Genomic DNA, 102,804 nt, shown 5'->3' on the forward strand with positions numbered 1-102,804 from the left:
AGGCCGATCGTTACGCCGGGCTGATGGCCCAGGCAGGCGAGGCGCAGGCCCAGCAGTGGCACGGGCGCAGCACGCTGCGCAGCGCCACGGCCGGTCAGTGGCTGACGGTGACCGGGCTGCCCGGTGGCGCACCTGCCGAACTCGTGTTGACCCGGGTGCAGCATGTGGGCATCAACAACCTGCCGGTGGACCTGCGCGAGGCGCTCGCGGCGCTTCAGCCCGTGGATCCCGTGGAGGAAGCCGCAGCCGGGTCCGGGAGCGCCCAGACGCATGGTTACGCCAATACCTTCGACGCCCAGGCACGGGACCTGGCCTGGCGGCCGGTGCTGTTCGACGACAGTGGCGCGCGCCTGAACCCGCGTCCGTTGGCACCGGGGTACCAGACGGCCGTGGTGGTGGCCGCCCCCGGGGTCAGCGCGGACGGCGCGCGCGACGTGCATGCCGACAGCCTCGGGCGGATCCGGGTGCGTTTCCATTTCCAGGGCGCTGCTGGCGCGGCCGGCGCGAGTGCCGACAGCACCTGGCTGCGCGTGGCCCAGCGCTATGCGGGACCGGGCGTTGGCAGCCAGTTCGTGCCGCGCGTGGGGCAGGAGGTCCTGGTGGGCTTCCTGGAGGGCGACATCGATCGCCCGGTGGTGCTGGGCAGCCTTTACAACGGCCAGGGTGAAGCCGGCACCGTGCCGACCCCGGGCGGCCGCAGCGCCGAGGCCGATACCAGCGCGTATGCGCAGGCCGGCGATGCGGTGGCCAGCGCACAGGGCAACCGCAGCGGCGGCCATGCCCCGGCCTGGCACGCCGCCGGTGGCGGCGAGGACGCACATCGGCACGCCGGGGCGATGTGGGGCATGCAGTCACGCGAGTGGGGCGGGCAGGGCTACAGCCGCCTGCTGTTCGACGACAGCGATGCCCAGCTGCGGTTGCAGCTGGCCACCACGCAGGCGTCCAGCGGCCTGAGCCTGGGTCACCTGATCCACCAGGCCGACAATTTCCGCGGCAGCCTGCGCGGCGAAGGATTCGAACTGCGCAGCGATGCCTGGGGCAGCGTGCGTGGCCGCGCCGGGTTGTGGCTCAGTGCGTATGCGGGCACCACCAGCGCCGCGGGCACGGCAGCGGCACCGGTCGCCCTGTTGACCCAGCTGGATACGCTGGGCAGCACGTTCGCGGTGGCGGCCGGCACCCATCAAACGGTGCGCCTGGCCGATAGCGAAGGCGTGGTGCGCCCGGCGCACTCCCGGCTGGTGACCGATGCCGCCCCGCTGCAGGCAATGCTGCGCAGTACGCGCACCGCGGTAACCGGTGGTGCCTATCCCGACGCGCGCGGGGCGGCGCCGGATCGCGATGCCGCGGCTGGCGCAGACAGCGTGCCGCATACCGGCGACCCGTTGCTGGGCATCGCCGCACCAGCGGGTATCGCCCATGTGGCGGGGCAATCACTGCAATGGGCGCAGGGCGAAACGCTCACCCTCGGCAGCGGCCTGGCCAGCGAAACCGTGGTGATGGGCCAGGCACGCTGGCACAGCCGCCAGGCCCTGGGCGTGCTTGCCGCAGCACGCACCGGGCAGGGGGCGGAGGCCACCACGTTGAGCGTGGTCAGTGGCAACGGCACGCTGGAACTGCTGGCGCAGAACGACGAGATCCGGGTGCAGTCGCAGGCGGCGCTGCATGGCGCCAGTGCCCAGGCCGCGTTGGAACTTGGCGCCGGGCGCACCCTCCACGTGGCCACGGCCGGCGGTGCCAGTCTCACCATCGAACAGGGCAACATCACCTTCACCGCGCCGGGCACCATCACCGTGCATGCGGCGCGCAAGTCGTTCCAGCCCGGCGGCAGTGGCAATTACCCGTTGCCGGTGTTCCCGCAGTCGGTGTGCAAGGAATGCCTGCTGTTGGCCGCGCAGCGTGCCGCGCCGTTGACCCCGAAGGGCTGATCCATGCTGCCGACGACCTTCCCGCGCACGCAATGGCCGCCCTTGGCGACGGGGCAGCATCGCTACCTGCTGCTCGACGGCGCCCAGTGCGATGCACCGCAGGCCGTGCTGCAGTTCCTGCCGCATGCGGCGTCGCGGCTGTTCGATGGGTTGTTGGCCGATGGCAGCGCCGACACCTCGGTGTACCTGTGCCGTCTGCCTCCCGAGCTCCCGGCGGAGGCCGTGCTGCTGCGGCTGGACGGGCATGCCAAGGCGCTGGGCGCCGCCACGGTGATCGAATCCGTGTTGACGCAGGACGTGCTGCTGCAACGCCTGTCGCGCCGGCTGGACGCGCGCTATCCCAACGGCAAGGAATTCCTGGCCCGGTTCTACGACGGGCGCGTACTGCCCTGGTGGGTGCAGGCGCTGGACCGCGAACAGCGGGAGGTGTTCCTCGCGGTGGGGGAGCGCTGGCATTACGTGACCCACGATCATCGCTGGGAGACGCTGGCGCTGACCTGTCCACAGATCGACCCGCACCTGCTGCCGTGGACGCTGGAAGCCGAACAGCGCCGCGTGCTGATCGATTCGGCCTACCCCTACACACTGATCGAGCATTACCAGTTGACCGATCCGGAACTGCTCGATCGCCTGCCGTCGGCCAACTGGTACGGGTTCCTGCGCGGCGCCGTGGCGCTGGCCGCCCGGTTCGGCATCGAAGACAGCCGACGGGTGCTGATGGTGTGCACCTGGGCATTGCTGGCTGGCGATGACCTGGCCGACGACCCGGCCTGGCAGAAGCGATTGCAGGACTTCGCCGATGGCCGCCGCACCGCGAAGCAGATCGGCGATGAGGTCTGGCCGATGGAGGAAACCTGGTGATCCCTTTTCGTTCGTACCCCGTTGGCCTGTCTGTCGTGGAGCCTGCATGTTGAGTCTCAAGCCGTTTACCTGGATCGCGCTCGCGGCGCTGGCCATCGTGCTGATCGGCGCGGGCTGCTCGCGTGCGATGGCCAAGAGCAAGCCGAAGTCGCCGTACCTGACGCTGTTCGCGTTCAATTACAGCGACCGCTACCTGTATGACACGCGGGTGGATGGCAAGTGGATGGGCGGAATATCGGCCTATACCAACAGTGGGTCGGTGATGGGACCCCTTGCGCCACGCACCGACAAACCGATCACGCTCAACGTCACCTGGGAGCTGTCCGGCCGTTACGACCTGAAGACCAACACCTACGTGGACGTCGGCCCGCGTGAGCCGAAATCGGCGCCGGTAAAGGTGCGTCAGCCGTACCCGGCCGACCCGCACACGCTGTTGCTGCACTTCTACCAGGACGGGCACGTGGAAGCCGAACTGCTGGAGCGCGGCAAGGATCCCTGGGACCAGCGCCGCGAGAAGATCCCTGAGGGCCATATCGCGAACCAGGGCCTGTAACTACGCGTTGCCCGTTCTCCAAGGAAGCCGTCCGGTGCCCGCACCGGTAGATGAAGGAGTGCACTGCCGATGACCGCAACTGATCCCACTGCCATCCCCGGCCAGGTAGACCTGGAGCCCGGCTCGCCCGAGCCGGTGGCCGACGCCGATCCCACGGCGCGCACCGCGCGGCTGGCCCGGGGCACCCGACCCATGACCGATGCCGAGCGCCAGCAACGGCAGGCCGCACAGAGCTGTACGCTGCCCGAGAAGGAAGAGGCCACCACCGGTTGCAGCCAGTCGCTGCAGGTCACGATCTACTTCGACGGCACCGGCAACAACCGCGATGCGGAGATGGGCAAACCGGACGACCAGCGCGCGCTGTCCAACATCGCCCGCCTGTACAACGCCCGCATCGATGGCCACCGCAACGTGCTGTCCACGTACCTGGCCGGGGTAGGTACCCCGTGCCCGGAGGTGGGCGACAGCGGTGGCATGCTGGGTCTGGCGATCGGCAAGGGCGGGCGCGAGCGCATCGACCATGCGCTGGAGCAGCTGGATACCTTCATCACCCAGCAGGCGGCGCAGATGCGCATCGTGGTGGTGAACGTGTCGGTGTTCGGCTTCTCGCGCGGCGCGGCGCAGGCCCGCGGGTTCATCCGCGACCTGGTGGCGCTGTGCAAGCGCCAGCCCGACGGCACCTGGATGTACAACAAGACCGTGCCGATGCGGATCGGGTTCGCTGGCCTGTACGACACGGTGGTGTCGGTGTGGCCGACCCTGGCGCACGCCGCCGTGAATGCGGGCAACGGCCATAACGGCTGGGGCGAGGGCATGCGCATTCCGCCGATGGTGGTGCAGTCGGTGCACATGACCGCCGCGCACGAGCTGCGCGGTCAGTTCCCGCTGGACTCCACCCGCGACGACGCACGCTATCCCGACAACACCCAAGAGATCTGGTACCCGGGCGTGCACTCCGACGTGGGCGGCGGCTACGATCCGCAGCACCAGGGGCGCCAGAACAGCATCGCGCGGTTCGCGCTGAACGAGATGTACGACATTGCCCTGGCCGGGGGCGTGCTGCTGCACCCGATGACACGGCTGGACCCGTCGGTCCGGGCGGAGTTCGACAAGTCCGATCCCGAGCTGCAGGCGGTGTACAACGCCTACCTGCAGGCGATCCGGGTCAAGCGGGGACGCATGGAAGACGTGCAGGCCGCGCACATGGAGCTGCTGCACCGCTGGTTGAAGGTGCGGGTGGCGCGCGGCGACAAGCTGCCGTCGATGCAGCGCCTGCAGGAGCGCCAGGACGCGCTGGATGCGGAGGTGAAGACCCTGCGCCGGCGCCGCGCGCAGCTGGGCGATCCGTATGCCCGCGATGGCGGCCCCAGCGACATGAGCAGCGAACAGGTGGCCGAATGGAACCGGGTCTCCGATGAATTGAGCGCGCGCAACGATGCGCTGTCGGAGGTCAAGAAGCAGCGTAAGGGCCTGGCCAGCGAGACCGACACGCTGGTCGGGAAGATGGTCGCGCTGCGACGCAAGCGCGAGCGTGGCAAGCGCCTCACCCTGGCCGAGCGCACCATGCTCGATGCCTGGGACAACAAGCAGCTGCTGCCCGAAGCAGTGGAAACCTTCTTCGACGGCTACGGCCACGACTCCATCTCGCACTGGTTCATCGGCAACCTGGCGATGTGGCGGGTGCTGTACTTCGGCGATACCAAGTACAAGCCGGGCGAGGTCGAGGAGGGCGCTGCGGCGCCGCGGGCGGAGACCGAGCCTGCCTAGCCCGACCTCTGTGGGAAAGGCGGCCCAGCGGCACTGTGTCGCCGGGCGGCAAAGGGCGAGCGGGTACACTACGCGCCGAGCCGGCCCGGCGCGGACCGGACGGTAGCCGTAGCCGTAGCCGAGTCCTGCCCGTGATCCACCGATTGTTCCTGCCTTGCGTCCTGCTGCTGTTGGCTGCCTGTGCCAGCGCACCACCCCCGGCCAAGCCGCCGGTCAATCCCGATGCGCTGTGGGGGATCGTGCAGCGCGACTGCCGCCTGCAGGGGTCGCCCCAAGGCAGTTGTGTAGCGGTCAACCCGCAGGCCGGACGCCGCGACGTGGTGCTGAAGGACTCGCACGGCCAGTATCAGTACCTGCTGCTGCCGCTGGACCGGGTGACCGGTATCGAAAGCCCGCTGCTGCTGCGTGCCGATGCGCCCAACTATTTCGCTGCCGCCTGGCAGGAGCGCTGGCGCACCGCGCAGGCGCTGGGCCGCCCGCTGCCCCGGGAGGTCACCAGCCTGGCGCTGAACTCGCCGCACGGGCGCTCGCAGCACCAGTTGCACATCCACGTGGACTGCCTGCGCGCCGATGTCCTGGCGCAGTTGCAGCGCCTGGGGCCGGCCATCGAGGCGCGTTGGCAGCCGCTGCCGGAGCCATTGCGTGGCCACCGCTACCAGGCGCGACGGGTGGCGGGGGACGCGTTGACCGTTGATCCGGTGCGGCTTCTGGCCAGCGAACTGGCCGGCGCTCAGAACCTGGGCCAATGGTCGTTGGTGGTGGCGGGTGCCCACGCCGCCGACGGCAGCCCGGGGTTCCTGCTGCTGGCCACGCAGCTGGATGCAGCACAGGGCAACGATGCCAGCGGCGAGGAACTGCAGGACCACGCGTGCGCGGCCGTGACCGGTGCGCAGGACGCGCTGGACGGGGTGCGCTGAGCCCTGCGCTATCCTGTTCGTTTACGACAGGATCCAGCACATGCCAGGGACGTTGCAGCGCAGACCCCTTCTTGCCGCCGTGGGCGTGCTGCTTGTAAGCATCAGCAGTGCTGCGGTGGCCGCGCCGGTGCACGACCGTGCCGGCAACCGGCTGGAGGCGCTGATCGAGCAGCCCGCCGCACCGGCGGACGCCGGGCAGGCGTCGGCACGCTTCTGCACGGCCGACCGTCAGTGGTGAGTGCGCACCGCCCGCGAAGGCGACGATCAGGCGTCGCAGCTGGAGATCGAGCATCACCTGCCCGGTGCGGCCGAGCCGCATACCTGGTTCATCCCGCTGGATACCGCCGGTGCCGACGCCACCGGCACCGATACGCCATGGCCGTTCATCGTGCGCCTGGCACCCGGCGCCGACGCGGGGCAGAGGCCGACCGACCCGCAGCAGGCGGCCCTGGAAAACGTCCTGGTGGGGGTGCAGCGCAGCGTGACCACGCTGTACTCCGGCGGGGATGCGGGCGCGTCCACCCTGGTGCTGAGCCGTATCCGCCACATGGACGATGGCATCCAGATCGATCCGGACGTGTTGACGCTGCCCGCCGACGGCCACGCCATGATCCGTGCCTGCTTCGGTGAACAGGACACCGCCCGGCGCTCGGGCGCCTGCCATGACCAGTACAGCTTCCGTGGCGTGCTGACCCTGGACCCGGCCGGGCAGGGCATGCCGGTGCTGCGCTACGCCACCACGGCCACCCGTTTCCCGGCGGGGGCGTCGCGGCTGCAGGATTCCCAGGCGCGGGGGCCGCTGCGCCGGCAGGACCTGCGCACCCAGGCCGACCGGACCTGCTCCTACCAGCGGGTGCTGCGTTTCGATGGCGGTCGCTACCAGCCCGATACCCCGCTGCCCGAGTGCGGGGAGTTCACAGAGCTGTAGACGGTGAGCGCCGTGCCTGCGGCCATCCATGCCTTCCGGCACGGCGCAAATCGTCATGGAGCCACGCTATAGTGGCCGATCAATGCGGTGCCCGCTTTCGCGCCCGGGCTGTCTGGCGCGTCGTACCTGACCTATTCCATGACTGCTGAAACCACTACCCCCCCGGCACCGGCCCAGGCGTCCGGCCCGCTGTTCTACCGCCAGCCGCTGCCGCTGCAATCGGACAAGCACGCCAATTGGCGCCTGGTGCAGGGCACCGTGGCCTTTGCGGCCGAAACCAACGCGATTCCGGCCGTGGTGGGCGAGTTCGGCCTGGCCGCACAGCATTTCCCGATCCTGTTCACCGGCAAGGACGCTGCGCCGATCGTGGCCGTGGGCCTGGCCCGCAGCAACCTGTTCATCGACGGCGACAAGTGGGCCGAAGACACCTACGCCCCGGCCTACGTGCGCCGGTATCCGTTCGTGTTCATGCAGGCCGATACCGACGGTGACTACCTGCTGGCCATCGACGCCGACGCCGAGCATGTCAACCAGGGCACCAGTGACGAAGGCGAGCCGCTGTTCGTGGATGGCAAGGCCACCGAACTGGTCGACAACGCCATGCGCTTCTGCGGTGATTTCACCCGCGAGCACGAGGCGACCCGCCAGTTCACCGCAGCGATCCTGGCTCAGGACCTGCTGGTGGAGCGCAGCATCGATGTGACTCTGAACAACGGGGAGCAGATGTCGGTGAACGGGTTCCACGTGGTCGACGTGGAAAAGCTGTCCAAGCTGCCCGATGACATCGTGCTGGCGTGGCACCGCAACGGCTACCTGGCCCTGGTGCACCACCACCTGAGCTCGCTGTCGCGCTTCAATGCGCTGGTCCAACGGCAGAGCCAGCAGGCCGCTGCCAAGGCCTGATCGCCGCAGCCAGGCAATGCACCACGACGGCGACCGCAGGGTCGCCGTTTTTGTTTGGTTCTTCGCCCATCTGCTGGGCAGGCAGAAACGTGCCCTGGTGGTTTTCCGGCGCAGCCGTCGGCGGGTCGGGCGCTGGGCGCCCATGCCCTTTTCGGCGAATGTCCCCCGGCGTCGGCCTGCGGCCGCCACCTCCTCCTTTACTTCGCCTCCAAGGACATGGGCGCCCAGCGCCCGACCCGCCGACGGCGTCAGAAAATTCTGCGTGGTTCTGCCGCGAGCCGAGCCCCGTAGCAGCCGGTAGGCCCGTGGGCAAAGTAAAGGAGGAGGCCGCCACGCGGCCGGGGGACATTTGCGCCACGGGCCTACCGGCTGCTACGGGGCCCTCACGCTCGCGACCGGCCCAATCGGAGACGCCAGCCGATCCAAACGGCGCCTGCACACCCGGCCACACCCGTAGCGTCGTGCTCACTCTGCGACGGCCCTTGCAACAAGACGCTTCCCTCGGATGGGAGAAGCACCTTGTTTTGCCATCTGCCCAGTGCTGCCGTGCCTTAGGCAGAAAATCGATATGCATATCCCGGGCAGTCATTTCCCGGGCAGGGGCGCATTCAGCAAACTGGCGCGCATTCCGGTCCCCCTGTGGCAATGGCTTGCCGCACCGGAACGTTGTCCCTCACCCAGGAACCTGCATGTCTCTGCTTCGTCGTCCGCTGCGCCTGCGGCCTTTGGTCGTGTCCCTGTTGCCCCTGCTTGCCACCAGCCCATTGGCGCATGCCGCCGATGGCCCTGCGCCCACCGAACTGGAGGCGGTGCGCATCACCGGCTCGCGCATTCCCCGCGCCAGCGTGGAAGGTCCCTCACCGGTCACGGTGATCACCCAGCAGCAGATCGAGGCGCAGGGCTACCGCAGCGCCTTTGAAGCGCTCAGTGCGCTGACCGAGAACACCGGCAGCGTGCAGGGCGAAGACTTCGGCAACACCTTCACCCCGGCCGCCAACACCATCAACCTGCGCGGGCTCGGCCCCAACCGCACCCTGGTGCTGGTCAACGGCCGCCGCCAGTCCGACTACCCGCTGGCCTACGAAGGCTCGGTCAACGTGGTGAACCTGGCCAACATCCCCAGCGCGCTGATCGACCGCATCGAGGTGCTCACCGGCGGCGCGTCGGCCGTGTACGGTTCGGACGCCATCGCCGGGGTGGTCAACATCATCCTGAAGAAGTCCTACGAGGGCGTTGGCATCAACGTCAAGGCCGGCACCACCGAGCAGGGGGGCGGCGACAACCAGCGCCTGCAGGTGGTGGGCGGCAGCACCGGTGACCAGTGGGAGGCGATCTTCGGGCTGGAAATCGCCAACCGCAAGGCGATCTACGGCTCGCAGCGCGACTTCATGGATTCGCTCACCGACGACCCGCGCGGGGTCACCCCGCTGGCCACCGGCGTGGCCTACCGGCGCAATGCCAGCACCAACAGCTACATCGATCCCGGTGCCACCGGCTGCGATGCCAGCAGCGGCCTGTACGGCGGCAGCGTGTTCCGTGCGCAGAATCCGCGCCAGGGCTGGTACTGCGGCAGCAATGAAGCGGCGGCCACGTTCTGGACGGTGCAGACCGAGAAGCGCAACATCGACGCGTACAGCGCGCTCACCTGGCACCTCAACGACCGCCAGGAACTATTCGCCGACGTGGCCATCGGCACGGCGCGGATCTACAACAACACCCGCGCGCCCAGCTGGACCTCGTCGCGCAACTACTTCTACAACCAGAACAGCGGGCAGCTCGAGAGCTGGTACCGCCGCTTCGCCCCCGAAGAGATCGGCGGCGTGCAGCGCAATGCCAACCGTTTCCTGGAATCGTCGTGGTCGTTCAACGTGGGTGCGCGCGGCAGCCTGGGCGCCAGCGACTGGGAGTATGAAGCGGCCTACAGCCGCTCGCGTTACGAAAACCGCACGCGTCGACCGGTGCTGCTGGCCGGCATCAACGACTACCTGCTGGGTCCGAAGCTGGGCACGCGCAATGGCGTGGACGTGTATGCGCCCGATCCGGCGCGGCTGTACCAGCCGCTGACCCCGAACGAGTACGACAACCTGTCGGCCACCCAGGAGAGCCGCAACGCGGCCTGGCTGCAGGCGGCCACCTTCAGCGTGAACGGGCAGCTGTTCGACCTGCCGGGCGGGCGTGCGGCGCTGGCCGCCGTGGTCGAAGCAGGCAGCCAGGGCTACCGCAACCGTCCCGATCCGGCCCTCGCTACCGGCGAGTTCTGGAACACCAGTGCCGGCATTCCGTCCGGTGGCGAGCGCGACCGCTACGCCGCCGGTGTCGAGCTGCAGCTGCCCCTGCTGGAGCGCCTGACCGCCACCGTGGCCGGCCGCTACGACCAGTATCGCGCCGCCGGCGACCATATCGGCAAGGCCACCTGGAGCACCGGCCTGGAGTTCCGTCCGTTCGACAGCCTGCTGCTGCGCGCCAGTGCCGCCACCAGCTTCCGCGCGCCGGACATGAACTATGTGTTCGCCAGCGAAACGCGCGGCTACAACCCGGGCATGACCGACTACTGGCGCTGCCGCACCGCCGGCCAGGCCTATGACGACTGCGATTACAGCGGGCTCTCGATCGACTACACCAGCGGTGCCAACCCGCAGCTGCAGCCGGAGACGGCCAAGTCGTACGGGGTGGGCCTGGTGTGGTCGCCGACGGCGAACCTGGATTTCACCGCCGACTACTACGACATCCGCATCGACGATGAAGTAACCAACCTGGATTCGTCGCGGATCCTGCGCGATGAGGCCGATTGCCGCCTGGGCAAGACGGTGGGCGGCGACGCGCGCGACATCAACTCGGCGCAGTGCCAGGACGCGCTGGCGCGGGTGATCCGCAACCCGGCCGACGCGGCGGTGCAGCCCAACCAGGTGACCCGCGTGCTGATCAACCCGATCAACGCAGCGTCAGAATCGGTGCGCGGCATCGACCTGAAGGCCACCGCGCGCTGGGATGCGGGCCGCTACGGCCGGTTCTCCACGCGGCTGGCGTACTCGCTGGTGATCGACCATGAGTACCGCCAGTTCGCCGAGGATGACGTGGTGGACCAGCGCAACTCGCTCGATTCCAACCAGTGGCGCAGCAAGGTCAACGGCAGCGTGACCTGGGCGATCAACGACTGGACCGCCACCTTGTACGGCATGCGCTACGGCTCCCTGCCCAAGACCGATGGCAGCGGTCGCATCGCGCCGTACATCACCTACAACGCCAGCCTGTACCGCACGCTCACCGAGAATGCGAGCGTGGGCCTGATCGTCAACAACCTGCGCGACAGCCGTCCCCCGGCGGACAAGAACGGCGGTGGCTGGCCGTTCTACCCGGTCGGCAACTACGACCCGTACGGGCGCCAGCTGTGGCTGGAGTTCGACTACCGGTTCCTGTAACCGGACCGCGCAAGCAGCGCAGCGGGGCCCGGCATTGCCGGGCCCTTTTTGCATCCGCCGACTCCTGGGCGCAGACGGTCCGACGATGGCGGCGTGCGCCAGCGATGCGGCGTCGCTGGCGTATGCTGAGCCGCTGCCATGGATGCACCGTGGCGTGGACAAGGAGCGTGGTGATGCCTGTTGTGTACCGACCTGCCGTACCGGCCGATGCCGCGGCCTGCATCGACCTGCGCGGACGCACGCGCGAGAACGCGTTTTCCGCCGCGCAGCTGGCCGCGCTTGGCATCACCGTGGAAAGCTGGGCCACGGGCATCGCCCAGGGCGGCTTTCCGGGGCATGTGGCCGAGGCCGACGGCGGCATGGTGGGCTACTGCTTCGGCGACCGCGACAGTGGTGAGATCATCGTGCTGGCGTTGCTGCCGGCATGGGAAGGCAAGGGCATCGGCAAGGCGCTGCTGGCACGCATGGTGGACGACTTCCACGGCTGGGGGTTCGCGCGTCTGTTCCTGGGCTGCGCGGCCGATCCTGACGCGCGCTCGCATGGTTTTTACCGGCACCTGGGGTGGCGGCCAACCGGCGAGATCGACGATCTGGGCGATGAGGTGCTGGAACTGCACCTGCGCGGGTGAGCGCGGCGCTGCATCGGTACGACCGCTTCCCCGCATGCGCGTGTAGGGACACCACGCGTTGGTGATGCCGCGTAACGCGCGTCCCGGTCTGCTCGCGCCGAGCGCGCGACGCTGGCGACCCTTCCGGGAGGTTGCCGATGCGAAACGTCTATTCTCGATCCATGTTGCGCGCCCGCTGGTGGTGGCTGCTTGCCCTGTTGCCGGTGGTCGCGATGGCGGCGCCAGCGCCCCCGCCGCCGCCCGCACCGCAGGTCCAGCAGATCCATAAATGCCGCGTCGACGGTGTGGCGACCTTCCAGCGTCACCCCTGCACCGATGGGCAGGCGGTGCAGGCGTGGGAAGTGGATGTAGTACCGGCCCAGCGCCAGCATGCCGCCAGGATCGAGGCGATCCGGCGGGAACTGCAGGCGCGCAAGCGCGCGCTGGAACTGCAACGCCGGCCCTCCGTCGATCCGCGTCCGCGCCGCGGCAGTCCCTCGCCACGGCGGCGGACACGCGGGTCGCCGGGCGCGGTGATCGCACTTCACCATCAGCCGCGCGCATGCGCCAAGGCGAAGCGCCGGCGCGATGCCGCCTACCAGAAGGCCGGCATGGCGCGCAGTCTGGCGCTCAGCCGGCGCATGGACGATGCAGTGTTCGATGCGTGCCGCTGAGCCGGCCCCGGCGCTTACCGGGTGGGCTGCGCCATCAGGTAGCGGGCCAGTGCATCGAAGGCGGGCAGGGTGGTGGGGTCGTTGGCGCTGTTGCCGGCCACGGGATGCGACCCGAAGCGGGCGATCACCACCTTGGCCGCAGGATCGATGTACAGCGCCTGGCCGTGCACGCCGCGCGCCATGTACGCCCCATGTGCGTTATGGCTCACCCACCACATGCCGCGGTAGCTCCAGCCCGGCAGCAAGGTGTAGCCGGCCTTGGCGAAGGCGCGCGTGTCGCCGCCGGCCCGGATACGCGCGATCGCGGCGGCGGGTATGACCTGCTGGCCGTTGCGGCGCCCGTCCTCCAGCAGCAGCTGGCCAAGCCGGGCCATGTCGCGCAGCCCGGCATTGAAGCCACCACCGGCGAACGCCGTGCCGCTGGAGTCGACGGTGTAGTAGGCATCCTGCTCTGCGCCCAGCCGGGTCCAGATGCGCTCGGACAACAGCGTGGAAACCGACGTTCCGGTGCGCCGCGCGATGATCCAGCCCAGGGTGTCGGTGTTGATCGTCTTGTAGCCGAATGCCTCGCCGTGGCGGCCCTGCTTCTGCACGGTCTGCAGGTAGTCGTAGTAGCTGCGTGGACCGGTGTAGCCCGGGGCCGGGGGCAGCGTGCTGCCGGCCGCCGCGTATTGCCAGACTTCGGCGTTGGGGTCGGCATAGTCCTCGCTGTAGCGCAGGGCCGTGGTCATTTCCAGCACCTGCTTGACCGTGGCATCGCCGAAGGCACTGTGCGCCAGCTCCGGAATGATCGCACCCACGGTCTCGTTTTCATCCAGCACGCCCTCGGCGACCAGCATCTCGCCGAGCAGGCCGGTGATCGATTTGGTGACGGACATCGCGCCGTGCTGGCCGTCGGGCTGCAGGCAGCCGGCGTAGCGCTCGTACACCACCACGCCGTCGTGCAGCACGATGATGCCGTCGGTGTAATTGGCCTGCAGCGATTCGGCCCAGGTCATGCGCGTGCGTGTGTTCAAGGGCGTGAACGGCAGCGCGTCGATGGCCGCATCCAGCCGCTGGGGCAGCGGCACCGCCGCCCCCGGCCCGCGGCTGACGCCTACGGTGGGCATCAACTGGCGGAAGTGGCAGGCGGTCCAGCGCAGCTTGGGGAAGGCGAAATAGTCGCTATCGGTGTAGCGGATGCGCTTGGCTTCCGGCGGCGGGAAGCCCTGCATCCAGCCCAAGGTGCCCGGATCCGACGCCGCGGCGTCCGGCGGTGTCGCGCTGGCCGGGGCGCCGTGGGCGGCAGGCAGCAGCACCAGCGCGCACAGCAGCGTGCATGCTGCTGCCAGCCGCCGCTGCGCGCGCGGGAAGTACACGCGGGTGGAAGTCGCCATGGCCATGTCCTTGTGCGCTACGTCGTTCGTAGAGGCACAGGGTACTGCACCGTGCGCAGACACGGGCCAGGGCGCGGCGGTAGCAACAGGATGGGGGCGGAAAGCCGCGATGATGCTAGCCGCGACGCGGCAGGCTCCCTGCGGGGCAGGGAGCCGCGTGGCTTACGGGTTGCTGGAGTCGCCCGTGGGCGCCGGTGCGACGGCCGGTGCGCTGCTCTCGGGCGTGGGCAACGACAACGCCGGGTTGCCCTGCTGGGCCTGCAGCGCCTGGATGCGCTGGTTCAGCGCGTCCAGTTGGCTGTGGCTGCTGCGCAGGTCGGTGCTGAGCGATACCGCCTGCTGCTTGGCCTGCTGGATCGAACTGCTGACCTGCAGCGACTGCTGGCGTTGCAGTTCGGCTTCCTGCTGCAGGCTGCGCAGGCGCTGTTCGTTGAAGGCCACCAGGTTCTCGGTGTAGCGCTTGCCGGCCTCCAGGCGCGTGGTGTCGATGTACACCTGGGCCAGTTCTTCGGTCTGCTGCACGAAGGTGCGGTACACCTTTTCGGCGTTGTCCACCGAATCGGTCTTGATCACGCGCCAGAAATCCTTGTCATGGAACAAGGCGGCGTAATACTGCAGCGTGGTGGTGTTGAACAGCAGGCTGGCACCGTAGCTGCCGTTGTAGGTGGTGCGCAGTTCGGTCAGCTGTTTGGAATCGACCAGCTGGCGAAGTTCATCCACCGTGTTGCGGACCACCGGGGCGCTGCGCGCCGGCTCGGTGGGCTCGCCCTTGGGCGCGCGCGCGGCCAGTGCCTGCGGCACCAGGCCCAGCGACAGCAGCACCAGGCTGCCCACGAGCAGGCGCTGGCGGGTGGAACCCACGGTTTTTTTCTCTTGCATCATCAGGCCGTCCACGAGTGGCGCATCGGTGAAGTTTCGTCTGTGAAAATCCAGTCCCCGCCGCAGTCTAGCGTGTCCCGCCGCGCGCTGCATCCTGCCCGCGCACGCTGCGGCAGGCCTCAATACACCAGCTGGGCGGGGTTGCACTGCACTGCCTGCAGGTGCACGTCGGTGCGGCCCAGTTCCAGTCCCAGCACCAGCGCCAGGGTCTGGGTCAGCAAGGTGCCCACGCCGTTGAGCAGGGGTTTGAGCAGGCCTTCCAGCACCGGCCGCAACAGCGTGCACAGCAACCCGCTGCAGGCCACGCTGTTGGTGCCCGGGTCGGTGACGCTGCCGCTGCCCTGGTAGTTGTCGAGCATGCCGGCCGGGGCGGTCTGCAGGTACGAGGCCAGGTTGTTTTTCACGCAGCTGTTGTAGGCCAGCAGCGCGCTCACCAGGCCGCTGCAGCGGTTGATCACCAGTCCCCCCAGCAAGGTGCCGAGCAGGCCATCGAGCAGGCCCAGGCCCTGGCCGGTGACCACCGCGCGGTAGCCGTCCCATGCCGGGCCGTCCTTGTAGCAGGTGACCAGGCCGCAGGCATACGGAACGCCCTTGGGCACCTGCCAGTCGCCGAACGCCTCGATGCCCTGCGCCGTGGACCCGTTGCGCAGCAGGGCGATGGTCTTGTCCACGTCATACAGCCCGTTGCCGGGGTTGGCCGCCTTCAGGAAGCGGTCGGCCATCTGGTTGGCGGTGTCGGCGTTCTGCATGCCCTTCGACGCGGGGTTGAGCATGCCGCTGAGCACGCGCAGCAGTTCGCGGACCAGGTCGTTGACCGCGGTGCCGATCTGCGCGCCGTTGATCCAGGTCGACCTGGTTTCGCCCGGTGAAAGCGTCAGCGTTTCATCGTGGGTGAGCGCGTTGAGCTTGATCTGGTCGTTGATCAATGGCGCGCCAAGCAGGGTGAGCAGCTGTTCGTTCTGCAGGCTGGCGTCGCAGACGTTGCGCGTGGAGAACTGCGTGGCGGCGTCCACCTTGCCCACGCACGCGCGCAGCACCGAGGACTCGACGCGGATGGTGGCGGTTGCCGGTTGGGCGGCGCACTGCAGCCCGGTCAGGGTCCCCATGGCATTGGTGACATCGGCATACACCGGCAGGCGCAGGCGGATGCCAAGCGCTGTCAGTACCTTGCCCAGGCCCAGCGACAGGTTGTTGCTGTCGATGTCCACTTTGACCCGCACCTGCGCGTTGTAGGCGCGGGCGCCGGCGCCGCCAATGGCGATGGAGGGGGGCTCGATGACGGCTGTCTGCGCCTGCACCAGGCCGAGGATGCTGAGGTTGTTGACCGCCACGCCACGGCCGCCATTGGCGATGCTGATGCTGGTGGTGATCAGGTCCAGCGCGTTGACCTCGGCCTGCAGCGCCGCCGATGCGGGACCGTCGGGGGCCACGATGCTGCCGAACAGGCCGCTGCCGGCCGCGTTGCTGCCCAGCTGCAGGTTGAGCTGGTTGATATCGAGCTTGGCCGCCAGCGCGTCCTTGAGCGCGCGCAGATCCACATGGGCCACGCCGCTCTGGTTGAGCACGCTGGCGGTGGCATCCAGCAACTGCCCCAGCGATACCTTGTGCGCGGCCAGCAGCGCGTTGAAATCGCCGACGCTGATGTTGGCGTCCACCGGAATGCCCAGCGCCTGGAGCAATCCGCCGGGGGTGATCTTGGCCTGGGCCAGGCCGTCGTAGCCGAGCAGGGTGGTCTGGTCGAGGTCCACCCCGACCAGTTTCAGCACGCCGCCGAGCGGCGTGTTGCCGTTCACCCGCAGCAGCTGCGAGCCCACGCTGAACACCGCCAAGGGCGGTGCGCGCGTGGCCACGGCCTGTGCGCGCACCTGCGGCAACCCGCGGGTCTGGCCGAAGAACGGCAGCACGGGGCGTTCGGCGACGACCTTGACCGCGTTGACGGGCGCCGGGGCGGTGCCAATGAAGTGGTCGGCGCTGGCATGGCCGGGGTTCCACACGCCACAGCTGACCTGCAAGGTGCCGGGGAAGCGATTGGCGGTGAGCGCGTTGCTGCGCGACGCCGCATTGTCGGCACGATTGGCGGTGCACAGGTCCAGGCGTTGTGCGCCGGCCAGGGCGGACAGGTCGGCGATCTTCTGCACGTCGCGCTTGGCCCAGTACAGGTAGCCAATTTCCACCAGGCCGAGCATCGTGACCAGACCCAGCATCACCAGCATCATCGTCACCGACATGCCGCCGCGCTGGCGGCAGGGCGATGGCAGGACAGGGCAGGGCGATCGTGACCGGTTCATGGGATCACTCTCCGTTGCCGTCACCAGTGACTTGCTTGCGGACGCTGGTGTCGAGGAATTCGGGGATCGGGTGGGTGAAGCTTTCCAGGTAGCGCGCATAGCTGAGCGAGGCCTGGTCGCCGAGGATGGGCAGGCGCGGGCCGGCGCTGGCGCCACTGGCCTGCAGCTGCAGCAGGGCGCGGGTGGTGTCGCCGATCTGCGGCCGCGTGGGCAGCGGTTGGGCCAGCGGAGCACCGGCGGGCAACGGCGGCAGTACCTGGAGCGAGGGCGGTGGTGGCGGCGCGGTGGGGCCGGGCAGCGGCGCTGCAGGCGGGGCGGTCGGAGGGGCGTCGCCGAGCATCTGCCCGGTCAGCGGACGCTGCTGGGCCAGTGCCGCGCCGCAGGTGAGCAGGGCCACGCCGAGCAACGCGATGCGCATGGTGCAGGTGAGGGATGTCATGGCGTGCTCTCGTTGGCGTGGTGGGCGGCGCCGAAGCGTTCCAGCATTGACGGGGCCAGGCGCGCATCGGCGCGCGGTGCGCGGGCGCTGCCTGCGCCCGCCGGTGTGTGGTTGGCCGGGGATTCCGCGGCGAGCAGCGCTGCGGGTGGCGTCGGCGTCGGGCGCGCGACAGGGGGCTGCCGCAACTGCTGCGCCAGCCGCTGCACTTCCTGGCGCGCGGTGTCGGGCAACGCGGCACTGCGCATGATCTGCTCGGCCATCGCCGGGTCATTGCGCAGCAGCGCCCAGACCGCCAGGTTGGCATTGGCCTTGACGCTGCCCGGCGCCAGTTCGGCCGCCTTGGCCAAGGGCTCGCGCGCCGGTTCAAGCGCGCCAGCGCGCAGCCGGGCGAACCCGAGGTCACCCAGGTAATCGGTGTTCAGCGGCTGCAACTGCACGGCACGGGCCAGGCTGGCCTCGGCCTGCGTGGCATCGCCGGCGCGTGCGGCGATCAGCCCCAGCCCGTGCCAGGCGGCCGCGCCCTGCGGCCCGTTGGCCAGGCTGGTGTAGAGCGCGCGGGCGGCGTCGGTCTGCTGGGTTTCGCGCAGGCCGTCGGCCTGCAGCAGACGCAGCGCCGGGCTGTCGCCGTAGCGCTGGCGGTAGGCCTCCACGTGTGCCAGCGAGGCGTAGTAGGCGCCTTGGCGCTGCATCTGCCCGATCAGGTCCAGGTACATGCGCTTGTCGTCCTGGGCCGGCGTGTCCAGCGGCGCAAGACTGAGCGGGTCCGGCTTGTAGGCGTTGCGCGCCGACCCGCAGGCGGTGCACACCGCCACAGTGATGAGTAGCACGGCGCAGTGGCGGAACTGGATCGGCATGGTGGTCACCCCAGACGGTTCACGGCATTGGCCAGGGCGATGATCGCCGGGCCCGACAACACCAGCATCAGCGCTGGCAACAGGGTCAGCATCATCACGATGGTCATCTTCACCGAGAGCTTGCCGACCTTCTCCTTGAGCGCGGAACGGCGCTGTTCGCGCAGGCGCACGCTGAACTGGCGCAGCGGTTCCTGCACCGCGCCGCCGTGCTCGTGCACCTGCAGCATCAACTGCACCAGGCTGCGCAGGTCTTCGTCGCCGAAGGATTCAGCCAGGCGGCGCAGCGACTGCTGGCGGCTGCGACCGTGCATGTAGGCGATGTTGGCCTGCTGGATTTCACGCCCCAGCACCGGGATCGCACTGCGAAGCTTATCGCCCAGCGTCTGCAGGCTCTGGTCCATGCTGAAGCCCACGCCCTGCAGCAAGCGCAGCAGGTCGATCAGCAGCGGCAGTTCGGCCGATACCCGGCGGCGCAACCGCGTGGCCCACGCGCGCAGCGCGAACTTCGGCAACAGCACGCCAGCGCCGAGCGCGGCCCCCATCACCACCACCCGGCTCAGTCCGTCGCCGTCGTAGAAGACGGCGGCCAGCAGCAGGCCGGCGAGTGCGATCAGCAGGCGCAGGGCCAGGAACGTGGCGGTGCCCACCCGCGTGTGCCAGCCGGCCTGGTCGAGCAGCAGGCGGTCTTCCGGTGCCAGCAGCGCCGCTTCGATGCGGCCACCGTTGAAGCGCTCGCCCAGCGCGGCCAGCCAGGCCCAGCGGCGGGGTGTGGGCGCCTCCGGCGCTGGCGTGCCCGGCGCGGCCGGCGCGCGCGGCTCACGGCTGCGCAGCGCGCCCTGCAGGGTGGCAGCGGTGCGCTGCTGCTGGCCGCTCAGCCACAGCCCGGCGATGCCCAGCAGGCCCACGCCCAATGCGAGCAGCAGCAAGGCCACGATGAGCAGTGTGCTGGCGCTCATAGCGAGCGCGCCAGGCGGTACAGCAGGAAGCCGCCGATCAGTTCCATCAACAGCGCCGCCCCGAGAATGCGGTGGCCCAGCGGCACCTCCAGTACCGGGGCGAAGAAGTCCGGGCTGGCGATGGCCATCAGCAGCGCCGACAACGGCGGCAGCAGGCCCAGTACCCACGCCGACATGCGTGTCTCGGAGGTGGTGGCCATCAGCTCCTGCCGTGCCTGGTCGACATCGCGCATGAAGTCGCTCATGCGCTGCAGGATCTGGTCCGAGCGCCCGCCGATCCGGATGCTGACCCCCAGCACCACCGCCAGCACGTCCAGCACGTCGAGCCGGTACGGTTGCGCGGCCTGGCTCAGGGCGCGGTCCAGGTCGAGCCCGCTGCGGGTGCCCGACAGCGTGTCATCCAGCAGCCCGCGCAAGGGCATCGGCACCTGCTGGCTGGCGGTCTGGAAGGACATCTGCAGGCTGTTGCCCAGCCCGGTCAGGCGCACCAGGTTGTCCAGGAAGTCGGGAAGCTGGCGCAGCAGGCGGCGCTGCAGGGCGAGAATGCGGCGCGAAATCCACAGCCCCAGCAGCAACGCACACAGCCCCAGGGTGATCGGCCACATCCACGCGGTGCCGATGCGCGCGGCCGCAGCCCAGCCCAGCAGCGTTGCGCCCAGCAGCCACAGGATCGGCAGGCGCCAGCCGGTGCGCAGCGCGGCGCGTTGCAGCAGCGCATCCCACGGCAGGCCACCGGCACGGCGGGTGCCGGTGGGCAGCGCGGCCGGTGCCGCGGGCCGCGCCGGCATGCCGGCCAGCTGCGGCGCGGCGGGGGAGGCGGCCAGACGTTGTTCGGTGTGCTGCAGCGAGGCGCGCAGACGTTCGCGGCGGGCCGCGCCCATCCATAGCTCGATGGCCACGGCCACCAGCACCAGGATCGCACTGCACAGCAGCAGCACCGTGGTCATGCTCAGTAGCCTCCGTCCAATGCCTCGCGCAGCTGCCGCCGGAACGGTTCAAGCTTGTGCGAGTGCGGGTGGAAGCCGAGCCCGATCCAGCGGTCGATCTCCTTGCCGTCGGCATCGATCTGGATTTCGTGGCGGAACATTTCCTGGGTGCTGATCAGGTTGTCGCTGACCCCGGTGATTTCCGTGATGGACACCAGCACGCGGCGGCCACTGCCGAGGCGCGAGATCTGCACGATGAAGTCGATCGCACTGGCGATCTGTCGGCGCAGGCTGTCTTCGCTGCCCTGGAAACCGGCAAAGCCGGCCAGCATCTCGATCCGGTACAGGCAGTCACGCGGCGAGTTGGCATGGATGGTGGCCATCGAGCCGTCGTGGCCGGTGTTCATGGCCTGCAGCATTTCCAGCACCTCGGCACCGCGCACCTCACCCACCACGATGCGGTCCGGGCGCATGCGCAGGCTGTTGCGCACCAGGTCGCGGATGCTCACCGCGCCCTGGCCGTCCGCACCGCCGATGCGGCTTTCCAGGCGCACCACGTGCGGGTGGTTGAGCGAGAGTTCGGCGGTGTCTTCCACGGTGATGACGCGTTCGTCGGCCGGGATATAGCTGGCCAGTGCGTTGAGCAGCGAGGTCTTGCCCGAACTGGTGCCGCCCGATACCAGGATGTTGCAGCGGCCCAGCACCAGGGCATGCAGCAGCGCCTGCATGGGGCGGTCGAAGGTGCCCATGCGCAGCAGTTCATCGGGGGTGAACGGATCCTTGCGGAACTTGCGGATGGACACCATGGGACCATCCACCGCCAGCGGGGAGATGATCGCGTTGAGGCGGCCACCATTGGGCAGGCGCGCATCCACCATCGGGTTGGACTCGTCCAGCCGGCGCCCCAGCGGCGCCAGGATCCGGCGCAGGATGCGCAGCAGGTGGCTGTCATCGCTGAAGCGCTGCGGCGCGCGCAGCAGGCGGCCACCCTGGGACACATGAATGTCCTTGTAGCCGTTGATGAGGATGTCTTCGATGCTGGGATCGTGCAGCAGGTCGTCGAGCGGCCCGAACCCGGTCAGTTCCTTGACCAGTGCTGCGGCCACCACCTCCATCTCCGATTCGTTGACCGGAATGCGCCACTCCTGCACGAAGATGGCGGTCTGGGTGTGCACGTAGCGCGCCACGGTGTCCGGTGCCCAGGCATCGATGTCGATGCGTTCGTCTTCGATGCTGTTGAGCAGGTGCTCATGGGCGGCGACCAGTACCTTCTGGTACTCATCGGACTGGGCAAACGGGGGGATCACGGCATCGGCCAGGGTGCCGGTATCGGCACGGGCATGCGGCGGCGCGAACGGCATCACTTTGTCTTCCATGGGAGACCACTCAGGCGGAGGACGAGTTTTTCCCGCCAGCCGCGCGGCAGCACGCCGGCGAGAGCCGGGTCCAGTCGCGCCAGCAGCGGGGTGAGGGCACGCAGGTACGGGTCGCGCGGGGCATCGTGCAGCAACAGATGGCCGTGGTTGGCACTGGCGCGCAGGCGGTTGCAGTCGGGCAGGGTGGCCAGCAGCGGCAGGCTGAAGCGCTCGGCGATCTGCTGGGGCGCCAGCCCGCCGGCTTCGTCATGGCGGTTGATCACCAACTGCAGGCGACCGTCGCGCACGCCCAGTGCCTCCAGTTGCTTCAACGCCAGGTCCAGCGATACCAGCGTGCCGATGGCCTGGTCGGCCACCAGCCAGATCTCGTCGGCGCTGTTGAGCAGCGAGCGCGGGATCTGCCGCACGGGCGTGCCACCGAGGTCGCACAGCACGCGCTCGAACACGCCGCGCAGGCGCTGCACCAGCACCGCCGGGTCGGCGATCGGGCCGGCCTCGCTGCCAGCCGGCTGGCCGAGTAGCGCCAGGCCGCCAGGGTGGCGGGTCATGGCGGTGCGGGCGAAGGTGGCGTCGATGCGGTTGGCGTTGCGCAGGGCATCGTCGTAATGGAACTGGCTGTCCAGGTTGAGGTACAGCGCGGCGTCGCCAGCCGGCAGACCGAGGTCGAGCAGCAGCAGGCTGTTGTCAGGCGGGGCCGGGTCCGCGTTCGCAGCGGACGGCGTCACCGGGTGGCCCAGCTGCTGGGCGAGCACGCCCACGTGTGCGGCCAGGGTGCTGCTGCCCACCCCGGCGCGGACGCCCAGGACCAGCACCAGGCGCGCCTTGCGGGCCGCCTCGGGTGCCACGCTGCGCATGCCGGAGGGGCTGCTCGCGCGGCGCAGCACGGCGTCGATGTCGGCGGTGGACGCGTCCAGGTCGAGGATGTCGCGGATACCGGCGCGCAGCGCAGCCACCACGCCGTCGAGTTGATCGTTGGCGGTGGAGCCGACCGCCACCAGCGGCAGGTCGGGCAGGGCGCGCTGCAGGTGGCGGGTCAGGTCGCTGGTGGCGCTGGCCTGTTCGTGCCGGAAGTCGAGCAGCACCACGCAGGCGCCGCTGCGACGGTGCGCCTCCAGCGAGGCGATCGACTCGCGGCTGTCCTCCCAGTGCACGCGGGTGCCGGCCGGCAGCTTGGCGCCGAGCACGTCCAGCAGGCTGCGGTCAGGCGCGACCAGGACCAGGCTCACCGGCGGCGCCATCGGGTGCAGCAGCTGGAGGGTGGCGGAAGACATGCGGGCTGGGCTCCTGGCATCGGGTCAGCGCGAGAAGCCGGGCAGCTGGTCCGACGAGGCCGGGCTGAGCAGCCACGCCCCCCAGACCGGCAGGTTGGGCTTGACCTCACGGTCGCCCGGCAGCGGCACCACCGTGTTGCGGGCCAGCGGCTGCACCAGCCGTGGGGTGACGATGATCACCAGTTCCTTTTCCTCGCGCTTGTAGTTCAGGCTCCGGAAGAACGCGCCGATGATCGGCAGGTCGCCCAGCAGGGGAATCTTGTCGACGCTGGAGCTGACCGTGTTGCTGACCAGCCCGCCGATGATGAAGGTTTCGCCATCGCCCAGCTCCACCGTGGTATCGGCGCGACGGGTGGTGATCGAGGGGATCTGCACGCCGTTGTAGGAGATGCCGGCGGCGTAGTTCAGGTCACTGGCTTCGGGGGCCACCTTGAGCGCGATACGGTCGGGGCCCAGCACGGTCGGGGTGACCGTCAGGCCGATACCGAACGGCTTGAAGGTGACGGTGGTGGTGCCCAGGCCCTGCGGTTCCAGGATCGGCAGTTCGCCGCCGGCCAGGAAGCTGGCGCTCTGCCCGGACAGGGCCACCAGGGTGGGCTCGGCCAGCACGCGGGCCATGCCGTTGTTCTGCAGCAGGTCGATGTTGGCGTCCCAGCCGTGGGTGAGCGACTTGAACACCAGGCCGAACGCGGAGGACAACGGATTGGTGATCACCACGTTGTCCGGACCGGTGCCCGGATCGGTGGCCGGCGGTACGCCCGGCAGCGTGCCGCCCGGGCGGGTGATGCCGTAGAAGAAACCGTTGCTGCCGCTGAAATTCTTGTTGGCAAAGCTCATGCCGATCTGGCGCAGCACCGACTTGTTGAACTCCACCACCTTCACGTCCACCTGGACCACGCCACCGCTGGCGATGGTGGACACATCGGCCAGCTGGCCGTCTTTGCCCAGCGCCATGGTCGCCGCCTTGCGGCTCTGCTCATGGTCCAGCAGGCCTGCCGCACTCCCTTGCAGCAGGCCCTGGCCATCCTGCAGCGTGAGCTGCAGGTCCCCCGACGGTGGCAGCGCCCCCTGGATAGCGCTGCGCACTTCGATCTGCATCCGCTGCGGTTCGCTGTGCTGGCGTCGCCACAGCAACAGCGTGGTGGTTCCCGGCGCCTTGCCCACCAGCAGCGCCTGGCGGGGGCCGCGCAGCATCACCACATCGGCGACCCCCGGATCGGCGATGGCAACCCGGTCCAGGTCGGCCGGCAACGTCCACGGGCGCTGTTCGCGCGTCTGCAGCACCACATCGGCATTGGCCATGCCCACCACCGGGCAGATGCCCAGCACCAGCAACAGCAGCAGGCGGGTCGACCAGTGGCGGGGACAGTGCAGGCGGGCAGGGCGTTGGGTCATGGAGGGTCTCGGCATGGCTCAACGCGAGCCGCTGTGGGAGGAAACATCGCCGCGGATGATTTCTACGCCGCGGTCCAGGCGCGGTGCCGGGCGCGGCGCACTGGCGCGTACCGGCGCGGGCGCGCGGGCCGGACTGCGGGTGCTGCGGCCGGCCAGTGCGTCGCTGTCGATGCCGGCGTACGCATCGTTTTCGGGGGACTGCAGCGCCAGCCGCTGTTCCGGACTGAGCTCGCGCCGCGCATCCAGCACGCCACCGGGCTGGGCAAACAGTTCCTGGTCGGGTTGGCCAACATCGGCCGGGTTGCGCAGCGCCAGGAACAGGCGACCCTGTTGCGCGCCCAGCAACAGGCGGTTGGCGTCGGCGACCGGTACCGCCAGCACCGCGCTGCGCACCGGTGCGCTGGTGCTGGTGCTGCTGGAGCTGCTGCTGGTCGATGCGCTGCCCTGGATGTCCTGCGCGCGGGCGTCGGTGCTGGCCTCGCCGGCCGTGTCGGTGGGCGCGGCCTGGCCAGGTGCGCTGTCGGCGGCGCCGTAGCTGAGCACCCGCATGCGTGACAACAACAGGCGTGCCTGCGCCTGGCCGTCGGTATTCATGCCCGGCGGGGCGCGCAGGTTGAGGAAGACGTCGACATAGTCGCCCGGGAGGATCCGGTTGCCTGCCGCCACCAGCTCATCGACCGGTACGGCAAGCGCGCGCTCACCCGGATTGAGCCGCAGTGCGTAGCCGCGCGCCATCAAGGCGCTGTTGAGTGCGGTGCCGGCGGCAATGGGGTGCACGGGCACCGCGCCGGTGGCCTCGGCGATGCTGGCGTAGCCGCCCACCGGTGCCTGTGGTGCATCGCCGATGCGCAGGTCGGCGGCGCTGATCGGCCGGCCGGCCGGCAGGTCGCCCGCAGCCTCCACGACCGGCCAGCGCTGCGGCTGGCCCGCAACCTGTGGCGCACTGACCACGGTGGGTGCGGCACGCCGGCTGACCATGAAGGCCACCACCGCCAGCAGCAGGGCCAGGGCGATCAGTGCCACGGCGGCAATGCGGGTCAGCTTGAGCATGCAACAGCCTCCACGGCGTCGGTACGGCGCATCACGGTGTGCCCAGGTCGAGCTGGGCCACCGCGGTACTGCGGATGGGTTGGGTCATCAGCCAGCCATACACCGTGCCCGTGCCGGGCAGGAACGGCTTGCTGCGGTAGTCGTAACTGACCGATACCTGCATGCACTGCGCGCTGGCCAGGCCCGCGCAGGGCGCAGGTGCACTCACCATGATCGGGGGGGCACCCGCGTTGCTGCAGTTGGCCTGTTGTCCGGCGAAATTCAGCAGCCACTGCATCGAGCGCTGCGCGGCCTGGCAGGCGGCAACACGGCGCTCGGCGGGGCTGGCATAGCGCAGCGAGGCGCGCGCGCCTTCGGCCGACGCCAGCGACAGGGTCTGCTGGGCAGCCATGATCATCACCCCGGTGTAGGTCAACAGCAGCAACGGCACCACGCCGAGGATCAGCATGAAGGCGAATTCGAGGGTTACCACGCCACGTTGCCGTGTGCGCTGGCGATGCCGCCGTGCGTGCGCGGTCATGACGATGCTCCGTAAGTGCCGCAGGCAATGAAGCCGACGGTGGCAAACGCCAGGTACGCGGCATAGGGAATGCCGACGCGGCCCTGGCGTGATGCGTGGATCTGGCGCACGAACGGACGCGCCTGCCACTGTTCCTGTGCACGCGCCTGCAACCACTGCATGCGCAGCGGCAGCGTCGTGCGCAGGCCGGGCGCCAGCAGCACGCAGACCGCGTGCGCGCCGGCCAGCAGGCTGCTCACCACCCAGATCGGCAGCAGCGCCGGCATGCCCAGCAGCAGGCCCAGCACCGCGAAATACTTCACGTCCCCGGCACCCATCCAGCCCAGCGCATAGAACGGCAGCAGGGCCGCCAGCCCCACCACCGCGCCGGCCAGATGCATGCCGGGGAACGGTGCCCCGCGCACCGCCCACATCCACAGCAACCCGCCCAGGGCCGTAACGCCCACGCACAGCAACCAGCGATTGGACACGCGCCGGGCGTACAGATCGCTGATGGCAACCTGTGCACTCAACAACACGGCCAGTACGGGCAGCAGTGACATCCGAGGGCTCCTCCATGGCGCATCGAATACGGGTGCGGGGCACACCGTTGGCGTCGCCGCAGGCGCGGGCCTGCGGTCATCCAGGATCCGGGTGAAGCGACGCTCAGCCGGTGCCGGGCGTGGTCGGGGCGCTGCCGCCGGCGCTGTCGACCAGCGACTTGAGCTTGGCGAACAGCGTGGTGAACATCTCGTTGAGGCCGGTGCGCGCGGCAACCACCAGCACGCCGGCGATCACGGCGGCGAGGATGCCGTACTCGAGCGCGGTGACACCATCTTCTTCAGCAAGAAACGTGCGGATTGAGGCTTTCATGACGGTCTACTCCCTGTTCCGTTCAATCGATTGGACTGCCTGCATGTGGATGGTGCGTTCCGGCTCCGCCGGTTCCATCCCGTAATCTGCGCGGTCCCTGCGCAGGGGGCGGCTGCCGAAGCAGCCGCCGGCCTACCTGGATGTGTCCAGGGCGGCCGGGTTCGGATGGCGGTAAGCAGGCGGCAACGACGCGCGCGGCGTGATCGCCTGCGCATGCGGGGAAGAGAGCAGCCACGTAGCAATGAGCGTCTGCATAGGTATCCCCCTGTCGTACATTCCCGGTTTCCGCCACGGAGCTGCCGGGTGATGCCTGCCGCAATGATCGGCGCCAACAAAGTCCTTCAATACACATAAACGGCAGGCGCCGTTCGAACTTGAGTGCCTGCACTGTTTGCCGGTTATTTGATCCGGCTGTTTGACAACCATTTAATGTTTATAAAGTGAAAGCAGTGTGTTTATAGAGTGAAGCGCAGGTGATGACGGTTTTTTGACGCGATATGGGCGCAATTGGCGCCTTTTGCGGGCGTTGTGTGCGCATCCCGCCGCGATTGCCGGTGACGGCTTTACCGCGCGCCGAGTTCATGCATACTTGCCGAAAATGCGCATCGATAATGCCGGGGTAATCCGATACCGCTGCGCGGATAAACTGTTCATGTAGGTGGCGTGGTCTGCGCGAACGCGCGGATCAGTAAGTGCAGGCGCCGTGTGGCGTTGATTGGCGGCAACAGGAAGTAGCACGGGCGGCGGTTATGGCCACCCGCATCCAGGCCAACGGGGGACATCACTGTCATGGTAGATGGTGCAGTGGACGGCAATGCAGGCGAGCACGGCGCGCTACGGTCCTACGACCTGGCCACGCTGAGCGCGGTGCTGCGCGTCTGCGACCTGGAAACCGTGCTGCTGGATGGCAACGGGCCGCGGGCGGAACTGCACTCCCGCGTGCATGACGAAGCGTTGTTCCTGTCCGCGCACTCTGGCTTCCACTTCCGCGGCCGGTTCATGCTGCCCCAGGACTGGTGCCTGCTGGGGTTCATCCACGCCACCGACGAGGCGCAGAGCTGGTGCCACGGTATTCCGCTTAGTGCCGGCATGGTGGTGACCGTGCTGCCGGAGGGCATCAGCGAGTTCACCCTGAGTGCGGGCACGCGCCTGAGCCTGCTGCTGGCGCCCATGCAGCGCGTGCAGCGCAAGCTGACCGCCTTGAGCCTGCGCAGCACGCTGCCGTCCGGCCAGGCCTTGTCGCTGTTCAATCCCGATGTCTCGCGCGCCGGCTCCAGCCTGATCGAGCGCTACGCGGGGCTGCATGCCACGCTTGCCGACCCTGGCGCGGCGCTGGGCGCAGACGCAGTCGAATCGCTGCTGCACGACCACATACAGGCCTTGCTGGGGGCGGGTAACGAAGACCGGCCCTCCAATACCCGGGCGCGGCGCGCGCACTACCTGATCGCGCAGCGTGCGGAAAATTTCATGCGGCTCAACCTGCGTCGCTACATCTACATGCATGAAATCTGCGACGCAGCCGGCGTCAGCGAGCGCGCGCTGCGCTATGCGTTTGAAGACCTGTTTGGCACTTCGCCGAACCGGTATCTGTCCATGCTGCGGCTGTGCGCGGCGTGCCGTGGGCTGTCCATGGCCGACTCCAGCCGCAAGTCGGTGAAGGCGGTGGCCTTGAGCTGCGGCCTGTGGGACCTGTCCCGTTTTGCCGACAATTATCGTCGGGTATTCGGTGAGCTGCCGCGCGACACGCTGATGCGTGCGCCGGCGCAGATCGGCAGCCCGGCCTGACCACGGCGGCCAGCGCCGCCTCCTGTAGCGCCCCGAAATGCACGTTTCCGGCAATCTGCCGGAATTGCGCATGCCACTGCCGGTTTTCGTTCTTGTCTTGCCGGAACGCACGCAAGCGCTGCCGGAATGAAGTGCCCCCGCAACGACGTGGCGACTGTAATGACATCCAAGTGCCAACAGGCATGGATGCAGTCCACATCGTTCGTACACGGGGGAATACCTGATGAACCGTATCTTTCGACTGGTATGGAGCCACCGGCTGAATGCCCTGGTGGTCGTCTCGGAAGTGGCCACCTCGCGCGGCAGTCTGGTCGCCGGCCCGGTGGTGGTGCACCTGAAGGTGCCGCTGTCGATGCTGTCGATGGGCCTGGCGCTGGCCCTGTGCAGCGGAACGGCATGGGCAGGTGAAAGCCAGACCCGCAGCGATCTGGATGCGCTGACCGCCAAGTACGCGCCGCTGCCGGTGAAGGTGGACGCCGAGGCGGCGCTGGCCGCGATGGTGCGCAGTGGCGACAGCACCCCGGCGTTGAGCGCGGCGGCCAACGTCAACCTCAACCTGGGGCTGGCCAAGCCGGCAGCGGCCACCCCGGCGCAGGCGGCCGTGGCGGTGGGCGTCAAGGTCAAGGCGGCCCTGCCGCGGCAGGTGGCGGCACCGGACAGCGCGACGCCCGTGGCAGCGCGCACCGGCATTCACGCCGACGTTGGCGCGGTCGCGGCGGTGTCCGCGCCGACGCTGGCGGCCACCGTGGTGGCCGATGCGACGGTGGCGCTGGGCAGCACTGAAACGGTCAGTGAGGGGGTCGACGATGCCATCACCTCCACGTTGGCCACCGGCGTCGCCGGCGGGGTCAAGGTGGATGCGCTGGCCCATGCCGTCGTAGCCGCCGACCGCAACCAGAAGCGGGTCGATGCCAATGCCGCCGTGGCGCAGACCAGTTCCCTGACGCTGTCGCCGACCGCGGCATCGGGCGGGCTGCTGGGTGGTGTGGGCGATCTGCTCGGCGGCGTCGGCAACACGCTGGGCAATGTGGTGGGCGGCGTGAGCAACACCGTCGGCAATGTGGTCGGCGGGGTCAGCGACACCCTCGGCAACGTGGTGGGGGGCGTGGGCAGCACGGTCGGCAACATCGTGGGCGGCGTGGTGGGCGGGGTGTTCCCGGCGCCGACGTCGCTGCCGCCGGGCCATCCCAAGGCCCCTGCGGCGCCGGATCCGGATGCGGGGCTGATCATCGGCACCGGCGGCCTGGTCGGTTCGCTGTCGACCCTGGTCGGCCCGACCGCACAGGGCCTGCTGGGTGGGGACGGGTACGTGCGCAACGGCAAGCTGGCCGTCAGCAGCGCCAACGTGATGCAGACCTACTCGGTGACCAATGTGCTGGGCGTGCCGCTGGTCAACCTGACCCCGGTGGGCACCCTGCTCAACGGCCTGGGTGGCGCGGCCACCGGCGGCAGTTCGCACCTGACGCTGATTGGCGGTGTCACCTCGGACAGCTACATCTACAACATCAACAACGGCAACCCGAACGGGTTGCTGGGCCTGCTGCTGCCGGACCAGGCGCCGGGCTGGTCCAACAAGTGCGTGGACCTGCTGGTGGCCAGCGTGGATTGCTGGGCCGTCAACGCCGCGCAGGACTACCAGGTGCTGGTGGGCGACGGTGCGTATGCCAACGGCTCACGCGAAGTGGTCATCGGTGCCAACGCGCGCCACGAGCTGGCCAAGGTGGATGCCAACGTGGCTTTCCCTGGCGCAGGCCAGAACGATCCGAACGATCCGACCGGCGTGCCCACCGCCGACTATGCCGCGCGCATGGGCCATTCGGTGGTGGTCGGCGACAGTGCCAAGGGCACCGCCAATGGCCAGGTGCTGCTCGGCGCAGAAGCCACCTCCACCCAGGCCAACAGCGTGGCGCTGGGCTATCGGACCGTGGCCAACCGCGGCGCGCAGGCCAGCTACAGCGCCTACGGGCTGACCGCGCCGCAGATCTCGGCCGGTGAAGTATCGGTCGGCTTTGCGGGCGGCGAGCGGCAGATCACCAACGTGGCGGCCGGCAGCGCGGCCACCGACGCGGTCAACGTGCGCCAGCTGCAGGGCGCGATCAACCAGATCGACGCGCTGGACGTGTTCGCGGTGACCTACGACGACGACGGTGCCGGCGGTGCCGATTACCGTCGCATCACCCTGGGCGGCGGCACCGGCACCACCACGCTGGCCAACCTGGCCCCGGGCGCGATCGGTGCGGCCAGCACCGAAGCGGTCAACGGTGCGCAGCTGTTCGCCAGCAACCAGGCCATCGTCGACTACTTCGGCGGCCTGACCGCCTTCGACCCGGCCACCGGCGCCTGGACCGCGCCGAGCTTTGCCATCACCACCGTCTCCAACAGTGGCGCCATCGCCCCGGGCGTGTACGACAACGCCACCGATGCGTTCTCGGCCGTGGATGGGTCGCTGGTCAACCTCAACACGCAGATCACCGACATCCGCAACGGGGTCGGCAGCCGGTTCCTGAAGATCAATTCGACCGGGCTGGACGCCGTGGCGACCGGCGCCGACAGCATCGCGGTGGGCACCGGTGCCACCGCAGTGGCCGCCAATGCCATTGCCGTGGGGGCGGGCGCCATGGCAGATCGCGACGGCACGGTGTCGGTCGGTGCGGTGGGCAGCGAACGCCAGGTGGTGAACGTGGCCGCCGGTACGCAGGCCACCGACGCGGTCAACATGGGCCAGATGCTGGCCTCCGAAGCGGGTGCGCTGCGCTACGACGAAAACCCCGACGGCAGCATCAACTACGCCAGTGCCACGCTCGGCAACGGTACCGGCACCACCAGCCTGCGCAATCTGCGTGCCGGTGCGGTCAGTGCGGCCAGCACCGAGGCGATCAATGGCGCCCAGCTGTTCGATGCCAGCCAGGCACTGGCCACGCACCTGGGCGGCGGAGCCGCGGTCGACGCCAACGGCGTGATCAGTGCGCCGACCTACACCATCAACGCGGTATCCAGCACCGGCCAGGTGACCCCGGGCGACTACAACGACGTGGGCAGTGCATTCGATGCGGTCAGCCAGTCGCTGGCCAACGTGGCCGACCAGACCGACACGGTCGACAAGCTGGCGGTGAAGTACGACGTGGACGGCGCCGGCAACGCCACCGACAGCATCACCCTGACTGGCAGCGGTGCCGGCGCGGCGGTGGCGCTGACCAACCTGGCCGACGGCAGCGTGCTGGGCGGCAGCCGCGACGCGGTGACCGGCAACCAGCTGTTCCAGACCAACAACGCGATCATCGGCTACTTCGGTGGTACCACCAGCTTCGACCCGACCACCAGCATCTGGACCGCGCCGACCTTCAGCATTTCCTCGATCGCCACCGACGGCAGCGTGCTCAGCAATGACTACAGCAACGTCACCGTGGCCTTCGCCGCGGTGGACAATTCGCTGCTCAACCTCAACACCCGCATCGACCAGATCCAGCCGGGTGCGGGCAGCCCGTTCGTGCAGGTCAACTCGACCAAGGCCGCCGCCAGTGCCACCGGCGCCGACAGCATCGCGATCGGCCCGCTGGCCTCGGCCAGCGGCAGTGGCAGCACCGCGATCGGCGATGGGGCCACCGCCAGTGCCGATAACAGCGTGGCGCTGGGCAGCGGGTCGGTGGCCAGCGTGGGCGCGCAGAGCGGCTACACCGGTGCGTTTGGCGCGGCGGGCGGCAGCAGTTCGGCCGGCGAAGTGTCGGTGGGCAGCACCGGCAGTGAACGCAAGGTCACCCATGTGGCCGATGGCTCCGACCGCTACGACGCGGTCAACGTGGGCCAACTGCAGAACGGCGTGAACTACGCCATCGACCAGTCCAAGGCCTACACCGACACCCAGATCAACAACATCAACAACGGCACCTCGGGCATGTTCCAGGTGAACAACAGCAACAACCTGGCCGCCCCCGCGGCGACCGGGGCCAATGCGGCCGCCGGTGGTGCCGGTTCTAGCGCCAGCGGTGCCAACAGCACCGCGCTGGGCAACGGCGCCAGCGCACAGGGCAGCAACACGGTTGCCCTGGGCGCCGGCTCGGTGGCCACGCGGGACAATACGGTGTCGGTGGGCAGCGCGGGCGCGGAGCGCCAGATCACCAACGTCGGCGATGGCAGCGCCGCCACCGATGCGGTGAATGTGCGCCAGCTGCAGGCATCGCAGCAGGGCACCATCCGCTACGACAGCAACGTCAACGGCACCACCAACCTCAACAGCGTCACCCTGGGCAGCACCAGCACCGGGCCGACCACCGTGCGCAACGTCGCGGCCGGCACCGCCGGGACCGATGCGGTGAACGTGGACCAGCTGCGTGCCGGCATGAACCAGACGCTGGACTGGTCCAAGGCGTACACCGACGAGCGCTTCGATTCGTTCGACCGCAACCTGCGCCGTACCGACGACCGTGCCTCGGCCGGCGTGGCCGCGGCGATGGCGGTGGCCGGGCTGCCGCAGCCGTACGAGGCCGGGCGCAGCATGGCCGCGGTGGCCGCCGGCAGCTACAACGGCGAGTCCGGCGTGGCGGTGGGCATTTCCGGGGTGTCCGAGGGCGGCCGCTGGATCTACAAGGTAGCCGGGACCACCAACAGCCGTGGCGAAGGCGGGGTGTCGGTTGGTGCGGGCATCCAGTGGTGAGCGCGCCGTGCTGACGTACTGAATCGTTCGCAGTGACTCGTTCCCGGTGCCGGCGGCCTGCCGCACCGGGGATTCCAGCGCGGCTCCGCGCACCAGGGGGAATCCATGTCCACATCATCGATTGCACACGACCACACGCCGTTGCTTCGCTCACTGTCGCTGGGCTTGGCGGTGTTGCTGTTCACCGCCTGCGCCAGCGGCGGCAAGCACAAGGGCGATGTTTCCGAGGGCACAACGGTCACGCCGGAGGCGGGGGACGTGACGTTTCCCGATCCCAAGCGGGCCACCTTGAAGGAAGGCCTGTTCGTCGACCTGGACAGCCTGCGCCTGTTCGCGCGCGGAATGACCAAGCGCCAGTTGTACACCCTGCTGGGTACGCCGCACTTCGGCGAAGGCATGTGGGGCGTGCACGAGTGGAATTACCTGTTCAACTTCCGCAGCAATCCAGACGGCGACTACTTCAACTGCCAGTTCCAGGTGCATTTCGACGCCAAGGGCGTGGCCCAGGCCGGCTACTGGAAGCCGCAGGCGTGCGCGGGGCTGCTGCAGCCCCCGGCGCCTCCACCGCCGCCACCGCCACCGGCACCGGCACCGATGCCCAGCGAGCCAGTGCGGCTGTCGGCCGATGCGCTGTTCGCCTTTGACAGCGCCACGCTCACCGAAGCCGGGCGGCGCAGTGTGGACGCGCTGCTGCAGCAGGTTCGCAGCGCCAGCCAGGTGCAGACCATCCAGGTGCTGGGCTATACCGACCGGATCGGCAGCGATGGCTACAACCAGGTGTTGTCCCACCGACGCGCGCAGGCCGTCCGCGATGCCTTGGTGCAGGGCGGGGTACCGGCGGCGGCGATCGTGGCCGAAGGGCGCGGCAAGGCCGACCCGCTGGTGAACTGCACGCAGGGCAACCGCCAGGCGGTGATTGCCTGCCTGGCGCCGAACCGTCGCGTGGAAATCTCCGGCCTGGCGCAGGCGCGCTGAGCCCTGGCGCGGCGCACTGCCGCGCGTCTCCCCCCGTTGGTGCCCCGTGTCGATGCATCTCTCCCGCATCGATCGGGGTGTTCTTTGACCTGGCTCGTCGCCCTCGCAGGATGTCTCCCCCGTCATCGCACCGGGGTGGCGGGCCAGGTCATCCTTTACCCGTCCCGCGGCGACGCCCGTTCCTGCAGCGTCGCCGCCCGCGGTTGCGTGGCGCGTCGGTCAGGGCATCAGGACCTTGTCCACCACATGGATCACGCCGTTGCTCTGGCGCACGTCGGCTATGGTGACGTGGGCGGTGCCGCCCTTGCTGTCGGTGACGGTGATGCCCTTGCCGGCCTGACGGGCAGTGAGCGTTTCACCCTGCGCGGTGGTCAGCACGGCCTTGCCGCCGCCCTGCTTGATCCGGGCCAGCAGCGCGGTGCTGTCGAGGTTGCCGGCCACCACGTGGTAGGTGAGCACCTTGGTCAGGTCGGCCTTCTTCTCCGGCTTCAACAAGCCCTCGACCGTGCCCTTGGGCAGTAACAAGCCCTCGACCGTGCCCTTGGGCAGTGCGGCGAAGGCGGCGTTGGTGGGCGCGAACACGGTGAACGGGCCCGTGCCCTTGAGCGTCTCTACCAGGCCGGCGGCCTTGACCGCGGCAACCAGGGTGGTGTGGTCCTTGGAAGCGACGGCGTTGTCGATGATGTCCTTGGTGGCGTACATCGGTGCACCGCCCACCATCGGGTTGGCGGCCATGGCGTGGTCGTGGCCTGCCATCGGCGCCTGCGCGAACGCCAGCGGCGCGGCGGCGGTGGACAGGCAGGCAAGCAGAAGCAGACCGGTCAGCGAGCTTTTCATGTGCAGGGTCCCAGCGGTAGCGTCCAAGTGACGCAGCAGGATCTACGCGCGAAGCAGCGGGGCGGATGCAGCGTTGACCGGCTTTCTGTGATTGTTACCGACAGGTGAGGGCGGTTCAGGCCGGACCGCGTTCGCTGGTGATGGTGGCGCCGTCACGCATCACCAGGGTGACCGGGGTCTTTTCGACCACCTCCAACAGGCGCTGCCACTGGGCGTCGCTCAGCGCAGCGCTGGCATGCAGGACGCGGTGCACCAGCAGCTTGCCGTCGGCATCGCGCGAGGAGCTCAACTCGGCGCGGAAGGTGCCCAGTTCCCACCCTTTCTTTTCCGCATACATGCGCAGGGTGATCGCCGTACACGCCGACAACGAGGCCAGGTACAGGTCGAACGGAGCCAGGCCCGCCCCCTGGCCACCGAGCGTGGCCGGCTCGTCAGCAATCACCTCGTGCTCGCCGCTGCGGATGTGGTGGCGGTAGTTGGGGCCTTCTGAAACGATCTGGACCTGTGCCATGGGCGGCGCCGTGCTGGAGTGGGAGCGCGCAGCATCGCACGCTGCCGCGCGTAACGCAGGGCGGGTCGCCGGGACGCAGCGTTACACCGCGATGGAGCTATTGCACGCCGGGAATACGGATCTGCAGCGCCGCGGCCTCGGCGTCGCAGCCGCTGGCGGGCACGCCGCTGCCGCGCAGGCTGCTGATCTCCGCGCGGGCCGCGGCCATGTCGTCGTTGAAGTCGGCATTGGCATGCAGCATGGCCAGTGCACCGGCGGCGACGGCGCGTCCCTGCAGTACATCGCTCTGCCAGTGCGCATTGCAGATCAACCGGTTCTCGCCGAACGCGCGCCCGCGTGCCAGCAGCGCATCGGCCTGGCCAGGGCTGAGCTCGGTCAGCAGCAGCGCCCAGGTCCAGCTGATCGCCGTGTGCCCAGACGGGTAGGAGCCGTCGGTCCGCAGCTGCGCTTCGTCCGCCGGTGCGCAGGTGGCCTCTTTGTAGAACACGAACGGGCGGGTGCGCTTGTAGTGATCCTTGGCCGCATAGGTGGCCAGCCCGGCATCCACCAGGCTGCGCTGCAACAGCAGGTACAGGCGCGGGGTGTCCTGCTGGCTGATCGGAACCCCCAGCGCGCAGGAGAACGCGCTGGCCACGTGCGGGAAGCGCAGGTCGGCATCGGCGGTGGCCAGCGCGTAACGGGGCGTGCGGCGCAGCTTCTGCGCGGCGCGGCTGATGGCCTGGTCCTGGGCGAATCCGGGCGAGCCCTTGGCCGGGGGCGGTGGCAGCAGGGCCAGGCTGTTGGGCAGGGCACGCCCCAGGTAGCCGGCCGGAATGCCCGGGCGCAGTTCGGGAACCACCCGCGCCGGCGCAGCAGGCGGTGGCGGCGCAGGGGGCGGTTGCAGCGGGCCTGATGCACAGGCGGCCAGTACCAGGGGCAGCACCACCAGTGGGTTCACAACACGCATGTCAGCCTCCCGCGGGGCGGCCACCGTGGCCAGCACTGCCTTCAATCTGGAAGCATCGCCCGCGGCGGGCAAGCGCGTTCCTACGCGGGTGGCGCCAGTAAAACTACGGGTCGGCCACCACGTCGGCGTCAGGGTCCAGCGCGAACCGCACCTCGATGCGGGTGCCGCCGAGCGGACTGCGGCCCACTGCCAGCGTGCCGCCGAGCAGGCGTGCGCGCTCTTCCATGCTGATCATGCCCAGCCCCGGTGCCGCCGGAAGGCGGCCGGGCACGGGCATGCCGCGGCCGTCGTCGTCCACGCGCAGCAGCAGGTGTGCGCCGCGCACGCTGACCAGCACGTCGGCGACGCTGGCCTGGGCATGTCTGTCCACGTTGTTGAGCGCTTCCTGGACGATCCGGAACACGCTCAGCTCCTGGTCGTCGCGCAGCCGCGGCGTCTGTTCGATACGACAGCGAAGGCGCAGCGCACCGCGCGCGTTGCGCTTGATGCAGAACGCGTCCAGCGCGCTGGCCAGGCCGGTGAACCGCAGGATGCTGGGATGCAGCTCGTGGGAGATCGACCGGATATCGTTGGACACCGACAGCAGCTGCTCCTGCAGTTCCACCACGGTGCCGCGTGCCTGCTGGCCCACCTGGTGGCGCAACGCACTGAGCCGGATCGAGATTGCCGCCAGCGACTGGTTGACATCGTCATGCAGGTCGCGCGCGATGCGGGTGCGTTCTTCTTCCTGCACCACCAGCATGCGCCCGGTCACTTCGCCCAGCCGACGATAGGCCTGTTGCAGTTGCAGGTGGTTGGAGAGCTTCTGTTCGGACAGCGCGCCCAGGAACAACAGCGCAAAGCCGGTGCCCAGCGTCCACGCCTGCGCGGGCACCAGGTCGTGGCTGGGTGGGTCGGACCCGAACGGCCCCAGGCCTTCCAGGCCCAGCTGCATGCCCAGAACCGCGACCGCCAGCATGCCCAGGCTGGCCCCGCTGACGCCGAACATGATCAGCGCCCACACCAGCAGCGGGATCGGTGCCAGCGCCAGCAGCGGTGTAATCGCCGCGTGATCCCAGTCCACCCGCCAGAACAGGCCCAGCGCGCCGAGCAGGGTGACCGCCAAGGCAATGCTGCGCCAGTGCCAGCCGTGGCGGCGTTCGGGACTGCGCACCAGCCGTTCCATGCTGACCACGGCCGGCACGATCAGCAGGTAGCTCACGCTGCTGCACAGGGCGGCTGCCAGCAGGTCGGCATGCGGCAACGCGCCCGCACCGCTGCCGCGCACCAGCAGCTGCCAGGCTGCGCTGCATGCGGGCAGGGCAACGCACCCCAGCAGCATGAACAGCATGATCTCGCGGTAACCCTCAAGCACGGCGCGCTCACCCCGCCAGCGCAGCAGCAGCGCGGCCACGCCCACCACCAGGGCAACCTCGCCCAGGCTGGCAAGCAGCCGGGCCACGGCGGTGTCGGGTATCAGAAGGGCACCGAGCAGCGTACCGGCGCACGCCGACAGCACGCATGTGCGCCACGCCGAATGCGGAACGCACAGCAGCCAGCCGAGCAGCAGCGGACCGGGCAGCCACAGGACATGCATGCGCAGGCCCGGGATCTGGGTCACGTTGGGCAGCAGCTGGCCCAGCAGGCAGCCGGTGACCAGGGGCAGTACGCAGGTGAACACCGTGCGCAGGTCGGGTGAAGAGAACACGGTGGGGTGGCAGGCGGTGGAGCGGGGGACGTTTGGGTCCGAAGGCTCAAGGCGGATCGGTTTGACGGGGCTCGCCACCTGGACCATGCAGCTCTGTGCACCGTAGCTGGAGTGTAGATCGGGAACGCGCGGGAAGCGCTTGTCGTGGCACTTGATCGGAAGCACAATCGCGCCGATCTAAGCACTTCCGCCGCTTGCCTGCTATCCGATTTCCGACCCGTTGCGAGGAGTTGGCATGGACGAACCGCTGGCGCCGTACACCCGCTTCGTGGTCGATGGCTTCGACGCCGATGCCCTGTTGGGGGTGGTGCGCGATACCCGTTTCGAGCAACGGCTGCTGGGCGCCGGACACTTCCGTGCGTGCCTGCAGCGGCTGGTTTTTCCCGAGTTCAGTCTGGACAGCGGTGCCTATTCGCTGCCGATTTTTGCCAGCGGTACGTTCGGTGAGGGGATGATCGCGCTGGCGATGGCCGTGTCCTGCACACAGCCCATGTGGGCCAACGGGCGCTGGATCGGGGCGGGCCAGGTGATGGTGTTCGCCGAAGACAGCGAGTTGAACGTCCGCCCCAGCCCGGGCGGCTGGCAGTGGGCCGTCCTGCTGATTCCACGCGAGGTTCTGCAGCGGGCCGCGCTGGAGCGGGCCGGGCGTGAGCTGCGCCTGCCGCGGCAGGGGTGGTACAGCCAGCCCGCCGCGCCGGTCGAAGCGCAGGCATTGCGCGACGGCGTGGCCACCGTGCTGGACGACGCCGCCGCCCGCCAGGGGCTGGTCAGCCTGGATCAGGTACAGGCGCAGGCGCAGCTGCTGTTGGGCGTGTTCATCGATGCGGTGGCCGCCAGCGACCGTGGACCGGAGTGCCGTGCAGTGGGCAACTGGGTCGAGCGCCAGCGCGATGCGATCGTGCGCCGCGCCGAACGCTACCTGAAAACACAACTGGACCGACCCTTCGACAGCCGCGGGCTGTCGCTTGCCCTGGGCGTGGGCGAGCGCCAGCTGGAGCGCCTGTTCCGTGACGTGTACGGGCACGGTCCCTGCCACTGGCACCAGATGGCCCGGCTGAACCTGGCGCGCAGTGCACTGCTGCACGCCGGTCGGGAGGGCAGCGTGACTGAAATCGCCACACGCTGCGGATTTGCCCATTTGGGGCGCTTCTCTGTGACCTACCGCACTGTCTTTGGGGAATGTCCCCGCGACACGCTGCGCGGCTGAGAAGACCCGCGGATACACGCCCTTGGCGCATCACAATGTCGTCACGGAACTGCTCGCATGGTCAGCGCGCTGCAGCCACGCGTCCGGACTTCACCGGCATTCACGCCGGGCACCGGCGCACGGTTGGCTCCAGCTCAATCAGGGGACGATTGATACCGACGGAGAGACCGCAATGAGCGTGATGTGTGAGCGTTCGCTTTCAACGCAGTTCCGCAGGGTCGTGGTCGCCGACGATCACATGCTGGTGGCACAGGGCATCGAACGGTTGCTGACCGACAGCTTCGAGACCATCGAACTGGTGGGGTCGGGCGAGCAGCTGGTCGAATCGGTGCGGCGTGATCCGCCTGACGTGGTGGTGGCCGATATCAGCATGCCGGGCATGAGCGGCATCGATGCGATGCGCCTGATGCGTGGCGAAGGCTATGCGATGCCGTTCGTGTTCCTGACCATGCATGACGAGTCGAGCGTCGCCGCCGAAGCGATCCGTGCCGGGGCGCGTGGCTACATCCTGAAGAGTTCAGCGGGCGACGAACTGATGCGTGCCCTGGCCGGCATCATGGATGGGCAGACCTACGTGACCCCCACGCTTGCCGCCCATGCGATCGTCTGCTCCGGGCGACGCCCGTACAGCCTGACCGACAAGCAGCTGCGCATCCTGGAGTACGTGGCACTGGGGCTGCGGTCCAAGCAGATTGCCTACGAACTGGGCGTGTCGGTGCGCACCGTGGAGTCGCACAAGTACGCGATCATGCAGGAGCTGGGCGTGCACGGCACGCTGGAGCTGGTGCGCAAGGCCGAGCAGGAAGGCCTGATCCGGCACTGAGCGTGCGGGCGGCGGCAAGTAGATTTACTTGCCCCGGCCCCGTTGTTTTTCCCTTGTTCGACCCATCGCGCCCGCCCACCATCGACCCACGCGTCGAACGGGCGGAAGCCATGAATGCGGTCCGTGTGCTGCTGGCCGAAGATGGGTGTGCGATGGGGCGCCAGCTTCGCGGGCTGCTGCGCCAGCAGTTCGAGGTGATCGGCCTGGTCCAGGACGGCGAGTCGCTGGTGCAGGCGGCGCGGTCGATGCTGCCGGACGTGGTGGTGACCGACATCGCCATGCCCGGGCTGAGCGGCCTGGAGGCGGCGCGGCGGCTGCGCGCGCAGCGGCCGGTGGTGGGCGTGGTATTCATCACCGTGCATGCCGAGCTGCAGATGGTGCGCCAGGCAATGGCGCTGGGCGTGTGCAGCTATGTGCTGAAGTCCGACGCCGGCGACGACCTGTTGCTGGCCGTGCAGGCCGCACTGGACGGAGTGCCGTTCGTGTCGCGCTCGCTGCAACGCTGACCGCGCACCGCTGCTCAGGCCAGGATCCCGACCAGCTTCTTCACCAGCTCGTCCACCGACATCGCCATCAAGGCCAGCGGGCACAGCGGCAGCGCCGCATGCAGGGCGATCCACAGCAGATTCCAGCGCGTGAACGGCACCGCCGACATGCGTACCAGCCCCTGGTACACCCCGCTGAAATCCGCATAGGCCGAGGCGTCGCCGTGGTCGAGCAGGGTGTCGGCATCGGCCGTGCCTGCGGTGGCGGCGGCGTCATCGGCCCCGGCGGCCTGCCAGCGCCGGTCGAACACGGCCGCGGCGCGGTTGCCCAGGGCATCGAAACGGAACAGCGCGTGGCGTTTGGCCCGCATCAGGGTGGGCATCAGTACCAGCAGCGGTGCAATCAGCAGCGCGGTGACCCCGACCACGTAGCCGACCAGCAGGTGGCGCAGCCCATACAGCGATTCACCCAGCCACACCATCTGGTTGACGCACGCGCCGGCCAGCAGCAGGCCGCCGGCCAGTGCGAGGATCGCAAAGCGCTCCTGCGCCAGGCCCAGGAACGCCAGGCCGCCGGCACCGTCGGGGTGCTCGGCGTGCAGGCGCAGGCCTACCCGTGGCAGTCCGCACAGCAGGACAGTCCACAGCACGAACCGCCACAGCCACAGCAGACCCAGCAGCCGGAATATCGGCACCGACACCCATTCGTACCAGCGCCCGGCCGCTGTGAGCTGGCCGGCGTGCAGGCGCCAGTCGGCCACACCGGGCAGCAGGTTGACCGCGGTTCCGGCGAGCACAACCGGTGCCAGCGCGATCAGCAGGCACAGCAGTTCGGGGAGGGGGCTGTCGCGCCCGCGGCGGACCCGCTGCAGCAGCTGCTCGAGGTGGGCGGCGCGGCGTGCGGGCACCAGGCTGGCGTGGCCGAGTTGGCGCAGCGCATTGCGCAGCAGTGCATCCGCGTGCGGCGCTGCGAGGACCAGCAACGGAAGGGCGAGCAGCAGGCGGCTGAGCGTGGCGTAGTCGCCCGCCAGCGCCATGCCGTCGCTTCGGGGCAGCAGGGTGCCGTCCAGCGCGGTCAGCACCAGCGGCGGTACCAAGGACACCGCCACCAGGCCGACCGCCAGCCACCACGACAGGTGTGCATGGCCGCGCAGCACGCCTGCGGCGTGCATCAGCCGGTGGACAAGGCCACCGCGCATGAGCGAATACCCGTGCTGTGCCATTGCGTACATGCTCCTGGCAGGCATGGCCGTCGACCATGTCCGGGCACGAGCATAGCGCCGCAACCGGCCTGGACCGGCGCAGTAAAAATACTGGGGACGATGCAGTACCAATCCGGATGTGCGGCACGCGCCACCCGGCCAAGCTGGAGGCCTGTCGCAGGGAATCCGGCAATGCTATCGGTGATCGACGTTCTTACCCGCTTCTGGACCGACATGATCGAGCGTGCGGAGGGTCCGATGACCTTCCGCTTCTTCCTTCAGCCGACCATGGCCCTGATCACCGCGCTGATCGACGGGATCAAGGATGCGCGCGCCGGCAAGTCGCCCTATGCCTGGCTGCTGGCGCACAGCGACAGTTCCCAGCGCCTGACCGCGTGGCGCGAAGGGGTGACGGCCACTACCCGGATCCTGCTGCTTGGCGTGGGCATGGATGTGATCTACCAGTTCCGCATGTTCGGCGGCTTCAAATATCCCGTCGAGGCGTTCGTGATCGCGGTGGTGCTGGGATTCCTGCCGTACCTGGTGCTGCGGGGGCCGATCAACCGCATCGCGGGCTGGTGGCTGCGCCGCCGTGCCGCGGCCCACCCGGAGGATCGCACACCATGAGCGAGCAGGACCCGCGCAAGAGCCTGTCGGACCGGGCGGTCAGCATCGCGCAGGCGCGCGACCTGCTGGGCGGTACCGACGCCGCATCGATGGAGCTGTCGTCGCGCCGTACCGGCATGTCGTTCCAGCGCACCCGCATGAGCGCCGACCGGACCTTGATGTCCATCATCCGCACGGCGCTGTCGCTGATCGGCTTCGGCTTCACCATCTACCAGTTCTTCGGCCACATGCTCGAAGTGCCCGGCACCACCTTGCGGCCGCATGCGCCCCGCAACTTCGGCGTGGCGCTGGTGGCGTTGGGGCTGGTGCTGTTGACCCTGGGCATTGTCTACCACGTGCGCTACATGCAGCAGCTCCGCAGCGAGCGCGCGCTGATGATCGCCGAAGGGCTGATCCACGGCGAAAGCCATTACCCGCTCTCCCTGACCCTGATCACCGCCGGGCTGCTGTGGCTGCTGGGGCTGCTGGCCATCGCCGGCATGACCTTCAACGTCGCCCCGTTCGCCTGAGCACACCGTCCCGCCGCGTTCCGCCCGCTGATTCCCTGGAGAAAACCGCATGGCCACCTCGAAAGCCCCCAAGACCGCCAACGCTGCCGGCTCGACGTCGGGCAAGGCCGGCACCGGCAAGCGCCCCAACATCCTGGTGATCTGGGGTGACGATATCGGCATCAGCAACCTGAGCTGCTACAGCCAGGGGCTGATGGGCTACCGCACACCCAACATCGACCGCATCGCCGAGGAGGGCACGCTGTTCACCGACTCCTATGGCGAGCAGTCCTGCACCGCCGGCCGCTCTTCGTTCATCACCGGGCAGAGCGTATATCGCACCGGCTTGTCCAAGGTCGGCATCCCCGGCGCACCAACCGGCATGAACGAGAAGCTGGTGACCATCGCCGCGCTGCTCAAGAACCAGGGCTACGCCACCGGGCAGTTCGGCAAGAACCATCTCGGCGACCTGAATCACATGCTGCCCACCAACCACGGGTTCGATGAGTTCTACGGCAACCTGTACCACCTCAACGCCGAGGAAGAGCCGGACATGTACGACTACTTCCCGGAGAAGGACTTCCCGAACTTCCGCAAGACCATGGGCCCGCGCGGCGTCATCCGCAGCTGGGCGACGGACAAGGACGATGCCACCGAGCAGGAGCGCTGGGGCAGGGTGGGCAAGCAGAAGATCGAAGATACCGGGCCGCTGACGCCCGAGCGGATGGAAACCTGCGACGAGGATTTCGCGGCCACCGCCAAGGACTTCATCAAGCGCCAGCACGATGCCGACACCCCGTTCTTCGTGTGGGTGAACTTCACCCACATGCATCTGTTCACGCACACCAAGAAGGAAAGCCTCGGCCAGGCGGGGCGCTGGCAGTCGCCGTACCACGACACCATGATCGACCATGACCGGAACGTCGGCGAGCTGCTCGACTATCTCGACGAGCTGGGCATCGCCGAAGACACTTTCGTGATGTACTCCACCGACAACGGCCCGCACCGGAACTCCTGGCCGGACGGCGGCACCACGCCGTTCCGCAGCGAGAAGGACACCAACTGGGAGGGCGCGTTCCGCATTCCGATGGTGGTGCGCTGGCCCGGCCACATTCCCGCGGGCACCGTTGCCAACGGGATCGTGCAGCACCACGACTGGCTGCCGACGTTCCTGGCGATGGCCGGTGACCCGGATGTCAGCGAGAAGCTCAAGAAGGGCTACAAGGCGATCGGGCGGACCTACAAGAACCATATCGATGGCGTGAACCTGACCGGCTACCTGACCGGCAAGGAGAAGGAGAGCCCGCGCAAGCTGTTCGTCTACTTCAGCGACGACGGCGATGTGATGGCGATCCGCTACGACAACTGGAAAGTCTCGTTCATGGAGCAGCGCTGCAAGGGCACGCTGCAGGTCTGGTCCGAGCCGCTCATCCGGCTGCGCCTGCCCAAGGTCTACAACCTGAGGACGGACCCGTTCGAGTTCGCCGACATCACCTCGAACTCGTACTACGACTGGTTCCTGCACCACGACTACATCCTGTTCGGGGCCTATGCGATCGCCGACAAGTTCGCCGCCACGTTCAAGGATTTCCCGCGGGTGCAGAAGCCGAACACGTTCACCATCGATGATGCGCTGGCCAAGCTCAGCGAAGCCTGCGCGGGCAATCAATGATGAGCGTCGTCGCCGATACCATGATCGACATCGCCGGCGGTGTCTTCGTGATGGGATCCAACGATCACTATCCCGAAGAACGGCCGGCGCACAAGGTGCGGGTGGCGGCGTTCCGGATCGACCGCTACCCGGTGACCAACCGGGAGTTCTCGCGGTTCATCCGGGACACGGGCTACGTGACCGCCGCCGAGCGCCCGGCGGACCCGGCCGACTACCCCGGCGCGGACCCGGCCCTGCTGGTGCCGTCCTCGGTGGTGTTCGTGCAGCCCGCGCACCCGGTCGATCTGTCCAATACGCACAACTGGTGGCATTACGTGGCCGGCGCGGACTGGCGTCATCCCCGCGGTCCGGGCTCGTCGCTGCAGGGCCTGGACGATCACCCGGTGGTGCACGTGACTGTCGCCGACGCACTGGCCTATGCACGGTGGGCGGACAAGGACCTGCCCACCGAAGCCGAATGGGAGTTCGCCGCGCGCGGTGGGCAGGAGAGCGGCGAGTTCGCCTGGGGCGACAGCCTGGTTCCGGGGGGGCGCCATCAGGCCAATACCTGGCAGGGCGAATTCCCGTGGCACAGCCTGGACGAGGACGGCTACCGCTGGACCTCGCCGGTGGGCAGCTATCCGCCCAATGGCTACGGCCTATACGACATGATCGGCAACGTCTGGGAGTGGACCAGCGATTGGTACCAGCAACACGACCAGCTGCAGGGCAAGCCGTGCTGCGCGATCGACAACCCCCGGGGCGGTGCGCGCGAGGGCAGCCACGACCCGCGCGACCGCAGTGCGATTCCGCGCCGGGTGATGAAGGGCGGTTCGCACCTGTGCGCACCCAACTACTGCCGGCGCTACAGGCCTGCCGCGCGGATGGCGCAGCCGGTGGATACCTCCACCTGCCACGTCGGCTTCCGTTGCGTGGAGCGCGGATGAACCGCAGCCGCCCGCCGCATCGCCCTTTCCGGAGGATCGCCGATGTCTCCCCTCAAGACGTGGCTGGTGGCCTGCACCGAGCCGGTGGTGGTGGTGATCGATGCGATGGCGCTGGTGCTGATCGTGGTGGCCACGCTGATCGCCTTCGTGCGTGGAGTGCGCCTGCTGCTGCACGGCCACCCGGACAACGTGGCGCGCCGCGACCTGTGGCTGGAATACGGGCGCTGGCTGGTGGCCGGGCTGACCATGCAGCTGGCCGCCGACATCCTGGAGTCGTCGATCTACACCAGCTGGGACAGCATCGGCCAGCTGGGCGTGATCGCGGTGATCCGGACCTTCCTGAACTTCTTCCTGGAACGCGACATCCAGGACATCCGCGAACGCCAGCGCCGGGCCGCTTCGCGCCAGAGCGCGGCGCCGCGCAACCGACCCGAGAGGTGATCCGCATGGGCAGCCCATCCTACCGTCACTACCGCCGTTCCAGTGGCGTCTGCGCGGCGTTGCTGGGCGCACTGGCGCTGGCCGCCAGCGTGCAGGTGCACGCCACCGAAGGCGCGCTCGGGCGCTCGATCACCGGAATGCAGATCACCTCCTATGCCGGGGTGATCCCCCCGGAGCCGGGCATGCAGTGGTCGCTCAGCTACGTGCACTACGACGGCAACATCGGCGGCAGCCGGGCCGCGCCGATCGCCGGGCAGATCTCGCTCGGCCTGGAAGCCGACGTCAGCCTGACCGCCGCCACCGGCGTGTATGTGTGGCCCACCCGCACCGGCAAGTGGAATTTCGCCTCGATGCTGACCGTGCCGTACATCACCGCCGATGTCACCGCCAACCTGGAGGGGCCGTTGGGCGGCCGCCGCCAGGTGCAGGACAGTGCATCCAACCTGTTCGATGTGTACTTCGCCCCGTTCATTGCCGGCTATCACATCGACCCGGTCCAGCACGTGTCGCTCGGCCTGTACGTGTACGCCCCCACCGCCAAGTACGACCCGGGCAAGCTGGCCAATCCCGGCTTGAACGTGTGGACGCTCTCGCCCAGCGTTGGCTACACCCACCTGTTCCAGAAGGGCACGCTGGAGTTCAGCGTGCTGGGCGCGGTGGACTGGTACAGCCGCAACGATGACACCGACTACAAGAACGGGCTGGTGATGCGCACCGACGCGCTGCTGGTCAAGCGCACGCCCAGCGGCTGGGGCTTCGGCGCGGCCGCTGGCTGGATCCAGCAGGTGCAGGACGACGACGGTGATACCGCCGACCGGCTCGGCGGGTTCAAGGGCCGCTCGTTCGGCATCGGTCCGGTGCTGACCTATGGAAAGAAGTGGTCCGGCGGCGAGCACCTGGACGTGTCGTTGCGCTACATCGGCGAGTTCAGCGTGCGCAACCGCTTCGAGGGCGATCCCTGGAGCGTGTCGATCAGTGGCGGGTTCTGAACCCGCCGTTCTGCTTTGTTGCCTGGAGAATGCCCATGGTTGCCGCCCCCCGTTCCATCGCCTGGACCGCCTGCCTGCTGCTGGCCGCCGTGCCGGGCGCGCATGCCGCCGCCCGCGCCGCCACGCCCGCGCCACCGGCACCGGCCGCGGCCAGCGCGACGCAACCCGAACGCGACCCGGAGGCACTGGCCGCACTGGACCGGATGGGCGCTGCGCTGCGTGCGCTCACGCAGTTCTCGCTGGTGTCCCAGGCCAGTACCGAGGTGGTGCTCGACGACGGCCAGAAGATCGAACTGGACGGCACGGTCACCTACAAGGTGCGGGCCCCCAACCGGTTGTTCCTCGAGCTGAGCAGCGACCGCCAGTTGCGCCAGCTGTACTACGACGGCAGCACCCTGTCGCTGTACTCGCCGCGCCTGAAGTACTACGCGCAGGTGGAGGGATTGCACGCCACGCTGGCCGAGCTGGTGGACGACGCGGCCAACCGCTATGGGATCGAAATGCCGCTGGCCGACATGTTCCTGTGGGGCACCGACAAGGCGCCCAAGAGTGCGATCCGCGGGGCACTGCACGTGGGCGGCGGGCTGGTGGATGGCGAAGCGGTCGAGCAGTACGCCTTCCAGCAGGACCAGGTGGACTGGCAGGTCTGGATCGCCAAGGCGACCGGGTTGCCGAAGAAGCTGATCATCACCGCGCTGGACGATCCGGCCCTGCCGCAGTACCGCGCCGAGCTGCACTGGAACACGCGCGGCACCCTGAAGGACAGCGCGTTCGCGTTCACTGCGCCGGCCGATGCGGCCCGCATCACACTGGTGCCAGTTGCTGTGGTGGCCATCGATGATGGACAGGAGAAGTGACATGCAGATTCCCATGCGTTCGGCGCTGCCGATGGTCGCCGGTGCTCTGCTGCTCGGCCTGGTGCTGTGCAGCGCACCGGCCAACGCGCAACGCGCCGGCTTCCATGGCGGGGCGCGGGCCAGCGCGCACACCAACATCAACCGCCCGGTGCAGCGCCCGCAGGGCAGGCCGGCCAATGTCAACCGGGCCGTCGCGGGCAATCGAAGCGTCGATGTGAACCGCAACGTCAACCGCAACGTGAACCGCAATGTCAACGTGAACGTGGATTACCACGACGACCACTGGAACCGATGGGACGACCACCCGTTCGCCACGGCGGCGGCGGTCACCGCCGGGGTGGCGGTGACCTCGGCAGTGATCGGTTCGATCGTCAGCTCGGTGCCCCCCAGCTGTGTCACCACGGTGATCAATGGCATGGCCTACCAGCAGTGCGGCAGTACCTGGTACGCGCCGCGCTATGCCGGTACCACGGTGCAGTACGTGGTGATCAACCCGCCGCGCTGACCGGTAGTTTTGCCTGTCGTGGCTGCGTACTTATGCGGATTCCCCACCACTGCGGGCGCATTAACGTTGGCATCGGGCGGCGGCCTCCAGGGCGCCTGCACCCATTCAACGCCGTCGCTGCGTCCGCAGCGCGTCCCTTCCGCAACTGGAGCCTGCGTCATGAAAGCCTTCGTCATCGCCGTCCTGGCCAGCGCGCTGGTCGCCTGTGCCTCCACCCCCACGGTCAAGACCGACTTTGAACCCACCGCCAACTTCGCCTCCTACAAGACGTACTCGTGGGCGATCACGCCGCAGGCGGCCTCGCCGCTGGTGCAGCAGCGCATCGTGCAGGGCATCAACGCCCGGCTGCAGGCCAAGGGCCTGCGCGAAACCCCGCAGGGCGGCGACATCGCGTTGGCCGCGCACATCATCACCGCACAGAAGCAGACCCTGGACACCTTCTACACCGGCAGCGGCATGGGCGGGTGGGGCTGGCGCGGCGGCTGGGGCGGCGGCATGGCCATGGGCAGCGCCACCACCCAGGTGCATACCTACGATGTCGGCACGCTGGTAGTGGACATGTTCGATGCGCGGACCAAGCAGGCGGTCTGGCGTGGCACCGCCAGCGGCACCGTGCCGAGCTCGCCGGACAAGGTCAATGCCGCCGTCGACGCCGGCCTGGACAAGCTGTTTGCCGCCTATCCGCCCGGTGCCAGCGCCGCACGTTGAACGGTGCCGCAGCGCGTGATGGTTTCACCGCGCGGCGCCGCGCCGGGGTTCTCCCTCCCACCGGCGCGACGTCGCGCACCTAATGGCCATGCCGAGGTGATTGATGTCCACCCCCTACCGCGCGCTTGGCTGCCTGCTGCTGCTCTGGCCCCTGGTGGTTTCGGCCCAGGCCGACGCCGACCCGGCGGTGCCGGCCGTTGCCGCGGCACCGGCATCGGCGCCGCCATCGACCGGCATGCGCGGGATGTTCCGTGACAGCGAAGACGGCCGGTTCGACATGTCGCGCTGGCTGCTGGAGCACCGCGGCTTCCTGCCCGTGCCGATCATCATCACCGACCCGGCAGTAGGCAACGGGGGCGGCGTGGCACTGGCGTTCTTCCACGCGCCCGCCTCCAGGGCGGCGCCGGACGGGGAGGGCACCACGCCGAAAATGCCCACCCCGGATATCTACGGCGGCGGCGCGATGCGCACCGAGAACGGCAGCGAGGCGTACGGGGTGGGCGCATCCCTGCACTTCGACGACGACCGCTGGCGCTATCGCGGCGGGGTGGCCAAGACCTCGTTCAACCTGGGCTTCTACACGCCCGGCACGCGCCTGCCGGCCGCCGCGATCGAGTACAACGTCGACGGCGTGATGTCGTTCCAGCAAGGCTTCCGCCGCATCGGCGAGCGTGATCTGTTCGTTGGCCTGGCGTGGATCTACATGGACATGGACATCGGGTTCGACATCGCCTCCGACCGCGAGCGCTTCCAGCCCCATGAGCTGGCCACGCGCAGCTCCGGGCTCGGGCTGTCGCTGGAATACGACACCCGCGACAACCCGTTCACCCCGTCGCGTGGCTGGCTGGGCATGATCGAGGGCAACTACTACCTGCCGGGCATTGGCAGCGACACGGCGTTCCAGAGCTATCGCGGGCATGCCTACGGCTACTGGCCGCTCGGGTCGCGGCTGGTGCTGGGCGGACGCGCCGACGCACGCTGGGCCAACGGTGACATACCGTTCTACCGCCTGCCGTACATCGACCTGCGCGGCATCGGTTCGGCCCGCTACCAGGACACCCGGGCCGCGGTGCTGGAGACGGAGCTGCGCTGGAACCTGACCCGGCGCTGGGCGCTGATCGGGTTCGTCGGGGCCGGCCGCACCTGGGGCCGCCACAACAGTTTCAGCGACGGCAGCAGCCAGGTCTCGAAGGGGGCGGGGGTGCGCTACCTGATTGCGCGCCAGCTCGGCATGCACGTGGGCGTGGATTACGCCTGGGGCCCGGAAGACGACACGTTCTACATCCAGGTGGGCAGTGCATGGCGCTGACCTCGCCCGCGCTGCTGTTGTGGGTGGGGCTGCTGCTGGGCGGCGCGGGCCTGCTGCAGGCCACGGGCGCACACGCGGCCCCGGTGGGCAGCAGCTGCGGGGTGCGTGCCGACGGTGACACCCGGCCGCGCATCGGGCTGGCCCTGGGCGGTGGCGGGGCGCGCGGGATCGCGCATGTGCGCATCCTCAAGCAGTTGGAGGCGCAGCACATTCCGGTGGACTGCATCGCCGGCACCAGCGCCGGCGCACTGGTGGGGGCGTTGTATGCGTCCGGCTCGACCCCGGCGCAGATCGAGCAGCTGGTGTTGGACACGCAGTGGATGGCGATGTTCAGCGACACCCTGCCGCGCCGCGAACGGTCGCTGCGGCGCAAGGCCGACGATTATGAACAGCTGGCCGCGATCGGGGTCGGCTTCGGCGGTGAGCAGGGCAAGGCGGTGTCGCTGGCCGGCGGCGTGTCCGAAGGCGAGAAACTGATTGCGCTGTTCGAACGTGCCACCGGCGGCGCACGGGTCAGCGGGCGCTTTGACGACCTGCCCATTCCCTTCCGCGCGGTGGCCACCGACCTCAATACCGGCCAGCCGGTGGTGTTGGCCGAGGGCAGCCTGCCGATGGCGATGCGCGCGAGCATGTCGCTGCCGGGCATCTTCCGCCCGGTGGTGATCGAGGGGCGGGTGTTGGTGGATGGCGGCGTGTCCAACCAGGTGCCGATCGATGTAGTGCGCGCGATGGGCGCCGACCGGGTGATCGCGGTGGACGTGGGCACGCCGCTGCGCGTGCTGGACGGCAACGCCAGCCTGGTGGACGTGATCGGGCAGCTCAGCGGCTTCCTCACCACCGGCAGTGCGCAGCGGCAGCTGGACAGCCTGGGCCAGGGTGACCTGGTGATTGCCCCGGATCTCACCGGCAAGGTAGCCACCGGTGATTTCGACAAGGCGCCGGAGGCCTTGCGCATCGGCCAGTTGGCCGCCGATGCCGCAGCGCCGGCACTGCGTGCGTTCGAACAGCCGCCCGCGGTGTATGCGGCGTGGCAGGCGCAGCGCGGGCAGCGCACGGTGCCGGTGGCCCCGGTGCAGGTGGCGTTCGTGGAGGTGGTCAACGACACCGGCTACGCCGACGCGCTGTTGCTGTCCTACCTGCCATTGCAGGTGGGCGCGCCGCTGGATGCGGCGGCGATGCAGAAGGGCATCCTGCGCGGTTACGGCATGGGCACACTGGCCAGCTTCAGCTACGAGGTGCGCCAGCGCGACGGGCAGACCGGGGTGGTGGTAACCGCGCATGCCAAGCCCAACGGTCCGGCCTACCTGGAGGCCGGGCTGAGCCTGAGCGATGACCTGCAGGGCAACCATGAGAGCAACCTGCGCGCGGGGCTGCTGTTCTCGCCGCTGTCGCGCTACGGCGCCGAGGCGCGGGTGGTGTTGCAGGTGGGCAGCGAGCCAGCGCTGACGGGGGAGTACTACCATCCCTTCGACCTGCGCAACCGCTATGCATTCCAGGTGGGTGGCGGCCTGCAGACGCGCAGTTTCAACCTGTACGACACCGACGGCGACAAAACAGCGCGGTTCCGCGTACGCCGCGCGGGTGCGACGCTGGGGGTGGTGCGGCACGTGGGCAACATGCTGTCGCTGAGTGCGGGACTGCAGCGCTACACGGGCAATGCGGCGGTGGAGGTAGGTGACCCGACGATTCCGCGCACGCATTTCGAGGAAGGTGCCTGGTTCGCGCAGGCAACGCTGGACGATATCGACAGCCTGTATTTTCCGCGCGACGGGCAACTGGTGAACGTGGGCACGTACCAGTCGCGGTCGGGCCTGGGCGCCGATACGGGGTTTGGCCAGGTGGACCTGGACGCGGTGGGCGCACGCTCGTTCGGACGCCACGCGCTGCAGGCAGGACTGCGCTACCACGTAACGTCATCGGGCACGGCACCGGTGCAGAACCTGTACCGTCTGGGCGGCCGCTGGCGGCTGGCAGGCTTCCAGCACAACCAGCTGACCGGCCAGGACTACGCACTGGGCTTCGCGGGATACACCTACGAACTGGGCAAGGTACTGGGCCGCTCCGCGCAGGTAGGCGGAACGCTCGAATACGGCAACGCATGGCAGCACCGCTCGGACATGTCATTCAGTGACGGCATCTGGAACGGCAGCATCTTCCTGGGCTTCGATTCCTGGATCGGCCCCCTGATCTTCGGCGTCGGGTTCCGCGAAGGCGGGGAAAACGTAATGTTCATCGAGTTGGGCCAATCGTTGTAGCGGTGGCTACCGGCTCAGAGCAACAGCGGCAAGCCCGCACTTCCCAACCCTCCAACCCTCCAACCTTCAAGCCTCGGGACACACGCAGAAATACACTGCCACCTGCTCCCGGCTTCTCCCATGGCCACCAGCCCAGTATCGGGGGTGGGGGTGGGTGGGTTCGCGGGACCGTTGGGCGCCATGGATGGCGCTCACGAGCCTCCAGGGATGGATTCACGGCGTGTCCCGCGCACCCACCCACCCCCGCCCAGCTGACCTACAGGCAGACCACAGGCTTTTGCTCCGGCTCCGGCTCCGGCTCTAGCCTTTAGCCTTCAGCCTTCAGCCTTCAGCTAAAAAAACACTACAAAACCTGCACCAGAATCACCCCCAACGCCCCAAACCAGCACACCAGAACGAACCACGTCAGCACCGCATTCGCCCCCAACCCGCGGTGACGCACCACCAGACTCACCACCAGCGCCGCCAGCAACGGCACCGCGAAAAGACTCAAAATCCAGGCCCACGGATGACTATGCATGACGCCACCTTCCTTAAAGATCAGTCCAGCGACTTATCGGGGTAATAGCGCGTCCCCTTCACCGTCAGCTCCGCCGCCAACCCACTCTCCGTCATCTGGTACACCCACACCCCGTCCGACACCTGCACCGCACCCGTCAGCCCACCGCCGGCCTTGTCCACCTTCGCCGCCAACGTCGCCTGACCCCCGATCTCGATCCCGTGCGTAATGAAATCCGCATAGGCCGCCGGCGTCTTGAACACCCACACCAGATCGAACGTCTTCGCACCGAAACCCAGCCCCGCCTGGATCTCCACCATCCGCATGAACGTCTCGCGGCCGCTCGCCGTCTCGATCGCCACCCCATGACCACTCCCACCCCCGGCCACCAGCACCTTCACCCCGAAACTCCGGAACACCGCATATCCCGCCGAGCCTGCAATCGCCTCACGCGCCGACGGCTGCGCCGCATACAGCCGACCCAGCACCTCCGCCGTCGCCGCGCGTGCCTTGTTGCGCGCCTCCTGCGTCGCCGCCGTGGCCGACCCGTCAGCATTGCGAGGGGGAGTGCTGGTGCAAGCCACACACAGCACAAACGCCGCGGCCAGCGCGGCCATAGGAATACGTTTCATGGCAAAGCTCCTGTCATGCGCCGCTGCGGCGCGCGTTCAAGCGGAGGGAACGTCCAGTGGTTGTCGAGCAGCGCCGGCGCAGGCCAGTAGTAGCGCACCGCGGCCACGAACGGACCGCGCGGGATCGGCAGCCAGTTGGCCTGCCTGTCCTTGCCAGGCGCATGGTGCTGCAGGTAAAGCGTGAGCCCGCCGTCGGCGTCGCGCTGCAACCGCGGCAGCATCGACGCGTCCACCTGGTAGCGATGAATCGGATTGCTCACCAACGCCTGCCCCGGCAACGCGTAGACCGTCAGTGACCAGCACCCGTGCACCGGGGGCAGTGCATCCTTGCCGAAGTGCAGCACGTAGTCCTGCGCACTGCCGTCCAGAGGCACGCCATCGGCATCGGTATCGAAGCGGGGCAACAGCGCTTCCTCGCGCGAGGGCGTGCCCAGCCCCGACTGGCTGCCGGTGGCGTGCGCCACGTAGTCGCCGTTGAGCGTCTCGCGGCTGCCGAACAGCGTGTCGCTGCGCCCGGCCAGCGCGGCGCGGCGCTGGTCGATCTCGCGCTGGCCATCGGCCATCCCGCCCTGCAGCGCCTGCAGCGTAGCCCGCGGCAAGGTGGCCACCGCCAGCGGCCGCCCGGGCGCGACGCCGATCTGCGCCAGCCGCGCGCGCAACGCACCTTCGCCGGGGGGCGGGGGCGCGAACTGCAGCAGGAACGCCAACTGCGCGAAGAAGGCCGGCGACGTGCGCATCGCCTCGCTGCCCAGCGGCGCGGGCCAGTCCACCGGCGGCGGTGCGGCCGGTGCCGGTGTGCCGAGGAAACGCGACAGCGGCTGCAGCGCATAGCCGGCCTGGATACGCTGGACCCGCGGCAGATCGGCCGCACCCAGCAGCTGCGTGTAGCCAATCACGCGCGCAAGCGCGGTCTCGATCCGGATCACCTGGCGAATGCCCGCGGGCACCGGGCCCTGCCAGTCAGGACCGGCCACCAGGAAGTGGCCGCCGCTGTTGCCGGTGCTGCGGCTGCCGATGTACGCCACGTTGTAGGCGTACAGGTCCATCACCTGCAGCATCATGTAGCGCTGGGGCTCCACCGCGGGCACGCTGATCACGACCGGCTCGGCGCGCAGGTCCAGTGTCGCGAATGAGGCGGGCATGTCGGCGCCGGGCGCTGTATCGCCCGGCCCGGGCACGCGTGCCAGGTGGCCAAGATGATTGAACGGCCCGGCGTACTGCGCGGTGCCGGTGTCGAGGCTGAGCGCATGCAATGCCTGGTATTGGGCCAGCATCGGCACCCCATAGACGTACGCCTCGCGCGCGATCGCACGAATGTCCGGCGATGCTGGATCGTCGTTGGCACCGGTGCTGCCCGGGCCGGTTGTGCTGGCCTGCAGCGACGCGGCCGGGCGACAGGCCAGCGTGGCCAGCCCGGTGGCACCGAGCGCCACCAGCGTGGCCAGGCGCAGCAGTCGCATGATCGGTGGCTCCTTGGCGCGGTTCGGCGCGTGCGGGCTATTCGGGAAACACGAGGGTGACAATGAGGCGTCCGGTCCAGCGGTTGGCGTACTGCGGCCGGTCCACGTTGTAGAACCCGCCCAGGCCCACGCTCACCGGGGTGTGGCCCAGGTGCATCACCTTGGAGACGGTCGCGCCGAGGGGCACGGTCCAGGCATCGCCGCTGGCCGCTTTCCAGTTGTAGCTGGTCTCCGAGGTAAAGCTGAGCGACCAGCCATTGGGCAGGTTGCGGGTTACGAAGGGCTGCACGCTGGTGCTGCTGACATCCTCCCGATCCCCATCGCCCCCCACCGACCACACGTGGTTGGCCAGCGCACCCACCGTCCACGCACGTGTCTTGTGGACCAGGATGAAGGCCGGCCCGAGCGAATACTTGCCAGTGCCCAGGCTGTCGTGGGAGGCGGTGTCCAGCAGCGCGGCGGCGCCGAAGCCGATCTCGGTGCCGTGCGCCTCGGCGGCGGTTTTGGGGATGTAGTAGCCCTGCACGAACAGGTCGCCGCTGCCGTGCTTGCGCTCGGGAAACTGGTTCCAGCTCAACGGCAGGATCGGCCGCAGGATGAACTTGCCGCTCTCGCCGACGAACGGAATCACCGGCTGGATCTTCAACTGCTGGTTGTGGAAATCGCCGCCGGGGCCTGCCGAGCCCAGGTAGTTGTACTGGAACGGCACCGACACCAGGGCCGCGCCGGGATCGGCCAGCTTGCGGGCGATGTCGTCGGTCGAGCCGCCGCCGGCCGACTGGGCGATCGCCATCGCCGGCCACAGCAGGCCCAGCGCGGTGCCACGGGCAACCGTGCGCAGGTGCCTCATCGCGGCGCGTCCACGACAACGTACTGCACCGTGGTGCCGACATAGCGGGGCTGGTACCACGCGTTGTCGCACTGCTGGTAGCCGATGCCGTTGACGACCACCGTGGTGCAGCTCGGCGGCAGCGTGTAGGCGATGGACCCGATCACCGCCGAGGTGACCGCGACGCCGGCGGTGAACGCGGCGGCATCCCAGAACGGGTGGTCCCAGTACGGCGGCGGAGGCGGGGGCGGATAGGGATGCGGGCCAGGTCCGGGCGGTGGCCCGGGCGGATGCGGGCCTGGCCCTGGGCCGGGCCCGGGTCCAGGTCCCGGATGCGGGCCAGGTCCAGGGCCCGGTCCAGGATGCGGGCCGGGACCCGGTTCGGGCCGTGGCCCGGGCCGTGGACCCGGTTGCGGGGCCGGGCCGGGCGGGTGCGGTGCGAAGCCGCCCCCACCGCCTGGATGCGCCATGCCGCCGCCGCCAAAGCCACCGGCATGGCCAATGGAGGCATGCGCGAACCCGCGCAGGCCGGGCCGCGCCTGCGCCGGTGCCAGCAGCGAGGCGCCGGCCAGAACGAGCAGGGCGGTGCCGATGGCGTTCCGCAGGGAAGTGATCGTGTCCATGCTCAGTTCCCTTCTGCCGGGGTGTCCTGCGCGGCCAGTGCGACCGGCACGAACACGATGCGGGTGGCGCCATCGGGAGCAAACGCCAGCTCACTGGCGCTGACCGGGCGCCGGGTATCCCACTGCAGGGTGGCCTGGTAGCTAGGCAACGCCGGATCGGAGTGACTGGTGATCACCACTTGCCGTGGCAAGGCGCTGGCGTCGGAGATCCACACCTGCCAGTCCACGCCCGGCTGGCGGAACGCGTAGTGCTGCGTGGCCTCGCCATCGATGCGGGCGCTGTCCACGCGCAGTGCGGACTGGAAGCCATCGGTGGGGAAGGCCGGCGTGCCCCACAGGAACAGGTCGGCCAGCGGGAACTCCAGTCCGTAGCGGCTGGCCGACTCGGCCAGCAGCGCCTGGCTGCTGCGGTTGAGGTCGTCCAGGGTGGCGTAGTACTTCAAGCGCGGCGCGAAGATGGTCAGGCGCTTGCCGTCATAGAACAGCTGGCGGTGCTGCTGCTCGCTCTGGATGTCCACGAAGAAGCGGTCCGGTCCGAGGACCTTGTAGTCCACGGTGCCGGCCAGCGCCAGTTTCTGCCCGTCGTCGAGCACGTACTCGGTGCTGGTGGTGGCGTGCATGCGGAAGTGCGGCAGGGCACGCAGCGCCTTGCCCATCCGGTCCAACGCGGCCACCGCGTCGGCGTCGACGGTGCGGGTCGAGGCCGGCACCGGCGCAGGGGTCTGCGCACTGACAGGAAGCGGCAAGGCTGCGGCAAGCGCCAGGGCAAGCAGCAGGGCAGGGCGTGCGTGCGTCATGGGAAGCTCCGGGACGACGGCGAGGGGCCGGGCCGGTCACGCCGACCCTGTCCTCACTGTGCGTACCGCCGCCCTGCCGGACAAGCGGAGTTACACCGTAGCGGCCTAGGTATTTCTACGCAGAACCCGCGCGTGGGCGTCTCAGGGCGTGCGCCGCGGGTCGCCACCGCCCGCGGCGATCCAGCCATCCACTGCCTGCGCCACCACCGTCATCGGCATCGCGCCGTTGCCCAGTACCAGGTCGTGGAACGCGCGGATGTCGAAGCGCGTGCCCAGTTCCCTGCGCGCCCGTTCGCGCAGGGCCAGCAGCTGCAACTGGCCCATCTTGTACGACGACGCCTGGCCAGGCTGGACCAGATAGCGGTTGATCTCCACGCGCACGTCGCTGGGCTTCATGCCGGTCTTTTCCTGCATGTAGGTGGCGGCCTGCTCGGGCGTCCAGCGTTTGCGGTGCAGGCCGGTATCCACCACCAGTCGCACCGAGCGGAACATCTCGGCCTGCAGCCGGCCCAGGTCGCCGGCCGGGTCGTCCTTGTACACGCCGGCCTCGGCCATCAGCTGCTCGGCGTACAGCGCCCAGCCTTCGCTGAAGGCGCTGGGATTGAGGCTGCGGCGCAGTAACGGCAGGTCGGTCAGGGTCTGCCCGATCGAGATCTGGAAGTGATGGCCGGGCGAGCCCTCATGGTAGGTGAGGGTGGGGATGCTCCAGCGCGTGTTGGACTCGATGTCGCCCAGGTTGATGAAGAACGTGCCCGGCCGCGAGCCGTCCATTGCCGGGGGATAGTAGTAGCCGCCGGGCGAGGTCTTCTGCATGTGCGCCGGCACCGGTTGCACCACCAGCTTCTGCGGGGGCAGGTGGCCGAACCAGGTCGGCAGGATCGGGTCGAGGTCACGCAGGCGCTGTTCGATGTCGCCCAGCAGTTCCCTGCGCCCGGCGTCCGTGTCGGCATACAGGTAGCGCGGGTCCTGGCGCAGCTGCTGCACGCGGGCGGCGACGCTGCCTTCGCGCAGGCCCAGCTGCGCCAATCGCGCATCCATCAGCTTCTCCACCCGCGCCACTTCGTCCAGCCCGACCGCGTGGATCGCGTCGGCGTCCAGGTCAGTGCTGGTGTACCAGCGCAACGCGGCATCGTAGTAAGCCTTGCCCTGCGGCAGCGCCCACACGCCCTTGTTGCCCAGGTGGCGCGCCTGCAGGCCCTGCACATCGGCCAGCAGGCGCTGGTAGCCGGGATTGACCGACTGCTGCACCGCGCGCGTGGCCTGCGCTGTCAGCGCTTCGCGTCGTGCGGCGGGAATCGCCGGCACCTTATCCAGTTTGCGTTGCAGCGACGTCACCCACAGGCTGTCGCCGGGCGCGGGTGCCAGCAGCGTGCGGAACTGGTCGGCGGCACCCTGCAGCGCCACGTCCGGCGGCACCACGCCCTGCGCGGCCTGCATGTCCACGTTGGCGCGGACCTGGTCCAGCTTGGGCCCCATCGACTGCAACCGGGCAATGTAGTGCGCCGCGCTGGTCTCATCGGTGACGGCGTGCTGGTTGTCCATGAACTGCGGCAGGTTCACCGGTAGGCTGAACAACTGGTCCACCGCATAGGTGCTGCCCCCCACCGGCAGCCACGCCGCTGACCACGGCACGGCCATCAGGTCGATCTGGGTCTGGTAGAACCAGCGCGCCAGGCCACGGCTCAACTGCTGCTGCGCATCCAGTGGGGCGCCCTGCCACTGCGTGATCGCCGCCAGGTTGTCGGCCAGGAACCGGCGGTTGACCTCGCGCCGCGCGAGCGAGACATCGGTGAGCTGGTCGGACGTGTCGGCCTGGCCGTCGCCACTGATGCCGAGCATCGTACGCAGCTCCGGATCGGCGTTGATCGCTGCCATGGTCTGTGCGTCGAGCAGGCCGTTGAACGACACCGGCATCGGCGGGCCGGCCACCATTGCCGGCGGCATCGGCGCGGCGGCGGTGGCCTGCGCGTGCGTGGACGGCGTGGCGAGCGCAAACGCTGCGCCGATGGCGAGCGACAACAGGGCGGGCAGGGCGGAAGCGGTCGGGTTCGGCAGCACGGGACATCTCCAGTGGCGGGCTGCGCGCAGGCTACGCCAGGTCGGCGCGGGCTGCACGTGCAAGGGGGCACCCGCGCGCCCTCCCGGCGGCGGCCTCGGCGTGTCAGCCGGGGCGCGGCGCGAAGCCGTCCGCGCTCCAGGCCTCGCTGCCCACGCCGTGATGGATCACGAACAGCCCGTCCGGGTCGTAGCGCTGCTTGGTGGCCAGCAGGCGCGGGTAGTGCGGGCCCCAGAACGCCTGCTGCCAATCGGCCTGGAAGTAGTCACACTCGGACACGTACGTGGGGGCCTTGGGCACCAGCACCGACAGGGCCTCGTAGGCACGCCGCACCCGCAGCGCGCCGCGGCGCGCGCCGGGTTCGTCCACGCTGCCGCCACAGCCGGGATAGACCGGGCCGCCGGCATTGCCGATCAACGCCAGGGCGAAGGCGTCCAGCACGGCAGGGTGGGTGGCGGTGTCGGCGCTGGCTGCGATCGCCTCGGCGGGCGCGCCGAAAAGACCCTTGTTGCAGTGCAGGCCCACGTCCATGTGCGCGGCCGCCGCACAGAGCGCCGTTGCGGTGGCCACCACCTGGTCGTCCCCCAACAGCGCCGACGGCATCCACGCCGAGGCGTACCCGTGCAGGAACCAGCCGACCTGCCCCTGGTCGCCTTTCCACAGCATGTGGTGGGCCGGCGCATCGGCACGGGTGTCCTCGGCAATGATCGCCGGCGCGTGCTGGCGGAAGAAGTCCGCGTCCCAGAAGTCGCGCGCCGGCATCGCCAGGGCCTGCAACGGTTCACGCAGGGTGTATCCCGCATCGGCGGCGATCCAGTCCAGCAACGGTTGCCAGGTGGCGGCCGCCGCCTCGCGACTGAGGCCCTGGAACACCATCGAGACCGACAGGGTGCGCTCACCGGCGAAGGTGATCTGCTCGCCCCAGTGGGCGTTGCACAGGCTGTCCCGATAGAAGCGCAGTACCTGGGCCGCCAGCGCACGCCACTGGTCCTCGGTGCTGGCCTGCACCTTGAAGGAGACGCCGCCAAACGTATCGGGCAGGGCGTGGGTCTTCAGGGTCATCCGGGTGACGATGCCGAAGCTGGCGGCACAGCCCCCCTTCAGTGCCCAGAACAGGTCCGGGTCGTTGTCCGCGTTGACCACCCGCACCCGCCCGTCAGCGGTCACCACCTCGGCCTCCAGCAGGCCCGCCGCGGCGCTGCCGAAGGTCTTGGAGAAACTGCCGAAGCCACCGCCGGTGACCAGCCCGGTCACGCCCACCGAGGTGCAGCCACCGCCCTGCACGTAACGCCCCCCGTGGGTGGTTACGGCGGTGTAGGCGTCGATCCACATCGCCCCGGCACCCACGCTCACCGCCGGCTGCGCCGCCGTGCCCGGGCGCGCGCCCTGCGGCACGAAAGCATCGTGCAGCTGCACCTGGTTCATCGCCCGGGTCCAGACCAGCAGCGAGTCGGGCGCGCACGAGGTGCCGTGGTAGCTGTGGCCGCCGCCCTTGACCACCAGCCGCAGCCGATGGGTGCGGGCAAAGCTCACTGCCGCGGCGACGTCGGCGCTGCTGGTGGCGGCCACCATCTGCGCGCTGGGCACCGAACGCCATGCGCCGAAGTAACCGCTGGTCTGGGTCAGGCCCGGTTGGTCCCCGATGTAAAAGGGGTTGTGGATCTGCGCCAGCGCGTCAGCGCGGCTGGCGGCATCGCCCAGGAACGGCGACTGCGGCACCGACAGCCGCCCGCCGACTGCCTGCGACAGCCGGGCCCAGTCGGCACGGGCCGGCCACCCGGCGGTGCCCGGCCGCACCCGGGGGCCGGGCAGGGGCGCGGCGGCCGTCGCTTTCAGGACCAGCGGCAGCAGGGGCAGGGCCAGGCTGGCCTTGAGGCAGGCACGTCGTTTCATCGGAGTATTCCTTGGCGGTGGGCCGGTAGCGATGGCAGCGAGTGTGTGCCCGCTACCGCCCGTCGTCATGGGGCGCGGGACGAAAGGGGGGAGCAAGGGACCAACGGCGGCCGGGTCGGGGCCGGCGGGCCCGGGCAGGGCGTGCGCACGGCGGGACGACGCATTACGCTGGGTGCCAGGCAGCGCCGACAACCGGGCCTGCCTCCCCTGTGCTGGACGGCCACCGGCTGGCCCTTTCGTCGAGGAACGACAATGCGCTGGATACTGTTGGTAATGGGCCTGTTGTGCATGCTGGCCGGTGTCGCGCAGATGGCGTTCGGCGTGTACGCCTTTGACAGTTCCGATCACGGCGGTTCATGGATCAACGTACGCGGCAGCCTGGGCCGCTATTTTGTCGATCACCCCCAGCGCGATCTGGTCGACTACCAGCGTTACGTCGCACTGAAGGTGATGAAGGCGCTGGAGACCAGCGTCGAGGTGCATGTGCTTAGCGGCCTGGTGTTCCTGGCCATGGGCGCGGTGCTGCTGGTGATGTTCTGGTGGTGGGAGCGACGCATTACCCTGCGCGGGGGCGTGGCGTAACGCGCTGGCCCGGAGTAGGGGCCTGCTGATCGGCCGCCGGGCATCTGGCGTATGCTTGCCACCGCGGCGCGGGGATGCGCTGCGCCGTTTCACTGGACGCCCGCCCCCCGCCGCAACTGCGTGGGGTGCTGGCCACTGGCCGCCCGTGGAGTTTCGATGGTCTTTGCCCTGTGTGTCTTGCTGCTGATCGACCTGGTGCTGCAGTTCTTCTGGAACGCCCGCTATTTCAGCTGGGGCATCCGCATTTTCAACCAACGCATCGCTGCCCCGGCCGACTGGCGCACCCGACTGTCACTGGGCAGCCTGGAACACGATGTGCCGCGCGGAACGTACCTCCACCTGGTGTTCCGCCAGCTGCCCGACGGCAGCTATGCCTTCCGCGAGAGCTTCGCCCAACGCTTCTACCCGATCATGCGCGGTCGGGTGGTCGCCGACCCCAGGCGGCGCGAGGTGAGGGTGGAAGGGCGCTTCAACTGGTCGGCCCTGGGCATGTCGCTGTCGATCATTCCGGTGGTCCTGGTGCGGCCGGCGGCGGCACCGATGCTGTTGATGCTGCCGTTCTTCCTGGTCTGCTATCTGGTCCAGAAGAAGATGTTCGGCGCCGTGGCCACGGTGATCGAGCAGCAGCTGCGCGGGGTCCCGTCGGCCGACGCGATCCTGCGTGAACGGTTGCAGGCCGGCCAAACGCCCTAGGCTTGACCTTCCCACGGTGGGAATCCCCAGACTGGGGGTACCGTGTGACGCCTCACCTCCACGCCGGCATCGGCGCGACGATGGGCACAGCGGTGCGGCGTGGCAGCAGGTTTCCCAGGAGCAGAACATGTTGAATATTGGTCAGGCGGCCGCCTTTTCCGGCGTGTCGGCGAAGATGATCCGGTACTACGAACAGATCGGCCTGATTCCGCAGGCCGAACGCAGCGCCGCGGGCTACCGGACCTACAGTACGCAGGATGCGCACAGCCTGCGCTTCATCCGGCGCGCGCGCGACCTCGGATTTCCGGTTGAACAGATCGCCGAGCTGCTGACCTTGTGGAACGACCGCGGCCGGGCCAGTGCGGACGTCAAGGCCGTGGCATTGGCGCACGTGGCGGGCCTGCGCACCCGGATTGCCGAACTGGAGGCGATGGCGCAGACCCTGGAACATCTGGCCGAGCACTGCCACGGCAACGATCGCCCGGATTGCCCGATCATCGCCGACCTCGCCGAGCAGACCGACGCCGCTGCCACCGTGCCGGACACGGTGGCACCGCACCGGGCACCGCGTTTCGGCACCGATGGTCCGCTGGCATCGCGACGTCGCGCGGCAAAGTGAACCGTGCCTTGCCGCGTGCACGGCAGCGCTTGACCTTGCCATGCTGTCAAGCCGGACAGTAAGCGGACACTTTCCCCACGAGGCGTCCTGCATGTTCCGTTTCACTGTTCCCACCATGACCTGCGGCGGCTGTGCCCGTTCCGTGACCAAGGCACTGACGGAGGTAGATCCCAACGCGCGCATCGAGACCGACCCGACGGCGCGCGCGGTGCGGGTGGACAGCACCCTGGGCGAAGGGGTGTTCGTGGCGGCCCTGGCCGAAGCAGGTTTCCCGGCCGCACGCTGAGCCGGGCATGCGAGGTAGGCATTTGCGGCAGCGCTTGGCTAGGATAGGCGGTCCACTCCCACGCTTCATGCCAAGGACGCCACTGCCATGCGTGCTACCGACGACAACACCGAACGCCGTGCCCAGCTCACCGCGGCGATGCAGGCAGCGGGATGCACCGCGCCGCGCGACTGGGTGAGCAGCGAGCTTTCCGAGAACATCGCGCAGTTCGCCCGGTTCCGCGTGCTGCACGACGTGCACGTATTGGCCGACGACGTGGAGCACGTCCTGTCCGACGCCATCGACGAGCAGCCCGAACTGGAGGGTACCCTGCAGACGCTGCGAGCCGCGGTGGACCCGACGGCACTGCATGCGCTGCTGCGCGCGTATGCCAAGGCGCTGGGCAATCACTTCGTGATGGTGCTCGATGAGGGCGGCATGAGCGACGACCCGCGCCTGCCCGGCTGGCAACTGATGGAAACCGGGCCCGACGGGCCAACCGGGCGGCGGGTTGACGGGCTGCACGAGGACTACCTGGATTTCGAGGATTCCTACCAGCCCCTGGCCGACGCCCGCACCTGATCCCTTCGGCGCGGCACCCGCGATCCGCGCCGCGCGGTCCCCGTGCATCACATGGCGTATCACCGTGGGCTGGCAGCATCGGTGGAGTCCGGACATTCGTCCACCTGGAGACCGCCGTGAACTCGACTGCCTCGCTGGCCCGCCCATGGGCCCTCCATCCTTTCCATGCCGCGGTGCTCGGCGGCGTGCTGCCGTTGTTCCTGGGCGCGCTGCTGTCCGATTACGCTTACTGGAGCAGTTACGAGATCCAGTGGAGCAACTTCGCGGCCTGGCTGCTGGTGGGCGCCATGGTGATCACCACCCTCGCGCTGCTGTGCGCGCTGGTCGGCCTGGCCCGCGGCAGCCGTGCGCGCGCCTACACCGGACTGCTGGTGCTTACGTGGGCGGTGGGTTTCTTCAACTCGCTGCATCACGCCCGTGATGCCTGGGCGATCATGCCGGTGGCATTGGTGTTGTCGGTGATCGTCACGGTACTGGCCCTGCTGGCCACCTGGGTCGGGTTCTCCAGCCTGCGCGTGGGAGGTGCACGATGAAGCGTCAACCCACCGCCATGCTCACCGTATCGGTGCTGACCCTCGCGCTGGCCGCGTGCAGCAACAAGGCGCCCGAGCTTGAACAGTACGGCGCCACCCCGGAACTGCCCGCGCCCAATCGCACGCTGATGCCGGACATGACCATCGCCAAGCCGGCCAGCTGGGGCGATCGCACGCCGACGGTGCCAGCGGGCTACCGCATTTCGGCCATCGCCACCGCGCTGGCCATTCCGCGACAGACGCTGGTGCTGCCCAATGGCGACATCCTGGTGGCCGAAGGTCGTGGCGGCAGCGCCCCGAACCTGAAACCCAAGGACGTGATTGCCGGCAGGATCAAGTCCAAGGGCAATACCGCCGTGAAGAGCGGCAACCGCCTTACCCTGCTGCGCGATGCCGATGGCGACGGCGTGTACGAACTCAAGACCGTGTTTGCCGACCACCTCAATGCGCCGTACGGCCTGGCGTTGATCGGCGACGCGCTGTATGTGGCCAACCAGGACGCGCTGGTGCGCTTTGCCTACCAGCCGGGCCAGACCAAGGCCAGTGGCGCACCGAGCAAGGTCACCGACCTGCCGGCGGCGATCAACCACCACTGGACCAAATCGCTGGCGGCCAGTGCCGACGGGCGCCACCTGTACGTGGGTATCGGCTCCAACAGCAACATCACCGAACGTGGCATGGCCGTGGAGATCGACCGGGCACAGGTATGGCAGGTGGATGCACAGACCGGCGCGCACAAGGTGTACGCCACGGGCCTGCGCAATCCCACCGCGCTGACCGTGCAGCCGGGTACGGGCGTGCTGTGGGCGGTGGTCAACGAACGCGATGAGATCGGCCCGAACCTGGTGCCGGACTACCTCACCTCGGTGCGCGAAGGCGCGTTCTACGGCTGGCCCTACAGCTACTGGGGCAAGAACGTGGATGTGCGGGTGATGCCGCAGAACCCGCAGAAGGTGGCCACGGCCATCGCCCCGGATTATGCGCTGGGCTCGCACGTGGCCGCGCTGGGCGTGACGTTCTCGTCGGCGGCGATGGGGCCTGCGTTTGCCGACGGTGTGTTCGTCGGTGAGCATGGCAGCTGGAACCGCAATCCGCCGGTCGGTTACAAGGTGGTGTTCGTGCCGTTCCGTGACGGACGCCCGGCCGGTGCGCCGATCGATTTCGCCAGTGGTTTCCGCGGCGATGACGGCCGCACCCGCGGCCGTCCGGTCGGGGTGTCGCTGGATCCACGCGGCGCGGTGATCGTGGCCGATGACCTGGCCAATACGATCTGGCGCATCACTCCGGTGGCAGCGCCCGCTGGCGGTTGATGCGGATGGAAGGGCACGGCGCGCGCATCGCATCAATCGTGGCGGCCTTGCATGGGCGACCCGACGGGTAGGTACCCGTCGGGTCGCCGTTGGTCACGATGCCGCCCGGCACATGGCCGGGAAAGCGCACGCTCCCTAAGCTGTCGTCACTGGACCCTGGATCTCGATCAAAGGATGTGAGGATGGCGATTCCGCACTCGCGCTGGATACTGCCCGGCGCTGTGATCGCCGGCATGGCGGCCGCGTTGATTCATCTGGGCTGGGAGTACAGCCACGGCGGCATCCAGCGCCACCACCTGCTCAATGACGCGAGCCTGCCCGCCATCTCCAACGCATGGGGATTGTTGGTGCTGCCGTTGCTCGGCGTACTGGCGGGATGGGAGGTGACCCGGCGCACCCGCACGCACGCACGCGCCTCGTGGCCTGCGGTTGCCGGCTTCGTGGGCGCGCTCGCCGCTGGCATCGCACTCTCGGTGGCGTTTGTGACCCATGGCGAACCCGCTGCAACCCAGGTGATGCTGGGGGTGTTGGTCGCCAGTGTGCTGTTTCCTGCGTACCGCGCGGAGTACCTGTTCGGCTTCGTCATCGGCATGACGCCCGTGTTCGGTTCGATCCTGCCCACGCTGGTGGCATGCGTGCCAATGCTGATCTCGACAGTGAGTCGGCTGGTGCTGTGGCGCCTTGTGCAGTACACGCTGCGTCGCTCCACTGCCGCGGTCGCCGTGCGGCGCGGGTGAGCCAACGCAGGTGCCGCGCCGCCGCGTAGGAGCGCCGGTGCCCATGGATGGCATGGGCGCTGGAATGGCGTGAGGCCGGCGCGTCATCGCGCGCCGGCCTCGATGCGGTCAGGCCTCAGGCGTTGCCCGACGCACCCAGGTGCTTCACCAGCACGGCGGCCGTTTCTGCCGACGATGCCGGGTTCTGCCCGGTGATCAGCAGGCCATCGCTGACCACGTACGAGCCCCAGTCGGGCCCCTTGGAGTACTGCCCGCCGGCCGCCTGCAGCATGTCTTCAACCAGGAACGGCACCACGTCGGTGAGCCCGACGCCGGCTTCCTCACTGTTGGTGAAACCGGTGACCTTCCTGCCCGCCACGAGCGGCGAACCGTCGGCGGCCTTGACGTCGCGCAGCACGCCCGGGGCATGGCAGACCAGCGCGACCGGCTTGTTGGCGGCGATGAACGATTCGATCAGTGCGATCGAGTGGCGGTCGTTGGCCAGGTCCCACAGCGGGCCGTGGCCGCCGGGATAGAACACGGCGTCGAAGTCGCTCTGGTTGACGCTGTCCAGGCGCACGGTGGTGGCCAGCTGCGCGGTGGCGGCCGGGTCGGCCTCGAAGCGACGGGTGAGGTCGGTCTGGAAGTCGGGCTCGTTGCTCTTGGGGTCCAGCGGCGGCTGGCCGCCCTTGGGCGAGGCCAGCACGATCTGGGCGCCGGCATCGGTGAAGGCGTAGTAGGGCGCGGCGAGCTCTTCCAGCCAGAAGCCGGTGGTGCGGCCGGTGTCGCCCAGCTGGTCGTGGGAGGTGAGAACGATGAGGATCTTCATGCGGTGGCTCCGGGTGGGTGGGACGGGGTGAGTAGACCAGTCGGCTACGATGTGGGCGAATGAAAAGGCACATCGTCATGACGTGCCTCCGGGGTGTTCCGGCCGGTCAGGCCGAAGGGTGAAGGGCTTGCCGGGTCGCGCTCAGCGCCGTATCGAAGGGCTGCAGGGTACGGGTGATTTTGACCATGATGCTGGCGCCCAGCCACAGCTGGTACAGGCTCTGGGCCACCGTAGTGGGATCGCCGTGGACGCGGAGTGAGCCGTCGGCGACGCCGGCCTCGATCGCCCGTGCCAGGCGTTCGACGATGCCGGCCGTACCGCGCTGCAGCGCGGCACGCATGCTGGCCGACAGGTCGGCCACTTCGGCGCCGAGTTTCACCGCCAGGCACTTGCCCTGGCAGTCCTCGAACGACTGGGCGTCCCGCCAGGCGCGGAAGTACGCATCCAGCTGCTGCGCCTTGCTCAGGCCGGGCTGGCGGAAGGTGGCGTCCATCTCGGCCAGGTAGGCGGCGAAGTAGTCCTCCAGCAGGGCCTCGCCGAACGCTTCCTTGGAGCCGAAGTAGTGGTAGAACGATCCCTTGGGCACACCGGCGGCGGTGAGGACCTCATTCAGGCCGACCGCTGAAAAGCCCTTTCCGCCCATGATCCGCTGGCCGGTGGCCAGGATCCTGTCGCGGACATCGAGGGGTTCAGGGGCGGTCGCAGTGCTCATGGGGTGCACTGTACATCCGATTAGACCGGTCGTCTAGTCCGGCGGTGTCGCACCCGGAGCGGGCAGGGTGCGCAGCACGGCTTTGTCCAGTTTCGCGGCGACACCCACGCTGCGCCCGGCCAGGTTGGCGACGTGGTACTGCACCGCCACGCCCAGCACCTGGGTCGCTTCGGACAGGCTCAGCCCGTAGCCCTGGCGCAGCCACTGCAGCATGCCGGAGGTGGCCACGCGCAGCGCGTCGTCGCTGGAGCCGGCCTGGCCGAGGGTCATGATCTGGGTCGGCGACTCGACACGGGGCGTGGCGATCGACTGCCGCTTCACCAGCGCCACCCGCACCTCGACGTCCAGCGAAGTCTCCAGCGCCCACTGGGTGGTTTCGCCATCGCCCTGCAGGGCATGGCCATCGCCGAGATACAGCAGCGCACCGGGTTGCTGCACGGGCAAGTACACAGTGTTGCCTTCGACCACCGCGTTGAAATCCATGTTGCCGCCGAAGTCGGCGGTGTCGCCGGTGGAGAACGGCGGGTAGCCGAAGCCGGGGGCTACTGCCAGCCCGCCGAGCATCGGTTTCACCGGCACCTCGAACTGCCTCAGCGCGCCGCTGGCATCCTTCGGCCGCGCCATGCCGCGTACCCGGTCCAGCTCCCAGCGCACCGGCTTGCCCAGCCCGGTGGTTTCGGCGGCTATCCGTGGCGTCTTCAGCCGGCCGACCACGCCGTCCAGGCTGTCGGCGTAGTCGCGGTTGAGTTTGAGCGAGGTGAGGGTGATGGCCAGGGTGTCGCCGGGTTCGGCGCCGACCACGAAGAACGGCCCCACCTGCGGGTTGCCGAACAGGGCACGGGTGACGCCGTGCTCGTCCACGCCGCCGGAATCGAGGGTCTTGGTCCGCACCCAATCGCCGGGGTGGATGACCAGCACCGGGGCACGGTCGGCGCTGAAGGTATTGGCGTAGTCGACCGGGGTGAACACGTGCCGTTGCGCGGACGTGCCGGTGCGCGCGGGCACCCGCCAGGCACTGAACGCGTGCTGGGCACGCACCGCGCGATTGTTGGTGTCCGGCTGGTCACTCTGGCCCTGCATGCGTGCATCGTCGATGCGGCCGTTGAAGTGGTAGACCTGCCCGTCACTGCCGGTGGCGGTGAAGCGCACGTCGCGGTCGCGCAGCGTGCCACTGACGCGGTCGCCGTCGAGGGTGCCGGTGAGCTGCGTTCCCTGCACGTCCAGCTGCAGCGTCTGGTAATTCGTGTTGCCCCACAGATCGGTCGCCACGATCCACTGGTCTGCCGCAACCGCATTGAGCGGCAGCGCCGCGAGCAACAACGAAGACACTTTCCAGGGCAGGGTCACGGTGTGCGGCATCACGAAGGGCCCGGCGGGCGGATGCCGCAGCCTAGCGGGTCGCCGCCACACGCCCACAGTGTCGAAGGTAACCCGGGCCCGGCACGCCGCGTTGCATGCGCGTGCCGCCCTTGCTCAGGGGATCAACCGCCGTTCGCGCAGCTGCGCGAACAGCGCGAAGAACGCATCGTCGCTGGGCTGGTAGTCCAGGAAGCCCAGCCGGCGGCTCCTGGACATGTCGGTGATCACCTCCAGCGGGCGCCCCAGGTCGGCATCGGTATGCCACGGTGAAATCAGCCGCTGGATATCGGGCTCGACCAGGCCGTGTTCTGCGGCCAGCGCCGACCACGCGGCGGCATCGTTGGCCATCTGCTGCTCCAGCGGCCGCACATCGCCGGTAAATGGTGCGGGATCGAGATCGAACCACGCCGCGATGCGTGCCCACATCCAGCGCCAGCGGAACACATCGCCGTTGACCACGTTGAACGCCTGGTTGAAGGCGGCCGGGGTCTGCGTGGCCCAGAGCAGGTGCCTTGCCAGCAGGCCGGCATCGGTCATGTCGGTCAGGCCGTCCCATTGTGCCGGCGACCCCGGGAAGTAGAACGGACGTCCACTGCGCTTGCACAGCGAGGCGTACACCGCCAGGGTCGTGCCCATGTTCATGGCATTGCCGACCGCCGCACCGATCACCGTATGTGGGCGGTGCACGCTCCAGTGGAAGCCATCGCGCGCGGCGGCGGCGAACACTTCGTCTTCCTGCGCGTAATAGAAATTGTCCACCTCCAGGCGCGGCTGCTCCTCGCGGAACGGGGTCTGCGGCAGCGCACCCTGCGCGTAGGCCTCGAACGGTCCCAGGTAGTGCTTCAGGCCGGTCACCAGCGCCACGTGCCGGACCGAAGCGGCCGGACGCAGTGCATCGAGCAGGTGCCGCACCATCGCAGCGTTGACCCGGATGTTCTCCGCTTCATTGGCCTGCCGCGACCAGGTGGTGATGAACACGTGGGTGGGCGCCAGCCCCGCCAGTGCGTCACGCGTGGCCTGCGCGTCGCGCAGATCGGCCGCCACCGCGCCGACACCCGGGGGCAGGGTGCCGGGCGCTCGGGCCAGGCCGTGCACCTCCCAGCCGGCACTCTGCAGTGCCCGTATCAATGCGCTGCCGACGATGCCGGTTGCGCCCACGACGAGTGCCTTGTTGTTCATGCTGCCGCCTTTCCATCCACTATCAGGCGCACACAGTAGGATAGGTGCGCACGCCTCGAAAGAAGGCACCAAATGGTAACCAGGCAATGAAAACCGGCAGCGAGGAAGATCAATGGCGTGAAGACTGCGCCCCGCGGCGGGTGCTGGAGCTGTTCAGCACCAAGTGGACCTCGATGGTGCTGCACACGCTGGCGGTGCGCCACGACGGCACCGCGCGCAGCAATGCGCTGCACCGCAGCCTGCCGGACATCTCCAAAAAAATGTTCAGCCAGACCCTGCGCCAGATGGAGGCCGCCGGGCTTGTGCTGCGTACCGAATATCCCACCGTGCCGCCGTCGGTGGACTACGCGCTGACCCCGCTGGGCCTGCAGCTGGTGGAGCCGATTGAGCTGATCTACGACTGGGCGCGGCGCAACGCCGGGGCGCTGGATGCGCTGCAGCCGCGAGCGACGTCGCGGCGGCGCTGAGGTATATTCCCCACCCCCCACGTTGCGCCAGACCCGGAACCTCCCGATGAGCACGAACAAAAAGCAGTACTTCAAGCATTGGGCAGAGTCCGATCTCGGCCAGGGCAACGTCTACATCGAGGCCGTGGGCGATGTGATCGTGCGCCAGGTCGAGGTGTACCGCAGCGTGACCACCTGGGCCGACAAGCACGGCCAGAGCGACGAACGCTTCCTGTTGGCCGACCAGCCGCTGTCGTGGTTCGACCTGGATTCGGACGACGGCATCACCGCCACCGAATTCGAAGCGGCGTGGAAGAAGGCCAAGGCCGCCACCGGCGGTCTCTGAGCCTGTGCCGGGGCGGGGTCAGCCCAGCGCGAGTTCGCCGCGCAGTGCGGCCACATGCGCCCGGCCCACGGCCAGCTCCGTGCCGTCGTTGAGTACCAGCCAGTAGCGGCTGCCCGAACCGGCGTGCAGGCTGCGCACATGGCGCAGGTTGACCACGTAGGAGCGGTGGCAGCGCACGAAATCCGGCGGTAGTACCGCGCCCAGGCTGGCCAGCGATTTGTCGTGCAGTTCGCTGCGGCCGTCGCGCATGCGCAGCTGGCTGTAGTCGCCGTCGGCGCGGATCCACTGCACGTCGGCCAGTTCGACCACGGCAGTGCCCTGTGCCCGCCAGATGCCGAGGTAACGGGCGCTGCCGGCGCGCGCGCGGCTGACGTCGAGCAGGCGCTCCAGCGCGAGGCCCAGGCGTTCGCGAGAGAACGGCTTGGGCACGAAATCCAGCACGCCATGCTCGAACGCCTGCAACGCACGCTCGCGATGGGCCGACACCACCACGCAGTGGTAACGCCCGGCGACGGCACGGCGCAGCAGCTCGAAGCCGTCCTCCCCGCCCAGGTTCAGGTCCAGCAGCAGACCGTCGTAGACCGCGCGCTGCAGGCGGTCACCGGCGGCCTCCAGGTCGGCCACCGCATCGAACCGCGCCCGGCTGCCGGCCAACTCGGTGCACAGGCGCAGCAGGCGCTGGCGTACCAGCAGTTCGTCTTCGACAATCAGGATGCGCATGGCAGCTCCATCCGGCCGTACCACTCCGCACCGTCGGCACCCTGCACGAAGCGCCAGCGGTCTGGCCACGCCGCCGCCAGGCTGGCTTCGATGTAGCGCGTGCCGGTGCCCTGGCCGCGATGCGGTGCCGTGCCGCGCGCGCTGCGCAGCTCCACGATCCAGCGCTCGTCCTGGCGCTGCACGCGCAGCCGGAACGGCTGCTGTGCGCAGGCCACCGCGCCGGCATGGGTGAGCGCGTTTTCCACCTGGGCGTGCAGCACCCCCGGTGGCAGCCACAGGCCGTGTTGGTGGGCGTCGACGTCGAATGCGATGTGCCGTTCCATCGCCATGCCCACGATGTCCAGGTGGTTGCGACACAGCGCCAGTTCGTCCTCCAGCGCGACCCGTTGCTGGCTGCTGCTGGCGCGCAGGCGATCGAACTGTTCGGCCAGTGCTTCGACCAGGGCGCTGGCGCGCATCGGTGCCTGCTCGATCAGTTCCTGCAGGCAGGTCAGGGTGTTCATCAACCAATGCGGCTGGATGCCCCGTTGCAGCAACTGCAATGACAGGCGCGCGCGCTCTTCGCGCAGCAGCGCGTTGTGTGCGTCCAGTACGCGCAGCTGTGCGGCGTGCCGCACCAGCAGGAACCCCATCAGCACCGCCAGGAACAGGAAGTACGGCCCGTCCAGGAAGGCGCCGCGCAACAGCGGAATCGCCAGCGCACCGGCCAGCACCAGGGTCAGGATCGGCCAACGCTCGTCCGGCTCGCGGCGGGCGCGCAGCAGCAGTGCGACGGCACTGAGCAGGCTCAGCAACAGCAGCGCCGAACCGCGTCCATCGAAGCCCGGCACGAACGCCACCACGGCCACCAGCGCTGCCAGGTAGGCGATGCGCAGGGCTGTCGGCACCGCCACGCCGAAGCGGCGTGCAAGGTAGGCCGGCAGCAGGACCGCCGCCGCGAGATGCAGCGCCAGCAGCGCCAGCAGGCGCGGGCCATGCCACGGGTAGGCGTACCCGAGCAGTGGCCGCCAGCCCTCCAGCACCGGCAGCGCCAGGCCCACCGCACCCAACGCGAGCAGGACCCGCGCGCCGGGCACCTGTGGCCGTCCGCGCTGCGCCACCAGCAGGTACAGGCAGGCGGCCGCGAGCGCGCCGGTGGCAAGCGCGGCGATCAGCCAGGGCGCCACCGGGTGCCGATACAGCGAGGCGGCCGGTCCGATCGCAATGAAGGCGCCCGCGCTGCGCAGCGGCAGCCGGTGATGCTGGCTGGAGGCGAGCACCACCAGCGTGTCGGTGCCAGCGGCAGGCGCAGCGGGCAACGCGCGCAGGACGTCGACCTGCCCGGGTCGCTCCTCGTTGGCGGTAGCCCCGACCGCGCCATTGGCCGGCAGCGGCCGGCCGTTCCAGTACGGCTGGCTGGCCGCGCGCACGGACAGCCGCAGCGTGCGGTCGGCCGGTTGTTCCGCTGCGGTGGCAGGTACCTCCCAGCGCAGCCAGTAGGGGCCGCGCCAGCGTGCCAGTTCGCGTTGATCCACCGCGCGCCAGGGCAGGCCGTCGGGCGGCGTGGAGGGCACATCCGCCGACGCCGCCGGTGCCATCGCCGTCGGTTCCAGATAGCGCAGGCCGGCAGGCGGTGCTGCCGCCACCAGCCAGGCGGTGACCGCGGCGACCAGTACAACCAGGGTGGTGAGGGTTCGGAGGATCTGCATGCGGCCATCGTATCGGCTGCGTGGAGACATTGGTCCCCCGCGTGGAGCCGTTGGGCGGACGCGAACGCCTTCTCCGCCCGAGGGCGGCAGATGCTGGGGGTGTGTTGATGTGCCGCGCCCCCCCGGTGCGCGGTCCGCTGTTTCATCTTTCCTGGAGCCCGCCATGACCCATGCTTCGATGCTGCACGCTGATCGTCCCCGTTCCTGCCTGCACGGCATGGCCACGCGGCTGGCAACCCTGTGCCTGACCTTCGCCGCCGTTGACCCGGTGCTGGCCGCTGACACGGCGGCGCCGCTGGTGTTCGAACCCTATGCCTACCAGACCCAGGCGCACGGCACGATCGCAGCGGAAGCGGCTTACCTCGATGTGCCGCGCCGCCACGCGGCGCCGGACGGGCCGCGCATGCGTCTGCGCGTGGTCCGGCTGCGGGCGACGGCGGGCGACGGCCGCGCGGCACCCGTTGTGTATCTCGCCGGTGGGCCGGGCGGCTCGGGTATCGGGACTGCGCGGGGGCCACGCTGGCCGGTGTTCGACCAGGTCCGGCGCGATACCGACGTGCTGCTGCTGGATCAACGCGGCGTCGGCGCGTCCGAGCCACCGCCGACATGCCCGCATGTGCAGCAGTTCGATGACGCGCAACCGCTGCAGCGCGATACCGCGCTGGCCGCATTGCGTGACACCGCAGCGCGTTGTGTTGCGTTCTGGAAACAGGCCGGGGTCGATCTGGGCGCGTACACCACGGTGGAAAGCGCCGGCGACATCGACGACCTGCGGCGCGCCCTGGGCGTGCCGAAGATCAGCCTGTGGGGGATGAGCTACGGCACCCACCTGGCACTGGCCACGGTGCGCCTGCACGGCGACCGGCTGGAGCGGGTGGTGTTGATGGGCAGCGAAGGCCCGGACGATACCCTGAAGCTGCCGTTGGCGGCGGATGCGCTGCTGGCGCAGTTGGGTGCGTCAGCGGCCGATGCGGGTTTCGAGGATCTGACCCGCTCGGCCACGCGGGTACTGGCCACGTTGCGCCAGCAGCCCGCCCAGGGCAGGAGCCTGCTCCACCCGGACAAACAGGTCACCATCGGTGCCTATGACCTGCAGCTGGCGATGGCGGCCATGCTCGGCCGCCGCACCACCCAGCAGTGGCTGCCGTTTGCGCTGCGCCAGGCCGAGCGCGGCGATTACGGTCCGCTGGCCGACATCGTGCTGCTGCTGCGCGGTGAGTTTGGCCAGTTCGGCGCGATGTCGCTGGCGATGGACGTGGCCTCCGGCCAGAGTGCGCAGCGGCGTGCCTTGGCCGAGGCACAGGCGCGTACCAGCCTGTTCGGCGATGCGTTGAACTTCCCGTTCCCGATGCTGGGCGACGGGCTGGGGCTGGTTGATCTGGGGGGCGCGTTCCGGGCTCCGCTGCGGAGCGCGGTGCCGGTGCTGTTCATCAGTGGCACGCTGGACGGGCGGACCCCGCCGGCCAACGCCGAAGCGCTGCGGCCGGGCTTCGCCAACAACACGTGGCTGCTGGTGCGCGGCGCCAGCCACGACAACGAAATGTGGCTCGGGCAACCGGCCATTGCCGGCACCATCGCCGATTTCCTGGCGGGCCGGGCGGTCCGCGACGCGGTGCTGGACCTGCCGCCGCCGGCCTTTGTGACCGACCAGGCGGCGATGCTGCGGTCGCTGCCGCGCTGAGGGCAGGGCGGGGCGGGGAGCCGGCACGCTGCGTGGCCGGCTCACACCGTCCAGCCGCCCGCGTCGTCGGCGGCCACGTGCATCAGCTGATCCAGCTGCCGCAAGGCCCGGTGCAGTTCCTGCCGGCTCGACGCCGCGCCCAGTGAGATCCGCACCGCGTCATTGATCGCCACGCCCTGCGGGGTGAACGCCGACGACGGGGCGATCCCCAGCCCCTGCAGCCGCGCCGCATGGGTCAGGCTGGCATCGGTCCACTGGGCGGGCAACCGGCACCACGCATGCACGCCGGCACAGTGCTGCAGGAAGCGGGGCGACAACGTGGACTGCGCCAGATAGCGACGCTCGGCGGCTTCTTCCTGTACCAGTTTCAGCAGGGTGGCCGCCGACCCGTCCAGGATCAGCTGGGTCACCAGCGCGTTCATCAGCGGCGGCGCCATCAGGTTGACCGCGCGCAGCGCATCAAGCACGTCCTGCCGTGCCACACCGTCGGGCAGGTGCACGAAGCCGGTGTGCAGGCCCGGGCTGAGGCACTTGGACAGGGTGGAGATGTAGCAGGTGTGCTGCGGCGCCAGCAGGGCGAGCGGGGCAGGGGCATCGTCGACCAGCAGCCAGTACGGGTCGTCTTCGATCAGGCGCAGGTCCAGGCTGCGCAGCACGTCGGCCAGGGCCATCCGGCGCGCTTCGGGCATGGTGCGCGCGGTCGGGTTCTGCGCCGTGGGGTTGAGGTAGACCACGCGCGCACCGCTGGCACGCGCGTGGCGGCGCAATGCGCTGGGCAGCATGCCGTGCTCGTCGCACTCCACTACCCGCAACGTGCGTTGCAGCACCCGCGCCGCGTGCAGCAGGCCGGGATACACCAGCGGTTCGCACAGGATGACATCGCCGGCAGTGGTGAGTGCCAGCAGCAGTGCCGACAGCGCGGCCTGCGCGCCTTCGGTGACCACCAGCCGGTCGCTGTCCAGCCTGCCCAGGATTGGCTTGAGCCATTGCTGCGCGGCCAGGTGGTCGGCGCGGCTGCCACCGCCGACGTGGTAGGTCATCAGGTTGCTGGCGTCGCTGCGGCTGAGCACGGTGGCCAGGCCACGCTGAAGCATGTCGGCCACCTGTCCGCCACCGGGGCTGGGCGGCAGGTTCATGCTCAGATCCACCAGCTGCGCCAGCTCCACCTGCGGCGGGGCGACGAACGTACCCTGCGGGCCGCGTGCGTCGATCAGGCCGCGCTTGCGTGCCTCGGTGAACGCACGGGTGACCGTGGTCAGGTCCACGCCCAGGTCGTTGGCCAGCACGCGCTGCGCCGGCAGGCGCTGGCCGGGCCGCAGCGCGCCGGACCAGACCGCGCGCTCCAAGGCGTGCACGATGCGCAGGTAGACCGGCCCGTGGCCGTCGGCGATGAGAGTGTTCCACTGCATCGGCGCATCTTACGCCCGGGTGCGCGCGGCCCTGCGACAGTGTGTCGCATCATGTATGGATCATGTCGTTGCCTAACGTACGCGGCTGCGGCGGGCACCCCCCATGCATATCGGTCATGCAGGGGGGTGTTCGCCACTTTTCATGATCCGGGCCGCCCGGCCCGGCACTGCGTTGGAAGGGCCGACCCGCATGAACCCCGCTACACACACCGCTCGCCGCGCCGCCATGGCCGGTGCAGCCCGCGCCGGACGCTGGTTCGGACTGGCAGCGCTGCTGCCGTTGCTCACCGGGTGCAAGAACCTGGAATTGTTCAATCCCATGGGCAGCATCGCCGAACAGGAGATGCAGCTGATCCTGGTGTGCACCGGTCTGATGCTGCTGGTGGTGATCCCGGTGATCATTCTCACGCTGTACTTCGCCTGGCGCTACCGCGCCTCCAACACCAAAGCCACCTACGCCCCGGACTGGTCGCATTCCACCGCCATCGAGGTGGTGATCTGGACCATTCCGTGTCTGATCATCGTGGTGCTGGCCGTGCTGATCTGGAAGAGCACGCACGCGCTGGACCCCTACAAGCCAATCGCATCGGACAAGGCGCCGCTGCGCGTGGAAGTGGTGTCGTTGAACTGGAAGTGGTTGTTCATCTACCCCGACCATAACGTGGCCACGATCAATGAGCTGGTGATGCCGGTGGATACGCCGGTGGCCTTCAAACTCACCTCCGAGTCGATGATGAACGCCTTCTTCGTGCCGCAGCTGGGCAGCATGGTCTACACCATGCCCGCCATGCAGACGCGCCTGCACCTGATCGGCCATACCCCGGGCACCTACGCCGGGATGTCGTCGGCCTACAGCGGCTCGGGCTTCTCGGACATGAAGTTCCCGGCCCGGGTCGTGACCGATGCCGACTTCAAGCTCTGGCTGGACCAGGCCCGCAGCAGCAACGACCACCTCGGCGCCACGCGCCTGGCGGCGCTGGAAGTGCCTACCCACGGCGCACCACTGCAACGCTTCAGCGGCGTGGATACCGGCCTGTTCGACAGCATCGTCGCCCGGTACCACGGCATGGCCGATGACGAAATCTGCCTGCCGGGCGAAGAGCCCGGGGCCACCCCCCAGACGTTGAGCCTGGCCGCGCCTGCCAGCCGTACCGCGGAGAACTGATTGTGCTTGGAAAGTTGAACCTCGAAGCAATTCCCTACCACGACCCGATCATCATGTCGGCGCTGGCGGGCTCGCTGCTGCTCGGCGCGGCGATCGTCGCGGCGATCACCTACTACAAGAAATGGGGCTACATCTGGACCGAGTGGATCACCTCGGTGGACCACAAGAAGATCGGCGTGATGTACATCCTGCTCGCGCTGGTCATGCTGGTGCGCGGCTTTGCCGATGCGCTGATGATGCGCGCCCAGCAGGCGATCGCGGCCAATGACGCGGCCGGCTACCTGCCGCCGGAACACTACGACCAGATCTTCACCGCGCATGGCGTGATCATGATCTTCTTCGTGGCAACCCCGCTCATCGTGGGCCTGATGAACCTGGTGGTGCCGTTGCAGATCGGCGCGCGCGACGTCGCCTTCCCGTTCGTCAATTCGCTCAGCTTCTGGCTCTCGGCGGTGGGCGCGGTGCTGGTGATGCTGTCGATGTTCGTGGGCGACTTCGCCGCGACCGGCTGGGTGGCCTATCCGCCGCTGTCGGGGATCGAGTACAGCCCCACGGTCGGCGTGGACTACTACATCTGGTCGCTGCAGGTCTCCGGTATCGGCACCACGCTGACCGGCCTGAACTTCATCGTCACCATCCTCAAGATGCGTGCGCCGGGCATGGACCTGATGAAGATGCCGGTGTTCACCTGGACCGCGCTGATCACCAACATCCTGATCGTGGCGATCTTCCCGGTGCTGACCGCGACCCTGGCGCTGCTGACCATGGACCGCTACTTCGGCATGCACTTCTTCACCAATGATGCCGGCGGCAACGCCATGATGTACGTCAACCTGATCTGGATCTGGGGCCACCCGGAAGTCTACGTGCTGATCCTGCCGTGCTTCGGCGCGTTCTCGGAGATCATCGCCACGTTCTCGGGCAAGCCGCTGTTCGGCTACCGCTCGATGGTGTACGCGACCTGTTCGATCGGCGTGCTGTCGTTCTTCGTCTGGCTGCACCACTTCTTCACCATGGGCTCGGGCGCCAACGTGAATGCCTTCTTCGGCATCATGACCTCGATCATCTCCATCCCCACCGGGGTGAAGCTGTTCAACTGGCTGTTCACCATGTACCGCGGCCGCATCCGCTACCACTCCTCGACGATGTGGACGATCGGCTTCATGGTCACCTTCGCGCTGGGTGGCATGACCGGCGTGATGCTGGCCATCCCGGGTGCGGACTTCGTGCTGCACAACAGCCTGTTCCTGATCGCCCACTTCCATAACGTGATCATCGGCGGCGTGGTGTTCGGCTGCCTGGCCGGGATCACCTTCTGGTTCCCGAAGGCGTTCGGCTTCACCCTCAACGAGCGCTGGGGCAAGATCTCGTTCTGGTGCTGGCTGGTGGGCTTCTACCTGGCCTTCATGCCGCTCTACGTGCTCGGCTTCAAGGGCATGACCCGGCGCATGAACCACTACGCCGTGGAAGGCTGGCAGCCGTGGTTGATCGTGGCAGCCATCGGCGCGCTGGTGATTGCCGCCGGCATCGCAGCGATGTTCATCCAGTTCTACGTGAGCGTGCGCGACCGCAAGGCCAACCTGGACCTGACCGGCGACCCGTGGAACGCGCGCAGCCTGGAATGGGCCACGTCCTCGCCGCCGCCGTTCTACAACTTCGCCAGGACGCCGGTCATCACCTCGCTGGAGCAGCATTGGGACGACAAGCAGCGCGGTACGGCGTGGCAGCGCCCGGACCATTACGAAGACATCCACATGCCGCGCAACACCGGCGCCGGGGTGGTGATCTCGGTGTTCAGCCTGGTGCTGTGCTTTGCCCTGGTCTGGCACATGTGGGTGCTGGCGGCGATTGGCCTGGTCGGTGTGATCGCCACCTTCGTGCTGCGCTCCTACGACCGTGACGTGGACTATTACGTGCCCGCCGCCGAGGTGAAGCGCATCGAAGACGCGCATTTCGCGCAGATGGAAGGAGCCAAGGCATGAGCGGCGATACCCTGACCGCTGCTTCGCAGCACGGGCAGCTCGCGGCCGGTCACCATGACCACGCCCACGAGCACCACGACGACGGCAGCAAGACCGTCGTCGGGTTCTGGATGTACCTGATGGGCGACTGCCTGATCTTCGCGGTGCTGTTTGCCACCTTCGGGGTGCTGCTCAACGGCACCGCCGACGGTCCGTCGGGCAAGGAGCTGTTCAAGCTGGGCTTCGTGCTGTCTGAAACGGTGGTGCTGCTGCTGAGCAGCTTCACCTTCGGCCTGGCGATGCTGGGTCTGCAGGCCAACAAGCGCAACCAGGTGGTGGGCTGGCTGGCCACCACCGGGCTGCTCGGCGCGGTGTTCATCGGCATGGAGCTGTACGAGTTCGCCGAACTGATCCATGAAGGCGCCACCCCGGACGTGAGCGCCTACCTGTCGGCGTACTTCACCCTGGTGGCCACCCATGGCCTGCACGTCACCTTCGGCCTGCTGTGGCTGGCGATCATGATCCACCAGGTGCTGAAGTTCGGCCTGGACGGCATCGTTCGCCGCCGCCTGGCCTGCCTGAGCCTGTTCTGGCACTTCCTGGACCTGATCTGGATCTGTGTCTTTACCTTCGTCTACCTGCGGGAGTTCGTATGAGCCCGAGCGCTTCTGAAACCGATCACGGTGGCGGCCACGCCACCCTCAAGGGCTACATCGTCGGCCTGCTGCTGTGCCTGGTGCTCACCGGTGCCTCGTTCGGCGTGGTGATGGGCGGGTGGGTGCCGCAGCCGCTGCGCCTGACCGCCATCGTGGTGCTGTGCGTGGTGCAGTTGGTGGCGCAGCTGGTGCTGTTCCTGCACATCGGCGCGGGCCGCAGCCAGCGCGAGAACACCGGCATCTTCCTGTGCACGGCGTTCCTGATCGCCATTGTTGTCGCCGGGTCGTTGTGGGTCATGCACAACGCCACCCAGAACATGATGCCGATGCAGGTATGAGCGCGCTCATCGTGCACCGCCTGTCCTGCCTAGGCCTGGCGGCCGTGATGTGGCTGGTGGCGTCGCCGCCGGCAACGGCCGCCGCCCCACCATCCACCCCCGCCGCCGTGGTCGCCAGCGAAGCCTGGGTGCGGTTGCCGCCGCCCGCTGCGGGTGTGGCTGCCGGCTACGTGGAGCTGCACAACGGGGGCGCCGCCAACCGCCTGGTGGCGGCCAGCGCGGCCGGCTTCGGCCAGGTGCAGATCCACGCGATGCGCATGGACGGCGAGGTCATGCGCATGCAGGCACTGCCCGATGGGCTGGCGCTGCCGGCAGGCAGGATCACCTCGCTGCGACCCGGCAGTTACCACCTGATGCTGATGATGCCCAAGCGCCCGCTGCAGGAGGGCCAGCACGTGCGGGTACGCCTGCAGTTCGCCCACGGCGACGCGCTCCCGGTGGATTTCGTGGTGCGTGATGGCATGGGTGGGCAGGCCGGCCAGCACGGAGCGGAACGGTGATGCGTGGCGTGCTGGCGGCCCTGCTCGGCGGGATGCTGTTGGCGGGCTGCGGCACCGCCGACGCGCCGATCATGGGCCAGGCCGCATTGGACGCGGTGGCATTGCAGACCAGTGACGGGCGCACCGTGTCGATCCACGGTCTGCGCGGCAAGCCCACGCTGCTGTTCTTCGGCTTTACCCACTGCCCGGAAGTGTGCCCGCTGAGCCTGGTCAAGGCGGTGCAGCTCAAACGCCGGCTTGGCCCGCTGGGCGAGGACCTGCAGGTGGTCTTCGTGACCGTCGATCCCAAACGGGATACGCCCGCCCACCTGCGCGAGTACCTGGCCGCCTTCGATCCAGCGTTCATCGGCCTGAGCGGCGACGAGGCCGGTACCCGCGCCATCGCTGAAAGCCTGCGGGTCAGCTACCGGCAGGTGGGCGAGGGCGATGCGGCAACGTTCGAACATACCGCGTCGTGGTTCCTGCTGGGCGCCGATGGCACGTTGCAGGATGTGCTGGGTTATGCGCTCACCGATGCGGAGATGGACGCCCGGCTGCGCGCGAAACTGACGGTGCCCGGCGCGTGAGCCGCCGGGGATGAGCACTGCCGTGGCCACGCCCGCGCCGCGCACCGACGCCGTGCTGCTGCTGGCATCGGCCGGCTGCGCACTGACGGTGCTGGACACCAACGTGGTCGGCGTGGTGCTGCCCACCATTGCACGCGACCTGTCGGCGTCGTTCGCCGACATCGAGTGGGTGGTCAGCGCCTACGTGCTGTGCTTTGCCTCGCTGCTGTTGCCGGCCGGCACCCTGGCCGACCGGATCGGCCGGCGGCGCCTGTACCTGATCGGCCTGGTGCTGTTCGCGCTCACCTCGGTGGCCTGCGGGCTGGCCGCGCAGGCCGGCACGCTGTATCTCGCGCGGGCCGGGCAGGGCGCGGCGGCCGCGTTCATGCTGGCCCCGGCGCTGTCGCTGATCGGCCATGCCCACCAGGACCCTGCGCGCCGTGCCCGGGCCTGGGCGATATGGGGCGCGATCATGGGCCTGACCATGGTGCTGGCCCCGCTGATCGGCGGCGCCATCGCCACCTGGCTGGGCTGGCGGTGGGCGTTCCACATCAATCTGCCGCTGTGCCTGTTGCTCGCGGCGCTGAGCGGGCGCTACGTGCCCGAGTCGCGCGACCCTGTGCGCCGTCGCATCGACGTGGCCGGTGTAGTGCTGTTTGCCGGCAGCATGCTGTCGTGGACGTGGGCATTGATCCGCGGCCCGGTGGAAGGCTGGACCAGCACCGCTGTGCTGCCCTGGCTGGTAGCCGGCGTGGTGCTGGGCGCCACCTTCATCGGCGTGGAACGGCGCCGTGCTCAGCCGATGCTGGACCTGCGCCTGTTCCGGATACCGGCGCTGGTGGGCGCGGTGATCGCGATGTTCGCCTATGCGGCCGCAGTGCAGGTGATGGCCTCGCTGCTGCCGTTGCTGCTGCAGAACGTCCGCGGCGACAGCGTGCTGCAGGCCGGCCTGCACATGCTGCCGTTCGCGCTGGCGATGCTGCTGCTGCCGTTCCTCGGTCGGCGCCTGGGCGCGCACTGGCACTCGGGAAACATCCTCGTGCTGGGCCTGGGCGTGGCGGTGCTTGGCAACCTGGGCATCGCGCTGTCGCTGTGGAAGCACAGCGGCCCGGGGCTGCTGCTGGCGATGGCGGTGCTGGGCAGTGGCGGCGGCCTGCTCAACGGCGAAACGCAGAAGGCAATCATGAGCGTGATTCCCCCGGACCGCGCCGGCATGGCGTCTGGCATCAGTACCACCGCACGCTTCTCCGGCATCCTGATCGGGTTTGCGACGTTGGGCGCGGTGCTGTCCAGCCATGTGCGGGCGGCTGCCGACGCCGCATTGACCGCCGCCGGCAGCCCGGTGTCGCCGGCGCTGCTGGAACGGGTGGTGGTCGGCGAGCTGTCGACCGCGTCGGATGCACTCGGCGTGCTGGCGCGCGCGGCGTATGCACAGGGCGCTGGCCATGCGTTCATCGCCGCCGCACTGATGGCCCTGCTGGCGATGCTGGCCACAGGATGGTTGATGCGCCTGCCGCCGCGCTGAACGCGGGCGGCAGGAGCGCAGACACGGCGTGTGCGGTCAGGGTGCCACCGCGCGCAGCGCCCAGCATGCCGCACCGAATGCAACGCGATCGCCCTGCACGAACGGCGCGAAGGCTTCCACCACCACCTGCAGCACCTGGGCACGCAGCGCCGCGTCGATCCGCGGGTCGCGCAGCATGCCGCCCACCGGCCCCAGCAACGACACGTACCGCTGCAGGTCGGCGGTGCGGATGCTGCAGACCTGGTCCACCGCCGTCACCTCGATATCGCGCCAGCCACTGTCGGCCAGGATGTCGAGGACGCGCTGGCGATCGGCGAAGGCGAACTGCCCGGGCCCATCGGCCGAGCGCGGGGGCAGCGCCAGCAAGGGCGCGGCGGCCCGTTCGGCGGTGGTCATGAACGCATTTTCGTCCGGGGCACGCCACGCCAGTGCGTGCAGCGTGCCGCCGCTGCGGGTGGCCACGCGCAGGCCGGTGAAGGCCTGCACCGGGTCGTCGAAGAACATCACGCCAAAGCGTGACACCACGTGGTCGACCGCGGCCGGGGCGAATGCGTGACGCTGCGCATCGGCCGCGATGAACTCCACCGGGTGCGCGGTGCTGCGTGCACGCTTGCGCGCCATCGCGATCATGGCCGCGGAGATGTCCAGCCCGGTGCAGTGGCCGCCAGCGCCCAGCCGTGCTGCGATGGCCAGGCTGACCGCGCCGGTGCCGCAACCGACGTCCAAGACCTTCCATGGCGAACCGGGCGGAACGCCTTGGGCCAGGTACTCGGCGAATGGCGCGAACATGTCATCCAGCACGGGCTGGGCCTGTACCCAGGCATCCCCGGCGGGCCCATTCCAGAGGGCGTGTTGCGTGGTGTCGGTCATAAGGGGCGTTCTGGCCTTGCCAGCCGGGTAGGGATGGCCGCACTCTGCCACTTCAAGTGCACTTGAGGTCAAGCGGATGCAGGAACTGGACATTGCCGAAGTGGCCCGTCGCACTGGCCTGGCGGCGTCCGCATTGCGCTACTACGAGCAGAAGGGGCTGATCCAGCCGATCGGCCGCCAGGGCCTGCGCCGGGTGTTCGCCGCGAGCGTGCTTGAGCGCCTGGCGCTGATTGCGCTGGGACGCGCGGCCGGTCTGTCGCTGGCCGATATCGGGGCGATGCTGGCCGTCGAGGGTGGCGCCGCCATCGATCGCGTACGGCTGGCTGCCAAGGCCGATGAACTGGACGCCAGCATCCAGCGCATGACCGCCATGCGTGACGGCCTGCGCCACGCGGCCGCCTGCCGCGCCACCAGCCACCTGCAGTGCAGCCGGTTCCGCGCCCTGATGCGGGTGGCCACGCGCGCAGGCTGAGCGCAGCGCCGCGGCGTGGGTTACGGCAGCAAGCGGTCGATCAGCATTCAATCCCGATCAGCCACTGGGTCTCATCGGCGTTGGCGTCATCCAGGTCTTCCCGGCGGGAAATCGGCGTGGTGCAGCCCCGTGGGGCGATGTACTCCACCGCAATCGACGCCGCCTCCTGTTTCTTGATCGGCTGGCTGGAGGCGCTGCGCACAAGGACGTAGTAGGGCTGTTGGAACGGGATGATGTAACTGTCGATGGTGTAGCGCTGTTCCCCCCGGGTGACCTCGGCGTGGTTCTCTTCGACCAGCGTCAGCCGGCGGGTATCCACCTCCTTCTGACCGGTTGCCTGCGCGGGCGCAGCCAGGACGGCGATGAGAACGATCGCGGTGCAGATGTGTTTCATAAGGCATTCCTTTGTCTGTAAATCGCTGGCGGAGGATGCACCCAGGACCGGCGCGCTGCCGGCCCTGGGTGTCACGTCTGCCGACAGAGCGGCCGGATCGGGTGATTCTTGAGGGCATGCGCTCAGAACCGGTACTTCGCGCCCAGCGACACGAAGGTGCCGCGCAGGTTGTACTGGGTGATGTCGAACCCGTTGGAGCCGCCGGCCGGATCGAACGGCGGGTCCTTGTCGGTCAGGTTCTGCACCGACAACGACAGCGTGGTCTTCGGCAGCCCGGTGTAGGCCACGTACAGATCCAGTTGGTGGTATGCCTTGATCCGGTCGTTGAGGCCCGGATTGCTGGTCTGGGTGGCCACCCGCTGGTCGTACCCGGCGATGTACTGCAGGCTCAGCGTGCTTTGCCAATCACCCAACGCCCAGGCGAGGGACGTGGTTCCGCGTGTACGCGGCAGGGCGCCCAACCGGTTGTTGCCGGCGCCCTCGACCGGCGCCTGGCCGGCGACCAGCGGTTGCTTGAAGGTCAGCAGATGGCTCCAGCTGCCGGCCAGCGTCACCGTGCCCCAGCCCTCGGTGCGGAACGTGCGACTGATGTCCAGGTCGATACCCGACGTTTCGAGCTCGCCCTGGTTGGCGTACTGGTTGGTGATGATCTGGATGCGTCCCTGTGCGTCGCGCTGTACGCGGCCCGGGAACAGGTCCGGGTTGTTGACGATGAACTGCGCATTGTCCGGCTTGATCAGGTTGTCCTGCTCGATCCGGTACACGTCCACGCCCACGCTGGTATCGGCATCGGGGGCCCACACCACGCCGACGTTGTAGTTCTTCGAGCGCTCCGCCTCCAGGTTGGGGTTGCCGGTGCGCAGGTTGGTTACGCCGCGGCTGCCGCCGGGCGCCAGCGGATCGAACGGATCCACCACCGACCCGTAACTGATGGTCTGGCCCTGGGCGATCTCCGGCAGCGACGGCGCGCGGAACCCGCGCGAGAACGACCCGCGCAGCAGTAGCGCATCCAGCGGCTGCCAGCGCAGCGCCACCTTGGGCGAGAACGCATTGCCGAAGTCGTCGTAGTGATCGCCACGCCCGGCCACCTGCAGCTCCAGCGTGCGGTGCAACGGAACGCTGAACTCCGCATAGGCCGCGCTGACCCGGCGTTCGCCATCCACGATGTTGATCGCCGGGCGCAGCTCGGTTCCGGACAGCACCTGCGCGCTGGTGCGCGCATCCAGGGATTCGCGACGCACCTCGGCGCCCCACGCGAACCCGATCGGGCCGGCCGGCAAGTCCAGGAAAGAGGTGGACGCCTTGATGCTGGCTGCATCCAGCTGGTACCAGCCGGGGCGCTTGGTCTGCAGCCGCAGCGCCTCCAGCGCGCCCGGCGTACTGGCCGGGTCCAGGAAGTTGTAGCTGCCGTCGCGCAGGATCTGCTCGAAGGCATAGCGATCGATGAAGTTGTCCACATACTCGCGCTGCTCGCTCTGCGAGGTCTCTGCGGCCACCTCCCAGTCCCAGCGTTCGGTCGTGCCGCGCGCACCGGCCAGGACCCGGTAGAACACCTGGGTGTTGTCCTTCAGGCGCGGGCCGATATCGAAGAAGCTGTACTCGAATGGCAGGGGCGCGCCGGTGCTGTTGTTGGGGTGGCCCACCGGCAGTACCGCGGGAATGTCGACCAGCGTGCCGGTGGCCGGGTTGTAGGCGCGCAGGCCGGGGCCAACGGTCAGCGGCGCGCTGAAAATCTGGTCGGCCTGGTTGTGGCTGTACAGCACGTCGGCGAACAACTCCAGTCGATCACCGAAGGTTTTGGTCGCGCTCAACGATGCCTGCAGGCGTTCGGCGCCGGGTTGCAGGGTCTTGAACGGCTGCGCGTTGAACGCGCACGCATTGCCGGGCAGGGTGCTGCCGAAATCGCTGTAGGGGCGCAGTTCGCTGCCGGTCGGGCAGGGCGCGAACGGCACCGGCTGGCGCGGATTGGCCAGCCAGTTGCCGCCGGCGGTGGACCAGCCGGCCAGGCGCCCGCCGGCCCGGTCACGGAAGTCGCCGCTGCGGGTGTAGGCGCGCTCGTCGGCGTCGAGCCGGTCGCGCTTGAGCAGGTCCAGCCCGAACAGCACGTTCCAGCCGTCGCGTTCCAGGTTGCCGATGCCGGCCAGCAGATTGGCCTTCTTCTCGTCCAGCCCGCCCTGGGTGGCCGTGCCGAAGGCGCCGCCGATCCCCACGCCCTCGAAGTTGCGGCGCAGGATGATGTTGACCACCCCGGCGATCGCGTCCGACCCGTACACCGCCGAGGCGCCGTCCTTGAGGACTTCGATGCGCTCCACCGCACTGATCGGCAGTGCATTGAGGTCGACGAAGGTGTCCTGGGTATTCAAGGCGAAGCCGAAGTTGGCCACCCGGTAGCCGTTGACCAGCACCAGCGTGTTCTTCGGGCTGAGCCCGCGCAGGCCGATCGAGGCCGAGCCGGCGGCGAAGCTGCCGGTGTACTGCTCGTCGTAGCTGTTGCCGGCATTGGCCGACAGCGACCGCAGTACATCGGTCAAGGTGGATTTTCCGGTCTGTTCGATCTGCTCGCGGGTCACCACCTGCACCGGGTTGGGGCCGGCGGTGTCGGTGCGTTTGATGTTGGAACCGGTCACCACCACGGTCTGCAGCGTGGTGCTGTCGGGCGCGGGTGCGGTATCGGCGAAGGCGGGTGCGGCGAACACCAGCGCGATGGCGCTGGTCAAAGCACTGAAGCGAAGCATGGGGCAATCACATCGGGTGGGCGGGCCAGTAGTCCATGGCGGCCGCGCGGTGCCCAATGGCGTTACTTCATCCAGTCATGACAAATGGAACTGAATGGGCGCGCCGCGTTCCGTGACTCAGCCCGCTACCGTGTCCACCAGCAGCTTCACGTTGAGCACCAGGATGATCGCCGCGATCACCCACGCCAGTGCGATCAGCCAGCGCGGCGCCACCAGCGCGCCCATCTTTGCCTTGTCCGAGACGAACCGCACCAGCGGAATCACCGCGAACGGCAACTGCATCGACAGCAACACCTGGCTGAGCACCAGCAGCCGCGCGGTGCCCTGTTCGCCGTAGATTGCGGTGACGATCACCACCGGCACGATCGCGATGCCGCGGGTGATCAGGCGGCGTGCCCAGGGTGCGATGCGCAGGCGCAGGAAGCCCTCCATCACGATCTGCCCGGCCAGCGTGGCGGTCACCGTGGAGTTGATGCCGGAGGCGAGCAGGGCGACCGCGAACAGGGTCGAGGCCAGCCCCACGCCGAGCATGGGCGCCAACAGTTCGTAGGCCTGCTCGATCTCCTGCACGTCGGTGCGCCCGTGCGCGTGGAAGACCGCTGCGGCCAGGATCAGGATCGAAGCATTGATGAACAACGCCAGCATCAAGGCGATGGTGCTGTCGGTGACTGCCCAGCGCAGCGCGCTGCGGCGGCCGGGGTCGGTGCGCGGATAGGCGCGGGTCTGCACGATGGACGAATGCAGGTACAGGTTGTGCGGCATCACCGTGGCGCCGATGATCCCGATGGCCAGGTACAGGGCGTGCGGATTGGTGACCACCTCCGCACGCGGAATGAAGCCGCCCAGCACGGCCTGCAGCGGCGGTGCGGCGAACGCGATCTGGATGGCGAAGCAGGCGAAAATCACCAGCAGCAGCGCGATCACGAACGCTTCCAGCGCACGGAAGCCACGGTTCATCAGCCACAGCACCAGGACCACGTCGATGGCGGTGATGATTGCCCCGGCCAGCAGCGGGATGCCGAACAACAACTTGAGCGCGATGGCCGTGCCGATCACTTCGGCCAGGTCGCAGGCGATGATCGCGATTTCGCAGAGCAGCCACAGGCCCAGGGTGACCGGGCGCGAGTAGTGGTCGCGGCAGGCCTGGGCCAGGTCGCGCCCGGTGGCGATGCCGAGCCGCGCCGACAGCCCCTGCAGCACGATGGCCATCAGGTTGGACAACAGGATCACCGACAGCAGCAGGTAGCCGAACTGGGCGCCGCCGGCGATGTCGGTGGCCCAGTTGCCCGGGTCCATGTAGCCCACCGACACCATGTAACCCGGGCCCAGGAACGCCAGCAGCCGGAACCACCAGTGCCCGCCGTGTGGCACGGCGACACTCGCGTTCATCTCGCCCAGGCTGGGGCTGTGGCCGTCCGAGGAAGGCCAGGCAGGAGCGGTGTCGGGGCGGCGTTGAATGTCCACGGCCGCAATATAGCAGAGGCTATGTTATCAAGGCTTTGCAATTTCAGGCCACGCCGATGGCGGCCGCCGGCCATGCCTCACCGCGGCGGTCGGGGCGGAATACGCATGCCGTGGGTATGCGGCAGGCAGGCTTTCATCGCATCGATGAAGGCCCGCAGCCGGCTCGGAATCTGCCGGGCGGACGGGTACACAAGGTGCACAGGCAGCGGCGGTGCTTCGCGGTCGGGGAGCAGGCGCAGCAGTCGGCCGGCGCGCAGGTCATCACTGACCAGCCACGTCGACACCACCGCCGCGCCCAACCCGGCCAGCGCGGCCTGGCGCACCACGAACAGGTTGTCGGTGAGCAGCCGCGGCTGGATGTCGACCTGCAGCGCCGGGCCGCCGTCGCCCGCCAGCAGGGTGACGCGCTCGCGGTAGTAGGTGGTCAGCGCGATCCAGGGCAGCGAACCCGGCAACGCCGGATCGTGCACGTCGGCCGCGCCGACCAGGACCGGCGCGGCCACCGCAATGCGCGGCACTTCGGCCAGTGGCACGGCAACCAGGTGTGGGGCGTCCACTGCCCCCACCCGGATCGCGCAGTCGATGCCCTCGGCGATGAAGTCGGGATGGCGGTCTTCCAGCATCCACTCCAGGGTGACCTGCGGGTAGCGCGCCAGGAACTGCAGCATCGGCTCCAGCAACTGGGCCTGCCCGAAGGCGTGCGGCACCACCACGCGCAGGCGCCCGCGCGGCACGTCCACTTCGCCACGCAGGTCGGCCTGGATCGCGTCCCAGTCGGCGACCAGCGATTGCGCATGCGCGAAGCAGCGTTGGCCGTCGTCGGTGAGCGTCATGCGGTGGGTGGAGCGTTTGAGCAGCTGCAGGCCGAACAGCCGCTCCAGCGCCTGCAGGCGGCGGCTCACGGTGGGCTGGGTCGTGCCCAGTTGCACCGCGGCCGCCGAGAGGCTGCCACTTTCAACGATGCGGACGAAGGTACGCAGCAGGTCGATACGGTCGGCACCGGCAGCGTTGGCTGGAGTGTTCATGCGGTGGGCGTATAGGCGATATGTGCGCCAGCCTACTACACGCGCGGATCTTCAAGGCCGATGCTGGCGCCATCGTCTTCCCGCCTGGAACTCCTTATGTCCACTGTGCATATCCCCGCCGCGGCGCCAGCCACGCACGCCGTGGCGCCGCGCCTGATCCTGGCCATGGCGGCCGGGGCCGGCTTCTCGGTCGCCTCGATCTACTACAGCCAGCCGATGCTGGGGGTGATCGGACCCGACCTGGGCGCTGCTCCCGCCGCCACCGGCATGGTGCCCACGCTGACCCAGTTGGGCTACGCGCTGGGGATCCTGCTGCTGGCCCCGCTGGGTGACCGCTTCGACCGGCGCCGGCTGATCCTGGCCAAGGCCGTGTTGCTGGCGCTGATGCTGGCCGGGGCCGCGCTCGCCGGCAGCCTGCCGACCCTGCTGCTGGCCAGCCTGCTGATCGGCGTGACCGCGACGTTGGCCCAGGACGTCGTACCCGCCGCGGCCAGTCTGGCACCGGCGGCCGAACGCGGCAGCGTGGTGGGCAAGGTGATGACCGGGTTGCTGCTGGGCATTCTGCTCTCACGCGTGGCCAGCGGGCTGGTCGCGCAATGGCTGGGGTGGCGCAGCATGTTCGCCCTGGCGGCGGTTTCGGTGGTGCTCATCGCCATTGCCCTGGCGCGCGCGTTGCCGCGGTTCGCGCCCACCACCACGCTGGGCTACCCGGCGCTGCTGGGCTCGCTGGTGGCCTTGTGGCGCGGGCAGCCGGCGCTGCGTCGGGCGGTGTTCGCGCAGGGGTTGCTGGCGGTGGGGTTCAGCGCGTTCTGGTCGACCCTGGCGCTGATGCTGCACAGCCGCTACCAGGTGGGCAGCGCGGTGGCCGGTGCGTTCGGCATCGCCGGCGCCGCCGGTGCGCTGGCCGCGCCGCTGGCCGGTCGCTGGGCCGACCGGCTCGGCAGCCATGCGGTGGCGCGGATCGCGATCCTGGTGGCGTTGGCGGGCTTTGCGATGCTGTTGCTGGAGGCGTGGTTGCCGCGTGCTGCGATCCTGCCGCTGCTGGCAGTCAGCGCGGTGGTGTTCGATTTCGGCTTCCAGTCGGCGCTGGTGTCGCACCAGACGCTGGTTTACGGCCTGGTGCCGGAGGCGCGCAGCCGGCTCAACGCGCTGCTGTTCACCGGCGTGTTCCTGGGCATGGCCAGCGGCGGTGCGCTCGGTAGCCTGGCGCTGGCGCACTGGGGCTGGACCGGCGTGGCGCTGCTGGCCACCGGAGCGGCGGCGCTGAGCCTGGTGGTGCGGCGCCGCTGAGCGGCGCGGCGGTCAGCCGTCGCCATCGGCCTGGGCATCGTCCAGGCTGATGATGCCGCGCTTGAGTGCCTGGGTCACCGCGTGGGTGCGGTCGCGCGCGCCCAGCTTCTCCATGAGGTTCTTCATGTGCGCCTTCACCGTCTGCTCGGAGATCCGCATCTGCTCGCCGATCGCCTTGTTTGAGCGCCCGGCGGCCACGTGGCCCAGCACTTCGGTTTCGCGCGGAGACAGGCTGTCTTCGACCACGTGCGCGGCGATGCTGGCCGCCAGCGGTGCGGGAATGCCGGCCCGGCGGCCGCCGTGCACGGTGCGGATGGTGTCGATCAGCTCGTGGCGCAGCATGTCCTTGAGCAGGTAGGCGCTGGCCCCGGCCTGCAGGGCGCGCACCGCCCGCACGTCACCTCGGTAGGTGGTGAGCACGATGATTCGTGCGCGCGGGTCGTGGTGGCGGATCCGGGTGATGGCGTCCACGCCGTCCACGCGCGGCAGCTGCAGGTCCATCAGCACCACGTCCGGGCGCAGGGCCAGGTACTGGGCAACCGCTTCCTCGCCATCGGCCGCTTCGCCCACCAGCCGCATGTCGGGCTGCATGCCAAGCAGCGCGGCCAGGCCGTCGCGCAGCAGGGGGTGGTCATCAACAACCAGCACGCCGATGGGGGCGGGCGACAGGGTCATGCGGATTCTCCAGTGAAACGCGGCCAACGCCAGCGGCGCGGCGAACGGCGGTAGATGCGATGGCGTGGCAGGAACAGTTCCACTTCGGTGCCCAGCCCCGGGCGCGACCACAAACGCAGGCGGGCCCCCAGGCGTTCGGCGCGTTCGCGCATGCCCACCAGTCCCCAGTGGCCTTCGGCCATAGACTCGGGCAGGCCGCGTCCATCGTCGCGCACATGCAGGCGCAACCCACGCAGGCCGTAACCCAGTTCGATCTCGATGGCGCCGGCGTGGGCATGCTGCAGGGCATTCAACAGCGCCTCGCGACCGATCAGGTACACCTCTTCGGCCGCTGCGCGCCGTAACGGGAGCGGCGCGCCTTCCACGTTGAGACGCAGCGCCGGGCTGCTGGCATCGTTGGCGCGTTCGCCGTACACCTGCACCAGTGCCGCACCGAGGTCCTGGTAGCCGTCGCTGTCGTCGCGCAGCGCGCTGACCCGGTCACGACCTTCTGCCAGTGCGCTTTCCGCCTGCTGCATGGCGTCTTCCAACGCGGCTCTTACCGGCGGTGGGGTGTGGCTGGCCTGGCTCACCGCATGCAGGCGCAGGATCAAGCCCTGGGTGCCCTGCAACAAGGTGTCGTGCAGTTCACGCGCGATACGCTCGCGTTCGGCATGACGCTCCTGCAGCCGCGCACGCACCAGCTGGGTCAGCCGGCGGCTGCGCAGGCGCATGGCCAGCAGGATCAGGGCCAGCAGCACCACCACGCAGGCGGCGTTGAACCACAGCGTCTGGTACCACATCGGCGCGATGCGGAAACTGCGGGTCGCGGCCACGGGGCTCCACACCATGTCCTGGTTGGCTGCGATTACCTCGAAACGATAGCGACCCGGGGAAAGGTTGGTATAGAACGCGCGGGTCAACGTGCCCGCGTCCTGCCAATGATCATCCAGCCCGATCAACCGGTAGCGGTAGCGGGTCCGTTCGGGCCGGCTCAACGCCAGTGCCAGGTAGTCGATCTGCAGCTGGGCGGTGCCCGCGGGCAACACCATCCCGTCGCGCAGTGGCTGCTGCGTCTGCCCATGGGACACGTCGCCGATACGCGGCTGCAGGGCGGCACCGGCGCGCTGCGCCACGCCGGTGTCGATCCACGCCAGCCCCTGGTTGGTGGACAACCAGAGCAGGCCATCGGCCGCCAGCATCGCGCTGGGCATCGGGGTGGTCTGCACGGCGATGCCGGGCATGCCGTCGCCACGGTCGAACAGCCGTGGTTCCACCGGCCTGCCGTGCAGTACCGCCTGCTCCAGGGTCGATGCGTCGATCCGCAGCAGGCCGCGGCTTCCGTTGAACCAGTAGTAAGCCGTGTGGTCGCGGACGATGCCGGTGATGCCCTCCAGCAGGCCGGGGGTGTCGGTCTGGGCAGCATGGAAGCGGTCGTCGTCGCCGAGCAGGGCCAGCCCGTTCTCACCCGCCACCCAGATCCGCGTGCCGATCATGGCAGTGGCGGTGATCGGCCCCACCTGCAGGCCATCGGCACGGGTGTAATGCCGCCACGCATGCTGGCGACGTACGCGCAGCTCGCCGTCGGGATAGCCCATCAACACGGCCCCGCCCGGGCCGGCCGCCAACGTGGTGCAGGCGTGTCCGGGCAGCGCCGGATCGCTGTCCCAGCGGCCGCGAAGGTAGTGCATCACGCGCTGGTCGCCAAAGCAGAACCACGCTTCGTCGCGACCCAGCGGCAGCACCGCGCGCAGTTCGCGCGGCGCGGGAAGTCCTGGCGGATGCAGTTCGTGCGGCTGGCCATCGCGTATCAGCAGCAGCGCCTCCCAATCGACCACCCACAGCGGCTGGTCGCTGGCGAGCGCGGCGCGGTGCAGGTCGGCCGACGGCGCCTGCAGCAGCGTACGGCGCAACGCCATGGGGCGCAGGTCTGCGCCATAGGCGAACACCTGTCCGTCGGGTGCGTGGTACAGCGTGCGCAGCGGATCGGCGGGGCCCGAGAGCGCCAGGCTGCGGACCTGATGGGCGCGGAACCGGTTGAGGCCCAGGTTCGTGCCGACCCACAGCGTGCCTTCGCGATCGGCCAGCACCGGCACCGCCGTGGTCGACGCCAGTCCTTGGGCTGCATCGAAGCGCTCGACCGGGGCGGCTGCCGATGCGGTGACATCCAGGCGGAAGATACCGCCACTGTCGACCAGACTGCCCCACAGGCTGCCATCGGCGGCGAACCGGATCCGCTTGGCCAGCAATGTGGGCCGACGCAGTGCCTCGCGTTCTGTGACGGGCAGCAGGCCGCGCGCATCCGCGACTGGCATGACGCCGCGTCGGCGATCGGCCAGCCACACCTGCCCGTTGTCGCGCAGGGCCAGCGATGAAAACGGTGCAACCGGCAGCGCCAGCGGTTCAAAGCGCGCGCCATTCGCTAGTAGTCGCCACAATCGCCCCGCGGCGATCACCCACAGCGTCCCGGTCCGATCGCGCAGCAGCCACTGGGCCGGTACATTGCCGATGCCCATGGCAGCGGTGGGCACCTGCCAGCGTTCACCGTCGAACCAGCGCAGCCCACCATCGGCCGCGGCCCACAACCGCCCGCTGCCGTCGCGCTCGATGCGCGGCACCAGCCCGGGCGGTAGACCCTGTGCCTGCGCGTAGTGGGTGAGACCGTGACGGTCGAGCCGGCTGATCCCGGCGTTGTAGTAGGCAATCCACAGCGTGCCGTCGGGATCCAGCGCGAGGGTAGTCATGTTAGAGGACGGGAACGTGCTGCCGTTGGGCGGCGCGGGGCGCTCGAACTGACGTCCATCGAACCGGTACAGCCCGGTGCCGGTGGCCAGCAGGAGGCTGCCGTCGGCGGGCTGGGCGATATCCCACACATCCCCGGGCGCGCCCTGGCCCACCACCCAGGCGGTGTGTTCGTACGCCGACAGCGGTGCCGCCAGCGCCGGCCATGCGGCCAGCAGCAAGCCCAGCAGCAGCCAGCCGGCGGCCACGCGGCGGTGCGTGCAGGCAGGGACGGGGACGAAGACGGCGGCGGACATGCTGCATTCTCGCAGGGATGGGGGGAGCAGCTGCTTACTCTTTCGGGGCAGGCGCCGCGCCCTGCAGTGCGGTACCCCTGCCGGGCCCGTTCTGGACCGCCCGCATGCAACGACTGTTCGTGATGTTCCCCGACCGTGCGCCCGGCGTTGGCTTGGTGCTGCTGCGGCTCGGCCTGTGCGCGGCCGTGCTTACGCTCCCGACGGCGCCGACAGGCTGGCTGCAGCTGGCGCCACTGGCTGCGGCATGCCTGCTGCTGGTGGGCGTGTGGACCCCGCTGGCAGCGGTCGCGCTGCTGCTGATGATGGGCGTGCACGCCGCATCGCACTGGGCGTGGCTGCCGCTGCCGGTGGCATTGCTGCTGCTGGGGCCCGGCGCCTATTCGCTGGATGCACGGCGTTTCGGTCGGCGCGTGCTGCGGCGGTCGCCCGGCGGTGGCGACGGGCGCGATCACCCGAAAGAGTAATCAGCGCTCCCACCGATGGAGGGTAGGGCAACGCGCGTGCCGCGGCGACCATGGCACACCCCGTCGTGGAGCCCGCTGATGGCTGCTTCGTCCCGCCCGACGCCACCCACACCTTGCACCTTGCCGCCGACCCAGGTGGCGGCGCTGCGGCGTGCCCTGGCCTATATCGACGCCAACCTGCAGCAACCGGTGCTGGTTGAACAGATGGCCGCCGCGGCCTGCGTCAGCCGTTTCCACCTGGCACGGCTGTTTCGTGCCGGGACCGGGATGAGCCCGACCGCGTACCTGCGCCAGCGCCGCATCGAACACGCCCAGCACCTGCTGCACGCCGGCGGACTGAAGGTCAGCCAGATCGCCAGCAGCCTGTGCTTCTTCGACCAGAGCCATTTCGTGCGCAGCTTCCGCGCCGTGACCGGCTGTACCCCCCGTCATTTCGCCCGGCGCAGCCTGCGCCCGGGCGCCTGAATCCCCTCGATCCCAAGGAACGCCCATGAACAAGGCCACCGCCGTCGCCGGCACCTCGCTGCTGTCGCCCACCGACCACGCCCTGGTGCTGATCGACTTCCAGTCGCAGATGGCATTTGCCACCCACACCATCGACATCTCCGCGCTGCGCAACAATGCCGCGTTGATCGCCAAGGGCGCGGCCGGCTTCAAGGTGCCGGTGGTGCTGACCACGGTTGCCGAGAAGTCGTTCTCCGGCCCGATGTTCCCGGAGCTGCCAGCGATCTTCCCGGGCCAGACGGTGTTCGACCGTACCTCGATGAACACCTGGGAAGACCAGCCGGTGATCGACGAGATCAACCGCATCGGCAAGCGTCGCCTGGTGCTCGCCGGCCTGTGGACCAGCGTGTGCATCGTCGGCCCGGCGTTGTCGGCGATCGACCAGGGCTTCGAGGTCTACGTGGTGACCGACGCCTGCGGCGACGTCAGCGTGGAAGCGCACGAGCGCGCCGTGACCCGCATGGTGCAGGCCGGCGCGGTGCCGATCACCGCGGTGCAGTACCTGCTGGAACTGCAGCGCGATTGGGCACGCAGCGCGACCTACGACCTCACCACCGGCATCGCGCGTGACCATGCCGGCGGCTATGGCATCGGCATTCAGTACGCCAGGACGATGTTCGGCGCGCAGGAAGGCGGCCACTGAGCATGGCCGGCGCCACCGGCCTGGACCTGGCGCTGTTGCTGCTGCGCATGGCGGCGGGCGGGTTTCTGCTGCCGCATGCGCTGGGCAAGCTGTTCGGCTGGTTCGGTGGGCCCGGCCTGGCCGGGTTCGCCGACGAACTGCGCGGCTTCGGCCTGCCGGCGCCGCGACCGATGCCGCTGCTGCTGGCGGCGGTGCAGGTGCTGTGCGGGCTGGCGGTGCTGATCGGTTGGCAGACTCGGCCCGGCGCGGTGATCGCGGCGGTGTTCCTGCTGTCCACCGCGCTGCTGACGCTGCGCCATGGCTGGTTCTGGATGCGCGGCGGTGCCGAGTACTCCGTGTTCTGGACGCTGACGCTGCTGGCCATCGCCCTGGCCGGTCCTGGCGCGTTTGCACTACAGCCGTCACTGGCAGGGGCAGCGTGGCCATGACCGCCGATCCGCACCATCCCGCTCGCCGCGACCTGCTGCTAGGCGTCGGCGCAGGCCTGGCGCTTGCTGCAGGCGCCCGCGCCTTTGCCTCATCCCCGGAGAAACGCATGTCTACGCTGCTCATCCGCAATGCCCGCATCACCACCCTCGACCCGGCCTGCCCGCAGGCCGATGCGCTGGCAGTGGTGGACGGGCGCATCGCCGCCGTCGGTACCGAAGCGCAGGTACGCGCCGGGCTGGACGTGGGCACCGTCATCGATGCCGGCGGCCGTCGCGTGGTGCCTGGCTTGAACGACAGCCATACCCATCTGATCCGCGGTGGCCTCAACTACAACCTGGAACTGCGCTGGGACGGGCTGCGCTCGCTGAGCGATGCGATGGCCATGCTGAAGGCGCAGGTGGACAATACGCCGGCCCCGCAATGGGTGCGCGTGGTGGGCGGATTCACCGCCGAACAGTTCGTGGAAAAGCGGCTGCCCACCCTGGCCGAGCTCAACGCCATCGCCCCGGACACGCCGGTGTTCCTGCTGCACCTGTACGACCGGGCGCTGCTCAACGGCGCCGCGCTGCGTGCCTGTGGCTATGACCGCAACACGCCGGACCCGCCGGGCGGCCAGATCGCGCGTGACAGCCTGGGCAATCCAACCGGCCTGCTGTTGGCCAAGCCCAACGCGCTGATCCTGTACGCCACGCTGGCCAAAGGCCCGCGTCTGCCGATGGAGTACCAGGCCAACTCCACCCGGCATTTCATGCACGAATTGAACCGCTTGGGCATCACCTCGGTGATCGACGCCGGGGGCGGCTTCCAGAACTATCCGGAGGACTATCAGGTCATCGAGCAGCTGCACCGCGACGGGCAGCTCACCGTGCGCATCGCCTACAACCTGTTCACTCAGAACAAGGGCAAGGAGAAGCAGGACTTCCAACACTGGAGCGAGATCGTCGCCCCGCGCCAGGGCGATGACCTGCTGCGTCACAACGGTGCCGGCGAGATGCTGGTGTTCTCCGCGGCCGACTTCGAACTGTTCAACGAGCCGCGTCCGGAACTGCCGCCCGGCATGGAGCCGGAGCTGGAAGAAGTGGTGCGGCTGCTGGTCGAGAAGCGGTGGCCGTTCCGCATCCATGCCACCTACGACGAAAGCATCGATCGCATCCTGGATGTGTACGAGCAGGTCAACCGCGAGATTCCGTTCGGCGGCCTGCACTGGTTCATCGATCACGCCGAGACCATCACCCCGCGCAACATCGACCGCATCCGCGCGCTCGGCGGCGGCCTGGCCATCCAGCACCGTATGGCCTACCAGGGCGAGGCGTTCGTGCAGCGTTATGGCAGCGAAGCCGCACGCCACACCCCGCCGGTGCGGCGGATGCTGCAGGCCGGTGTGCCGGTGGGCGCAGGCACCGACGCCACCCGCGTGGCGAGCTACAACCCCTGGGTGGCGCTGTCGTGGCTGGTCACCGGGCGCACCGTGGGCGGGTTGGCGCTGTATGGCGAGGAAAACCTGCTGGAGCGCGAGGAAGCGCTGCGGCTGTGGACGCAGGGCAGCGCGTGGTTCTCGGGGGACGAAGCCAACAAGGGCACCCTGGCGGTAGGGCAGCTGGGCGACTTCTGCGTGCTGTCGTCGGACTTCTTCGCGGTGGACGATGCCGCCATTGCCGACATCACCAGTCTGCTGACCGTGGTGGGGGGGCAGGTGGTATACGGCGAAGGCGACTTCGCGCCGCTGGCCCCGGTCCTGCCGCCGGCCATGCCCGATTGGTCGCCGGTCAACCGCTTTGGCGGCTACCACGTGGGCGGCGCCGCCACCGGACTGACCGCGCACGCGCATGCCCACGGGGCAGGCGGCTGCCGCACCCATGGCGCGCACGGCCATGCCGCGGCACACGCCGTGCCGACCGATGCGCCGAACGCGTTCTGGGGTGCATTGGGATGTTCGTGCTTCGCCTTCTGACCCTGGGGCTGGCCGCCACCTCGCCGGCGCTGGCCTGCGAGGCGGACGGCCCCGGCCAGTGCATGGCGCTGGACAGCGGTGGCACGCTGCAGATGGATGCGTCGCTGCGTCTGCGCAGCATGTATTACGATCCGACCCGCTTCGGCGTGCAGGGTGGCAAAGAGGACGGTTACGGGCTGCTGCGGGCGCTGGCGTCGATCCGCGCAGACCGTGGTGGATGGCAGGCCGTGGCGCAACTGGGCGTGCATGCCGAGCAGGGCCGCAACGGCGGTGCCGGTGGCACCGATCGGGGTGCGCTGGATGTGCAGCAGGCCTACGTGCATTGGCAGGGCGAACACCTTGGCTGGCAGCTGGGCCGACAGGAAGCCGGCTATGGCAGTTCGCGGCTGCTGTCGGTGCGCGACGGGCCGAACATCCGCCTGGCGTTCGACGGCGTGCGCGGCCGCTGGCGCACGTCGCGCTGGCAGCTGGACCTGATGGCGCTGCGCCCGGTCGACAACCGGCCGGGTGCGTTCGATGACCGCAGCGACCCCGGCCAGTACCTGCTGGGCGGGTATGCAACGCTGCGGGGGCGCAGCGCGGGCACTGGCCTGGACCTGTACCTGCTGGGCTATGGTCGCGACGATGCCCGCTTTGCCGGTACCCAGGGCGACGAGCGGCGCACCACGGTGGGGGCGCGCTGGTTCGCCCGGCAGCCACGCTGGGATGCCAACGTCGAACTGGTGGGGCAGCGCGGCACGTTGTCCGGGGCGCACGGCGACCTCGCCATCCGGGCATGGACGCTGGCCAGCGATACCGGCGTGCGCTGGTCGCAACGCGCGTGGCAACCGCGGCTGGGCGTGAAAGTGGACATCGCCAGTGGTGACCGTACGCCCGGCAATGGCCGGTTGCAGACGTTCAATGCGCTGTATCCCAAGGCGGCGTACTTCAGCGAGGCCAGCCTGCTGGCACCGGCCAACCTGATGGATGTGCAGCCGACCCTGACCCTGACCCCGCATCCGGCGGTCACCACCGAACTCGGCTGGCAGTTGGCGTGGAAGCAGCGCCGCGCCGATGCGATCTACACCACGCCCGCCCCGCTGGCCGCGTTGCCCGGCAGTGCCGGAACGCCGCGCCGCATCGGGCAGCAGTTCAAGTGGGAAACCACGTGGCGGGCAAGCCCGCAGTGGCAATGGCAGGCGCAGTTGGCCTGGTTCGAGGCCGGTCCCGGCCTGCGCGCGGCCGGTGGCCGCGACACTTTGTTTGCATCGATGGTAGGAGCGTGGCAATGGTAAGCAACACTGAAGGCGCCGCACCCGGCGCATGGTCGCCGCTCAAGATCGGCCTGTTCCGCGCGATGTGGCTGGCGATTCTGGGCAGCAACGTCGGCACCTGGATCAATGACGTGGCCGCCGCCTGGGTCATGGCCGAGCGCACCGAGTCGCCGTTGATGGTGGCGCTGGTGCAGTCGGCCACTACCGTGCCGGTGGTGCTGCTTGCACTGGTGGCCGGCACCCTGGCCGATATCGTCGACCGGCGCCGCTATCTGCTGTTCACCCAGGGCTGGATGCTGCTGGTGGCTGCCACGCTGGCCACGTTGACGGGGTTGTCGATGCTGACCCCCGGGCTGTTGGTGGCGCTGACCTTCGCGATGGGCTGCGGCGCGGCGATGGCGATGCCGGCGCAAGCGGCGATCGTTTCCGAGCTGGTGCCACGGCCGATGCTGGCCTCGGCGGTGGCGTTGAATTCGATCGGGATCAACATCGCGCGCTCGCTGGGCCCGGCCATTGGCGGGTTGATCGTGGCGCAGTTGGGGCCGAGCTGGGCGTTCGGCCTGAACGCGTTGAGCTTTGCCGCAATGCTGATCGTGCTGACCCGCTGGGCGCCGGACGCAACGGCGTCCACGCTGCCGCCAGAAGGCTTCGGTGCGGGCCTGCGTGCGGGCCTGCGTTATGCACTGCGCGCCGGCCGCCTGCAGGCGGTGTTGGTGAAGTCGGCCGGGTTCTTCTTCTTCGCCAGTGCGGTGACCGCGCTGCTGCCGCTGGTGGTGCGCGGGGAAATGCACGGCGGCGCGGGCCTGTACGGCATCCTGCTGGGCTGTATCGGCATCGGCGCGGTCACCGGCGCGCTGGTGCTGCCGACGCTGCGTGCGCGCATGGACCGCGACCTGCTGGTACTGCTGGCCACGCTGGCCTGCGCGCTCAGCCTGTTCGGGCTGGCCTGGCTGCGGCACATGGCGCTGTTGCCGCTGGCGATGCTCGTCAACGGCTTTGCCTGGATCACGGTGCTGTCCTCGCTGCAGATCGCCGCGCAGACCGCGGTGCCGCCGTGGGTGCGGGCACGTGCGCTGTCGCTGTACATCATGGTGTTTTCGCTGGGCATGGCCGCCGGTGGCCTGAGCTGGGGCAGCATCGCCCAGCGCACCTCGATCCCGCTGGCGTTGACGATCGCCTCGGTTGGCGCGGTGATCGCCGGGCTGCTGGTGTGGCGCGTGCGCATCGCCGGCAGCGAGGAGCTGGACCTGCGGCCGGCCGGCTACTGGCCGGCGCCCGAGCTGGCGGTGCCGGTGTCGCATGATCGGGGGCCGGTACTGGTCACGGTGGAGTACCGCATCGCCGATGCCGACCGTGCGGCTTTCCATGCGTTGATGGGGGAACTGGGCCGCACCCGGCGCCGCGACGGCGCGGTGCTGTGGGGCGTGGCCGAGGACGTGGCCACGCCGGGCATCCACCTGGAATATTTCGTGACCAGTTCCTGGGTGGAACACCTGCGCCAGCATGAACGCGTGACCGCCGAAGACCGCGACCACCAGCTGAAGGTACGGGCGCTGCACCGGGGCGAACACGCGCCGATCGTGCGGCATTTCGTGGGTGGTCATGGCGCGCTGCCGACGTTGAAGCACTCCCACGAACTCGGCTGACGGGCGGATACAAGAAGGAGGTGCTTGGCCCCTCTGCGGGGCAAGCAGAAAACATGCCTTGACGCATTTCAGGCGCAGCCGTCGGCGGGTCGGGCGCCGGGCCCCCATGCCCTTTCCGGCGAATGTCCCCCGGCGTCGGCCTGCGGCCGCCACCTCCTCCTTTATTTCGCCTCCAAGGGCATGGGGGCCCAGCGCCCGACC

The 102,804-nt window shown here is 69.0% G+C and carries 96 protein-coding genes (1 of these 96 cut by a window edge); 55 read left to right on the forward strand and 41 right to left on the reverse strand.

Features of this window, described 5'->3' with window-relative positions; genetic code table 11:
- The 11 genes from ABIA71_RS13875 to ABIA71_RS13925 all read left to right on the forward strand — a co-directional run.
- Window positions 1-1,925, forward strand: partial view of a type VI secretion system Vgr family protein gene (locus ABIA71_RS13875; protein WP_354285870.1) — the 3' portion only. Its footprint begins 874 nt before the window's first position; 1,925 of the gene's 2,799 nt are visible here — the last part of the coding sequence; its start codon lies off the left edge, out of view; its stop codon occupies window positions 1,923-1,925.
- Window positions 1,926-1,928: 3 nt separating this feature from the next.
- Entirely contained in the window at window positions 1,929-2,786 is an 858-nt protein-coding gene (locus ABIA71_RS13880) for a DUF4123 domain-containing protein (RefSeq protein WP_354285872.1), read from the forward strand.
- Window positions 2,787-2,832: 46 nt separating this feature from the next.
- Complete coding sequence (locus tag ABIA71_RS13885; RefSeq protein WP_354285873.1) at window positions 2,833-3,339, forward strand: hypothetical protein; 507 nt, start codon at window positions 2,833-2,835, stop codon at window positions 3,337-3,339.
- Window positions 3,340-3,408: 69 nt separating this feature from the next.
- Window positions 3,409-5,106, forward strand: a complete 1,698-nt coding sequence (locus ABIA71_RS13890; RefSeq protein WP_354285875.1) for a T6SS phospholipase effector Tle1-like catalytic domain-containing protein — start codon at window positions 3,409-3,411, stop codon at window positions 5,104-5,106.
- A gap of 143 nt (window positions 5,107-5,249) precedes the next feature.
- Entirely contained in the window at window positions 5,250-6,023 is a 774-nt protein-coding gene (locus ABIA71_RS13895; RefSeq protein WP_354285877.1) for a CDP-diacylglycerol diphosphatase, read from the forward strand.
- 40 nt (window positions 6,024-6,063) lie between these two features.
- Window positions 6,064-6,261, forward strand: coding sequence for a hypothetical protein (locus ABIA71_RS13900; protein WP_354285879.1), 198 nt, complete (start codon window positions 6,064-6,066; stop codon window positions 6,259-6,261).
- Entirely contained in the window at window positions 6,262-6,951 is a 690-nt protein-coding gene (locus tag ABIA71_RS13905; protein WP_354285880.1) for a hypothetical protein, read from the forward strand.
- A 138-nt stretch (window positions 6,952-7,089) separates the two neighbouring features.
- Window positions 7,090-7,854: a SapC family protein gene (locus tag ABIA71_RS13910; protein WP_354285882.1), complete on the forward strand. Its 765-nt coding sequence runs from the start codon at window positions 7,090-7,092 to the stop codon at window positions 7,852-7,854.
- A gap of 689 nt (window positions 7,855-8,543) precedes the next feature.
- Window positions 8,544-11,273: a TonB-dependent receptor gene (locus tag ABIA71_RS13915; RefSeq protein ID WP_354285884.1), complete on the forward strand. Its 2,730-nt coding sequence runs from the start codon at window positions 8,544-8,546 to the stop codon at window positions 11,271-11,273.
- A 173-nt stretch (window positions 11,274-11,446) separates the two neighbouring features.
- Window positions 11,447-11,902, forward strand: coding sequence for a GNAT family N-acetyltransferase (locus ABIA71_RS13920; RefSeq protein WP_354285886.1), 456 nt, complete (start codon window positions 11,447-11,449; stop codon window positions 11,900-11,902).
- A gap of 161 nt (window positions 11,903-12,063) precedes the next feature.
- Window positions 12,064-12,555, forward strand: coding sequence for a hypothetical protein (locus ABIA71_RS13925; RefSeq protein ID WP_354285888.1), 492 nt, complete (start codon window positions 12,064-12,066; stop codon window positions 12,553-12,555).
- Window positions 12,556-12,569: 14 nt separating this feature from the next.
- On the opposite strand, the gene ABIA71_RS13930 is transcribed toward ABIA71_RS13925, so the two are convergent.
- From ABIA71_RS13930 to ABIA71_RS13995, 14 genes are all read right to left on the reverse strand, one after another.
- Window positions 12,570-13,931: a serine hydrolase domain-containing protein gene (locus ABIA71_RS13930; protein WP_354285890.1), complete on the reverse strand. Its 1,362-nt coding sequence runs from the start codon at window positions 13,929-13,931 to the stop codon at window positions 12,570-12,572.
- A gap of 162 nt (window positions 13,932-14,093) precedes the next feature.
- The gene (locus tag ABIA71_RS13935; protein WP_354285892.1) at window positions 14,094-14,810 is read right to left on the reverse strand and encodes a DUF2968 domain-containing protein; all 717 of its coding nucleotides are present in this window, start codon (window positions 14,808-14,810) and stop codon (window positions 14,094-14,096) included.
- A 119-nt stretch (window positions 14,811-14,929) separates the two neighbouring features.
- A complete protein-coding gene (locus tag ABIA71_RS13940) occupies window positions 14,930-17,098 on the reverse strand; it encodes a TadG family pilus assembly protein (protein WP_354285894.1) in 2,169 nt (722 codons plus the stop codon).
- Window positions 17,099-17,102: 4 nt separating this feature from the next.
- A complete protein-coding gene (locus tag ABIA71_RS13945; protein ID WP_354285896.1) occupies window positions 17,103-17,537 on the reverse strand; it encodes a DUF3613 domain-containing protein in 435 nt (144 codons plus the stop codon).
- Window positions 17,534-18,391 (reverse strand): tetratricopeptide repeat protein, encoded by an 858-nt coding sequence (locus ABIA71_RS13950; protein WP_354285898.1) that lies wholly within the window; start codon window positions 18,389-18,391, stop codon window positions 17,534-17,536. The genes ABIA71_RS13945 and ABIA71_RS13950 overlap by 4 nt, the downstream gene beginning before the upstream one ends.
- A 5-nt stretch (window positions 18,392-18,396) precedes the next feature.
- The gene (locus ABIA71_RS13955) at window positions 18,397-19,347 is read right to left on the reverse strand and encodes a type II secretion system F family protein (protein WP_354285900.1); all 951 of its coding nucleotides are present in this window, start codon (window positions 19,345-19,347) and stop codon (window positions 18,397-18,399) included.
- Window positions 19,344-20,294, reverse strand: coding sequence for a type II secretion system F family protein (locus ABIA71_RS13960; protein ID WP_354285902.1), 951 nt, complete (start codon window positions 20,292-20,294; stop codon window positions 19,344-19,346). The genes ABIA71_RS13955 and ABIA71_RS13960 overlap by 4 nt, the downstream gene beginning before the upstream one ends.
- Before the next feature lie 2 nt (window positions 20,295-20,296).
- On the reverse strand, window positions 20,297-21,649 hold the full coding sequence (locus ABIA71_RS13965; protein ID WP_354285904.1) for a TadA family conjugal transfer-associated ATPase: 1,353 nt from the start codon (window positions 21,647-21,649) through the stop codon (window positions 20,297-20,299).
- Window positions 21,634-22,920, reverse strand: coding sequence for a CpaE/TadZ family protein (locus tag ABIA71_RS13970; protein ID WP_354285905.1), 1,287 nt, complete (start codon window positions 22,918-22,920; stop codon window positions 21,634-21,636). The genes ABIA71_RS13965 and ABIA71_RS13970 overlap by 16 nt, the downstream gene beginning before the upstream one ends.
- Window positions 22,921-22,944: 24 nt before the next feature.
- A complete protein-coding gene (locus ABIA71_RS13975; RefSeq protein WP_354285907.1) occupies window positions 22,945-24,315 on the reverse strand; it encodes a type II and III secretion system protein family protein in 1,371 nt (456 codons plus the stop codon).
- A gap of 18 nt (window positions 24,316-24,333) precedes the next feature.
- Window positions 24,334-25,365, reverse strand: a complete 1,032-nt coding sequence (gene cpaB, locus ABIA71_RS13980) for a Flp pilus assembly protein CpaB (RefSeq protein ID WP_128097565.1) — start codon at window positions 25,363-25,365, stop codon at window positions 24,334-24,336.
- Window positions 25,366-25,396: 31 nt separating this feature from the next.
- Entirely contained in the window at window positions 25,397-25,885 is a 489-nt protein-coding gene (locus tag ABIA71_RS13985) for a pilus assembly protein (RefSeq protein ID WP_354285909.1), read from the reverse strand.
- Window positions 25,882-26,427 carry an A24 family peptidase gene (locus ABIA71_RS13990; protein ID WP_354285911.1) on the reverse strand — a complete coding sequence of 182 codons (546 nt, stop codon included), beginning with the start codon at window positions 26,425-26,427 and terminating at the stop codon, window positions 25,882-25,884. The genes ABIA71_RS13985 and ABIA71_RS13990 overlap by 4 nt, the downstream gene beginning before the upstream one ends.
- Before the next feature lie 103 nt (window positions 26,428-26,530).
- Complete coding sequence (locus ABIA71_RS13995) at window positions 26,531-26,737, reverse strand: Flp family type IVb pilin (protein WP_354285913.1); 207 nt, start codon at window positions 26,735-26,737, stop codon at window positions 26,531-26,533.
- A gap of 789 nt (window positions 26,738-27,526) precedes the next feature.
- On the opposite strand from ABIA71_RS13995, the gene ABIA71_RS14000 reads away from it, so the two are divergent.
- The 3 genes from ABIA71_RS14000 (at window position 27,527) to ABIA71_RS14010 (ending at window position 34,148) form a co-directional block, all read left to right on the forward strand.
- A complete protein-coding gene (locus ABIA71_RS14000) occupies window positions 27,527-28,522 on the forward strand; it encodes an AraC family transcriptional regulator (protein ID WP_354285914.1) in 996 nt (331 codons plus the stop codon).
- A 223-nt stretch (window positions 28,523-28,745) separates the two neighbouring features.
- Window positions 28,746-33,173, forward strand: coding sequence for a YadA-like family protein (locus ABIA71_RS14005; RefSeq protein ID WP_354285916.1), 4,428 nt, complete (start codon window positions 28,746-28,748; stop codon window positions 33,171-33,173).
- Window positions 33,174-33,278: 105 nt separating this feature from the next.
- Window positions 33,279-34,148: an OmpA family protein gene (locus tag ABIA71_RS14010; protein WP_354285918.1), complete on the forward strand. Its 870-nt coding sequence runs from the start codon at window positions 33,279-33,281 to the stop codon at window positions 34,146-34,148.
- Window positions 34,149-34,367: 219 nt separating this feature from the next.
- On the opposite strand, the gene ABIA71_RS14015 is transcribed toward ABIA71_RS14010, so the two are convergent.
- The 4 genes from ABIA71_RS14015 to ABIA71_RS14030 all read right to left on the reverse strand — a co-directional run bounded on the left by ABIA71_RS14015 (window position 34,368) and on the right by ABIA71_RS14030 (window position 38,129).
- Window positions 34,368-34,985 carry a fasciclin domain-containing protein gene (locus ABIA71_RS14015; protein ID WP_354285920.1) on the reverse strand — a complete coding sequence of 206 codons (618 nt, stop codon included), beginning with the start codon at window positions 34,983-34,985 and terminating at the stop codon, window positions 34,368-34,370.
- A 115-nt stretch (window positions 34,986-35,100) separates the two neighbouring features.
- Entirely contained in the window at window positions 35,101-35,496 is a 396-nt protein-coding gene (locus ABIA71_RS14020; protein WP_128096565.1) for an OsmC family protein, read from the reverse strand.
- Between the two features lie 97 nt (window positions 35,497-35,593).
- On the reverse strand, window positions 35,594-36,442 hold the full coding sequence (locus ABIA71_RS14025) for an acid phosphatase (protein WP_354285921.1): 849 nt from the start codon (window positions 36,440-36,442) through the stop codon (window positions 35,594-35,596).
- Window positions 36,443-36,545: 103 nt separating this feature from the next.
- Window positions 36,546-38,129 carry a sensor histidine kinase gene (locus tag ABIA71_RS14030; protein WP_354285922.1) on the reverse strand — a complete coding sequence of 528 codons (1,584 nt, stop codon included), beginning with the start codon at window positions 38,127-38,129 and terminating at the stop codon, window positions 36,546-36,548.
- Between the two features lie 235 nt (window positions 38,130-38,364).
- On the opposite strand from ABIA71_RS14030, the gene ABIA71_RS14035 reads away from it, so the two are divergent.
- The 3 genes from ABIA71_RS14035 (at window position 38,365) to ABIA71_RS14045 (ending at window position 40,665) form a co-directional block, all read left to right on the forward strand.
- Window positions 38,365-39,336 carry an AraC family transcriptional regulator gene (locus ABIA71_RS14035; protein WP_354285923.1) on the forward strand — a complete coding sequence of 324 codons (972 nt, stop codon included), beginning with the start codon at window positions 38,365-38,367 and terminating at the stop codon, window positions 39,334-39,336.
- A gap of 172 nt (window positions 39,337-39,508) precedes the next feature.
- On the forward strand, window positions 39,509-40,159 hold the full coding sequence (locus ABIA71_RS14040) for a response regulator (RefSeq protein WP_128096561.1): 651 nt from the start codon (window positions 39,509-39,511) through the stop codon (window positions 40,157-40,159).
- 110 nt (window positions 40,160-40,269) lie between these two features.
- Entirely contained in the window at window positions 40,270-40,665 is a 396-nt protein-coding gene (locus ABIA71_RS14045; protein WP_354285925.1) for a response regulator transcription factor, read from the forward strand.
- Between the two features lie 14 nt (window positions 40,666-40,679).
- On the opposite strand, the gene ABIA71_RS14050 is transcribed toward ABIA71_RS14045, so the two are convergent.
- On the reverse strand, window positions 40,680-41,867 hold the full coding sequence (locus tag ABIA71_RS14050; RefSeq protein WP_354285927.1) for a hypothetical protein: 1,188 nt from the start codon (window positions 41,865-41,867) through the stop codon (window positions 40,680-40,682).
- A 171-nt stretch (window positions 41,868-42,038) separates the two neighbouring features.
- Between ABIA71_RS14050 and ABIA71_RS14055 the strand changes: the two genes are divergently transcribed.
- The 11 genes from ABIA71_RS14055 (at window position 42,039) to ABIA71_RS14105 (ending at window position 52,623) form a co-directional block, all read left to right on the forward strand.
- Complete coding sequence (locus ABIA71_RS14055) at window positions 42,039-42,473, forward strand: hypothetical protein (protein ID WP_128097605.1); 435 nt, start codon at window positions 42,039-42,041, stop codon at window positions 42,471-42,473.
- A complete protein-coding gene (locus ABIA71_RS14060; RefSeq protein WP_128097603.1) occupies window positions 42,470-42,982 on the forward strand; it encodes a DUF202 domain-containing protein in 513 nt (170 codons plus the stop codon). The genes ABIA71_RS14055 and ABIA71_RS14060 overlap by 4 nt, the downstream gene beginning before the upstream one ends.
- 49 nt (window positions 42,983-43,031) lie before the next feature.
- A complete protein-coding gene (locus ABIA71_RS14065; protein WP_354285929.1) occupies window positions 43,032-44,633 on the forward strand; it encodes an arylsulfatase in 1,602 nt (533 codons plus the stop codon).
- Complete coding sequence (locus tag ABIA71_RS14070; RefSeq protein ID WP_354285931.1) at window positions 44,633-45,559, forward strand: formylglycine-generating enzyme family protein; 927 nt, start codon at window positions 44,633-44,635, stop codon at window positions 45,557-45,559. The genes ABIA71_RS14065 and ABIA71_RS14070 overlap by 1 nt, the downstream gene beginning before the upstream one ends.
- A gap of 42 nt (window positions 45,560-45,601) precedes the next feature.
- The gene (locus ABIA71_RS14075) at window positions 45,602-46,000 is read left to right on the forward strand and encodes a DUF1622 domain-containing protein (protein ID WP_354285933.1); all 399 of its coding nucleotides are present in this window, start codon (window positions 45,602-45,604) and stop codon (window positions 45,998-46,000) included.
- Between the two features lie 5 nt (window positions 46,001-46,005).
- Entirely contained in the window at window positions 46,006-46,989 is a 984-nt protein-coding gene (locus tag ABIA71_RS14080) for a SphA family protein (protein ID WP_354285935.1), read from the forward strand.
- A gap of 35 nt (window positions 46,990-47,024) precedes the next feature.
- On the forward strand, window positions 47,025-47,846 hold the full coding sequence (locus ABIA71_RS14085; RefSeq protein ID WP_354285937.1) for a DUF2092 domain-containing protein: 822 nt from the start codon (window positions 47,025-47,027) through the stop codon (window positions 47,844-47,846).
- Window position 47,847: 1 nt separating this feature from the next.
- Window positions 47,848-48,351, forward strand: coding sequence for a hypothetical protein (locus tag ABIA71_RS14090; protein ID WP_128097600.1), 504 nt, complete (start codon window positions 47,848-47,850; stop codon window positions 48,349-48,351).
- 159 nt (window positions 48,352-48,510) lie between these two features.
- Complete coding sequence (locus ABIA71_RS14095; protein ID WP_354285939.1) at window positions 48,511-49,059, forward strand: DUF4136 domain-containing protein; 549 nt, start codon at window positions 48,511-48,513, stop codon at window positions 49,057-49,059.
- Between the two features lie 103 nt (window positions 49,060-49,162).
- A complete protein-coding gene (locus tag ABIA71_RS14100) occupies window positions 49,163-50,368 on the forward strand; it encodes a BamA/TamA family outer membrane protein (RefSeq protein ID WP_354285941.1) in 1,206 nt (401 codons plus the stop codon).
- Window positions 50,359-52,623 carry a patatin-like phospholipase family protein gene (locus ABIA71_RS14105; protein WP_354285943.1) on the forward strand — a complete coding sequence of 755 codons (2,265 nt, stop codon included), beginning with the start codon at window positions 50,359-50,361 and terminating at the stop codon, window positions 52,621-52,623. The genes ABIA71_RS14100 and ABIA71_RS14105 overlap by 10 nt, the downstream gene beginning before the upstream one ends.
- Window positions 52,624-52,966: 343 nt before the next feature.
- Here ABIA71_RS14105 and ABIA71_RS14110 read toward each other — a convergent pair whose 3' ends face one another.
- The 8 genes from ABIA71_RS14110 to ABIA71_RS14145 all read right to left on the reverse strand — a co-directional run bounded on the left by ABIA71_RS14110 (window position 52,967) and on the right by ABIA71_RS14145 (window position 61,412).
- Window positions 52,967-53,143, reverse strand: a complete 177-nt coding sequence (locus tag ABIA71_RS14110; protein WP_354285944.1) for a hypothetical protein — start codon at window positions 53,141-53,143, stop codon at window positions 52,967-52,969.
- 20 nt (window positions 53,144-53,163) lie between these two features.
- A complete protein-coding gene (locus ABIA71_RS14115) occupies window positions 53,164-53,754 on the reverse strand; it encodes a lipid-binding SYLF domain-containing protein (protein ID WP_354285946.1) in 591 nt (196 codons plus the stop codon).
- Window positions 53,751-55,214, reverse strand: a complete 1,464-nt coding sequence (locus ABIA71_RS14120) for a DUF1254 domain-containing protein (protein ID WP_354285948.1) — start codon at window positions 55,212-55,214, stop codon at window positions 53,751-53,753. The genes ABIA71_RS14115 and ABIA71_RS14120 overlap by 4 nt, the downstream gene beginning before the upstream one ends.
- A gap of 37 nt (window positions 55,215-55,251) precedes the next feature.
- Complete coding sequence (locus tag ABIA71_RS14125; protein ID WP_354285949.1) at window positions 55,252-56,064, reverse strand: hypothetical protein; 813 nt, start codon at window positions 56,062-56,064, stop codon at window positions 55,252-55,254.
- The gene (locus ABIA71_RS14130; protein WP_354285951.1) at window positions 56,061-56,210 is read right to left on the reverse strand and encodes a hypothetical protein; all 150 of its coding nucleotides are present in this window, start codon (window positions 56,208-56,210) and stop codon (window positions 56,061-56,063) included. Before ABIA71_RS14130 ends, ABIA71_RS14125 begins: the two co-directional genes overlap by 4 nt.
- A 458-nt stretch (window positions 56,211-56,668) precedes the next feature.
- Window positions 56,669-57,463 (reverse strand): DUF2092 domain-containing protein, encoded by a 795-nt coding sequence (locus tag ABIA71_RS14135; RefSeq protein ID WP_354285952.1) that lies wholly within the window; start codon window positions 57,461-57,463, stop codon window positions 56,669-56,671.
- A 141-nt stretch (window positions 57,464-57,604) separates the two neighbouring features.
- Window positions 57,605-59,521: a DUF885 domain-containing protein gene (locus tag ABIA71_RS14140; protein WP_354285954.1), complete on the reverse strand. Its 1,917-nt coding sequence runs from the start codon at window positions 59,519-59,521 to the stop codon at window positions 57,605-57,607.
- A 103-nt stretch (window positions 59,522-59,624) separates the two neighbouring features.
- Window positions 59,625-61,412: an FAD-binding oxidoreductase gene (locus tag ABIA71_RS14145; RefSeq protein ID WP_354285956.1), complete on the reverse strand. Its 1,788-nt coding sequence runs from the start codon at window positions 61,410-61,412 to the stop codon at window positions 59,625-59,627.
- Window positions 61,413-61,664: 252 nt separating this feature from the next.
- On the opposite strand from ABIA71_RS14145, the gene ABIA71_RS14150 reads away from it, so the two are divergent.
- The 8 genes from ABIA71_RS14150 (at window position 61,665) to ABIA71_RS14185 (ending at window position 66,733) form a co-directional block, all read left to right on the forward strand.
- Window positions 61,665-61,994 (forward strand): hypothetical protein, encoded by a 330-nt coding sequence (locus ABIA71_RS14150; RefSeq protein ID WP_354285958.1) that lies wholly within the window; start codon window positions 61,665-61,667, stop codon window positions 61,992-61,994.
- 156 nt (window positions 61,995-62,150) lie between these two features.
- Window positions 62,151-62,687, forward strand: coding sequence for a hypothetical protein (locus tag ABIA71_RS14155; RefSeq protein WP_354285960.1), 537 nt, complete (start codon window positions 62,151-62,153; stop codon window positions 62,685-62,687).
- A gap of 130 nt (window positions 62,688-62,817) precedes the next feature.
- Window positions 62,818-63,306, forward strand: coding sequence for a Cu(I)-responsive transcriptional regulator (gene cueR, locus ABIA71_RS14160; RefSeq protein ID WP_354286026.1), 489 nt, complete (start codon window positions 62,818-62,820; stop codon window positions 63,304-63,306).
- A gap of 91 nt (window positions 63,307-63,397) precedes the next feature.
- Window positions 63,398-63,592 carry a heavy-metal-associated domain-containing protein gene (locus ABIA71_RS14165; protein ID WP_354285962.1) on the forward strand — a complete coding sequence of 65 codons (195 nt, stop codon included), beginning with the start codon at window positions 63,398-63,400 and terminating at the stop codon, window positions 63,590-63,592.
- A gap of 87 nt (window positions 63,593-63,679) precedes the next feature.
- Window positions 63,680-64,153, forward strand: a complete 474-nt coding sequence (locus ABIA71_RS14170) for a hypothetical protein (protein WP_354285963.1) — start codon at window positions 63,680-63,682, stop codon at window positions 64,151-64,153.
- A 116-nt stretch (window positions 64,154-64,269) separates the two neighbouring features.
- A complete protein-coding gene (locus ABIA71_RS14175; RefSeq protein ID WP_354285965.1) occupies window positions 64,270-64,686 on the forward strand; it encodes a DUF2231 domain-containing protein in 417 nt (138 codons plus the stop codon).
- Window positions 64,683-65,996: a PQQ-dependent sugar dehydrogenase gene (locus ABIA71_RS14180; RefSeq protein WP_354285967.1), complete on the forward strand. Its 1,314-nt coding sequence runs from the start codon at window positions 64,683-64,685 to the stop codon at window positions 65,994-65,996. Before ABIA71_RS14175 ends, ABIA71_RS14180 begins: the two co-directional genes overlap by 4 nt.
- A gap of 182 nt (window positions 65,997-66,178) precedes the next feature.
- Complete coding sequence (locus ABIA71_RS14185) at window positions 66,179-66,733, forward strand: hypothetical protein (protein WP_354285969.1); 555 nt, start codon at window positions 66,179-66,181, stop codon at window positions 66,731-66,733.
- A 115-nt stretch (window positions 66,734-66,848) separates the two neighbouring features.
- Here ABIA71_RS14185 and ABIA71_RS14190 read toward each other — a convergent pair whose 3' ends face one another.
- The 4 genes from ABIA71_RS14190 to ABIA71_RS14205 all read right to left on the reverse strand — a co-directional run bounded on the left by ABIA71_RS14190 (window position 66,849) and on the right by ABIA71_RS14205 (window position 70,791).
- Entirely contained in the window at window positions 66,849-67,541 is a 693-nt protein-coding gene (locus ABIA71_RS14190) for a type 1 glutamine amidotransferase domain-containing protein (RefSeq protein WP_354285971.1), read from the reverse strand.
- 106 nt (window positions 67,542-67,647) lie between these two features.
- On the reverse strand, window positions 67,648-68,253 hold the full coding sequence (locus tag ABIA71_RS14195; protein ID WP_354285973.1) for a TetR/AcrR family transcriptional regulator: 606 nt from the start codon (window positions 68,251-68,253) through the stop codon (window positions 67,648-67,650).
- A gap of 33 nt (window positions 68,254-68,286) precedes the next feature.
- Window positions 68,287-69,612, reverse strand: coding sequence for an acetamidase/formamidase family protein (locus ABIA71_RS14200; RefSeq protein ID WP_354285975.1), 1,326 nt, complete (start codon window positions 69,610-69,612; stop codon window positions 68,287-68,289).
- 114 nt (window positions 69,613-69,726) lie between these two features.
- Entirely contained in the window at window positions 69,727-70,791 is a 1,065-nt protein-coding gene (locus tag ABIA71_RS14205; RefSeq protein ID WP_354285977.1) for an SDR family oxidoreductase, read from the reverse strand.
- 86 nt (window positions 70,792-70,877) lie between these two features.
- Here ABIA71_RS14205 and ABIA71_RS14210 point away from each other — a divergent pair, with 86 nt between their 5' ends.
- On the forward strand, window positions 70,878-71,258 hold the full coding sequence (locus tag ABIA71_RS14210; RefSeq protein ID WP_354285979.1) for a winged helix-turn-helix transcriptional regulator: 381 nt from the start codon (window positions 70,878-70,880) through the stop codon (window positions 71,256-71,258).
- Window positions 71,259-71,304: 46 nt separating this feature from the next.
- The gene (locus tag ABIA71_RS14215; protein ID WP_128095814.1) at window positions 71,305-71,583 is read left to right on the forward strand and encodes a hypothetical protein; all 279 of its coding nucleotides are present in this window, start codon (window positions 71,305-71,307) and stop codon (window positions 71,581-71,583) included.
- Between the two features lie 18 nt (window positions 71,584-71,601).
- On the opposite strand, the gene ABIA71_RS14220 is transcribed toward ABIA71_RS14215, so the two are convergent.
- The gene (locus tag ABIA71_RS14220) at window positions 71,602-72,303 is read right to left on the reverse strand and encodes a response regulator transcription factor (protein ID WP_354285981.1); all 702 of its coding nucleotides are present in this window, start codon (window positions 72,301-72,303) and stop codon (window positions 71,602-71,604) included.
- Window positions 72,291-73,991: a histidine kinase gene (locus ABIA71_RS14225; protein ID WP_354285983.1), complete on the reverse strand. Its 1,701-nt coding sequence runs from the start codon at window positions 73,989-73,991 to the stop codon at window positions 72,291-72,293. The genes ABIA71_RS14220 and ABIA71_RS14225 overlap by 13 nt, the downstream gene beginning before the upstream one ends.
- A gap of 163 nt (window positions 73,992-74,154) precedes the next feature.
- Here ABIA71_RS14225 and ABIA71_RS14230 point away from each other — a divergent pair, with 163 nt between their 5' ends.
- On the forward strand, window positions 74,155-75,672 hold the full coding sequence (locus ABIA71_RS14230) for an alpha/beta fold hydrolase (protein ID WP_354285985.1): 1,518 nt from the start codon (window positions 74,155-74,157) through the stop codon (window positions 75,670-75,672).
- A 41-nt stretch (window positions 75,673-75,713) separates the two neighbouring features.
- Here the strand turns inward: ABIA71_RS14230 and ABIA71_RS14235 are convergent, their stop codons facing one another.
- Window positions 75,714-77,081: an aminotransferase-like domain-containing protein gene (locus tag ABIA71_RS14235; protein ID WP_354285987.1), complete on the reverse strand. Its 1,368-nt coding sequence runs from the start codon at window positions 77,079-77,081 to the stop codon at window positions 75,714-75,716.
- A gap of 190 nt (window positions 77,082-77,271) precedes the next feature.
- On the opposite strand from ABIA71_RS14235, the gene cyoA reads away from it, so the two are divergent.
- From cyoA to ABIA71_RS14270, 7 genes are read left to right on the forward strand one after another with little or no spacing between them, the layout of a single operon-like run.
- Complete coding sequence (gene cyoA / locus ABIA71_RS14240; RefSeq protein ID WP_354285989.1) at window positions 77,272-78,246, forward strand: ubiquinol oxidase subunit II; 975 nt, start codon at window positions 77,272-77,274, stop codon at window positions 78,244-78,246.
- Window positions 78,247-78,248: 2 nt separating this feature from the next.
- Entirely contained in the window at window positions 78,249-80,228 is a 1,980-nt protein-coding gene (gene cyoB, locus ABIA71_RS14245) for a cytochrome o ubiquinol oxidase subunit I (protein ID WP_019184643.1), read from the forward strand.
- Window positions 80,225-80,863 carry a cytochrome o ubiquinol oxidase subunit III gene (cyoC, locus tag ABIA71_RS14250; RefSeq protein WP_128095404.1) on the forward strand — a complete coding sequence of 213 codons (639 nt, stop codon included), beginning with the start codon at window positions 80,225-80,227 and terminating at the stop codon, window positions 80,861-80,863. The genes cyoB and cyoC overlap by 4 nt, the downstream gene beginning before the upstream one ends.
- Window positions 80,860-81,201 (forward strand): cytochrome o ubiquinol oxidase subunit IV, encoded by a 342-nt coding sequence (gene cyoD / locus ABIA71_RS14255; protein WP_354285992.1) that lies wholly within the window; start codon window positions 80,860-80,862, stop codon window positions 81,199-81,201. Before cyoC ends, cyoD begins: the two co-directional genes overlap by 4 nt.
- Window positions 81,198-81,701: a copper chaperone PCu(A)C gene (locus ABIA71_RS14260; protein WP_354285993.1), complete on the forward strand. Its 504-nt coding sequence runs from the start codon at window positions 81,198-81,200 to the stop codon at window positions 81,699-81,701. The genes cyoD and ABIA71_RS14260 overlap by 4 nt, the downstream gene beginning before the upstream one ends.
- A complete protein-coding gene (locus tag ABIA71_RS14265) occupies window positions 81,701-82,267 on the forward strand; it encodes an SCO family protein (protein ID WP_354285995.1) in 567 nt (188 codons plus the stop codon). Before ABIA71_RS14260 ends, ABIA71_RS14265 begins: the two co-directional genes overlap by 1 nt.
- A 10-nt stretch (window positions 82,268-82,277) precedes the next feature.
- Entirely contained in the window at window positions 82,278-83,771 is a 1,494-nt protein-coding gene (locus tag ABIA71_RS14270) for an MFS transporter (protein WP_354285997.1), read from the forward strand.
- Between the two features lie 36 nt (window positions 83,772-83,807).
- On the opposite strand, the gene ABIA71_RS14275 is transcribed toward ABIA71_RS14270, so the two are convergent.
- Window positions 83,808-84,641 carry a class I SAM-dependent methyltransferase gene (locus tag ABIA71_RS14275; protein WP_354285998.1) on the reverse strand — a complete coding sequence of 278 codons (834 nt, stop codon included), beginning with the start codon at window positions 84,639-84,641 and terminating at the stop codon, window positions 83,808-83,810.
- 76 nt (window positions 84,642-84,717) lie between these two features.
- On the opposite strand from ABIA71_RS14275, the gene ABIA71_RS14280 reads away from it, so the two are divergent.
- Window positions 84,718-85,113: a helix-turn-helix domain-containing protein gene (locus tag ABIA71_RS14280; RefSeq protein WP_354286000.1), complete on the forward strand. Its 396-nt coding sequence runs from the start codon at window positions 84,718-84,720 to the stop codon at window positions 85,111-85,113.
- A gap of 40 nt (window positions 85,114-85,153) precedes the next feature.
- Here the strand turns inward: ABIA71_RS14280 and ABIA71_RS14285 are convergent, their stop codons facing one another.
- The 4 genes from ABIA71_RS14285 to ABIA71_RS14300 form a co-directional block, all read right to left on the reverse strand.
- Complete coding sequence (locus ABIA71_RS14285) at window positions 85,154-85,507, reverse strand: hypothetical protein (protein ID WP_354286002.1); 354 nt, start codon at window positions 85,505-85,507, stop codon at window positions 85,154-85,156.
- A gap of 122 nt (window positions 85,508-85,629) precedes the next feature.
- On the reverse strand, window positions 85,630-88,242 hold the full coding sequence (locus tag ABIA71_RS14290; RefSeq protein ID WP_354286004.1) for a TonB-dependent receptor plug domain-containing protein: 2,613 nt from the start codon (window positions 88,240-88,242) through the stop codon (window positions 85,630-85,632).
- Between the two features lie 117 nt (window positions 88,243-88,359).
- Window positions 88,360-89,700, reverse strand: a complete 1,341-nt coding sequence (locus ABIA71_RS14295; RefSeq protein WP_354286028.1) for an Nramp family divalent metal transporter — start codon at window positions 89,698-89,700, stop codon at window positions 88,360-88,362.
- A gap of 83 nt (window positions 89,701-89,783) precedes the next feature.
- Complete coding sequence (locus tag ABIA71_RS14300) at window positions 89,784-90,731, reverse strand: LysR family transcriptional regulator (RefSeq protein WP_354286006.1); 948 nt, start codon at window positions 90,729-90,731, stop codon at window positions 89,784-89,786.
- Window positions 90,732-90,896: 165 nt separating this feature from the next.
- On the opposite strand from ABIA71_RS14300, the gene ABIA71_RS14305 reads away from it, so the two are divergent.
- Window positions 90,897-92,021 (forward strand): MFS transporter, encoded by a 1,125-nt coding sequence (locus tag ABIA71_RS14305; protein WP_354286030.1) that lies wholly within the window; start codon window positions 90,897-90,899, stop codon window positions 92,019-92,021.
- 12 nt (window positions 92,022-92,033) lie between these two features.
- On the opposite strand, the gene ABIA71_RS14310 is transcribed toward ABIA71_RS14305, so the two are convergent.
- Window positions 92,034-92,696 carry a response regulator gene (locus tag ABIA71_RS14310; RefSeq protein WP_354286008.1) on the reverse strand — a complete coding sequence of 221 codons (663 nt, stop codon included), beginning with the start codon at window positions 92,694-92,696 and terminating at the stop codon, window positions 92,034-92,036.
- Window positions 92,693-95,713 carry a sensor histidine kinase gene (locus tag ABIA71_RS14315; protein ID WP_354286010.1) on the reverse strand — a complete coding sequence of 1,007 codons (3,021 nt, stop codon included), beginning with the start codon at window positions 95,711-95,713 and terminating at the stop codon, window positions 92,693-92,695. Before ABIA71_RS14315 ends, ABIA71_RS14310 begins: the two co-directional genes overlap by 4 nt.
- 104 nt (window positions 95,714-95,817) lie before the next feature.
- On the opposite strand from ABIA71_RS14315, the gene ABIA71_RS14320 reads away from it, so the two are divergent.
- The 7 genes from ABIA71_RS14320 (at window position 95,818) to ABIA71_RS14350 (ending at window position 102,603) form a co-directional block, all read left to right on the forward strand.
- Window positions 95,818-96,177 (forward strand): hypothetical protein, encoded by a 360-nt coding sequence (locus ABIA71_RS14320; RefSeq protein WP_354286012.1) that lies wholly within the window; start codon window positions 95,818-95,820, stop codon window positions 96,175-96,177.
- Window positions 96,178-96,255: 78 nt separating this feature from the next.
- On the forward strand, window positions 96,256-96,642 hold the full coding sequence (locus tag ABIA71_RS14325; protein WP_354286014.1) for a helix-turn-helix domain-containing protein: 387 nt from the start codon (window positions 96,256-96,258) through the stop codon (window positions 96,640-96,642).
- 25 nt (window positions 96,643-96,667) lie between these two features.
- A complete protein-coding gene (locus ABIA71_RS14330) occupies window positions 96,668-97,324 on the forward strand; it encodes a hydrolase (protein ID WP_354286016.1) in 657 nt (218 codons plus the stop codon).
- A 2-nt stretch (window positions 97,325-97,326) separates the two neighbouring features.
- A complete protein-coding gene (locus ABIA71_RS14335; protein ID WP_354286018.1) occupies window positions 97,327-97,752 on the forward strand; it encodes a DoxX family protein in 426 nt (141 codons plus the stop codon).
- A 107-nt stretch (window positions 97,753-97,859) separates the two neighbouring features.
- Window positions 97,860-99,704, forward strand: coding sequence for an amidohydrolase (locus ABIA71_RS14340; RefSeq protein ID WP_354286020.1), 1,845 nt, complete (start codon window positions 97,860-97,862; stop codon window positions 99,702-99,704).
- The gene (locus ABIA71_RS14345) at window positions 99,683-100,978 is read left to right on the forward strand and encodes an alginate export family protein (protein WP_354286022.1); all 1,296 of its coding nucleotides are present in this window, start codon (window positions 99,683-99,685) and stop codon (window positions 100,976-100,978) included. Before ABIA71_RS14340 ends, ABIA71_RS14345 begins: the two co-directional genes overlap by 22 nt.
- Window positions 100,972-102,603 (forward strand): MFS transporter, encoded by a 1,632-nt coding sequence (locus tag ABIA71_RS14350; RefSeq protein ID WP_354286024.1) that lies wholly within the window; start codon window positions 100,972-100,974, stop codon window positions 102,601-102,603. The genes ABIA71_RS14345 and ABIA71_RS14350 overlap by 7 nt, the downstream gene beginning before the upstream one ends.
- The last annotated feature ends 201 nt before the right edge of the window (window positions 102,604-102,804 follow it).

The sequence above is a fragment of the Stenotrophomonas sp. 2619 genome (assembly GCF_040548725.1).
Taxonomy (GTDB): domain Bacteria; phylum Pseudomonadota; class Gammaproteobacteria; order Xanthomonadales; family Xanthomonadaceae; genus Stenotrophomonas; species Stenotrophomonas maltophilia_AP.

Coding starts and splice junctions, on each gene's coding strand:
- ABIA71_RS13985 (WP_354285909.1), bottom strand. CDS start 25,885: ATGACCGCGCACGCACGGCGGCATCGCCAGCGCACACGGCAACGTGGC.
- ABIA71_RS13955 (WP_354285900.1), bottom strand. CDS start 19,347: ATGAGCGCCAGCACACTGCTCATCGTGGCCTTGCTGCTGCTCGCATTG.
- ABIA71_RS14035 (WP_354285923.1), top strand. CDS start 38,365: ATGGACGAACCGCTGGCGCCGTACACCCGCTTCGTGGTCGATGGCTTC.
- ABIA71_RS14080 (WP_354285935.1), top strand. CDS start 46,006: ATGGGCAGCCCATCCTACCGTCACTACCGCCGTTCCAGTGGCGTCTGC.
- ABIA71_RS14320 (WP_354286012.1), top strand. CDS start 95,818: ATGCAACGACTGTTCGTGATGTTCCCCGACCGTGCGCCCGGCGTTGGC.
- ABIA71_RS13970 (WP_354285905.1), bottom strand. CDS start 22,920: ATGTCTTCCGCCACCCTCCAGCTGCTGCACCCGATGGCGCCGCCGGTG.
- ABIA71_RS14145 (WP_354285956.1), bottom strand. CDS start 61,412: ATGAAACGACGTGCCTGCCTCAAGGCCAGCCTGGCCCTGCCCCTGCTG.
- ABIA71_RS14330 (WP_354286016.1), top strand. CDS start 96,668: ATGAACAAGGCCACCGCCGTCGCCGGCACCTCGCTGCTGTCGCCCACC.
- ABIA71_RS14205 (WP_354285977.1), bottom strand. CDS start 70,791: ATGAACAACAAGGCACTCGTCGTGGGCGCAACCGGCATCGTCGGCAGC.
- ABIA71_RS13890 (WP_354285875.1), top strand. CDS start 3,409: ATGACCGCAACTGATCCCACTGCCATCCCCGGCCAGGTAGACCTGGAG.
- ABIA71_RS14125 (WP_354285949.1), bottom strand. CDS start 56,064: ATGAGGCACCTGCGCACGGTTGCCCGTGGCACCGCGCTGGGCCTGCTG.
- ABIA71_RS14215 (WP_128095814.1), top strand. CDS start 71,305: ATGAGCACGAACAAAAAGCAGTACTTCAAGCATTGGGCAGAGTCCGAT.
- ABIA71_RS13990 (WP_354285911.1), bottom strand. CDS start 26,427: ATGTCACTGCTGCCCGTACTGGCCGTGTTGTTGAGTGCACAGGTTGCC.
- ABIA71_RS14350 (WP_354286024.1), top strand. CDS start 100,972: ATGGTAAGCAACACTGAAGGCGCCGCACCCGGCGCATGGTCGCCGCTC.
- ABIA71_RS14270 (WP_354285997.1), top strand. CDS start 82,278: ATGAGCACTGCCGTGGCCACGCCCGCGCCGCGCACCGACGCCGTGCTG.
- ABIA71_RS14005 (WP_354285916.1), top strand. CDS start 28,746: ATGAACCGTATCTTTCGACTGGTATGGAGCCACCGGCTGAATGCCCTG.
- ABIA71_RS14190 (WP_354285971.1), bottom strand. CDS start 67,541: ATGAAGATCCTCATCGTTCTCACCTCCCACGACCAGCTGGGCGACACC.
- ABIA71_RS14195 (WP_354285973.1), bottom strand. CDS start 68,253: ATGAGCACTGCGACCGCCCCTGAACCCCTCGATGTCCGCGACAGGATC.
- ABIA71_RS14135 (WP_354285952.1), bottom strand. CDS start 57,463: ATGACGCACGCACGCCCTGCCCTGCTGCTTGCCCTGGCGCTTGCCGCA.
- ABIA71_RS14165 (WP_354285962.1), top strand. CDS start 63,398: ATGTTCCGTTTCACTGTTCCCACCATGACCTGCGGCGGCTGTGCCCGT.
- ABIA71_RS14225 (WP_354285983.1), bottom strand. CDS start 73,991: ATGCAGATCCTCCGAACCCTCACCACCCTGGTTGTACTGGTCGCCGCG.
- ABIA71_RS14235 (WP_354285987.1), bottom strand. CDS start 77,081: ATGCAGTGGAACACTCTCATCGCCGACGGCCACGGGCCGGTCTACCTG.
- ABIA71_RS13910 (WP_354285882.1), top strand. CDS start 7,090: ATGACTGCTGAAACCACTACCCCCCCGGCACCGGCCCAGGCGTCCGGC.
- ABIA71_RS14045 (WP_354285925.1), top strand. CDS start 40,270: ATGAATGCGGTCCGTGTGCTGCTGGCCGAAGATGGGTGTGCGATGGGG.
- ABIA71_RS14300 (WP_354286006.1), bottom strand. CDS start 90,731: ATGAACACTCCAGCCAACGCTGCCGGTGCCGACCGTATCGACCTGCTG.
- ABIA71_RS14220 (WP_354285981.1), bottom strand. CDS start 72,303: ATGCGCATCCTGATTGTCGAAGACGAACTGCTGGTACGCCAGCGCCTG.
- cyoD (WP_354285992.1), top strand. CDS start 80,860: ATGAGCCCGAGCGCTTCTGAAACCGATCACGGTGGCGGCCACGCCACC.
- ABIA71_RS14105 (WP_354285943.1), top strand. CDS start 50,359: ATGGCGCTGACCTCGCCCGCGCTGCTGTTGTGGGTGGGGCTGCTGCTG.
- ABIA71_RS13965 (WP_354285904.1), bottom strand. CDS start 21,649: ATGGAAGACAAAGTGATGCCGTTCGCGCCGCCGCATGCCCGTGCCGAT.
- ABIA71_RS14060 (WP_128097603.1), top strand. CDS start 42,470: ATGAGCGAGCAGGACCCGCGCAAGAGCCTGTCGGACCGGGCGGTCAGC.
- ABIA71_RS13995 (WP_354285913.1), bottom strand. CDS start 26,737: ATGAAAGCCTCAATCCGCACGTTTCTTGCTGAAGAAGATGGTGTCACC.
- ABIA71_RS13950 (WP_354285898.1), bottom strand. CDS start 18,391: ATGCCGATCCAGTTCCGCCACTGCGCCGTGCTACTCATCACTGTGGCG.
- cyoC (WP_128095404.1), top strand. CDS start 80,225: ATGAGCGGCGATACCCTGACCGCTGCTTCGCAGCACGGGCAGCTCGCG.
- ABIA71_RS14000 (WP_354285914.1), top strand. CDS start 27,527: ATGGTAGATGGTGCAGTGGACGGCAATGCAGGCGAGCACGGCGCGCTA.
- ABIA71_RS13935 (WP_354285892.1), bottom strand. CDS start 14,810: ATGCAAGAGAAAAAAACCGTGGGTTCCACCCGCCAGCGCCTGCTCGTG.
- ABIA71_RS14210 (WP_354285979.1), top strand. CDS start 70,878: ATGAAAACCGGCAGCGAGGAAGATCAATGGCGTGAAGACTGCGCCCCG.
- ABIA71_RS14070 (WP_354285931.1), top strand. CDS start 44,633: ATGAGCGTCGTCGCCGATACCATGATCGACATCGCCGGCGGTGTCTTC.
- ABIA71_RS14075 (WP_354285933.1), top strand. CDS start 45,602: ATGTCTCCCCTCAAGACGTGGCTGGTGGCCTGCACCGAGCCGGTGGTG.
- ABIA71_RS14230 (WP_354285985.1), top strand. CDS start 74,155: ATGACCCATGCTTCGATGCTGCACGCTGATCGTCCCCGTTCCTGCCTG.
- ABIA71_RS13920 (WP_354285886.1), top strand. CDS start 11,447: ATGCCTGTTGTGTACCGACCTGCCGTACCGGCCGATGCCGCGGCCTGC.
- ABIA71_RS13945 (WP_354285896.1), bottom strand. CDS start 17,537: ATGACATCCCTCACCTGCACCATGCGCATCGCGTTGCTCGGCGTGGCC.
- ABIA71_RS14090 (WP_128097600.1), top strand. CDS start 47,848: ATGCAGATTCCCATGCGTTCGGCGCTGCCGATGGTCGCCGGTGCTCTG.
- ABIA71_RS14095 (WP_354285939.1), top strand. CDS start 48,511: ATGAAAGCCTTCGTCATCGCCGTCCTGGCCAGCGCGCTGGTCGCCTGT.
- ABIA71_RS14260 (WP_354285993.1), top strand. CDS start 81,198: ATGAGCGCGCTCATCGTGCACCGCCTGTCCTGCCTAGGCCTGGCGGCC.
- ABIA71_RS14025 (WP_354285921.1), bottom strand. CDS start 36,442: ATGCGTGTTGTGAACCCACTGGTGGTGCTGCCCCTGGTACTGGCCGCC.
- ABIA71_RS14015 (WP_354285920.1), bottom strand. CDS start 34,985: ATGAAAAGCTCGCTGACCGGTCTGCTTCTGCTTGCCTGCCTGTCCACC.
- ABIA71_RS14280 (WP_354286000.1), top strand. CDS start 84,718: ATGCAGGAACTGGACATTGCCGAAGTGGCCCGTCGCACTGGCCTGGCG.
- ABIA71_RS14055 (WP_128097605.1), top strand. CDS start 42,039: ATGCTATCGGTGATCGACGTTCTTACCCGCTTCTGGACCGACATGATC.
- ABIA71_RS14335 (WP_354286018.1), top strand. CDS start 97,327: ATGGCCGGCGCCACCGGCCTGGACCTGGCGCTGTTGCTGCTGCGCATG.
- ABIA71_RS14085 (WP_354285937.1), top strand. CDS start 47,025: ATGGTTGCCGCCCCCCGTTCCATCGCCTGGACCGCCTGCCTGCTGCTG.
- cyoA (WP_354285989.1), top strand. CDS start 77,272: ATGAACCCCGCTACACACACCGCTCGCCGCGCCGCCATGGCCGGTGCA.
- ABIA71_RS13915 (WP_354285884.1), top strand. CDS start 8,544: ATGTCTCTGCTTCGTCGTCCGCTGCGCCTGCGGCCTTTGGTCGTGTCC.
- ABIA71_RS14050 (WP_354285927.1), bottom strand. CDS start 41,867: ATGGCACAGCACGGGTATTCGCTCATGCGCGGTGGCCTTGTCCACCGG.
- ABIA71_RS13880 (WP_354285872.1), top strand. CDS start 1,929: ATGCTGCCGACGACCTTCCCGCGCACGCAATGGCCGCCCTTGGCGACG.
- ABIA71_RS13900 (WP_354285879.1), top strand. CDS start 6,064: ATGCCAGGGACGTTGCAGCGCAGACCCCTTCTTGCCGCCGTGGGCGTG.
- ABIA71_RS14310 (WP_354286008.1), bottom strand. CDS start 92,696: ATGACCCTGTCGCCCGCCCCCATCGGCGTGCTGGTTGTTGATGACCAC.
- ABIA71_RS14065 (WP_354285929.1), top strand. CDS start 43,032: ATGGCCACCTCGAAAGCCCCCAAGACCGCCAACGCTGCCGGCTCGACG.
- ABIA71_RS14345 (WP_354286022.1), top strand. CDS start 99,683: ATGTTCGTGCTTCGCCTTCTGACCCTGGGGCTGGCCGCCACCTCGCCG.
- ABIA71_RS14315 (WP_354286010.1), bottom strand. CDS start 95,713: ATGTCCGCCGCCGTCTTCGTCCCCGTCCCTGCCTGCACGCACCGCCGC.
- ABIA71_RS14290 (WP_354286004.1), bottom strand. CDS start 88,242: ATGCTTCGCTTCAGTGCTTTGACCAGCGCCATCGCGCTGGTGTTCGCC.
- ABIA71_RS13925 (WP_354285888.1), top strand. CDS start 12,064: ATGTTGCGCGCCCGCTGGTGGTGGCTGCTTGCCCTGTTGCCGGTGGTC.
- ABIA71_RS14040 (WP_128096561.1), top strand. CDS start 39,509: ATGAGCGTGATGTGTGAGCGTTCGCTTTCAACGCAGTTCCGCAGGGTC.
- ABIA71_RS14170 (WP_354285963.1), top strand. CDS start 63,680: ATGCGTGCTACCGACGACAACACCGAACGCCGTGCCCAGCTCACCGCG.
- ABIA71_RS13960 (WP_354285902.1), bottom strand. CDS start 20,294: ATGACCACGGTGCTGCTGCTGTGCAGTGCGATCCTGGTGCTGGTGGCC.
- ABIA71_RS14200 (WP_354285975.1), bottom strand. CDS start 69,612: ATGCCGCACACCGTGACCCTGCCCTGGAAAGTGTCTTCGTTGTTGCTC.
- ABIA71_RS13975 (WP_354285907.1), bottom strand. CDS start 24,315: ATGACCCAACGCCCTGCCCGCCTGCACTGTCCCCGCCACTGGTCGACC.
- ABIA71_RS14325 (WP_354286014.1), top strand. CDS start 96,256: ATGGCTGCTTCGTCCCGCCCGACGCCACCCACACCTTGCACCTTGCCG.
- ABIA71_RS14285 (WP_354286002.1), bottom strand. CDS start 85,507: ATGAAACACATCTGCACCGCGATCGTTCTCATCGCCGTCCTGGCTGCG.
- ABIA71_RS14155 (WP_354285960.1), top strand. CDS start 62,151: ATGGTCTTTGCCCTGTGTGTCTTGCTGCTGATCGACCTGGTGCTGCAG.
- ABIA71_RS14100 (WP_354285941.1), top strand. CDS start 49,163: ATGTCCACCCCCTACCGCGCGCTTGGCTGCCTGCTGCTGCTCTGGCCC.
- ABIA71_RS14185 (WP_354285969.1), top strand. CDS start 66,179: ATGGCGATTCCGCACTCGCGCTGGATACTGCCCGGCGCTGTGATCGCC.
- ABIA71_RS14120 (WP_354285948.1), bottom strand. CDS start 55,214: ATGCGACTGCTGCGCCTGGCCACGCTGGTGGCGCTCGGTGCCACCGGG.
- ABIA71_RS13940 (WP_354285894.1), bottom strand. CDS start 17,098: ATGAACCGGTCACGATCGCCCTGCCCTGTCCTGCCATCGCCCTGCCGC.
- ABIA71_RS14180 (WP_354285967.1), top strand. CDS start 64,683: ATGAAGCGTCAACCCACCGCCATGCTCACCGTATCGGTGCTGACCCTC.
- ABIA71_RS14150 (WP_354285958.1), top strand. CDS start 61,665: ATGCGCTGGATACTGTTGGTAATGGGCCTGTTGTGCATGCTGGCCGGT.
- ABIA71_RS14340 (WP_354286020.1), top strand. CDS start 97,860: ATGTCTACGCTGCTCATCCGCAATGCCCGCATCACCACCCTCGACCCG.
- ABIA71_RS14305 (WP_354286030.1), top strand. CDS start 90,897: ATGGCGGCCGGGGCCGGCTTCTCGGTCGCCTCGATCTACTACAGCCAG.
- ABIA71_RS14110 (WP_354285944.1), bottom strand. CDS start 53,143: ATGCATAGTCATCCGTGGGCCTGGATTTTGAGTCTTTTCGCGGTGCCG.
- cpaB (WP_128097565.1), bottom strand. CDS start 25,365: ATGCTCAAGCTGACCCGCATTGCCGCCGTGGCACTGATCGCCCTGGCC.
- ABIA71_RS14115 (WP_354285946.1), bottom strand. CDS start 53,754: ATGAAACGTATTCCTATGGCCGCGCTGGCCGCGGCGTTTGTGCTGTGT.
- ABIA71_RS13930 (WP_354285890.1), bottom strand. CDS start 13,931: ATGGCGACTTCCACCCGCGTGTACTTCCCGCGCGCGCAGCGGCGGCTG.
- ABIA71_RS14275 (WP_354285998.1), bottom strand. CDS start 84,641: ATGACCGACACCACGCAACACGCCCTCTGGAATGGGCCCGCCGGGGAT.
- ABIA71_RS13885 (WP_354285873.1), top strand. CDS start 2,833: ATGTTGAGTCTCAAGCCGTTTACCTGGATCGCGCTCGCGGCGCTGGCC.
- ABIA71_RS14010 (WP_354285918.1), top strand. CDS start 33,279: ATGTCCACATCATCGATTGCACACGACCACACGCCGTTGCTTCGCTCA.
- ABIA71_RS14020 (WP_128096565.1), bottom strand. CDS start 35,496: ATGGCACAGGTCCAGATCGTTTCAGAAGGCCCCAACTACCGCCACCAC.
- ABIA71_RS14265 (WP_354285995.1), top strand. CDS start 81,701: ATGCGTGGCGTGCTGGCGGCCCTGCTCGGCGGGATGCTGTTGGCGGGC.